100 protein-coding genes, 1 tRNA gene and 2 riboswitches (2 of these 103 running past the window's edge) are annotated in these 115343 nt (G+C 71.5%); of the genes, 34 read left to right on the top strand and 67 right to left on the bottom strand.

The window, feature by feature from the left end; all coding sequences use genetic code 11:
- The 12 genes from gcvP to FHR37_RS08180 all read right to left on the bottom strand — a co-directional run.
- Positions 1-2619, bottom strand: partial view of an aminomethyl-transferring glycine dehydrogenase gene (gcvP, locus tag FHR37_RS08235; protein WP_092884701.1) — the 5' portion only. Its footprint begins 354 nt before the window's first position; the window shows 2619 of its 2973 coding nt (coding positions 1-2619); it begins with the start codon at positions 2617-2619; its stop codon lies beyond the left edge, outside the window.
- A gap of 75 nt (positions 2620-2694) precedes the next feature.
- Positions 2695-2833: riboswitch (glycine riboswitch) on the bottom strand.
- A gap of 170 nt (positions 2834-3003) precedes the next feature.
- Complete coding sequence (locus FHR37_RS08230) at positions 3004-3639, bottom strand: MerR family transcriptional regulator (protein ID WP_092884703.1); 636 nt, start codon at positions 3637-3639, stop codon at positions 3004-3006.
- A 298-nt stretch (positions 3640-3937) separates the two neighbouring features.
- Positions 3938-4408: a bifunctional nuclease family protein gene (locus tag FHR37_RS08225; protein WP_092884705.1), complete on the bottom strand. Its 471-nt coding sequence runs from the start codon at positions 4406-4408 to the stop codon at positions 3938-3940.
- Positions 4409-4453: 45 nt separating this feature from the next.
- Positions 4454-5191, bottom strand: a complete 738-nt coding sequence (gene ftsR / locus FHR37_RS08220) for a transcriptional regulator FtsR (RefSeq protein ID WP_092884707.1) — start codon at positions 5189-5191, stop codon at positions 4454-4456.
- 49 nt (positions 5192-5240) lie between these two features.
- On the bottom strand, positions 5241-5807 hold the full coding sequence (locus FHR37_RS08215) for an FHA domain-containing protein (protein WP_092884709.1): 567 nt from the start codon (positions 5805-5807) through the stop codon (positions 5241-5243).
- A 185-nt stretch (positions 5808-5992) separates the two neighbouring features.
- Entirely contained in the window at positions 5993-6382 is a 390-nt protein-coding gene (gene gcvH, locus FHR37_RS08210; RefSeq protein ID WP_092884711.1) for a glycine cleavage system protein GcvH, read from the bottom strand.
- 45 nt (positions 6383-6427) lie between these two features.
- On the bottom strand, positions 6428-7531 hold the full coding sequence (locus tag FHR37_RS08205) for a DUF881 domain-containing protein (RefSeq protein ID WP_092884713.1): 1104 nt from the start codon (positions 7529-7531) through the stop codon (positions 6428-6430).
- 7 nt (positions 7532-7538) lie between these two features.
- Positions 7539-7871 (bottom strand): small basic family protein, encoded by a 333-nt coding sequence (locus FHR37_RS08200; protein ID WP_092884715.1) that lies wholly within the window; start codon positions 7869-7871, stop codon positions 7539-7541.
- On the bottom strand, positions 7868-8782 hold the full coding sequence (locus FHR37_RS08195; protein WP_175542602.1) for a DUF881 domain-containing protein: 915 nt from the start codon (positions 8780-8782) through the stop codon (positions 7868-7870). Before FHR37_RS08195 ends, FHR37_RS08200 begins: the two co-directional genes overlap by 4 nt.
- A 54-nt stretch (positions 8783-8836) precedes the next feature.
- Positions 8837-11338, bottom strand: a complete 2502-nt coding sequence (locus FHR37_RS08190; RefSeq protein ID WP_092884719.1) for a mannose-1-phosphate guanyltransferase — start codon at positions 11336-11338, stop codon at positions 8837-8839.
- A 39-nt stretch (positions 11339-11377) separates the two neighbouring features.
- Complete coding sequence (locus FHR37_RS08185; protein WP_092884721.1) at positions 11378-12001, bottom strand: CDP-alcohol phosphatidyltransferase family protein; 624 nt, start codon at positions 11999-12001, stop codon at positions 11378-11380.
- Between the two features lie 100 nt (positions 12002-12101).
- Complete coding sequence (locus tag FHR37_RS08180; RefSeq protein WP_237768890.1) at positions 12102-14333, bottom strand: HelD family protein; 2232 nt, start codon at positions 14331-14333, stop codon at positions 12102-12104.
- A gap of 286 nt (positions 14334-14619) precedes the next feature.
- Between FHR37_RS08180 and FHR37_RS08175 the strand changes: the two genes are divergently transcribed.
- Entirely contained in the window at positions 14620-15003 is a 384-nt protein-coding gene (locus tag FHR37_RS08175) for a phage holin family protein (RefSeq protein WP_202818177.1), read from the top strand.
- A gap of 22 nt (positions 15004-15025) precedes the next feature.
- Here FHR37_RS08175 and FHR37_RS08170 read toward each other — a convergent pair whose 3' ends face one another.
- Complete coding sequence (locus tag FHR37_RS08170; RefSeq protein WP_092884723.1) at positions 15026-15856, bottom strand: DUF1684 domain-containing protein; 831 nt, start codon at positions 15854-15856, stop codon at positions 15026-15028.
- A gap of 469 nt (positions 15857-16325) precedes the next feature.
- Between FHR37_RS08170 and FHR37_RS08165 the strand changes: the two genes are divergently transcribed.
- Positions 16326-16688: a hypothetical protein gene (locus FHR37_RS08165; protein WP_139239041.1), complete on the top strand. Its 363-nt coding sequence runs from the start codon at positions 16326-16328 to the stop codon at positions 16686-16688.
- A gap of 50 nt (positions 16689-16738) precedes the next feature.
- On the opposite strand, the gene FHR37_RS08160 is transcribed toward FHR37_RS08165, so the two are convergent.
- The 5 genes from FHR37_RS08160 to FHR37_RS08140 all read right to left on the bottom strand — a co-directional run bounded on the left by FHR37_RS08160 (position 16739) and on the right by FHR37_RS08140 (position 21977).
- Positions 16739-17524: an inositol monophosphatase family protein gene (locus tag FHR37_RS08160; protein WP_092884727.1), complete on the bottom strand. Its 786-nt coding sequence runs from the start codon at positions 17522-17524 to the stop codon at positions 16739-16741.
- Positions 17521-18300 carry a glycerophosphodiester phosphodiesterase gene (locus FHR37_RS08155; RefSeq protein WP_175542603.1) on the bottom strand — a complete coding sequence of 260 codons (780 nt, stop codon included), beginning with the start codon at positions 18298-18300 and terminating at the stop codon, positions 17521-17523. Before FHR37_RS08155 ends, FHR37_RS08160 begins: the two co-directional genes overlap by 4 nt.
- A 163-nt stretch (positions 18301-18463) precedes the next feature.
- The gene (gene uvrB, locus FHR37_RS08150; protein ID WP_092885041.1) at positions 18464-20572 is read right to left on the bottom strand and encodes an excinuclease ABC subunit UvrB; all 2109 of its coding nucleotides are present in this window, start codon (positions 20570-20572) and stop codon (positions 18464-18466) included.
- A 153-nt stretch (positions 20573-20725) separates the two neighbouring features.
- Positions 20726-21343: a dephospho-CoA kinase gene (gene coaE / locus FHR37_RS08145; protein WP_202884783.1), complete on the bottom strand. Its 618-nt coding sequence runs from the start codon at positions 21341-21343 to the stop codon at positions 20726-20728.
- 64 nt (positions 21344-21407) lie between these two features.
- Positions 21408-21977 (bottom strand): hypothetical protein, encoded by a 570-nt coding sequence (locus FHR37_RS08140; RefSeq protein ID WP_092884733.1) that lies wholly within the window; start codon positions 21975-21977, stop codon positions 21408-21410.
- Between the two features lie 347 nt (positions 21978-22324).
- Here FHR37_RS08140 and FHR37_RS08135 point away from each other — a divergent pair, with 347 nt between their 5' ends.
- Positions 22325-22675, top strand: coding sequence for a hypothetical protein (locus FHR37_RS08135; RefSeq protein ID WP_202818178.1), 351 nt, complete (start codon positions 22325-22327; stop codon positions 22673-22675).
- Positions 22676-22885: 210 nt separating this feature from the next.
- On the opposite strand, the gene rpsA is transcribed toward FHR37_RS08135, so the two are convergent.
- The 3 genes from rpsA to FHR37_RS08120 form a co-directional block, all read right to left on the bottom strand.
- On the bottom strand, positions 22886-24424 hold the full coding sequence (rpsA, locus tag FHR37_RS08130; RefSeq protein WP_092884737.1) for a 30S ribosomal protein S1: 1539 nt from the start codon (positions 24422-24424) through the stop codon (positions 22886-22888).
- A gap of 338 nt (positions 24425-24762) precedes the next feature.
- The gene (locus FHR37_RS08125; protein WP_092885043.1) at positions 24763-25773 is read right to left on the bottom strand and encodes a phosphotransferase family protein; all 1011 of its coding nucleotides are present in this window, start codon (positions 25771-25773) and stop codon (positions 24763-24765) included.
- A gap of 13 nt (positions 25774-25786) precedes the next feature.
- Complete coding sequence (locus tag FHR37_RS08120) at positions 25787-27115, bottom strand: M18 family aminopeptidase (protein WP_092884739.1); 1329 nt, start codon at positions 27113-27115, stop codon at positions 25787-25789.
- 89 nt (positions 27116-27204) lie between these two features.
- Between FHR37_RS08120 and FHR37_RS08115 the strand changes: the two genes are divergently transcribed.
- Positions 27205-28041, top strand: a complete 837-nt coding sequence (locus tag FHR37_RS08115) for a class I SAM-dependent methyltransferase (RefSeq protein ID WP_092884741.1) — start codon at positions 27205-27207, stop codon at positions 28039-28041.
- Between the two features lie 25 nt (positions 28042-28066).
- Here the strand turns inward: FHR37_RS08115 and polA are convergent, their stop codons facing one another.
- The gene (gene polA, locus FHR37_RS08110; protein WP_237768891.1) at positions 28067-30769 is read right to left on the bottom strand and encodes a DNA polymerase I; all 2703 of its coding nucleotides are present in this window, start codon (positions 30767-30769) and stop codon (positions 28067-28069) included.
- A gap of 64 nt (positions 30770-30833) precedes the next feature.
- Here polA and FHR37_RS08105 point away from each other — a divergent pair, with 64 nt between their 5' ends.
- On the top strand, positions 30834-31265 hold the full coding sequence (locus tag FHR37_RS08105) for a PaaI family thioesterase (protein ID WP_092885045.1): 432 nt from the start codon (positions 30834-30836) through the stop codon (positions 31263-31265).
- Between the two features lie 13 nt (positions 31266-31278).
- Here the strand turns inward: FHR37_RS08105 and ileS are convergent, their stop codons facing one another.
- Positions 31279-34410 (bottom strand): isoleucine--tRNA ligase, encoded by a 3132-nt coding sequence (ileS, locus tag FHR37_RS08100; RefSeq protein WP_092884745.1) that lies wholly within the window; start codon positions 34408-34410, stop codon positions 31279-31281.
- A 462-nt stretch (positions 34411-34872) separates the two neighbouring features.
- Between ileS and FHR37_RS08095 the strand changes: the two genes are divergently transcribed.
- Positions 34873-35640, top strand: coding sequence for a DUF554 domain-containing protein (locus FHR37_RS08095; RefSeq protein ID WP_237768892.1), 768 nt, complete (start codon positions 34873-34875; stop codon positions 35638-35640).
- On the opposite strand, the gene FHR37_RS08090 is transcribed toward FHR37_RS08095, so the two are convergent.
- The 7 genes from FHR37_RS08090 to FHR37_RS08060 all read right to left on the bottom strand — a co-directional run bounded on the left by FHR37_RS08090 (position 35612) and on the right by FHR37_RS08060 (position 43595).
- Positions 35612-37453 (bottom strand): GNAT family N-acetyltransferase, encoded by a 1842-nt coding sequence (locus FHR37_RS08090; RefSeq protein WP_092884747.1) that lies wholly within the window; start codon positions 37451-37453, stop codon positions 35612-35614. The two genes, FHR37_RS08095 and FHR37_RS08090, sit on opposite strands and share 29 nt — an antisense overlap.
- A gap of 114 nt (positions 37454-37567) precedes the next feature.
- A complete protein-coding gene (locus FHR37_RS08085) occupies positions 37568-38281 on the bottom strand; it encodes an ABC transporter ATP-binding protein (protein WP_092884749.1) in 714 nt (237 codons plus the stop codon).
- On the bottom strand, positions 38268-39224 hold the full coding sequence (locus FHR37_RS08080; RefSeq protein WP_092884751.1) for an ABC transporter ATP-binding protein: 957 nt from the start codon (positions 39222-39224) through the stop codon (positions 38268-38270). Before FHR37_RS08080 ends, FHR37_RS08085 begins: the two co-directional genes overlap by 14 nt.
- Positions 39221-40381, bottom strand: coding sequence for a branched-chain amino acid ABC transporter permease (locus tag FHR37_RS08075; RefSeq protein ID WP_092884753.1), 1161 nt, complete (start codon positions 40379-40381; stop codon positions 39221-39223). Before FHR37_RS08075 ends, FHR37_RS08080 begins: the two co-directional genes overlap by 4 nt.
- Positions 40378-41388 (bottom strand): branched-chain amino acid ABC transporter permease, encoded by a 1011-nt coding sequence (locus FHR37_RS08070; RefSeq protein ID WP_092884755.1) that lies wholly within the window; start codon positions 41386-41388, stop codon positions 40378-40380. Before FHR37_RS08070 ends, FHR37_RS08075 begins: the two co-directional genes overlap by 4 nt.
- 164 nt (positions 41389-41552) lie before the next feature.
- Positions 41553-42797 (bottom strand): branched-chain amino acid ABC transporter substrate-binding protein, encoded by a 1245-nt coding sequence (locus FHR37_RS08065; RefSeq protein WP_237768893.1) that lies wholly within the window; start codon positions 42795-42797, stop codon positions 41553-41555.
- 156 nt (positions 42798-42953) lie between these two features.
- Positions 42954-43595, bottom strand: a complete 642-nt coding sequence (locus FHR37_RS08060) for an ANTAR domain-containing response regulator (protein ID WP_237768894.1) — start codon at positions 43593-43595, stop codon at positions 42954-42956.
- 126 nt (positions 43596-43721) lie between these two features.
- On the opposite strand from FHR37_RS08060, the gene FHR37_RS08055 reads away from it, so the two are divergent.
- Positions 43722-43807 (top strand) — tRNA-Leu (locus tag FHR37_RS08055).
- A gap of 62 nt (positions 43808-43869) precedes the next feature.
- On the opposite strand, the gene pyk is transcribed toward FHR37_RS08055, so the two are convergent.
- From pyk to FHR37_RS08040, 3 genes are read right to left on the bottom strand one after another with little or no spacing between them, the layout of a single operon-like run.
- Positions 43870-45312, bottom strand: a complete 1443-nt coding sequence (gene pyk / locus FHR37_RS08050; RefSeq protein WP_092884761.1) for a pyruvate kinase — start codon at positions 45310-45312, stop codon at positions 43870-43872.
- 31 nt (positions 45313-45343) lie between these two features.
- Positions 45344-46084, bottom strand: coding sequence for a hypothetical protein (locus FHR37_RS08045; protein ID WP_092884763.1), 741 nt, complete (start codon positions 46082-46084; stop codon positions 45344-45346).
- Complete coding sequence (locus tag FHR37_RS08040) at positions 46081-46860, bottom strand: ABC transporter ATP-binding protein (RefSeq protein WP_092884765.1); 780 nt, start codon at positions 46858-46860, stop codon at positions 46081-46083. Before FHR37_RS08040 ends, FHR37_RS08045 begins: the two co-directional genes overlap by 4 nt.
- Positions 46861-46969: 109 nt before the next feature.
- On the opposite strand from FHR37_RS08040, the gene FHR37_RS08035 reads away from it, so the two are divergent.
- Both FHR37_RS08035 and FHR37_RS08030 read left to right on the top strand, forming a co-directional pair.
- Positions 46970-48349, top strand: a complete 1380-nt coding sequence (locus FHR37_RS08035; RefSeq protein WP_175542604.1) for a glutamine synthetase family protein — start codon at positions 46970-46972, stop codon at positions 48347-48349.
- Complete coding sequence (locus FHR37_RS08030; RefSeq protein ID WP_092885051.1) at positions 48349-49542, top strand: amidohydrolase family protein; 1194 nt, start codon at positions 48349-48351, stop codon at positions 49540-49542. Before FHR37_RS08035 ends, FHR37_RS08030 begins: the two co-directional genes overlap by 1 nt.
- 90 nt (positions 49543-49632) lie before the next feature.
- Here the strand turns inward: FHR37_RS08030 and FHR37_RS08025 are convergent, their stop codons facing one another.
- From FHR37_RS08025 to FHR37_RS32975, 10 genes are all read right to left on the bottom strand, one after another.
- The gene (locus tag FHR37_RS08025) at positions 49633-50175 is read right to left on the bottom strand and encodes a hypothetical protein (RefSeq protein ID WP_139239042.1); all 543 of its coding nucleotides are present in this window, start codon (positions 50173-50175) and stop codon (positions 49633-49635) included.
- Positions 50176-50507: 332 nt separating this feature from the next.
- Positions 50508-51113 (bottom strand): hypothetical protein, encoded by a 606-nt coding sequence (locus FHR37_RS08020; protein WP_092884769.1) that lies wholly within the window; start codon positions 51111-51113, stop codon positions 50508-50510.
- A gap of 225 nt (positions 51114-51338) precedes the next feature.
- On the bottom strand, positions 51339-52823 hold the full coding sequence (locus FHR37_RS08015; protein ID WP_092884771.1) for a glutamate synthase subunit beta: 1485 nt from the start codon (positions 52821-52823) through the stop codon (positions 51339-51341).
- Positions 52816-57369, bottom strand: coding sequence for a glutamate synthase large subunit (gene gltB / locus FHR37_RS08010; protein ID WP_092884773.1), 4554 nt, complete (start codon positions 57367-57369; stop codon positions 52816-52818). Before gltB ends, FHR37_RS08015 begins: the two co-directional genes overlap by 8 nt.
- A gap of 264 nt (positions 57370-57633) precedes the next feature.
- Positions 57634-59283 (bottom strand): prolipoprotein diacylglyceryl transferase, encoded by a 1650-nt coding sequence (gene lgt, locus FHR37_RS31375; RefSeq protein ID WP_237768895.1) that lies wholly within the window; start codon positions 59281-59283, stop codon positions 57634-57636.
- A gap of 60 nt (positions 59284-59343) precedes the next feature.
- On the bottom strand, positions 59344-60126 hold the full coding sequence (locus FHR37_RS08000) for a DsbA family protein (RefSeq protein WP_092884775.1): 783 nt from the start codon (positions 60124-60126) through the stop codon (positions 59344-59346).
- Between the two features lie 64 nt (positions 60127-60190).
- Positions 60191-61009: a tryptophan synthase subunit alpha gene (gene trpA / locus FHR37_RS07995; RefSeq protein ID WP_092884777.1), complete on the bottom strand. Its 819-nt coding sequence runs from the start codon at positions 61007-61009 to the stop codon at positions 60191-60193.
- Positions 61006-62292 (bottom strand): tryptophan synthase subunit beta, encoded by a 1287-nt coding sequence (gene trpB, locus FHR37_RS07990; protein ID WP_092884779.1) that lies wholly within the window; start codon positions 62290-62292, stop codon positions 61006-61008. Before trpB ends, trpA begins: the two co-directional genes overlap by 4 nt.
- Positions 62293-62330: 38 nt before the next feature.
- The gene (gene trpC, locus FHR37_RS07985) at positions 62331-63134 is read right to left on the bottom strand and encodes an indole-3-glycerol phosphate synthase TrpC (RefSeq protein WP_092884781.1); all 804 of its coding nucleotides are present in this window, start codon (positions 63132-63134) and stop codon (positions 62331-62333) included.
- 291 nt (positions 63135-63425) lie between these two features.
- Positions 63426-64148 (bottom strand): RDD family protein, encoded by a 723-nt coding sequence (locus FHR37_RS32975; protein ID WP_092884783.1) that lies wholly within the window; start codon positions 64146-64148, stop codon positions 63426-63428.
- A 116-nt stretch (positions 64149-64264) separates the two neighbouring features.
- Between FHR37_RS32975 and FHR37_RS32365 the strand changes: the two genes are divergently transcribed.
- Complete coding sequence (locus FHR37_RS32365) at positions 64265-64768, top strand: DUF2752 domain-containing protein (RefSeq protein ID WP_202818179.1); 504 nt, start codon at positions 64265-64267, stop codon at positions 64766-64768.
- Positions 64769-64778: 10 nt separating this feature from the next.
- On the opposite strand, the gene FHR37_RS07970 is transcribed toward FHR37_RS32365, so the two are convergent.
- From FHR37_RS07970 to FHR37_RS07955, 4 genes are all read right to left on the bottom strand, one after another.
- The gene (locus FHR37_RS07970; protein WP_237768896.1) at positions 64779-66902 is read right to left on the bottom strand and encodes a GxGYxYP domain-containing protein; all 2124 of its coding nucleotides are present in this window, start codon (positions 66900-66902) and stop codon (positions 64779-64781) included.
- 310 nt (positions 66903-67212) lie between these two features.
- Entirely contained in the window at positions 67213-68508 is a 1296-nt protein-coding gene (rocD, locus tag FHR37_RS07965) for an ornithine--oxo-acid transaminase (RefSeq protein WP_092884787.1), read from the bottom strand.
- Entirely contained in the window at positions 68498-69457 is a 960-nt protein-coding gene (gene ddaH / locus FHR37_RS07960; RefSeq protein ID WP_092884789.1) for a dimethylargininase, read from the bottom strand. The genes rocD and ddaH overlap by 11 nt, the downstream gene beginning before the upstream one ends.
- A gap of 238 nt (positions 69458-69695) precedes the next feature.
- Entirely contained in the window at positions 69696-70172 is a 477-nt protein-coding gene (locus FHR37_RS07955) for an Lrp/AsnC family transcriptional regulator (RefSeq protein WP_092884791.1), read from the bottom strand.
- A gap of 55 nt (positions 70173-70227) precedes the next feature.
- Here FHR37_RS07955 and FHR37_RS07950 point away from each other — a divergent pair, with 55 nt between their 5' ends.
- Both FHR37_RS07950 and FHR37_RS07945 read left to right on the top strand, forming a co-directional pair.
- The gene (locus tag FHR37_RS07950; RefSeq protein WP_202818180.1) at positions 70228-70869 is read left to right on the top strand and encodes an AAA family ATPase; all 642 of its coding nucleotides are present in this window, start codon (positions 70228-70230) and stop codon (positions 70867-70869) included.
- A gap of 91 nt (positions 70870-70960) precedes the next feature.
- Positions 70961-71608, top strand: a complete 648-nt coding sequence (locus FHR37_RS07945) for a hypothetical protein (protein WP_092884793.1) — start codon at positions 70961-70963, stop codon at positions 71606-71608.
- A gap of 33 nt (positions 71609-71641) precedes the next feature.
- Here FHR37_RS07945 and FHR37_RS07940 read toward each other — a convergent pair whose 3' ends face one another.
- From FHR37_RS07940 to hisI, 4 genes are all read right to left on the bottom strand, one after another.
- A complete protein-coding gene (locus tag FHR37_RS07940; RefSeq protein ID WP_092884795.1) occupies positions 71642-71953 on the bottom strand; it encodes an HGxxPAAW family protein in 312 nt (103 codons plus the stop codon).
- A gap of 90 nt (positions 71954-72043) precedes the next feature.
- A complete protein-coding gene (locus tag FHR37_RS07935; protein ID WP_092884797.1) occupies positions 72044-72721 on the bottom strand; it encodes a Trp biosynthesis-associated membrane protein in 678 nt (225 codons plus the stop codon).
- Positions 72718-74223, bottom strand: coding sequence for an anthranilate synthase component I (locus FHR37_RS07930; RefSeq protein WP_092884799.1), 1506 nt, complete (start codon positions 74221-74223; stop codon positions 72718-72720). Before FHR37_RS07930 ends, FHR37_RS07935 begins: the two co-directional genes overlap by 4 nt.
- Positions 74220-74663: a phosphoribosyl-AMP cyclohydrolase gene (gene hisI / locus FHR37_RS07925; RefSeq protein WP_092885057.1), complete on the bottom strand. Its 444-nt coding sequence runs from the start codon at positions 74661-74663 to the stop codon at positions 74220-74222. Before hisI ends, FHR37_RS07930 begins: the two co-directional genes overlap by 4 nt.
- Before the next feature lie 216 nt (positions 74664-74879).
- On the opposite strand from hisI, the gene FHR37_RS07920 reads away from it, so the two are divergent.
- The 7 genes from FHR37_RS07920 (at position 74880) to FHR37_RS07890 (ending at position 84701) form a co-directional block, all read left to right on the top strand.
- On the top strand, positions 74880-78263 hold the full coding sequence (locus tag FHR37_RS07920; RefSeq protein WP_237768897.1) for a GH92 family glycosyl hydrolase: 3384 nt from the start codon (positions 74880-74882) through the stop codon (positions 78261-78263).
- Positions 78260-78895 carry a TIGR03085 family metal-binding protein gene (locus FHR37_RS07915; protein WP_092884801.1) on the top strand — a complete coding sequence of 212 codons (636 nt, stop codon included), beginning with the start codon at positions 78260-78262 and terminating at the stop codon, positions 78893-78895. Before FHR37_RS07920 ends, FHR37_RS07915 begins: the two co-directional genes overlap by 4 nt.
- Positions 78896-79097: 202 nt before the next feature.
- Positions 79098-79217, top strand: a riboswitch (TPP riboswitch).
- A gap of 113 nt (positions 79218-79330) precedes the next feature.
- On the top strand, positions 79331-79951 hold the full coding sequence (locus FHR37_RS07910) for an ECF transporter S component (protein WP_092884803.1): 621 nt from the start codon (positions 79331-79333) through the stop codon (positions 79949-79951).
- Entirely contained in the window at positions 79948-81561 is a 1614-nt protein-coding gene (locus FHR37_RS32360) for an ABC transporter ATP-binding protein (protein ID WP_202818181.1), read from the top strand. The genes FHR37_RS07910 and FHR37_RS32360 overlap by 4 nt, the downstream gene beginning before the upstream one ends.
- On the top strand, positions 81558-82364 hold the full coding sequence (locus tag FHR37_RS07900; protein ID WP_092884805.1) for an energy-coupling factor transporter transmembrane component T family protein: 807 nt from the start codon (positions 81558-81560) through the stop codon (positions 82362-82364). Before FHR37_RS32360 ends, FHR37_RS07900 begins: the two co-directional genes overlap by 4 nt.
- A 121-nt stretch (positions 82365-82485) precedes the next feature.
- The gene (locus FHR37_RS32970; protein ID WP_237768899.1) at positions 82486-83019 is read left to right on the top strand and encodes a PH domain-containing protein; all 534 of its coding nucleotides are present in this window, start codon (positions 82486-82488) and stop codon (positions 83017-83019) included.
- A complete protein-coding gene (locus FHR37_RS07890; protein ID WP_237768900.1) occupies positions 83016-84701 on the top strand; it encodes a PH domain-containing protein in 1686 nt (561 codons plus the stop codon). Before FHR37_RS32970 ends, FHR37_RS07890 begins: the two co-directional genes overlap by 4 nt.
- On the opposite strand, the gene FHR37_RS07885 is transcribed toward FHR37_RS07890, so the two are convergent.
- Positions 84692-85633, bottom strand: a complete 942-nt coding sequence (locus FHR37_RS07885) for a helix-turn-helix transcriptional regulator (RefSeq protein WP_092884807.1) — start codon at positions 85631-85633, stop codon at positions 84692-84694. The two genes, FHR37_RS07890 and FHR37_RS07885, sit on opposite strands and share 10 nt — an antisense overlap.
- Before the next feature lie 97 nt (positions 85634-85730).
- Here FHR37_RS07885 and FHR37_RS07880 point away from each other — a divergent pair, with 97 nt between their 5' ends.
- Positions 85731-86375, top strand: a complete 645-nt coding sequence (locus FHR37_RS07880) for a YdeI/OmpD-associated family protein (protein ID WP_092884809.1) — start codon at positions 85731-85733, stop codon at positions 86373-86375.
- Here FHR37_RS07880 and FHR37_RS07875 read toward each other — a convergent pair.
- Positions 86341-87234, bottom strand: coding sequence for a helix-turn-helix domain-containing protein (locus tag FHR37_RS07875; RefSeq protein ID WP_092884811.1), 894 nt, complete (start codon positions 87232-87234; stop codon positions 86341-86343). The two genes, FHR37_RS07880 and FHR37_RS07875, sit on opposite strands and share 35 nt — an antisense overlap.
- 197 nt (positions 87235-87431) lie before the next feature.
- On the opposite strand from FHR37_RS07875, the gene FHR37_RS07870 reads away from it, so the two are divergent.
- The 5 genes from FHR37_RS07870 (at position 87432) to FHR37_RS07850 (ending at position 93355) form a co-directional block, all read left to right on the top strand.
- Entirely contained in the window at positions 87432-87905 is a 474-nt protein-coding gene (locus FHR37_RS07870; protein WP_092884813.1) for a hypothetical protein, read from the top strand.
- A complete protein-coding gene (locus FHR37_RS07865; protein WP_139239043.1) occupies positions 87905-88852 on the top strand; it encodes a hypothetical protein in 948 nt (315 codons plus the stop codon). Before FHR37_RS07870 ends, FHR37_RS07865 begins: the two co-directional genes overlap by 1 nt.
- Before the next feature lie 159 nt (positions 88853-89011).
- Positions 89012-90025, top strand: a complete 1014-nt coding sequence (locus FHR37_RS07860; protein ID WP_092884817.1) for a glycosyltransferase family 2 protein — start codon at positions 89012-89014, stop codon at positions 90023-90025.
- Between the two features lie 51 nt (positions 90026-90076).
- Positions 90077-91630: a glycosyltransferase family 39 protein gene (locus FHR37_RS07855; protein WP_175542605.1), complete on the top strand. Its 1554-nt coding sequence runs from the start codon at positions 90077-90079 to the stop codon at positions 91628-91630.
- Between the two features lie 18 nt (positions 91631-91648).
- A complete protein-coding gene (locus FHR37_RS07850; RefSeq protein WP_092884821.1) occupies positions 91649-93355 on the top strand; it encodes a hypothetical protein in 1707 nt (568 codons plus the stop codon).
- 51 nt (positions 93356-93406) lie between these two features.
- Here the strand turns inward: FHR37_RS07850 and FHR37_RS07845 are convergent, their stop codons facing one another.
- On the bottom strand, positions 93407-94750 hold the full coding sequence (locus FHR37_RS07845) for a hydroxyacid-oxoacid transhydrogenase (protein ID WP_092884823.1): 1344 nt from the start codon (positions 94748-94750) through the stop codon (positions 93407-93409).
- A gap of 113 nt (positions 94751-94863) precedes the next feature.
- Here FHR37_RS07845 and FHR37_RS07840 point away from each other — a divergent pair, with 113 nt between their 5' ends.
- The 8 genes from FHR37_RS07840 to FHR37_RS07805 all read left to right on the top strand — a co-directional run bounded on the left by FHR37_RS07840 (position 94864) and on the right by FHR37_RS07805 (position 102351).
- The gene (locus tag FHR37_RS07840; RefSeq protein ID WP_202818182.1) at positions 94864-95556 is read left to right on the top strand and encodes an HAD-IA family hydrolase; all 693 of its coding nucleotides are present in this window, start codon (positions 94864-94866) and stop codon (positions 95554-95556) included.
- Positions 95557-95615: 59 nt separating this feature from the next.
- On the top strand, positions 95616-97136 hold the full coding sequence (locus FHR37_RS07835; protein WP_092884825.1) for an ABC transporter substrate-binding protein: 1521 nt from the start codon (positions 95616-95618) through the stop codon (positions 97134-97136).
- 4 nt (positions 97137-97140) lie between these two features.
- A complete protein-coding gene (locus tag FHR37_RS07830; RefSeq protein ID WP_092884827.1) occupies positions 97141-98088 on the top strand; it encodes an ABC transporter permease in 948 nt (315 codons plus the stop codon).
- A complete protein-coding gene (locus FHR37_RS07825) occupies positions 98085-98990 on the top strand; it encodes an ABC transporter permease (protein WP_092884829.1) in 906 nt (301 codons plus the stop codon). Before FHR37_RS07830 ends, FHR37_RS07825 begins: the two co-directional genes overlap by 4 nt.
- Complete coding sequence (locus FHR37_RS07820; protein ID WP_092884831.1) at positions 98987-100696, top strand: dipeptide ABC transporter ATP-binding protein; 1710 nt, start codon at positions 98987-98989, stop codon at positions 100694-100696. The genes FHR37_RS07825 and FHR37_RS07820 overlap by 4 nt, the downstream gene beginning before the upstream one ends.
- 183 nt (positions 100697-100879) lie before the next feature.
- Entirely contained in the window at positions 100880-101221 is a 342-nt protein-coding gene (locus FHR37_RS07815) for an ArsR/SmtB family transcription factor (protein WP_092885069.1), read from the top strand.
- Between the two features lie 3 nt (positions 101222-101224).
- Positions 101225-101731, top strand: coding sequence for an SRPBCC family protein (locus tag FHR37_RS07810; protein WP_092884833.1), 507 nt, complete (start codon positions 101225-101227; stop codon positions 101729-101731).
- Positions 101731-102351: a dihydrofolate reductase family protein gene (locus tag FHR37_RS07805; RefSeq protein ID WP_092884835.1), complete on the top strand. Its 621-nt coding sequence runs from the start codon at positions 101731-101733 to the stop codon at positions 102349-102351. The genes FHR37_RS07810 and FHR37_RS07805 overlap by 1 nt, the downstream gene beginning before the upstream one ends.
- On the opposite strand, the gene FHR37_RS07800 is transcribed toward FHR37_RS07805, so the two are convergent.
- A complete protein-coding gene (locus FHR37_RS07800; protein ID WP_092884837.1) occupies positions 102330-103223 on the bottom strand; it encodes a phosphotransferase family protein in 894 nt (297 codons plus the stop codon). The two genes, FHR37_RS07805 and FHR37_RS07800, sit on opposite strands and share 22 nt — an antisense overlap.
- A gap of 87 nt (positions 103224-103310) precedes the next feature.
- Here FHR37_RS07800 and FHR37_RS07795 point away from each other — a divergent pair, with 87 nt between their 5' ends.
- A complete protein-coding gene (locus tag FHR37_RS07795) occupies positions 103311-104099 on the top strand; it encodes a DUF427 domain-containing protein (protein WP_092884839.1) in 789 nt (262 codons plus the stop codon).
- Between the two features lie 101 nt (positions 104100-104200).
- Here FHR37_RS07795 and hisF read toward each other — a convergent pair whose 3' ends face one another.
- From hisF to FHR37_RS07735, 12 genes are all read right to left on the bottom strand, one after another.
- Positions 104201-104971 (bottom strand): imidazole glycerol phosphate synthase subunit HisF, encoded by a 771-nt coding sequence (gene hisF / locus FHR37_RS07790; RefSeq protein ID WP_092884841.1) that lies wholly within the window; start codon positions 104969-104971, stop codon positions 104201-104203.
- Positions 104968-105501 (bottom strand): YbhB/YbcL family Raf kinase inhibitor-like protein, encoded by a 534-nt coding sequence (locus FHR37_RS07785; protein ID WP_092884843.1) that lies wholly within the window; start codon positions 105499-105501, stop codon positions 104968-104970. Before FHR37_RS07785 ends, hisF begins: the two co-directional genes overlap by 4 nt.
- A 79-nt stretch (positions 105502-105580) precedes the next feature.
- Complete coding sequence (locus tag FHR37_RS07780; protein WP_092884845.1) at positions 105581-106513, bottom strand: lysophospholipid acyltransferase family protein; 933 nt, start codon at positions 106511-106513, stop codon at positions 105581-105583.
- A gap of 7 nt (positions 106514-106520) precedes the next feature.
- The gene (locus FHR37_RS07775; RefSeq protein WP_092884847.1) at positions 106521-108101 is read right to left on the bottom strand and encodes a lactate racemase domain-containing protein; all 1581 of its coding nucleotides are present in this window, start codon (positions 108099-108101) and stop codon (positions 106521-106523) included.
- Positions 108098-109282 (bottom strand): zinc-dependent alcohol dehydrogenase, encoded by a 1185-nt coding sequence (locus tag FHR37_RS07770; RefSeq protein ID WP_092884849.1) that lies wholly within the window; start codon positions 109280-109282, stop codon positions 108098-108100. The genes FHR37_RS07775 and FHR37_RS07770 overlap by 4 nt, the downstream gene beginning before the upstream one ends.
- Positions 109279-111558, bottom strand: a complete 2280-nt coding sequence (locus tag FHR37_RS07765; protein ID WP_092884850.1) for an HAD-IB family hydrolase — start codon at positions 111556-111558, stop codon at positions 109279-109281. The genes FHR37_RS07770 and FHR37_RS07765 overlap by 4 nt, the downstream gene beginning before the upstream one ends.
- Positions 111559-111726: 168 nt before the next feature.
- The gene (gene priA, locus FHR37_RS07760) at positions 111727-112446 is read right to left on the bottom strand and encodes a bifunctional 1-(5-phosphoribosyl)-5-((5-phosphoribosylamino)methylideneamino)imidazole-4-carboxamide isomerase/phosphoribosylanthranilate isomerase PriA (protein ID WP_092884852.1); all 720 of its coding nucleotides are present in this window, start codon (positions 112444-112446) and stop codon (positions 111727-111729) included.
- 73 nt (positions 112447-112519) lie between these two features.
- Positions 112520-113164 carry an imidazole glycerol phosphate synthase subunit HisH gene (gene hisH / locus FHR37_RS07755; protein WP_092884854.1) on the bottom strand — a complete coding sequence of 215 codons (645 nt, stop codon included), beginning with the start codon at positions 113162-113164 and terminating at the stop codon, positions 112520-112522.
- A complete protein-coding gene (locus tag FHR37_RS07750) occupies positions 113161-113310 on the bottom strand; it encodes a hypothetical protein (protein ID WP_175542606.1) in 150 nt (49 codons plus the stop codon). Before FHR37_RS07750 ends, hisH begins: the two co-directional genes overlap by 4 nt.
- Positions 113310-113918: an imidazoleglycerol-phosphate dehydratase HisB gene (gene hisB, locus FHR37_RS07745; RefSeq protein ID WP_092884856.1), complete on the bottom strand. Its 609-nt coding sequence runs from the start codon at positions 113916-113918 to the stop codon at positions 113310-113312. Before hisB ends, FHR37_RS07750 begins: the two co-directional genes overlap by 1 nt.
- Positions 113915-114994 carry a histidinol-phosphate transaminase gene (locus tag FHR37_RS07740; protein WP_092884858.1) on the bottom strand — a complete coding sequence of 360 codons (1080 nt, stop codon included), beginning with the start codon at positions 114992-114994 and terminating at the stop codon, positions 113915-113917. Before FHR37_RS07740 ends, hisB begins: the two co-directional genes overlap by 4 nt.
- Positions 114995-115343: the 3' end of an inositol monophosphatase family protein gene (locus tag FHR37_RS07735; protein WP_175542607.1), read on the bottom strand. Its footprint extends 464 nt past the window's final position; the window shows 349 of its 813 coding nt (coding positions 465-813); its start codon lies beyond the right edge, outside the window; it ends in the stop codon at positions 114995-114997.

The following is a 115343-nucleotide window of genomic DNA, read 5'->3' as shown; positions in this document are numbered from 1 at the left end:
GTGGAAGCCGTAGTCGATCAGCCGCTTGGCCACGTCGTCGACGCTGACCCCGGCCTCCTTCGCCAGCGGCCGCAGGTCGATCACGCACTCGTGCGCGACGAGGTTGTGCCGGCCGGTGTAGAGGACGTTGTAGTGCGGAGCCAGCCGGGTGGCGACGTAGTTGGCGGCGAGTACGGCCGACTCGGTGGCCAGGCGCAGCCCCGGCTCACCCATCATCGCGACGTACGCCCAGGAGATCGGCAGGATCCCGGCCGAGCCGAACGGCGCCGCCGACACCGGGCCCACTCCGGTCGCCGGACCGGCCTCGGGCCGCAGCGGGTGGTTGGGGAGGTAGGGCGCGAGGTGCTCGCGGACCGCGACCGGTCCCACTCCCGGGCCACCGCCGCCGTGCGGGATGCAGAACGTCTTGTGCAGGTTGAGGTGGGACACGTCGCCGCCGAACTCGCCCAGCCTGGCCAGGCCGAGCAGGGCGTTCAGGTTGGCGCCGTCGACGTAGACCTGCCCGCCCGCGTCGTGCACGAGGTCGGCCAGCTCGGTGATGTCCTCCTCGTACACGCCGTGCGTGGACGGGTAGGTGACCATGATCGCGGCCACCCGGTCGTGGTGGGTGCCGAGCTTGGAGCGCAGGTCGGCCAGGTCGACGGTGCCGTCCTCGGTCGCCGCGACGACCACGACCCGCATGCCGGCCAGGACGGCCGACGCGGCGTTGGTGCCGTGCGCCGACGACGGAATGAGGCACACGTCGCGCTCACCCTCACCGCGCGAACGGTGGTAGGCGCGGATCGCCAGCAGTCCGGCCAGCTCCCCCTGGGAGCCGGCGTTGGGCTGCAGCGAGACCGCGAAGTATCCGGTGGCCCGCGCCAGCCAGTCCTCCAGCTGCCGGATCAGGGTGAGGTATCCCTGCGCGTCCTCGATCGGCGCGAACGGATGGATGCCGGCGAACTCCGGCCAGCTGATCGGCTCCATCGCCGCGGTCGGGTTGAGCTTCATGGTGCACGAGCCGAGCGGGATCATCCCCCGGTCGAGGGCGAAGTCGTCGTCGGCGAGCCCGCGCAGGTAGCGCAGCATGGACGTCTCCGAACGATGGCGCTCGAAGACCGGGTGGGTGCAGAACGCCGAGGTCCGCACCAGGTCGGCCGGCACCGCGTCGGAGGTGCGCGCGTCGAGGTCGGGGACGTCGCCGACGTCGTACGAACCGGCGCCGAACGCGGCCCACACCGCGGCGAGGTGGTCGGGCGTGGTCGCCTCGTCGCAGGCGATCCCCACGTGGTCGGCGTCGGCGAGCCGGAGGTTGACGCCCCGCTCGCGAGCGGCGGTCACCACCTCGGCGGCCCGGCCGGGCACCCGGGCCAGCACCGTGTCGAAGTACGCCTCGTGGACCACCTCGACGCCACCCGCGCGCAGGCCGGCGGCGAGAACGGCGGCGGACCGGTGGATGCGGGCGGCGATCTCGCGCAGGCCGTCGGCACCGTGGTAGACGGCGTACATCCCGGCGATCACCGCGAGCAGCACCTGCGCGGTGCAGATGTTGCTGGTCGCCTTCTCCCGCCGGATGTGCTGCTCGCGGGTCTGCAGCGCCAGCCGGTACGCCGGCCGGCCGGCCGCGTCGACGGACACCCCGACCAGGCGGCCGGGCAGGTTGCGCTCCAGGCCCTTACGGACCGCCATGTAGCCGGCGTGCGGACCGCCGTACATCATCGGCACCCCGAACCGCTGCGCGCTGCCGACCGCGACGTCGGCGCCGATCTCACCCGGCGGGCGGACCACCGCACAGGCCAGCAGGTCGGCGGCCACCGCCACCTGCGCGCCGCGTTCGTGCGCGTCCTCGATCAGGCCGCGATGGTCGCGCAGCGCACCGCTGACACCGGGGTACTGCACCAGGACGCCGAAGAACTCCCCGTCCGGAAGCCCGGTGGACAGGTCGGCGACGTCGACGGTGATGCCGAGCGCCTCCGCGCGGGTGGTGACCACCGCGACCGTCTGCGGCAGGCAGTCCACGTCGACGACGAACCGCGCGCTCGTGGACTTGCGGTTGGAACGCCGGAGCAGGGTCATCGCCTCCGCGGCGGCGGTCGCCTCGTCCAGCAGGGACGCGCCGGCGACCGGCAGGCCGGTCAGGTCGCCCACCATGGTCTGGAAGTTGACCAGCGCCTCCAGCCGGCCCTGGCTGATCTCCGGCTGGTACGGCGTGTACGCGGTGTACCAGGCGGGGTTCTCCAGGACGTTGCGGCGGATCACCGGCGGGGTCACGGTGTCGGCGTACCCCATCCCGATCATCGACACCATCAGCCGGTTGCGGCCGGCGAGCTCACGCAGCTCGGCCAGCGCCTGGCCCTCGGTCACCGCGGGACGCAGGTCGAGCGGGGAGTCGGCACGGATGCCGCCCGGGACCGCGGCGGCGACGAGTTCCTCCAGCGACCCGAACCCGCAGGCCGCCAGCATCTTGGCCCGCTCCTCCGCGTCCGGGCCGATGTGCCGCTCGGCGAACACGTCCGCGGAGATGGGCTCGCCCAGCTGGGCGTGTGCGCGCAGGCCGTCGGAGCCGGGTGCGGTCGTCCGGGGGGGCCGCCCGGATCCGGGCGTGGATCCGGGCACGGATCCGGAGGTGGGGACAGTCATGTGGGGGCTCCCAAGTCGAGGCTGCTCGCCTGGCGGTCCCCCTCTGTCACGTCACCACCGACGCTTCAGAGTCGCCTCGCCCGCGCGGTCCGTTGGCCTGAGAGGTTCCGGGGAGGGTTGCCCCTTCGGCGCCTGCCACCCCCGTCGGCCGGTCGCCGATGGCGCGGCGACTCGTCAGGCGGTGGAGCTGGCAGGACTCTCCCACGCGGGGTAGTCAGCGCCCCCCACGCTACCAGCGCCGGCCACGGGACCAGCTCCTGCCAGTGTGGTGGTTGGGGACGACTCACCCGAACCGCCCGCCGCGCGGAAGGCGCAGCGGGCGGAGTGGCCGGAAGCGGGAGGTGACCGGAAGTGGGAGGAGATCGGAGGAGATGGGCGGGATCGTCAGACGATCAGCCGGGCCTGCCGCCGGGCCGAGAGCTCGTCGTCGGGGTGGTCACCGGCGCCGGCACCGTCGAGGCGCTCACCGGGCAACTGGGCGAGGGATCCCTCGACCTCGCGGGAGACCCGGCCGAGCGCGATCCCGAAGACGCCCTGCCCACCCTGGAGCAGGTCGATGACCTCGTCCGGCGAGGTGCACTCGTAGACGCTGGCACCGTCGCTCATCAGCGTGATCTCGGTGAGATCGCCGGCGCCCCGCTCGCGCAGGTGGGTGACGGCGGTGCGGATCTGCTGGAGGGAGACGCCCGCGTCGAGCAGCCGCTTGATGACCTTGAGGAGCAGGATGTCGCGGAAGGAGTACAGCCGCTGGGTGCCCGAGCCGGACGCGGGACGAATCGTCGGCTCCACCAGCGAGGTGCGGGCCCAGTAGTCGAGCTGGCGGTAGGTGATGCCCGCAGCCGCGCACGCGGTCGTCCCGCGGTAGCCCAGGTCGTCACCGGGTGGCTCCGGCACGCCGTCCACCGGTCCGAACAGCAGGCCCTGCTCACCGGCCGAACGCCGTGCCTCCGCGCGTTCGGGGCCTTCACTCGGAGCGGCGCCGGTCGCGCTGCCCCCCGATTGGTCACCCGTGCTCGTCACCGCACGCCTCCACGTCTAACGGCGTCGCCTGGACGACGCCATCCTGACCCCGCCCATTCCCTGCATGGCCGACGTCTATGGCCACACGACCGGAGTCGCGTGCTTTGCGAACCCGTGGATTTCGAGTTACATCAACGAGGTTTGTTCGTCACGGTAGGCCGGGGCCGGGAGGGGGTCAACGCGACGGGCCGTGTGTCGCACCGAAACCTCAACCTGAGGTCGAGAGCTCGCCCAGCGTGGCGGCGGACGCGGTAGGTCGGTGAGCTGGGCAGTGGCGAGGGGGTAGGCGGTCGGCCGGTCAGCCGGGAGTGTCGAAATCTTCGGGTGTGACCTGGTCCAGGAACTCCCGGAACTTCTGGACCTCGGCCTCCTGTTCGTCCGGGATCGCGATGCCCGCCTCGTCCAGCACCTCGTCGGAGCAGACGATGCGGACGCCGAGGCGCAGTGCCAGCGCGATCGAGTCCGACGGCCGGGCACTCACCTCCACGCCACTGGCGAACGCCAGGATGCCGTAGAACACCCCGTCGCGCAGATCGGTGATCCTGACCTCGCTCAACTCCTGCCCGATCGCCACGAGGACGTCACGGAACAGGTCATGAGTGAGGGGCCGGGCAGGAACGATGCCCTGCTGGGCGTGGGCGATCGCACTCGCCTCGGCGGGCCCCACCCAGATGGGCAGGAAGCGTTCGCCCTCCACCTCCCGGAGCAGGACTATCGGCTGGTTGGAAGGCATCTCTACCCGGACACCAACGACGTCGAGCTCGCGCACTCGTCCACAGTACCGCGCTCGGCACCCAGAAGGTCAGGTGACGCCCTATCCGTGCAGTCCGGCCTTCACCAGCAGGGCGTGCAGGTGCACGGACAGGGCGGCGAGTTCGCGGGTGCGTTCCTCCGCCCGTGCCCGCGAGTCGGCGGCACGGTGGCGGACCAGCGGTGCGGTCACCTGCTCGATCAGGCCGACCTGCCGATCTGCTGCCGTACGGAAGGCACGCAGGTGGCGCGGCTCCAACCCGAAGCCGGCCAGCTCACCCGCGACCTTGGCGATGGCAAGCGCGTCCTCGTCGAACTGGTCGCGGCCGTGCCGTGCGGTGACCAGGCCGTACGACTCGAGTTGCTCGAACAGCTCGGGCTCGATGCCGGCCAGCTCGATGACTTCTCGTCGGTTCCACCGCACGTCCGAGCGACTCGGCCGGAACGCCGACGGGCGTACGGTGCCCTCGTCGTCGACGATCCGCGGTGCGGGCTGGACACGTCCGTCACCGGCAGGGAGGTTGGGCGGCGGCAGACCGGCGTCCAACGCGGCGAGGTGTTCCTTGATGACCCGCAGCGGGAGGTAGTGGTCGCGCTGCGCGGTCAGCACGAACCGCAGCCGCTCGATGTCCTCGTGGCCGAACTTGCGGTAGCCCGAAGGCGCGCGCTCGGGCTCGATGAGCCCCTCGGCCTCGAGAAAGCGAATCTTGGAGATGGTGACGTCCTGGAACTCAGGGCGCAGCCTGGCCAGCACTTCACCGATGGAGAAACTGCCGGATCGCGCCGACGCCGCCCCGCTCACCGCAGGTGCCTCCGCCGTCCGCGGCGACCGCGGTGGCGAACACCGGGGTTCACCCTGTCTCCTCCTCGGACCCTCCGTCCACACCCGCCGCGCTGCGCTCACCGGGCGCACCACGGCCGAACCCACGCTGGCTGGCGAAGTAGACGAGGCGGAACTTCCCGATCTGCACTTCGTCACCGCCGACGAGCATCACCTCGTCGATGCGGTCGCGGTTGACGTAGGTGCCGTTCAGGCTCCCCACGTCGCGCACCGCGAAACCCTGGGGCTGGCGGTGGAACTCCGCGTGCCGACGGGACACGGTCACGTCGTCGAGGAAGATGTCACTGTCGGGATGGCGCCCGACGGTCACCACGTCGGAGTCGAGCAGGAACCTGCTGCCCGCACTCGGACCACGCTGCACGATGAGCAGCGCGCTGTCGAACGGCAGGGCGTCCACCGCGGCCTGTTCGTGTGGACGAAGCTCCGCCTCGGCGCGTTCCTCGGCGGCCTCGCCGCCACCCAAGGAGATCGTGGCGGTCTGCTCGACCGGCCGCTCACCCACGAGGGCCTTACCGCACTGCGAACAGAACCTGCTGCCCTCGGCATTGTCATGCCCGCACTGGGTGCAGAACGGCATCGACGACCCTCCCGTGGCGGAAATCGGCGCGACTGTTGTTGGACACTTCCACCGCACACACCCTAACCCTTGATCCCGGCTGGAGGTGGGCAGGTCGGACGATACGCCGACCGGCCCGGTCCGGGTGTGTTCGCCGCCTCCTGCGCCGGGCGTCGCGAGGGGCCCGGCGGTCGGAGATCAGCAGGTCAGGACTGTTCCACCTGCGCCTGGTAGGCGTCGGCGTCGAGCAGGCCGTCGAGCTCGGTCCGGTCGGCTGGGCGGACCTCGATCATCCAGCCGTCGCCGTAGGGGTCGGAGTTGACCAGCTCGGGGCGTTCGTCCAGTGCGTCGTTGCGGGCCACCACCGTGCCCTTGATGGGCGAGAAGAGATCACTCACGCTCTTGGTGGACTCGAGCTCACCGCAGGCGGCGCCGGCCTCCACGTCGACGCCCACCTCCGGCAGGCTGACGTAGACGATGTCACCGAGCGCACCCTGTGCGTAGTCGGTGATGCCGATGCGGACCGTGCTGTCGGCACCGCCGGGATCGCGCACCCACTCGTGGTCGCTGGTGTAGCTGAGGTCGTCCGGGAACACGCGCGTCTCCTACTTCTTGCCTCGGTTGCTTCTGTGCTCGGTGGATCATCGCGAGGAGGACCCGGGCGATTTGTCCGGGGCCGGGCGAGCGTAGCGAGGGCTCACCACGCTGTGCAAGGAATTGACCTGGATGGTCTGCCGCTCCAGGACCGAGGCGAGCCCGCCCTTCTGGCTCACCTCGTCCACGACGCCGCCGGGGATGCGCATCGCCGTGGCGAGAGTACGCGCGTCGCCGATCGCATCGATGGTGTACGGCGCCGGCAGCAGCTTGCCGTCGACGATGATCCCGCCCTGGCCGTCCAGGACGTAGCTCGACGCGACCACCCGGACCCGGTCGTTGATCTCGATCGCCTCCGCACCCGCGTCGCGCAGCTCCTCGATCGTGTTGAGCACGAGGGACGCGTTGACCGCCGCCTGGTTGTCGGTGATCGTGAGCCGGATGCCCGGCCCGGTCGCCGGCAGCGTCCCGGCGAGGATGCCGAGCGTCTGGGCGCGGGTCTGCGCCTGCTCCAGGGCGGACCGGCGGCGGTCGGCACCGGAGACCAGGTCGGCCTTGGATCGCTGCAGGTCACCGATGTCGGTCTCCAGGCGGCGGGAGCGCTGCTGCAGACCGTCCATGATCTGGATGAGCTGGGTGCGGTCGGCGTTGGTGAACTCGTCGGTGTTGCGCAACGCCCGCACCTGGACCGTCGCCGCGAAGCCCAGCGCCGCCAGCAGCACGGCCGCGGCGACCTGCGCGCGGGAGGTGTGCGGACGGAACGCTCCGGCCAGCCGGCGCCAGGCGGTGTTGCGCGGCTTGGCGGGAGTCGGTCTGGTCGCGGCGATGCCGGCCGGAGCGGCGTCGCCGGTCACGGGCTGCTGCTCGGCCGCGGACTGGTCGGCCCCAGGCTGCTCGGCCCCGGGCTGCTCGGCGGCGGTCGCCCCTTCCCCGGGCTGCTCGGCCGCAGTCGGCACGGCGGCCGCCGACTCTCCCCCGGGCTGCGCGGCCGCAGTCGGCACGGCGGCCGTCGACTCTCCCCCGGGCTGCGCGGCCGCAGTCGGCTCGGCGGCGGCCGGCTCCTCCCCGGACTGTTCGGCCGCAGACCGGTCGGCCGTGGCCGGCTCTTCCCCGGAGCTCGGGGTACGGGGAGTTTCGCTCTCGTCTGCCATCGTCGTCTCAGGCCTTGAAGAGCCGCCGCCGGATGGCCGCCATGTTGGAGAAGATCCGGATGCCGAGGACGACGACCACACCGGTCGACAGCTGCGCGCCGACTCCCAGCTGGTCGCCGAGGTAGACCATGACGGCGGCGACCAGGACGTTGCCGATGAACGACACCACGAACACGCGGTCGTCGAAGATGCCGTCGATCAGCGCGCGCAGGCCACCGAAGACCGCGTCCAGGGCGGCCACCACCGCGATCGGGAGATACGGCTGCAGCGGGAGCGGCACCGACGGCTGGAGAACGAGCCCGGCGACGATACCGATGACGAGTCCGATCGTCGCGATCACTGGGCGCCTTCCGTCCGCGCGTACCTGAGCGTGGTGCCCGAGTCGGCCGGCAAGCTCAGCTCGTCGACCGTCTTGGTGTCCAGGCGTATATGTTGCACTGCCTTGAGATTGAGCAGCCACTCGCCACCCGGGCTTTCGGTGAACCTCGCCTCCAGGGCGTTCGGGTCACCGATCGCCTCCACCACGTAGGGGCGGGCCAGCGGGCGGTAGTCGACGGTGATCGACTTGTCGGCGCCGCGGATCGCGGTCATCGCGGTGAGGCGTTCGCCGTTCACCGAGACCGCCTCCGCGCCCGCCGCCCACAGGCCGTTGACCGTCTGCTGCAGGTCGATGTCGAGGATCCGTCCCTCGGCGCCGTCGGAGCCGGACACCTGGTCGTCGGGCGCGTCGTCGATCGTCAGCCGGAGTCCGGGACCCCGCACCCTGCCGGTGCCGGCGATCACGTCGAGGGCGTCCAGCCGGGCGCTGAGGTCCTGGCCGGTGGTGGTGCTGGCGAGGATGTCGCTCTGCAGGCCGGACACCTCCTCCTGCAGCGCGTTGGCCCGCGCGCGCAGCCGGTCGTTGCGGGCCGCCTCGGCGCGGATGCGGACGATCAGGTCGGCCTTCTCCTTCTCGACCTCGGGGGCGAAGTGCCGGGTCTGGACGGCCGCGACGGCCAGCATCAGCCCGAACACGACCAGCACCACCACGGTCGCGCCCATGCCGCGCCGGGGCCGGGACCGGTTGGGCCCGCGCCGTGCCGCCGCGGCGGCGTACCCGTCGTCGAGCGCGTGGGTCACCAGCTCGCGCATCAGTGACATGGAGTCGTTGCGCCGGAACTCCGGGTAGGAGTCGGTCCACGCTCCGGTCCGGCCGTTGGCGGAACGGTCGCTGCCGGCGGGGAACTTCTTCCCGTCAGCGGTGCTGGTCACCGACTCCCCTCGAGCCATGCCGGCCATGGTGTCACGGCGCGCCCCCGGCGGCCCTCACCGCCCGGCACGGGTGACCAGGTCGGCCCAGCGGTGCGCGAGCGTGGTCGCCTGCTCGGTGCTGGTGCTCTCCGCCCAGACCCGGGTGACCGCCTCGGTCGGATCCGGGAGCACCAGGCCCCAGGACCCGTCCGGCTCCACCACCCGGACGCCGTCGGTGGTGTCCAACTCCCGGCCGTCGGCCGCCTCCACGGCCGCCCGCATCACCGCACCCTTGCTCGCCCAGGGGGTGGGCACGGCCAGCTGGACGACGTGCGCCCGCGGTATCCGGGCGTTGATCTCCGACATCCGCAGGCCGGTCCGGGCGATCACCCCGACGAGGCGGACGAACGCCGCGAACCCGTCCACCGCGTTGGAGAACTCCGGCACGATGAAGCCGCCGCGGCCGTCGCCGGCGAGCAGCAGCCCCTGCGTCGCCGAGGCGGTGGCGAGCGCGTCCGGTGAGGTGGTGGTCCAGCGGATCTGGACGCCGTGGAACGCCGCCACCTGCTCCGCGACCCGGGTCGTGGTCACCGGCAGCGCGACGTTGCGCCCACGGCCGGACTCGGCGGCCACCAGGTCGACGAAGACCAGCAGGGCGCGCTCGTCGGAGATCACGGCGCCGGTCTCGTCCACCAGCGAGATGCGTTCACCGAGCGGATCGAAGCGGACACCGAACGCCGCCCGGGACGAGGACACGAGCTCGGCGAGGTTGGCGACCGCGGCCGTCCGCTGCTCGGCGGTCTCGGTGGGGCTGCGGTCGTCCAGCCCTGCGTTGACCAGGAACGCCTCGATGTCCAGCCGGCCGAGGAGGTTCGGGAGCAGCTGGCTCGCGGTGCCCCGCCCGGCGTCCACCACCACCTTCAGCCGCGCCTCGGCGACGTGCGAGGTGTCCACGCTGCGGAGCAGGTCGCGGACGTAGCTCTCGGCGATCCGGGACGGGAAGGTCAGGTCGCCGATCTCCCCGGGGAACGCGCGGCGGAACTCCTGCCGGCCGAGCACCCGCTCCACCTTCCGCTGGGCCATCGGGGACAGGTCGGCGCCGCGTTCGTCGAGGAAGATCAGGTCGACCGAGTCCGGGCGGTTGGGGGTCGTACGGATCAGCAGGCCGCCGCCCACGTTGCTGCGGGCGGTCTCCAGCCGGGCCACGGGGTTGGGCGCCACCTCCAGGTCGCAGACGTTCAGGGCGCTGGAGGTGAACGCCGCGATCGCGGCCCGCTTGAGTGCCCGGGCCGACCGCGAGGTGTCCCGGGCGGTGAGCACCGTCGAACCCTTGCGGAGCGTGGTGGCGTACGCGCTGGCGAGGCGTACGACGAGCTCGGGGGTGATCTCGACGTTCACGATCCCGCTCAGCCCGCGGGCGCCGAACAGCGCCTGGCGGCCCTGCGACTCCCAGATCACACTCTGGTGGACGACGGCGCCGGCCTCGATGGTCTTGCTCGGATAGACCTTGATCTCGGGATGGAGGACGGCCTCCTCCTCGATCACACAGTCGTCTCCGACCACGGCGCCGTCCTCGATCCGGGCACCGCGCATCACGTCGGTGTTCTTGCCGACCACGCAGCCACGCAGGTTGGTGTGCCCGCCGACGTAGGCGTTGTCGTGCACCACCGCGCGGTGCAGGAACGCGCCGCTGCGCACCACCACGTTGTCGCCCACCACGGTGTGGTCGCGGATCTCCGCGCCACCCTCGATCTTGGCGTACGCGCCGACGAACGCCGGGCCCTTCAGCGTCGCCTCCGGGTCGAGGTCGGCGCCCTCCCCCACCCAGACGCCGGCGGACACCTCGAACCCGTCGATGTCGATGTCGAGCTGGCCGTCGAGCGCGTCGTAGTTGGCCTTGAGGTAGCTGCGGTGGGTGCCGACGTCCTCCCAGTAGCCGTCGGCGACGTAGCCGTACAACGGCGCGCCCTTGGCCAGCAGACGGGGGAAGACGTCGCTGGACCAGTCGACGTTCTCCGCCTCCCCCACGCTGTCGAGGATCTCCGGCTCCATGACGTAGATGCCGGTGTTGACCGTGTCGGAGAACACCTGGCCCCAGGTGGGCTTCTCCAGGAAACGCTCGACCCGGCCGTCCTCGCGCAGGATCGTGATCCCGAACTCCAGCGGGTCGGGCACCCTCGTCAGGCAGACGGTGGCCAGCGCGCCGGTACGCCGGTGGTGCTCGACGAGCGAGGTCAGGTCGATGTCGGTGAGGGCGTCGCCGGAGATGACGACGAACGTGTCGTCGGACAGCGCGGCGGCGGCGTTCTTGACGCTGCCCGCCGTGCCGAGGGGCTTCTCCTCGGTGGCGTAGGTGAGGTCCATGTCGAGGTCCTCGCCGTCACCGAAGTAGGCGCGCACCATCGAGCCGAGGAAGTGGACGGTGACGACGGTCTCGGTGAGTTCGTGCCGGCGCAGGAGCCGCAGCACGTGCTCCATGATCGGGCGGTTGACCACGGGAAGGAGCGGCTTGGGCATGCTCGTGGTCATCGGGCGCAGGCGGGTGCCCTCGCCACCGGCCATGACGACGGCTCTCACGTGGCTCCTCTCCGCCGGCCCGCACCGCGAGGGGTCACCTCAGGTGTGCAGCCGACCTTCTTCTCGTGCGGGTGTCGCGGGCGCCGCGCTCCGGAGAAGCTGGTAGGCCTGGTAGGCGTAGAGAACACCGGCCCACCAGTACAGGCCGGTACCCCACACCACGAAGGCCCACCCCACGATCTCGGCCAGGGACGCGAACGTGCTGCTGCCCTCGCCGAGAAACAGCAACGGGAAGGCGTACAGCAGGCAGAACGTCGCCGCCTTTCCCAGGAAGTGCACCGGCAGCGGGCCGAAGCCACGTAGCCGAAGGTAGCCGAGCAGGCCGACGAGCAGGACGTCCCGCAACGGAAGCGCGACCGCGAGCCAGACCGGAATCACCTCGCGCACAGCGAGGCCCAGCAGCACCGCCAGGATGTAGAGGCGGTCCGCGAACGGGTCGAGCAACTTGCCCAGCGTGCTGGTCTGGTGCAGCCGGCGCGCCAGCTGACCGTCGAGCCAGTCGGTGAAGCCGGAGACCGCGAGCACGATGATCGCCCAGCCGTCGGCGCGTGGGCCGAGGACCAGCCACAGGAACAACGGCACACCCGCGAGCCGGGCGAAGCTCAGCAAGTTGGGCAGGGTCAGCACCCCCGCGTCCTTACGCGCGTCGACCGGCTCCGCCACCAACGAATCCCCCTCCGGGGCCACAACAGGTCCTGCCCAGTCCTGCCTGGTCCTGCCTGGTCCTGCTGAACGTCCTGCTGAATGTCCTGGTGAAACAGTATTACCCCCGCGGACGAGCAGGATCCGCGCCGCGCCAGCCGCCGTCGGCACCCACCGTGACCAGCCGCTGGGTCGCCCGGGTGAGGACGACGTACAGCGTGCGGACACCCACGGGGCTCTCCGCGGCGATCTCGGCCGGCTCGACCACGACCACTCCGTCGTACTCAAGGCCCTTGCTCGCCAACCCCGTGGTGACAACGACCCGTGCGGCGGCATCGTCCCCGAGTTCGGCCAGCCATCGCGCCGCCTCGTCCGACCGATGCCCGGCGACCACCACGCCGATGTTCCCGGCCACCGCGTCGAGGAGTTCACCGACGGCGGCCCGTACGGCCTCGGGACGGCCGTCGGGGCCGGTCGTCAGGTGCGTCGGCGGGTGGCCGGTCTCGCGCACCGCCCGCGGCAGCCGCACGCCGGGCAGCGCGGTGGCGATCACCTCCGCGGCCAGGTCGAAGATCTCCGCCGAGTTGCGGTAGTTGGTGTCCAGATGGAACGTACGCCGGGTCCGGGCGCCCAGCGCCGCGTCGCGGGCGGCCTCGGCCTCCGCGACATCCGGCCAGGAGCTCTGCGCCGGGTCGCCGACGATCGTCCAGCTCGCGTGCCGGCCACGGCGGCCGAGCATCCGCCACTGCATCGGCGACAGGTCCTGCGCCTCGTCCACCAGCACGTGGGCGTAGCCGTCGTACTGCTGCGGCTGCTCGCCGCGGGACCGGGTGGGCTCGCGGTCGTACGACGTGACCACCTCCTGCACGGCGCCGTCCTCGTCGAACGGGTCGCGGGGCGGCACCGGCCGCACCGCCTCACCCAGGAGGGCGTCCAGCTCGTCCAGCAACGGCACGTCCTCGACGGAGTAGCCGGTCCTGCCCCGCCCGACGGACCCGGAGCCGGCGGTCCCGGCCGGGCCGGACCACGAGGCGGCGAGCAGGTCGACCTCCTCGGGACGGAGCACGCCACGGGCGACCCGAGCGAGCCGGTCCCGGTCGGCCAGCCAGCCGAGCACCTCCGCCGGTGTGACGTTGGGCCACCAGGCGTCCAGGAACTCGGTGAACGCCGGTCGCTCGCGTACGTCCTGGTCGAACTCTCCCCGCGACATCGGCCGGCCGCCGGCACCGCCGCCGTCGGACCCGGCCGCGCCGCCGGCCTGCTTCCACAGTGCGCCGAGCAGCGCCCGCACCGCCTCCGCCCGCGCCCGGTTGCGGCGCGCTCCCCGGCGGAGCACGTCGGTGCGGATCGCGGTCAGCTCCCGGACGCCGAGCGCGAGCCGGCGGCCCGCGGCGTACAGGCGAAGCTCCTCGGGAGCACCGGGCACGCCGGCACGCGCCGCCCGGGACAGCACCTGCCGCATCCGGTCCGAACCCTTGACCACCGCGCAGGGGAAGGGATCGGACCGCTCGGCCACCACGCCGTCGACGACCTCGCCGACCGAACGCAGCGTCGCCTCGTGCTCGCCGAGTGAGGGCAGGACCCGCTCGATGTAGCTCATGAAGACCGCCGACGGCCCGACGACGAGCACGCCGCCGCCCTGGATCCGCCGGCGCTCGGTGTAGAGCAGGTAGGCGGCGCGGTGCAGGGCCACCACGGTCTTGCCGGTCCCCGGGCCACCGCTGATCAGGGTGACGCCGGGCGCGGGGGCGCGGATCACCTGGTCCTGTTCGCGCTGGATGGTGGCCACGATGTCGCGCATCCGGCCGCTGCGGGCCGAGGTCAGCGCGGCCATCAGCGCGCCGTCACCGACCACGTGCATGTCGGCCGGCGCGTTCTCGGCGTCCAGCAGGTCGTCCTCGACACCGACCACCCGCTGGCCCTGCGACCGCAGCACCCGCCGGCGCACCACGCCCTGCGGATCGACCGCGGTCGCCTGGTAGAACACCGCCGCGGCCGGCGCCCGCCAGTCGAGCACCAGCGGCTCGTGCTCGGCGTCCCGGACGCCGATCCGGCCGACGTAGCGCACCTCGCCGCCCACGTGGTCCAGGCGGCCGAAGACCAGGCCCTCGCGCTGCGCGTCGAGCACGGCGAGCCGGCGGACCGCGTGGTCGACCAGCACGTCGCGTTCGAAGAGGCTGCGGTAGTCCTCCTCCTTGATCTGGCCGGTGTAGTCGAGCAGGCCGCGCTCGCGGCCCTCCCGGCGGACCGCGGAGGCGCTCTCGACCATCGCGGCCAGTCGGGTGTACACGCGGTCGACGTACTGCTGTTCGCGGCTGATCTCGGTCTGCTCGGCCGAGGTGGAAGGCTGCACCGTGCGCGTTCTCCCTGCCCTGCGGTGCACCCCGGCACCGCCCCTGACGATTACCTGACGATTACCTGACGACGTTTACGACGACGTACCTGACCGAGTCGGCTGACGGAGTAGCCGAACCAGCCGGCTCGGGCGAGTTCGTGACGCTGCCCCCAAGTGGGCAACCGCACAAGTCTAGGACGTCTTCCGTACGCCCCGCAGGACACGCCCCTTGGCTCCCCGCCGGGCCGGCGCCGCCCCTGCTGCGGTGCTGTCACCGACCGGCCGGGCATGGGATGATCGCGCCGTGATCCCCATCGTCGTACGCGTCGCCATCAACGCCGTCGCCCTGTGGGCCGCCACCTGGGTGTCCGGGGTCGAACTCGGCGGCAGTTCCACATCCGCCAAGGTCGGAACGCTGATCGCGGTCGCGCTGATCTTCGGCCTGGTCAACGCCGTACTCAAGCCGATCATCAAGGTGGTCGGCTGCGGCTTCTACGTCCTGACGCTCGGCCTGATCTCGTTCGTGGTCAACGCGCTGCTCTTCCTGCTCGTGGGCTGGCTGGCCGGGCAGCTGCATCTGGCGTTCACCGTGAGCGGGTTCTGGGCCGGCTTCTGGGGCGCGATCATCATGACGGTGGTCAGCTTCGCGTTGAGCCTGGTCATTCCCGACAAGTACGACGAGCGCTGACTCCTCGCCGCTCGAGATCGGGTCAGTCCCGCCGGCGAACCGCCCGCTCACCCGCGGTCACCGCGAACGGCAGCGTGTTGCCCTCCGGTGGGGACGGGCACAGATAGTGGTCGGCGAACGCGCACGGTGGCAGGTGGGCGCGGTTGAAGTCGAGCAGGGTGTGCCCCTCCTCGTCCGGCGCCGGCAGGTGGACGAAGCGGAAGTCGTGACCGTCCCGGCCGCTGGTCCGGTCGGCGAACACTGCCTCCAGCCCGCCTCCCCTGCGGTTGCCCACCCGCAGGGTGTGCGTCCGGCCCGCGTGGTCGAACCTCACCTCACCGGCCAGCGCCAGCCCGCGGTCGCGGCCGTCGGCGTTGGCCACGCGTTCCACCCGGGCGGCTGAGTCCCCGGAGTAGGCCACGAACGTCGCGGGCAGTGCCCATGCCTCGTCGGGGGCGTACGCCTCGATGCCGTCGAACGACGTACGGGTGCGGGCGTGCGGGTCGTAGACCCGGACGGCGAACTGGCCCTCGCGCTCGATCAGGGCGAGCTTCCAGTCACCGTGGGAGATCGTCGACGGGTCGGGGTCGCGGTCGGATCGAGGCCGGGCCACACCGTCGACGATCACTCCGTCCACGACCAGGCCCGCGGCGGACTCGCTGCGCACGGTCACCACTCCGGACTCGACGCTCCACACGCCGGGAACCTCGGGGACGCTGGTCGCGCCGTCCACCCAGTGGGTGCCGACGAGGGCGAGCATGGCGTACGGGCCGCTGACGCCGGCCTGGCGCTGCTGGTGCCACTTCGCCCAGTCGTCCGCGAACGTGGTCTCGGTCGTCTCGATCTCGGTCCCGGACTGCGCCGCGATTCCCATTTCCGAGCTGGCTCCTCACATCGTCGATGTCGTCGACACCTGGCGTCCTCCCGTACACGGCCTGGCGTTTCTCCCTCGGCCGGAGACGTTCCGCCTGCCCACGAACGAGCCGCGGGCGGGACGGAGCCGATCTCTCGACGCCGAGATAGTAGTGGCCGAAATGTCTGGAAGCGACCCGTCGTCTGCCGGGCGGCCCTCGAGCCGACCCGCGTGAGCGGGGGTTTCGACCCTACGTGAGAAATGGATCACGGCAATGGCAGCGGCCGGATCGGCCCGGTCCGGGGCCCTGGTCCGGCCCTGGTTCGGGCTCGGAGGGTCTCTGCCCGGCGGCCCGGTTCCGGTCAGCCCGGGCGTCCCGATCCGGTCGCCACGATCGCTCGGGGTTCGGCTTGCGAGCACCCGGCGATGAACTATTCTTCGAACATGAGTTCGATCCCCTGCCCAAGGTGACCGGACGGAAGGACCCCGAATGACCGACCGCTTTGCCGTGCGAAAAACCTCCCAGGGGCATGGCGTGTGGGATGCGGCCGTCAATGGCTGGCACAGCAGGCAGGATCTCGAAGAGGCCGCGGCCACGGAGTTGGCGAACACGATGAACGCCGGCCACGTGGCCAGGGAGGCCCGGCCCGACACCGGTTCCCGCCGGGTGGTGCCGGCCAAGCCGGTGCTGGTGCTCGTGGACGGGCGCTGGTGGCCCGGGCATCTCGACTGGTGGGTGCACGAGAACGACGGGTGGTACGGCCGGGCCACTCTGGACGCCAGCGGCGCGGCGAGCTGGTATCCCGCGGCGTCCCTGCGCCCGGCGCCGGCCTCGGCGGCGAGGAGCGCGTGAGACTTCGGCCGGCCGCGGGGCGCGCGGACTCCGCGGCCGGCCACGCCCGGTCAGCCGGCGGTGACGCCTGTCCAGGACTGCCACACCTGGTCGGCGACCCCGGGAGCGGCCACCATGATCCCGCCCGACTCCGGGAACAGCGTCCGCTTCCCGTCCTCGCCGCGGACGTCGGCACCGGCCTGGCCGGCGACGAACACCGCGGCCAGCAGGTCGATCGGGTTGAACGCACCGATCACACCCGCGGCCGCCCGGCCCGCGGCGACACTGACCAGGGAGAGTGCGGAGGACCCCATGATCCGGGTGGTGCACAGCTGCCCGGCGAGCCGGTCGAGCATGTCGGTCATTCCGGGCCAGGGCCGGTAGGCCGCCCACTCGGTGACCACCACCTCACCGGCCAGCCCGGTGGCGTCGGCGCACCGGATCGGGTCGCCGTTGCACAGCGCGGAGCCACCTCGAACGGCGCTGAACACCTCACCGCGGAACGGATCGGCGACCACACCGAGCGCGGGCCCGTCGGCGTCGGCCAGGGCGAGGCTGAACGAACACCAGGGCAGTCCGCTGGCGTAGTTGGTGGTGCCGTCCACCGGATCGAGATACCAGGTGGGAGCGCCGTCGTCGGCCGGACGGCCGCCGTACTCCTCACCCACCAGCGCGTACGAGGGGAAGCGTTCGGCCACGACCGAGCGCACCCGGCGTTCGATCTCCCGGTCGGTCTCGGTCACCAGGTCGGCGGCGTTCGCCTTCGTGGTCACCGACGTGGGCCGGGCCCGGATCCGGCCGGCGGCCCAGTCGGCGAGTTCGAGGGCGGTGGACAACTCGTCCGCGTACGTCGTCATCGGGCCTCCGTCCGCCGGTCCACGGGCTGACCGGCCAAGGGCCGGCCGGCGCTCGTGCCCCGGTCGCTGGTGAGCTGGTCGCTCGTGGGCCCGCGCACCACGTCGACCAGGGTGGCGATCCGGTTGCTGATGATCGCGTCCACCCCGAGGCCGGCCAGCCGGGCCATCTGCTCGGGGTCGTCGACCGTCCAGGTCGACACCAGCCGGCCGGCGGCGTGGTTGGCGTCGACCGCCGGCTCGTCCAGATGAATCCACTCCGGGTTGAAGTATTGCGGTCGCACCCGCTCCCACACCTCCTCACCCGGCGGCGTCGGATGCCCCCAGGACAACGCGATCGCGGCATCTGGCTGCCGCTCGCGGATCTGGGCCAGCGCCTCGGTGTCCCCGGCGTAGAGGACGTGGGCGTCCAGCCCGCGCTCGCGCACCAGTGCCTGGGTGGCCAGGCCGATCGCGGCGGAGGTGACGTCCAGCATCACCTGGGTGCCGAGGTGGGCGACGAGGTCGAGCGCCTCCTCGGCGGTGGGCAGCGACCACGCGCCGCCGGGTGCACGGTGGGCGGCCGCGAGGTCGGCGAACGACACCGACGACACCGGCCGTGGGTCGTCCCACAGTCGTTCCAGGGTGGGGTCGTGGAGTACGACCAGGCGGTCGTCCGCGGTCAGCCGCAGGTCGATCTCCACCATGTCGGCACCCGCGGCGACGGCCGCCTCGATGGCCGGCAGGGTGTTCTCCCGGTTGCCGCGTGGCTCGCCGCGATGAGCGATGGCCGTGGTCACGTCAGGTCCTCCCGCTGACAGGCACTGGGTCCCGACGATCCTGGCACCCCACCGCGAACACCGGCGAGCGGGGCGAGCCAACCGGCTACTTCACCCCGGCCAATTCACTCCGGCCATTCGTCCCGGGCCACCTCACCCTCGGCCGCCCGGTCCCCCGCTCCGGTTACTTCACCCCGGCCTCGTGCATGCCGCGCAGCTCCCGCTTCAGCTCGTGGATCTCGTCGCGCAGCCTCGCGGCCAGCTCGAACTGGAGTTGTTCGGCCGCGGTGTTCATCTGCTGATTGAGCTCCTGGATCAGGTCGGCGAGGTCGGAGGCCGGCAGGGCAGCGAGGTCCTTGGCGTGCCGGCCGGCCTCACCGAGGCTGGACAGCTCCGGCACCGGCGCCTTCCCACGGCTCTGCTGACGCCCAGCGCCGCCCAGCAGCTTCTGGGTGTCGGCGTCCTCGCGGGCGAGCATGTCGGTGATGTCGGCGATCCGCTTGCGCAGCGGAGTGGGGTCGATCCCCTTCTCCTTGTTGTAGGCGACCTGCTTCTCCCGCCGCCGGTTGGTCTCCTCGATCGCCATCTGCATGGACGGCGTGATCGAGTCGGCGTACATGATCACCTGGCCGGAGACGTTGCGGGCGGCCCGGCCGATGGTCTGGATCAGGCTGGTGCCCGAACGCAGGAAGCCCTCCTTGTCGGCGTCCAGGATGGCCACCAGCGACACCTCGGGTAGGTCGAGCCCCTCCCGGAGGAGGTTGATGCCCACCAGCACGTCGTACTCGCCCATTCGCAGCTCGCGCAGTAGCTCCACCCGGCGCAACGTGTCGACCTCGCTGTGGAGGTAACGCACCCGGATGCCCTGCTCGAGGAGGTAGTCGGTGAGGTCCTCGGACATCTTCTTGGTCAGCGTGGTGACCAGGACCCGCTCCTGCTTGACCTCCCGCAGCCGGATCTCGTGGATGAGGTCGTCGATCTGGCCCTTGGTGTTCTTCACCACCACCTCGGGGTCGACCAGGCCGGTGGGCCGGATGATCTGCTCGACCGTGCCGTCGGCCTTGCTCAGCTCGTAGTTGCCCGGCGTGGCGGAGAGGTAGACCGTCTGCCCGATGCGCTCCAGGAACTCCTCCCAGCGCAGCGGCCGGTTGTCCATCGCCGACGGCAGCCTGAAGCCGTGCTCGACCAGCGTCCGCTTGCGGGACATGTCGCCCTCGTACATCCCGCCGATCTGCGGCACCGCCACGTGGGACTCGTCGATGACCAGCAGGAAGTCCTCGGGGAAGTAGTCGAGCAGGCAGTGCGGCGGCGAGCCGGGCGCACGTCCGTCGATGTGGCGGGAGTAGTTCTCGATGCCCGAGCAGGTGCCGATCTGCCGCATCATCTCGATGTCGTACGTCGTGCGCATGCGCAGCCGCTGCTCCTCCAGCAGCTTGCCCTGGCGCGACAGCTCGGGCAGCCGCTCGGCCAGCTCCGCCTCGATGTCGGTGATCGCCCGTTCCATCCGCTGCGCACCGGCGACGTAGTGGGACGCCGGGAAGATGTAGAGCTCCTGGTCCTCGGTGACGATCTCCCCGGTCACCGGGTGCAGGGTGGACAGCCGCTCGATCTCGTCGCCGAAGAACTCGATCCGGACGGCCAGCTCCTCGTAGACGGGGAAGACTTCGAGGGTGTCGCCTCGGACCCGGAAGGTGCCGCGGGTGCCGGCGGCGTCGTTGCGGGCGTACTGCATCTCGACCAGCCGGCGGAGCACCTGGTCACGCTCGATCTCCTCGCCGACCCGCATCCGGACCATCCGGTCGACGTACTCCTGCGGGGTGCCCAGGCCGTAGATGCTGGACACCGTGGCGACCACGATCGTGTCGCGCCGGGTCAGCAGCGAGTTGGTGGCGGAGTGCCGCAGCCGCTCGACCTCCTCGTTGATCGAGGAGTCCTTCTCGATGTAGGTGTCGGACTGCGGGACGTAGGCCTCGGGCTGGTAGTAGTCGTAGTAGGAAACGAAGTATTCGACCGCGTTGTCGGGGAAGAAGTGCCGCAGCTCGTTGGCGAACTGCGCCGCGAGGGTCTTGTTGGGCTCGATCACCAGGGTGGGCCGCTGCAGCTTCTCCACCGCCCAGGCGATGGTCGCGGTCTTTCCGGTGCCGGTGGCACCCAGCAGAACCACGTCGCGTTCGCCCGCCTCGATTCGGCGGGTGATGTCGTCGATGGCCTCCGGCTGGTCGCCGGAGGGGGCGAAGTCCGAGACCACCTTGAACGGCGCGACCTTGCGGACAATGTCAGTAACCGGACGCATGAGGCCCACCGTACGCCCGACCACCGACAGGCCCTTCCGCGCCGACCGTGAACCGGGCACACCGGGCCGGATCGGCCCGGATCAGACCGGATCGGGGCCGGCCCGGCGCGCCGGGTCAGGCCCGTGGACGGACCCTGCCCCGTCACCACCGGGTCACCCGTCCTCGCCGCCCGACGCGGCCGACCTCAGCCGCCGCCACAGCTCCTCCACCCGGGCGTCGAGGTCGGCCAGCGACCCGGAGTTGTCCACGACCACCGTGGCCGCGGCCCGCCGTTCGTCCCGGGAAGCCTGCGCGGCGGCCCGCGCCCGCGCGTCGTCCACGCTGATCCCCCGCACGCTGGTGAGCCGGTCGATCTGCACCTCTTCGGGTACGTCGACCACGATCACCTCGTCGAAACCACCCTGCTGGCCGGTCTCGACCAGCAGCGGGATGTCGTGGACGACCACCGCGTCCGGGTTCGCGGCGACGGCGGCCCGCTCGAGCTCGGCGGCCCGGGCGCGTACCCGCGGGTGGATGATCCCCTCCAGTCGCCGGCGGACCCCGGCGTCGGCGAAGACCCGGCGCCCCAGCGCCGGGCGGTCGAGCGCCCCGTCGGAGCCGAGCACCGCCTCACCGAACGCCTCGACCACCGCGGCCAGCCCGTCGGTGCCGGGCGCCACCACCTCCCGCGCCAGCCGGTCGGCGTCGATCACGACCGCTCCGTGGGCGGCGAGCCGCCGCGCGACCTCGCTCTTGCCGGAGCCGATTCCACCCGTCAGTCCCACCCGCAGCACAGTCGGAGACGATAGCCCAGACGACAGCTCGGCCGTGGCTCAGTCTTGGCTCAGACGCGGCTCAGCCGTGCGCGACGACCTGCGACATCGCGCGACGGGCCCGCTCCAGGCTGGTGGCCAGCGGCTCGTCGAACCGGTGGGGGTTGAACGGCGCCCGGGTGGAGGCGTACAGCCCGCCGTTCACCTCCTCGACGTGGGCGCCGTGGTACGCCTGGGCGATGCCGGCGTGCAGCCGGGTCAGGTCGAACCACGCGTCCAGGAACAGATCCGGCTCCGGGGTGACCAGGAGGTCCTTCGGTGACAGAAAGGGCGCCTCCAGCACCACCGACGCGTACAACGGCCGGAGAGTCACCGCCAGCGCGACCAGCAGCTCCCGGAGCCGGTCGCCCAGCGCGAACGCCGCCTTCTCGTCGGTGTAGGGGCGTTCCAGGGCCGAACCGTCCACCACGACCTCGATCGGGTCGGCGTCGAGCAGCGCCAGGGAGGTCATCGGCGAGCAGCGCCGAACGACCGGATCGCGCAGCCCGTCCAGCCGCGTCACGACCTGGCGTACCTCGGTCACGAGCGCGTCGTCCCGCCGTCCAGGGACGAACAGGCCCACGCCCGCCGGTTGCCATCCGAGCTCGTGCACCCCTCCAGTGTTGCCGACGGAAGGAGATCGGGACAGTGCACGACCAAACCCCGGCCGGGAGGTGGCGCGGACATCCACGCGGGGACTCAGGCGGGGACCCGGGTGCGATCGGCGGCCGGGATTTTCGCATCACCGCCGCCCGTCATGTCCGTCCCGTCCGGCTCGTCCGGTGGTCACGAACGTCCGGGTCGTACGACTCTCGTGGTGGTCTGCTCCACACTCGCGGTTCGCCGGCAGTCGGCATGGTTCGCCGGCCGCCGGCGTCGGGTGGCCCGGGGCGTCGCTCCTGGTCAGCTGCTCCGAGTTTTCCATCGCTTCGCCGGGCACCGATGCCGTATAACGGGGACATGCCCGAACCGCGCGTTCCTCGTGACGAGGCCGAGGCCGCTCTGCACGCCCGCAACGAGCTCGGTGCCGACTTCGAGCCGGCCGTCGTCGACTCCTTCGTCGAACGCATCGACGCCGCCATCGAGGCGCGGGTGGCCCAGGAGGTCAAGCGGGCAAGGACTTCCGCGCCCGCGGCGCGCAGGGACGACGGCCACGCGCTGGCTTTGGCGATCGTCTCGCTCGGAGTGGCGATCCCGCTGTCTGCCATCGCCGCCAACTTCGCGGGGCGGGACGGCCTGCTTCTGGCGTGGATCGGGATCATCGTGGTCAACCTCGCCTTCGCGCTCGGCCAGCTGCGCCGCGGCGGGTAGACACGAGTCAACCTCGCCTTCGCGCTCGGCCGGCCGCGCCGCGGTGAGTAGGCCCCGAGGCTCTCCGCCTCCCGCCCACCACCCCTGTCGAAGCACCCACTGCGGTCGAGACGCCATCCCGGTCGGCACACGCACGCAGAAACGGCAACGGCCCCGCCGGGTGGCGGGGCCGTTGCCGTTGTCGCTTGTCGCGTCGGTACGCGGCGGGACTCAGCCGTTGCCGGTGAGCTTCTCCCGCAGCGCCGCGAGCGCCTCGTCCGAAGCCAGCGTGCCCTCGGCCTCGCGGGACGGCTCGGCCGAAGCGTAGGAGGACTGACCGGAAGAAGACGACGACGAGGACGAGGACGACGAGGACGTTGCCGCCGCTGCCGGGGCCTCGGCCTCCTCGATCTCGGCCTGCTGCGCAGCCTCGATCTGCTTCTTGTGCGCCTCCCAGCGGCTGTGCGCCTCGGCGTACTCGCGCTCCCACTGGTCGCGCTGCTTGTCGAAGCCCTCGAGCCACTCACCCGTCTCCGGGTCGAACCCCTCGGGGTACTTGTAGTTGCCCTGGTCGTCGTACTCGGCGGCCATGCCGTAGAGCGTCGGGTCGAACTGGTCCCCGATCGCCTCGGCGCCCTCGTTGGCCTGCTTGAGCGACAGCGAGATCCGACGGCGTTCGAGGTCGATGTCGATGATCTTGACCATGACGTCGTTTCCGACCTGGACGACCTGCTCGGGCACCTCGACGTGGCGCTCGGCCAGCTCGGAGATGTGCACCAGGCCCTCGATGCCGTCGTCGACCCGGACGAACGCACCGAACGGCACCAGCTTGGTGACCTTGCCCGGCACGATCTGGCCGATCTGGTGGATCCGGGCGAACTGCTGCCACGGGTCCTCCTGCGTCGACTTCAGCGACAGCGAGACACGCTCGCGGTCGAGGTCGACGTCGAGCACCTCGACGGTGACCTCCTGGCCCACCTCGACGACCTCGCTCGGGTGGTCGATGTGCTTCCAGGACAGCTCCGAGACGTGCACCAGACCGTCGACGCCACCGAGGTCCACGAACGCACCGAAGTTGACGATGCTGGAGACGACGCCCTTGCGGATCTGGCCCTTCTGCAGCTGGTGCAGGAAGTTCTGCCGGACCTCGGACTGGGTCTGCTCCAGCCAGGCGCGCCGGGACAGAACCACGTTGTTGCGGTTCTTGTCCAGCTCGATGATCTTGGCCTCGAGCTCGCGGCTGACGTAGGGCTGCAGGTCGCGGACCCGTCGCATCTCCACCAGGGAGGCAGGCAGGAAGCCGCGCAGACCGATGTCGAGGATGAGACCGCCCTTGACGACCTCGATGACGGTGCCGGTGACGACGCCGTCCTCCTCCTTGATCTGCTCGATCGTGCCCCAGGCGCGCTCGTACTGAGCACGCTTCTTGGACAGGATCAGGCGGCCTTCCTTGTCTTCCTTCTGGAGGACAAGCGCCTCGACGTGGTCGCCGACCTTCACCACTTCGCCCGGATCGACGTCGTGCTTGATCGACAGCTCCCGAGCGGGGATCACGCCTTCGGTCTTGTAGCCGATGTCGAGCAGGACCTCGTCCCGGTCGACTTTCACGACGGTGCCCTCGACGATGTCACCGTCGTTGAAGTACTTGATTGTCTCGTCGATCGCGGCGAGGAAAGCCTCTTCCGAACCCACGTCGTTCACCGCGACCTGCGGCGTCTTCTGCTGGGCCGGTGCTGAATCAGTCAGCGGGGCCTCGATGCTGCTCGTCATCTGGTTGATGGCTCCGATATGGCGTTGGTCGTCGTCACGTGCGCGCGTGGACCCTTTGATCGCACTGCCGATAAGTCGCGGCCATTCTTCCTGGGCCGGAACCAGGTGATTTCGACAAGAACGAGCGCGAGCCTGCTCCGTCCGAGGTCGCACAGGCCCACAACGCTCATGTCAGGATACGGGTGCCCCGCGACAAGGGTCAACGCAACCCCGCAGACAGCGGCCAACCCAAACGCGAGAACCCGGCGGAGCGTTCCCACTGTGCGGTACATCGGGAGCCGAAGCGGTGATTTGTCCACTTATCGGCTGACTTGCCGCTCACTATGCGTGCAGGCCCGTCAGCCGGGGCGCCCGCCGGACAGATCCCGGGCCCGTGCGCAGCGCAGCAACAGGTCGGTGGCGGCGCGGGTGATCTCGTGGTGTTCCGCCCTGCCGGCCAGGTCGACCAGGGCGAACAGGTCGACCGCCCGTGCGACCTGCCGGAAGGCCGGATCCAGCGGCGGCCCGTAGGTGCGCAACGCGTCGACGACGGCGGTGGCGAACACCTCGTCGGTCTCGAACCGCAGCAGGTTGCCGAGGTCGGCGTAGGGGTTGCCGGCGTGGGCGTACTCCCAGTCGACCAGGCCGGTCACCTCGCCGGTGCCGGGGTCGACGAGGAGGTTCTTGGGGTTGAAGTCGGAGTGGCACAGGCAGCTACGGCGTACGCCGTCGAGCAGGTCCTGGCCCTGCCGGGCCACCTCCCGCAGACCGGCGACGTCGGCGAAACTCCAGGCGGCGAGGGCGCCGGACTCCCGGTGGGCGTCCACCCACTCCTCCAGTCCGCCGGCGGCTCCGGCCCAGGGCCGGACTCGCAGGTCGGCGTCGGCGAACTCGCCTGCCGTCGGGAACGGCATGCCCGACAGCCGCGCCAGCACCCTGCCGACGCCGGCACCCGCCGCCTTCCTCAGCTGCGGAGACGCGTCCGGCAGCCAGCGGTCCAGCGGCTCCCCGGGCAACCGCTCCATGAGGAGGTAGGCGGGCTGCTCCGGGGTCGCCCGGGTGCGCAGGTCGAGGACTCGGGGCACCGGCACCAGGTCGCGGACCAGGGCGAACAGCGCGGCGTCGATCCCGGCCCGGCCGGGGTCGCGGAGGTAGAGCCGGAGTACGGCCTCCTCCCCGGGGGCGCCGACGAGGAACGTCTCGCCGCTGTACCCGCCCGACAACGGCCGCGCGTCGGCGCCGAGAAGATGCCAGGCGGCCGTGGTCACCGGATGTGCCACCGCTCCGCGGCCGGACTCCCGCTCGGGTTCTCGCCCGAGCTCGCCGCCTTGGTCGCCGTCGCCGGGAAGAGCGCCTGGTGTGGGTGGCATCGGCACCGCGCTCTCAGCCCGCCGGCGCGAGGAACGCCGCCAGCGCGCCGACGTACATCCCGGGGTCGGCGGCTCCGCACAGCTCCCGCGCGGAGTGCATCGCGAGCTGCGGCGCACCCACGTCGACGGTGGTGAGACCGACACCGGCGGCCGTGATCGGCCCGACCGTGGACCCGCACGGCATGTCGGCGCGGCTGACGAACCGCTGCAGCGGGACGCCGGCCTGCTCGCAGGCCGACACGAACGAACCCGTGCCGCGGGCGTCGGTGGCGTAGCGGAGGTTGACGTTGACCTTGAGCACCGGGCCGCCGTTGACCGCGATCTGGTGGTGGGGCTCGTGGCGCTCGGGATAGTTGGGGTGCGTCGCGTGGGCCATGTCACCGGACGCGCAGATCGACCCGGCGAGGGCCCGCAGGAGGTCCTCCCGGTCGCCGCCGCCGGCGAGCACGATCCGCTCGAGGACCGCGGGCAGCAGCGTGGACGCCGCGCCTCGCTCGGAGACGCTGCCCACCTCCTCGTGGTCGAACAACGCCAGCACCGGCACCAGCGGGAACGCTCCGGGGGATTCCACCGCATTCAGCAGCGCCCGCACGCCGGCGTAGGTGGTGCCGAGGTTGTCCAGCCGCGGCGCGCTCAGCAGGTCGCCGTCCCGGCCGATCCGGGTGCTCGGCGCGAGGTCGTGCGTCATCAGCTCCCAGGCGAGGACGTCGCCCGGCTCGACCTTCAGCTCCTCGGCGACGAACGCGGTGAAGTCGCCGGGTGAGGACCCGACTCCCCAGACCGGGAACACGTGCTGCTGGGGGTTGAGCTTCACGCCGGTCTCGCGGATCTCCCGGTCGAGGTGGATCGCCAGCTGCGGCACCCGCAGGATCGGGCGGTCCACCAGGAGCAGGCGTTCGTCGGTGCCGTCCGGGGTGCGGACAGCAACCCGGCCGGACAGGCCGAGGTCGCGGTCGAGCCAGGAGTTGAGCAGCGGGCCGCCGTAGGGCTCGGCGGCGAGGGCCTGCCAGCCCGCCCGGGTGGTGTCGGGGTGCGGCTTGATCCGGAGGTTGGGGCTGTCGGTGTGCGCGCCGACGACCCGGAACGGCGTGTGCGCCTCGGCCGCCTGCTCGGTGCTCCACGCGACCAGCGAGCCGCCGCGCACGGTGTAGTAGCGGCCGGGCTCGCGCGGCCAGCGGGCAGCCTCGTCCACCGCGGTGAACCCGGCCGCCTCCAGCCGGGCGGCCGCCTCGGCGCAGGCGTGGAACGGCGACGGCGCGGCGTCGATGAACTCACACAGGCCGGCGGCTTCGGCGAAGCGCTCGGGCACGGACAGGGTGTCGGTCGAGGGCTCAGTGGACATGCGGAGGATCCTAGTGCGCTGCTCCGACAGGCCGGCTCGTGGAAGAAGGGGCGCCCGGCGGAGAGGCCGGCTCATGGAAGAAGGGGCTCATGGAAGAAGGGAAGGTGCACGGCGTGGGCGGGAGTCCTGACACGAGTGGACCGTCCGGTCCCGAGGCGGGCCCGAGGGTGCCCGGCGCGGCCAACCGGCGGTGGTGGGACGAGAACGCCGACGACTACCAGTTCGAACACGGGGCGTTCCTGCGCGACGCGGGCTTCGTGTGGGGTCCGGAGGGGCTGGACGAGGCGGACGCGGGACTGCTCGGCGACGTGGCCGGACTGCGGGTCCTCGAGGTGGGGTGCGGGGCCGCCCAGTGTGCCCGCCGGCTGCGCGCCGCGGGCGCCCGCCCGGTCGGGGTCGACGTGTCGTTCCGGCAGGCGCAGCACGCCCGGCGGCTGGACGAACAGACCGGCGTGGCGGTGCCCGTGGTCACCGCGGACGCCGGGGCGCTGCCGTTCGCCGACGGGGCGTTCGACGCGGCGTGTTCGGCGTACGGCGCACTGCCGTTCGTCGCCGATCTCGACGGGGTGCTGCGGGAGGTGGCCAGGGTGCTGCGGGAGCGGGGTCGCTGGGTGTTCAGCGTCAGCCACCCGGTGCGGTGGGCGTTCCCGGACGACCCGGGGCCCGCGGGGCTGGTGGCCGACCGGTCCTACTTCGATCGGACGCCGTACGTCGAGACCGACCAGGCCGGGCGATGGGCGTACGCGGAGTACCACCACACGATCGGCGACTGGGTGCGCGCGCTGACCGCGACGGGATTCGTGGTCAGGGACCTGGTGGAGCCCGAGTGGCCCGCGGGCAACACCAACGTCTGGGGCGGCTGGAGTCCACTTCGCGGCCGGCTGCTGCCCGGGACGGCGATCTTCGTCTGCGAGCGCACGGCGTAAGAAACCAGCGGACGGGCGGGGTCGCTCAGTGGCCGGCCTCGTGCCAGGTGCGCCCCTCCCCGAGGGAAACGTCGAGGGGGACGGTCAGGTCGGCGGCGCCACCCATCTGCGCGCGGAGCAGTTCCTCCACCTGGCCCTGCTCCCCCGGCGCGACCTCCAGCACGAGCTCGTCGTGCACCTGCAGCAGGACGCGGGACGTGAGCCCGGCGGTGCGCAGCGCCTCGTCGACGCCGAGCATCGCGACCTTGATCAGGTCGGCGGCAGAGCCCTGGATCGGTGCGTTCAGCGCCATGCGTTCGGCCATCTCCCGGCGCTGGCGGTTGTCGCTGGTGAGGTCGGGAAGGTAACGGCGGCGGCCGAGGATCGTCTCGGTGTAGCCGGTCTTGCGGGCAGCGTCGACCACGCCGCGCAGGTAGTCGCGCACGCCACCGAAGCGTTCGAAGTATTCGTCCATCAGTCCGCGCGCCTCGGCGGTGTCGATGCGCAACTGCTGGGACAGGCCGTACGCCGACAGGCCGTAGGCGAGGCCGTAGTTCATCGCCTTGATCTTGGCCCGCATCTCGTGGGTGACCTCGGCCGGCGGAACGGAGAAGACCCGCGAGGCGGTGGCCGCGTGGAAGTCCTCACCGGAGTTGAACGCGTCGATCAGGCCCGCGTCGGCGGACAGGTGGGCCATGATCCGCATCTCGATCTGGCTGTAGTCGGCGGTCACCAGCCGCTCGAACCCGGGCCCGACGACGAAGGCCTCCCGGATGCGGCGGCCCTCCTCGGTGCGGATGGGGATGTTCTGCAGGTTGGGGTCGGTGGACGACAGCCGGCCGGTCGCGGCGATGGTCTGGTTGAACGTGGTGTGGATGCGGCCGTCGTGGGCGATCGTCTTGAGCAGCCCCTCGACCGTGGACCGCAGCCGGGACGCGTCGCGGTGGGCCAGCAGGTGGGCGAGGAACGGGTGCTCGGTCTGCACGAACAGCTGCTGCAGCGCCTCGGCGTCGGTGGTGTAGCCGGTCTTGGTGCGCTTGGTCTTCGGCATGCCGAGCTTGTCGAAGAGGACGACCTGGAGCTGCTTGGGCGAGCCGAGGTTGATCTCCTCGTCGATCACGCGGTAGGCGTCGTCGGCGGCCTGCTTGACCTGGCCGGCGAAGTGGGCCTCCAGCTCCGACAGCCGGTCCGCGTCGACGCAGATGCCGACCTGCTCCATCCGGGCGAGCACGCTCACCAGGGGCAGCTCGACCTCGCCGAGCAGCCGGGCGCCGCCTCGCTGGGACAGCTCCTCGTCGAGCTTGGCGGCGAGGTCGATGACCGCCCGCGCGGCCACCATGGCCGTCTCGGCGATGCCACCGGAGTCGTCCACGCCGTCCAGGCTGAGCTGGCCGTCGTCGGCGGTCTCGGTGCGCAGCTCCCGGCGGAGGTAGCGCAGGGTGAGGTCGGACAGGTCGTAGGACCGCTGGTCGGGACGGACGAGGTAGGCGGCCAGTGCGGTGTCGCTGGTGAGGCCGCGCAGCGTCCAGCCCCGGGCCGCGAGCGCGAGGATCGGGCCCTTCGCGTCGTGCAGTGCCTTCTCGTGCGCGGGGTCGGCGAGCCAGTCGGCGAGCACCTGCTCGTCCTCGGGGGTCATCAGGGTCGGGTCGAGCCAGACGGCGGTGCCGTCGGAGGAGGCCAGCGCGACACCGGCGACGTCCCCGGATCCTCTGCCCCAGCTGCCCTGGACGTGCAGCCCGGTGCGCACCGTGCCCGGCGCCCCCTTGGCGTGTGTGTCCAGCCAGCCCGCGAGCTGGCCCGGCTCCAGGGCGGCGCCGGTGACCTCGAAACCCTCCTCCGCCTCCGGCTCGGCCGTCTGCAGGGTCGCGAACAGCCGCTCGCGCAGCACCCGGAACTCCAGCGCGTCGAACACCGAGTGCACGGCGTCGCGGTCCCACGGCCGCAGGGCGAGGTCGCCGGGCTGCACCGGGAGGGACACGTCGCGGACGAGCTCGTTGAGCTGGCGGTTCTGCAGCACCTGCCCGAGGTGCGCCCTCAGCGACTCACCGGCCTTGCCCTTCACCTCGTCGACGTGGGCGACCAGATCGTCGAGCGAGCCGTACTGGTTGAGCCACTTGGCCGCGGTCTTCGGCCCCACCCCGGGAACACCGGGGAGGTTGTCGCTCGTCTCGCCGACCAGCGCGGCGAGGTCGCTGTAACGCTCGGGCGGGATGGCGTAGCGCCGCTCCACCTCCGCCGGGGTGATCCGGGCCACCTCCGACACCCCGCGCGTCGGGTAGATCACCGTCAGGTCGTCGCTGACGAGGGAGAACGCGTCGCGGTCGCCGGACACGACGAGGACCTCGTGGCCCTGCGCGGTCGCCGCCGTGGCGAGCGTCGCGATCACGTCGTCGGCCTCGTAACCCTCCGCCTCGGCGAACGGGATGTTGAGCGCGCCGAGCACTTCCTTGATCAGCGGCAGCTGGCTGCGGAACTCGTCCGGCGTCTTCGCCCGGCCGGCTTTGTATTCCGCGTAGGCCTCGCTGCGGAAGGTCTGCCGCCCGACGTCGAACGCCACCGCGATGTGGGTGGGCTGCTCGTCGCGCAGCATGTTGATCAGCATCGAGGTGAAGCCGTAGACCGCGTTGGTGGTCTGGCCGGTCGCGGTGGAGAAGTTTTCCGCCGGCAGGGCGAACCACGCCCGGTAGGCCAGCGAGTGGCCGTCGAGGAGCAGGAGCCGGGGTCGGTCGGTGCGGGGTGCGTCTGCCACGCAGGCGACTCTAGTGGGCCCCACCGACAGCCCGGGCCAACCGGTCGTCTGGTCAACTGGTCGTATGTCGCAGCTGCCGGACGCACCCATTCACGACCGCCTCGGGATCACGATCACCGAGGCCGGCCCGGACCGGTGCGTGGGGACGATGCCGGTGGAGGGCAACACCCAGCCGTTCGGGCTGTTGCACGGCGGCGCGTCGTGCGTTCTCGCGGAGAGCCTGGGCTCGGTCGCCGCGATGCTGGGCGCCGGACCGGGCCGGATCGCGGTCGGCGTCGACCTGAACGCCACCCACCACCGGGCCGTACGCGGCGGCTCGGTCACCGGGGTGGCCACCCCGCTGCACCGCGGCCGGACCACCGCGACGTACGAGGTGGTGATCAGCGACGAGGACGGGCGGCGCGTGTGCACCGCCCGCCTCACCTGTCACCTCCGCGACGCCGGGCCGTCGGCCGAGGCGTCAGCCGGAACCCCGGCCGGGCCCGCCGCAGGCTGAACTACCGGGCGGGTCAGGCCTCCCGGCGTACGGACACCTGGACGGTCCAGCCCTCGCCGACCTCGACCGCCGGTCCCGCACCGTCGGCCGTGGCGCCGACCGAGAGTTCGCGGGCGAGCGTCTCCCCCGCCACCAGTTCGCGGTGGGTGTCGACCGCCTTGCGAACCTCCTCGTCAGGGGACGCGACCGTCAGCGCGATCCGGTCGGAGACGTCCAGGCCGGCGTCGCGCCGGGCCTGCTGCACCGCCCGGATCACGTCCCGAGCGACGCCCTCCGCGGTCAGCTCCGGCGTCACCTCGGTGTCGAGTTCGACCACGCCGACGTCGCCGGGCAGCGCGGCCGTGGACTCCGGCCGGGCGGGGACGAGCCGCAGCTCGTACTCCCCCTCGGCCAGAGTCACCCCGCCGGCCACCACGCCGTCGTCGGCGACCGACCAGTCGCCGCCCTTGACCGCGCGGATGACCCGCTGCACGTCCTTGCCGAGCCGCGGGCCCAGCGCCCGCGGCACGACCGACAGCACGCGCTCACAGTGCGCGGCGACGTCACCGTCGAGGCGGACCTCCTTGACGTTGACCTCGTCCCGGATCAGGTCCACGAACGGGCGCAGCCGCTCGGCGTCCGGAGCGGCCACGGTCAGGCCGGCCAGCGGCAGCCGGACCCGCAGGCCCTTCGCCTTGCGCAGCGCGAGCGCCGCCGAGCAGACCGCGCGTACGCCGTCCATCGAGGCCACCAGGTCGTCGTCGGCCGGCAGGTCGGCGGCGTCCGGCCAGTCGGCCAGGTGCACCGAACGCTCGCCGGTGAGCCCGCGCCACACCTCCTCGGTCACCAGCGGGAGCAGCGGCGCCGCCACCCGGCACAGCACCTCCAGCACGGTGTACAACGTGTCGAACGCGTCCTGGTCACCGGACCAGAAACGGTCCCGCGAGCGCCGGACGTACCAGTTGGTCAGCACGTCGAGGAACGACCGCACCGCCGCGCACGCCCCGGAGATGTCGTACGAATCCAGCTCCGCGGTCGTCTCCACCACCGTGTCGTGCAGCTTCGCGAGCACGTAGCGGTCGAGCACGTGGGTGGAGTCGGTACGCCGGCGGGCCTGGGCGTTCTCGGCGTTGGCGTACAGCGTGAAGAAGTAGTACGCGTTCCACAGCGGGTTGATCGACTGCCGGACCGCCTCCCGGAACGCCGTGTCGGCCACGATCGCGTCCCCGCCCCGCAGCACCGGCGACGACATCAGCGCCCACCGCATCGCGTCCGCGCCGTAGGAGTCGAGCACGGCACGCACGTCGGGGTAGTTGCGCAGGCTCTTGGACAGCTTGCGTCCGTCGTCGCCCTGCAGGATGCCGTGTGCCACGGCGGACCGGAACGCGGGCCGGTCGAAGAGAGCCGTCGCCAGGACGTGCAGGGTGTAGAACCAGCCGCGGGTCTGCGGGAGGTACTCCACGATGAAGTCGCCCGGGTAGTGGTTCTCGAACCACTCGGTGTTCTCGAACGGATAGTGCACCTGGGCGAACGGCATCGCCCCCGACTCGAACCAGCAGTCCAGCACCTCCGGCACCCGGCGCATGGTCGAGCAGCCGGTCGGGTCGTCGGGGTTGGGCCGGGTCAACTGGTCGATGCCGGGGCGGTGCAGGTCGTTCGGGCGTACGCCGAAGTCGCGCTCCAGCTCGTCCAGCGACCCGTAGACGTCGGTCCGCGGGTAGGCGGGGTCGTCGGACTTCCACACCGGGATCGGCGAACCCCAGAAGCGGTTCCGGCTGATCGACCAGTCGCGGGCGTTGGCCAGCCACTTGCCGAACGACCCGTCGCGCACGTGCGCCGGCGTCCAGTCGATCTGCTGGTTGAGCTCGACCATCCGGTCCTTGACCCGGGTGACCTCCACGAACCAGCTGTCCACCGCCTTGTAGACCAGCGGCGTGTCACAGCGCCAGCAGTGCGGGTAGGGGTGGGTGTAGCTGTCCTGGCGGACCAGGACGCCCCGCTCCCGTAGCTCGCGCAGCAGCGGCCGGTTGGCCTCGAAGACCTGCAGCCCCTCGAACCTCGGCGCGACGGACGTGAACCGGGTGTGGTCGTCGACGGTGACGATCACCGGGATGCCGGCGGCCGTACAGACGTTGAAGTCGTCCTCGCCGTGGGACGGCGCGACCTGGACGACACCGGTGCCGTCCTCGGTGGAGACGAAGTCCCCGGCCAGCACCGTGAACGCCGCGGGCACCTCCGCCATCGCCTCGGTCAGGAACTCGAACAGCGGGGTGTACTTGCGGCCGACGAGCTCGCTGCCCTTCAGCGTGCCCACCCGGGTCGCGCCCTCGAACTCCGCGGCGTAGGCGTCCAGCCGGGCCTCGGCGAGGATCCAGCGGTGCCCCTCGTGCTCGAGGACGGCGTAGTCGATGTCCGGCCCGACGACCAGGGCGACGTTGGGCACCAGCGTCCACGGCATCGTCGTCCAGGCGAGGATCCGCTCACCGGTCTCCAGCTCGAACCACACCGTGCTCGCCGGGTCGGTCCGGTCGCGGTAGACGTCGTCCATCCGGGTCTCGGTGTTGGACAGCGGGGTCTCGCACCGCCAGCAGTACGCCAGCACGCGGAAGCCCTGGTAGACGAGTCCCTTGTCGTACAGCGACCTGAACGCCCACATGACGCTTTCCATGTAGGAGATGTCGAGCGTCTTGTAGTCGTTGCCGAAGTCGACCCACCGGGCCTGGCGGTTGACGTAGCTCTCCCACTCGGAGGTGTAGCGCAGCACCGACGTGCGGCAGACCTCGTTGAACCGCTCGACACCGAGCTCGACGATCTCCCGCTTGGTGGAGATGCCCAGCTCGCGCTCGGCCTCGACCTCGGCCGGCAGACCGTGGCAGTCCCAGCCGAACCTGCGCTCGACCCGGCGGCCGCGCATGGTCTGGTAGCGGGGAACGACGTCCTTGACGAAGCCGGTCAGCAGGTGGCCGTAGTGGGGCAGGCCGTTGGCGAACGGCGGGCCGTCGTAGAAGACGAACTCGTTGTCGCCACGCTCACCCGCCGGGCGCTGGTCGACGCTGGCCTGGAAGGTCTTGTCGGCCTCCCAGTGGTCGAGCACCTCGCGTTCGAGATCGGGGAACGACGGGGAGGCGGGCACCTTCGCGTCGTCGCGGTGTCGGGGGTAGCTCATCTCGCAGGCGTCCTCGGGTCGCGGCTCGAGCTGGGGTGCTCGCGCCGTGCGGGTCGTGCGAGGACGAACCCGCGCCACCGGTCGGCGCGTGCCCGCGGTACCACCTCGCTTGGCCCGGTCGCGACGGGTGAGTCGCGGTCGAGCCCGCTCGTTGGCCGGCTGTCACGGGCCGGACCCGTCCGGGTCTAGTAGGAGCCCCGAGGGGCGCCGTTCTTCCGGAGGCTCGCCGGTGATGGCCGGGTCGACGCCTGTACGCCAAGAGTACCGACGCGCGCCAGCGTCTTTCCCGTATCCCTCGGATCGGCGCTGATCGGCGCTGATCGGCTCGGATCGGCTCGGATCGACGCTGATCGGCCCGGACCGGAGCCCACCGGCACGGATCGTACGGATCACGCGGGCCGGGCGGATCGGGCAGGCGGACGGGAACCCGGGGCCAGAGGCGTGATCGGCGCGGCCGGAGGCGTGATCGGTAGTGTCCGGGTGGTGTTCCGCGGCTTCGGCACCCTGCTCAACGTCATCACGATCCTGGTCGGCACCGGCCTGGGCGTCCTGCTCGGCCACCGCCTCCCCTCCCGCACCCGGGACGTGGTGACCGACGCGATCGGGCTGGTCACCCTGCTGATCGCCGCGTTCGCCGCCTACGCCGTCCGCGACCCGGCACTGGTCGGCCTGGTCGGGCCGAACGCACCGATGCTGATCGTCCTCGCCTCGCTCGTCGTCGGCGGGGTGATCGGGTCGCTGCTGCGGCTCGAACTCCGCCTGGAGGGGCTGGGGCACCGGCTGCAGGCCCGGCTGGCCGGCCGGGCGGCCTCGCCGGAGCGCCGCCTGTTCGTGGAGGGGTTCGTGGCCGCGTCGCTGCTGTTCTGCGTGGGCCCGCTCACCGTCCTGGGCTCGATCTCCGACGGTCTGGGCCGCGGCTCGGAGCAGCTGGCGCTGAAGGCGACGCTGGACGGGATCACCTCGGTGGCGTTCGCGGCGTCCTTCGGCTGGGGAGTCGCCGCGGCCGCCCTCACCGTCCTCGTGGTCCAGGGCGGACTCACGGTCGTCGGCGCGCTGGTGGGGACATTCCTGTCCACCGGTCAGGTCTCGGCGCTGACCGCCACCGGCGGGCTGTTGCTGGTCGGGGTCGCGCTGCGGCTGCTGCGAGTCAGGCAGCTGCCGGTGGGTGACCTGCTGCCCGCCCTGGCCCTGGCGCCGTTGTTCACGGCCCTGGTGTCATCGTGGGGATGACGTCCACCGGTTCGCGTTCGCGTCCGCCGGTGGAGCTGACGACGGTGCTCGACAGCGGCAGCGGCTCGGCTCCCACGGGCAGGCGTACCAGCCGGCCGGAGTGCCCTTCGACCGGGAGCACCAGTCGCCGGCGGGCGTCTAGCAGGTCCACCTGAGTGGCGCCCGGTCCGGCCACCGCCGCCAGCACGAGCAGACCTGCCCGCGGGTTGACGCACCCCAGGGCGACCGCCCGCCGCCGCTGCAGCCGCGGCACGTCCATGGCGGCCACGCACTCCAGCCGGCGGCCCCGCCAGGCGACGACCGCGATCTTGTGGCCCTGCCGGCCGCGCAGCTCGAGCACCACCATCCGGCCGGTCCGGTCACGCGCCTCGGCCAGCAGCGAGATGTCCAGGCCCCTGGCCACCGTCATCGCCGCCGACTCGGCCAGGACCGCGCGCCCGTCGTCGAAGGCCGCGAGGTCGAGTTTCCGGGCGGGGCCCCACGTCGGTTCCTCCAACTGCACCGGCGGCTGCCCGACGACGAGGTGGGTGGGCGAGGCGGCCACCGTGTCCAGCCGGCCGGCACCCTCGGTCCGCGGACGGGAGAACACCACGATGCTGCCGTACGGCGAACGCCTGTCGTCGTGCAGCCAGGAGACACTCAGCCCGTCCCGGTCGGGGCGGAGCTTCGACCACTCCGAGTCCCGGCCCAGCGGCCTGTCTCCCAGCCGGCGCCACATCTGCAGACGGGAGTTCGACACGGTTCCGGTGGCTCCGGCGGCCTCGGCTCCGGCGGTCCCGGCCTCTTCGCCCGGCGCACCCGAGGTGAAGTCGGTGGGCGCCAGGACCAGTCGCAGCACCGCCGCGTCGCTGCCGGCGCCGGAGAGGTCGCCGGAATAGTTGATCACCAGCGCCTTCGGTGGCGGCCTGCCCAGCTTCTCCTGACGATCGAGGCGCAGCACCGGCGGCCGGCCGCGGTCGGAGACCTGGGCGACGTACGCGTGACCGTCCTTGCCGACTCCCTGCAGCAGCGCCACCCGGCCCGCGCCGATCCGGCCGGCCCACACCGCGTACACCTTGCTCAGGGCGCCCGGCATCGTCTGCCCCGTCGACTCCCGCCACACCCGGGTGGCCTGGGCGATGAATTCCCGGTCGCCGGAGAGGTCTCCGCGTGGTACCCACCGCACCAGCCGGGCGTCGGTGGGCGGCTCCGGCGGGTTGAGGGCGCGCAGCACGGGGTCCGCTCCGAGCGGGAAGCCGACGAGGGCGAGCAGCGCGATGGCGACCGCCAGGCCGAGCCGGCGCCGCCCGGGCCGTCGCCAGGTGTCGCGTTCGGCGACGTAGCGGACGCTGTGACCCAGGCTCGGGTCGGCCGACAGCGCCGGGCCGGCGAACTTCATCCCCGCCTTCTCCATCACCCGCGCCGAGGCGCCGTTGGCGGTGTAGCACTGGGCGGACATGCTGCGTACGCCCAACTTGGCGAAGCCGTAGGAGAGCACGGCGACGAGGGCCTCGGTCATGTAGTCGTGGCCCCACGCCGACTTGTCCAGCGCGTACCCGACGGTCAGCTCACCGGCGCTCGGGTCGAAGGACCGGGCGATGCCGATCCAGCCGATCACCACACCTGTCGACCGCAGCACGATCGCCGCGTCGTGGGACGTGCGCGGCACCTGCGCGTTGTACCGCAGCACCGCGTCGAACCACGCGTCCGGACTCGTGCCGGCCTGCTTGTCGAGATACCGCGTGACGTCGGCGTCCTCGCGCCACAGCCGGACAGCACCCCGGTCGGCCTCGACGAAGTCCCGGATGAGCAGCCGCCTGCTCCGACACTCCATGGCCACCAGTGTTCCGGTTCGGGGGAACGCGCATGCACCGATTGCGAAGTGCGCGCCGCGTCTTTCGGACCGGTTCGTGACCCCTGCGACCGATCCGTCCGCCGGGACACGTCCTCAGGCGATGCCGAGGTAGGCCTCCTTCACCGCCGGGTCCGCGAGCAGTTCGTTCGCGGCGCTGGAACGGGTGACCGAACCGGTCTCGAGTACGTAGCCCCGGTGTGCCCGGCTCAACGCCTGCTGGGCGTTCTGTTCGACGAGGAGCACCGTGGTGCCCTGCTGGTTGATCTCGGTGATGATGGCGAAGATCTGCTGGATGAACTGCGGCGCCAGCCCCATCGAGGGCTCGTCCAGCAGCAGCAGTCGCGGCCGCGCCATCAGCGCCCGGCCGATCGCCACCATCTGCTGTTCACCACCGGACAGCGTGCCGCCCTGCTGGGAGATGCGCTCCTTCAGCCGCGGGAACAACTCGAACACGCGCTCGAAGTCGGCGTCGATCCCCTTGCGGTCCTTGCGGGCGTAGCACCCCATGTCGAGGTTCTCCCGCACCGTCATGCCGGGGAACACTCCTCGGCCCTCCGGCGACTGGCAGATCCCGCGCCGTACCCGCAGGTCGGCCCGCAGCCGGGTGATGTCCTCGCCGTTGAAGCTGATGCTGCCCCTGGACAGCGGGATCAGCCCGGACACCGCGCGCATCGTGGTCGTCTTGCCGGCGCCGTTGGCACCGATCAGGGTGACGATCTCGCCTTCCTCCACGGTGAGGGAGACGTCGCGCAGCGCCTCGATCCGGCCGTAGTGGACGGACATGCCGGCGATCTCAAGCAGCGCCATCGTCGGGGACCCCCAGGTAGGCGGCCACCACGGCCGGGTTGTCGCGGACCTCGGCCGGTGTGCCGTCCGCGATCTTCTTGCCGAACTCGAGTACGACGATCCGGTCGGTCACCCCCATCACCACGCGCATGTCGTGCTCGATGAGCAGGACGGTGTAGCCGTCGTCGCGGATCCGGCGGATCAACGACATCAGGTCGTCCTTCTCGGCGGGGTTGAAGCCGGCGGCGGGCTCGTCCAGGCAGAGGATCTTCGGCTCGGTCGCGAGCGCGCGGGCGATCTCCAGCCGGCGCTGGTAGCCGTACGGGAGGTTCTTGGCCCGGTCGGCCGCACGGTCGGCGATGCCGACGAACTCCAGCAGCGCCATCGCGCGTTCGACGCCCTCGCGTTCCTCCCGCCAGTGCCGCGGCAGCCGGCACAGCGCGCCGACCACGCTGGTGCGGTGCCGGGCGTCGGCGCCGACCACGACGTTCTCCAGCGCCGTCATCTCGTCGAACAACCGGATGTTCTGGAACGTACGGGCGATGCCGTAGCGCGTGATCCGGTGCCGCTTGAGCCGGCCCAGCGGCCGGTCCTCCAGCCGGACCTGGCCGGAGGTCGGGCGGTAGACGCCGGTCATGACGTTGAAGCAGGTCGTCTTGCCGGCGCCGTTCGGGCCGATCAGGCCGAGGATCTCCCCACGCCGCAACTCGAACGACACGGAGTCCAGCGCGGTGAGGCCACCGAACCGCAGGGTGACGTCGCGGAGTTCGAGCAGGGTCTCGCCGACCCCGACCGCGATCTCCCGGTCGGGTGCGACCGCCTCCGCCACGTCGGCGAAGTGGGCGGCGCGTTCCTCCTCGCTCATCTGCAGGACTTCGGCGGACAGTCCTTCCGCGGGTGGTGCCGCCGGGTCGGGCGGGACGGCCGGTGTGTCCACCTCGGGTTCGGGCCGGGTGTCGCTCATCGGTCGCCTCCCTTGCCCTGTTCGGTGAGGGCACTGTCGGCCGACACCGGCTCCGGAGCACCCACCAGCCGCTTGTAGGCGTCCCGCCCGCGCGCAAGGAGCCGTTGACGGGCGCCAAGGAGGCCTTGCGGGCGGAAGATCATCAACACGATCAGCGCCAGACCGAACGCCAGGAAGCGGTACTGCGGCGCGAGTTGGAACCGGTCGGGCAGGTAGGAGATCACCAGCGCACCCAGGAGTACGCCCACCTTGTTGCCGGAACCGCCGAGCACCACCGCGGCCACGAACAGGATGGAGGTCACCACGTCGAAGCGCTGGTTGTTGACGAAGCCGACCTGGCCCGCGTACAGCACGCCGGACAGCCCACCGATCGCGGCGCCCATCACGAACGCCCAGATCTTGAAGCGGAACGTCGGGATGCCCATCAGCTCCGCGACGTCCTCGTCCTCCCGGATCGCCACCCAGGCGCGGCCCACCCGGCTGCGTTCGAGGTTTCCGATCAGCAACAGGATCACGATGATGAACGTGACGGTGAGCCAGTACCACGGTTTGCCGTCGGTCTGGGTGAACAACGGCGACCCGTCGGCATGCGTGCCGGGCGGGCGGCCGACGTCCTGGAAGCCGCGGTTGCCCCGCAGCGGGTCGAGGTTGTCCGCGAGCAGCCGGACCATCTCACCGAACCCGAGCGTGACGATCGCGAGATAGTCCCCGCGTAACCGCAGCGTCGGCGTACCGATCAGCACACCCGAGATCATCGTGACCGCCATCGCCACCGGGACGACCACCAGCCACGAGTAGTGCGGGTTGTGCAGGAAGGAGTCCCGGCTGGTCATGATCGCCGCGACGTACGCACCGATGGCGAAGAAGCCGACGTAGCCGAGGTCGAGCAGCCCCGCCTGGCCCAGTACGACGTTGAGGCCGAGGGCGATCAGGCCGAGCCGGGCGGCGTTGAACAGCGCGAGCTCGTAGTCGGTCCACGGCTCGGTGCTCAGCGGGAAGACGTTCAGCATCGGGAGGAGATAGACCAGCACCACCACCGGGATGGTGATCATCCACTGCTCTGCCCGGCTGCGGGAGTTCCACCAGTCGCGCACCCGCTGCCCGAACGGCTGCCGTGCGGTGCCCGGATCCCGTTGTGTACCGACGCCGGCGCTCATACGCGGGCCTTCCCGAGGGACTCACCGAGAATTCCGGTGGGCCGCACCATCAGGATGACGATGAGGAGTACGAACGCGACGACGTCGCGCCACTCCCCGCCGAACAGCGACTGGCCGTAGTTTTCCACCACGCCGAGCAGCAGCCCTCCGAGCAGCGCGCCGCGCAGGTTGCCGATGCCGCCGAGCACCGCCGCGGTGAACGCCTTGATGCCGAGCAGGAAGCCGCCGTTGTACAGCACGCCCTGCGGGATCTGCATGACGTAGAACAACGCCGCCGCGCCGGCCAGGGCGCCGCCGAGCACGAACGTCAACATGATGACGCGTTCCTTGTTGACGCCCATCAGCGCCGCGGTGTCGGGGTCCTGGGCGACGGCACGGATGCCGCGGCCGAGCCGGGTACGCCCGACGAAGGCGTCCGCCACCACCAGGAGCAGCAGCGAGGCGACGAAGACGATGATCTGGATGTTGGTGATCCGGGTGGTGCCGAACTCGAACACCGCCTGCGGGCGGAGCAGCCGGATCGCGGGCTCGGGGTTGCCGCCCCGCCAGATCAGCAGCGCCTGCTGGATGGCGAACGACGCACCGATCGCGGTGATCAGGAAGACCAGCCGCGGCGCGTTGCGTTTACGAAGCGGGCGGTAGGCGACGCGTTCCAGAATCAGGGCGATGACACCCGAGGCGACCATCGCCACGATCCCTGCCAACAGCAGGTTGACAATGAGCGGGACGATCCCGGAATCGCTGGTGGGGCCGGGCTGGTAGCCGAGCCCGACGAAGGTGAAGTAGGCGCCGAACGCGCCCACCACGAACACTTCGGAGTGCGCGAAGTTGATCAGGCGGAGTACGCCGTAGACGAGGGTGTAGCCGATCGCCACCAGCGCGTAGATGCTGCCGTACGCCAGGCCGTCGATGGTGTTGGACCAGAACTCGTCCCGGAGGAGCCCGACGTTGAAGTCGATCCAGTGGCTCTCGGTCTGGGCGAGGGTGAGCGCGAGGTGATACGTCAAAAGGGGCGACCTGTCTTCCTTGGGCGCGTCCGGCGGAGGCGCGTTCCCTGGTGACGTAGAGCGGGGCCGTTCCCGCGAATGCTCCGGGCACGTCGCCGTGCTTGCCCCCGGAAGGAGGCGACGTACCCGGAGCCCGCCTGCGTCAGACGATCAGGGCCGAACGATCAGGAGGTGGCCTTGCTCATGTCCTTCAGCTGAACGATCTTTCCGTCCTTGACCTCGTACATCCAGACCGGGGTCTGGGTGAGCTCACCGTCGGCGTTCCACTTGAACTGCTTGGTGAGGCCCTGGCCCTGGTAGTTCTTGACGTAGTTGAGCATCGCCGGCCGGGTCTTCAGCCCCTTGTCCAGTCCCTTGAGCAGGATGGTGGTGGCGTCGTAGCCCTCCGGGGAGTACGTCGACGGCTCGCGGTTGGCGAGCGCCTTGTAGTCCTTGGTGAACTTCGTGAAACCGGCCGACGGCAGGCACGGGCAGCTGAGGTAGACGCCCTCCGCCGAACCACCGGCGTTCTTCACGAACTCGTCGTCGCGCACACCGTCGGGAGCGACGATCGAGCCCTCGAAGCCGTCGTCGCGCAGCTGCTGCACGAGCGGAGCGGCCTCGGGGTAGTAGCCGGAGTAGAACACCGCGTCCGGCTTCTGGGAGGAGATCGCGCCGACCACGGCGGAGAACTCCTTCTGGCCGGTCTTGACCTTCTGCTGGCAGGAGGCCTTGGAGCCCAGCGACTGGGTCACCAGGTCGGCCAGGCCGATGCCGTACTCGGAGTCGTCGCGGACGACGCAGACCTTCTTGGCCTTGAGCTGGTCGCCGATGAACGCGGCCACCGCCGGCGCCTGCACGGCGTCGTTGCCCAGACCGCGGAAGAAGGTCTTCCAGCCGTTCTTGGCGAGGTTGGGGTTGGTCGCCGACGGCGTGACGGTCACCAGACCGGCGTCGTTGAACGCCTTGCCGACCGCCTTGGACTCACCGGAGAACGCCAGGCCGACGACGCCGAGGATCGACTTGTCGTTGATCGCCTGCGTCACCACGCCCGGAGCCTTGTCGGGGCTGCCCTCGGAGTCGAACTGCTTCAGGGTCACCTGGCAGCCGGGGTTGGCGGCGTTGTGCTCCTTCACCGCGAGCTTCACGCCGTTGAGGATGTTCAGGCCGAGCGCGGCGCTGGCACCGGCGATGGTGCCGATGTAGGCGATGGACACCTTGCCGCACTTGCCCTTACCGTCGCCGGCCGGCAGGGCGGCGTCGGTGGGCAGCGGCGGTGCCGGGTCGGCCTTGATCGCCGGTGCGTTGGCCTGGCCGCCCCCACTCTGTTTGTTCTCACCGGTCTTGTCGGTGTTCTGCGCGCATCCGGCGACCCCGAGCGACAGGGCCGCCGTCAACGCCAGCACACGAACGAGTCGTGTTCTGTACACGAAATCCTCCATTGCCAAGCAACGTCAGGTGATGCTTGCGGCAGGCCAGGCCTGGCCCGCGGTGGAGAGAGACTAGCCGGTCGGGCACTGCGGGTGAACGAACCTCGCGAGCCTCTTACCGCTTCGTAACCCAACAGGTGAGCGAAATGGACGAAATCACTGGTCCGAAGGGTCCGAAGGCCCGGTTTCGGCACTTTCCGTTGTTGTTCCGTCACCTTCGTCGACGACGAGCTGGGCGACCCGGCGCATCGCGACCCGCTTGTCCATGGCGGTCTTCTGGATCCAGCGGAACGCGTCCGGCTCGGACAGCCCGAACTTCTGCTGCAGGATCGACTTCGCCCGCTCGACGAGCTTGCGGGTCTCCAGGCGATCGGTGAGGCCGGACACCTCGCTCTCGAGCTGCGCCCGCTCGGTGAACCGCGACACCGCGATCTCGATCGCCGGCACCAGATCCGCCTTGGTGAAGGGCTTCACGAGGTACGCCATGGCGCCGGCCTCGCTGGCCCGGGTGACCAGTTCGCGTTGACTGAACGCGGTGAGGATGATGACCGGGCAGATGCTCTCGTTGCCGATCGCCTCGGCGACGCTGATGCCGTCCAGCCGGGGCATCTTCACGTCCAGGATCACGAGGTCGGGGCGAAGCTCCCGCACGAGGTTGAGCGCGTGCTCGCCGTCGGCGGCCTGCCCCACGACGTCGTAGCCCTCCTCGCCCAGCATCTCGGCGAGGTCGAGCCGGATGAGTGCCTCGTCCTCGGCCACGACGACCCGGCGCGGTGCACGCTCGGTGGGGTTGCTCACGGCGCGGTCCTCCTGCGGACGAATGACTTACAGGGTGGTGTGGGGGGCCTTACAGCGCCGACAGCGTACCCCCGGCGGCTGCCGCCGATCGCCGGACGGGACCGGGTAAGATTCAACCCGCGACCTGCCGGGTTGATGGAATGGTAGACATGATGGCCTCAAAAGCCATTGTCCGAAAGGGCGTGTGGGTTCGAATCCCACACCCGGCACCAGCGGTCCTTCCGCCAGTTCGAACTCTTCGGACTGCTCGGATTCCTCAGCCCTGTCAGGCTCCTCAGACCCGGTAGGCAGGTGCCGCCTGGGCAACCGCGTCACCGATGCGGTGCACACGCAGCGCGTTGGTCGAGCCGGGGAGTCCGGGCGGGCTGCCCGCCACGATCACCACGCTGTCGCCGCGCCGGCAACGTCCCACCGCCAGCAGTGCCCGGTCGACCTGCTTCACCATCTCGTCGGTGTGCGAGACGGTGGGTACGAGGAACGTCTCCACGCCCCAGGTGAGGGCCAGCTGCTGCCGGACGATCTCCTCCGGGGTGAACGCCAGCAGCGGCACCCGGGAGCGGTAACGAGCCAGCCGGCGCGCGGTGTCGCCGGACTGGGTGAACGCGACCAGGAACTTCGCGCCGAGCCGCTCGGCCACCTCGGCGGCCGCCTTGGCGATCACGCCGCCCTTGGTGCGAGGCTCCCAGTCGATGCCGGCCATCCGGTCCAGGCCGTGTTCCTCGGTGGTCTCCACGATCCGGGCCATCGTGCGTACGGCCTCGATCGGATAGATGCCGACGCTGGTCTCCCCCGACAGCATCACCGCGTCGGTACCGTCCAGGACGGCGTTGGCGACGTCGGAGGCCTCCGCGCGGGTCGGCCTGGCGGCGTTGACCATCGACTCGAGCATCTGGGTCGCCACGATCACCGGCTTGGCGTTGGTGCGGGCGAGTTCGACGATGCGCTTCTGGACCAGCGGGACGTCCTCCAGCGGCATCTCCACGCCGAGGTCGCCGCGGGCCACCATGAAGGCGTCGAACGCGTCGATGATCTCCTCGAGGTTCTGCACCGCCTGCGGCTTCTCGATCTTGGCGATGACCGGGAGCCGTACGCCTTCCTCGGTCATCACCCGGCGGACGTCCTCGACGTCGCGGGCGGAGCGTACGAACGACAACGCGATCATGTCGGCGCGCAGGCGCAGCGCCCACCGCAGGTCCTCGTGGTCCTTCTCCGACATGGCCGGGACGGACAGGCCCACGCCGGGCAGGTTGAGTCCCTTGTGGTCGGAGACCTTGCCGCCGATCAGCACCCTGGTCACCACGTCGGTGTCGGTGACCTCCTCGGCCTCCAGCATGAGCCGGCCGTCGTCGACCAGGATCCGGTCGCCGACGCCGACGTCACCGGGCAGGCCCTCGTAGGTCGTGGACGCCCGGGACGCGTCACCGGGACACTCCTCGGTGGTGATCGTGAACCGATCGCCGTAGACGAGGTTGGCCGAGCCCTCGGCGAACTTCCCGAGGCGGATCTTGGGCCCCTGGAGGTCGACCAGGACCCCGACTCCACGACCGGACTCCTCCGCCGCCTCGCGGATCATGCGATAGATCCGCTCGTGCTCGGCGTAGGTGCCGTGGCTCAGGTTGAGCCGGGCGACGTCGAGGCCGGCGTCGACCAGCTCACGAATCCGCTCCGGCGTGGAGGTAGCAGGACCAAAGGTGCAAACAATCTTTGCGCGACGCACGGACCCGAGCCTATGCCCGCTTCGTCCGGCGTCACCATCGGGTGCGGCGCAGAGCTCCGTAGACGGCCAGCAGGACCGCCGCCCAGACGGTCGCGTGCAGCGTCGCGGTGAGGAGTCCGCCCAGGTCAGCGGCGGATTCCAGGCGTGCCGCGGAGATCAGCGGGGGCACCAGCACCCGGGCGGCGGGGGCGTCGCGAGAGCCCAGCACGAGCACCGCGACCGGTGCGCCGACCAGGATCAGCGCCGACCAGCCGGCCCGCGCGACCACCACCCGGCTGGCCAGTGCGCCCACCCCGATCCCGGCCAGTACGGCGAGCAGGTGGATCCACGCCCCGAACCCCAGCCAGGGCAGTGCCGGGCCGCGGATCTTCAGCGCGCCGACGGCGTACGGGACGACGACCGCGACGACCACGACCGGCACCGCCGCGGCCAGCGCCGCCAGCAGCCCCGCGACGACCTCGCGGGCGCCGGAGCCGACGGCTGCGCGGGACAGCAGCCGCTGCCCGTCGGGTTCGGTGTCGAGCACCGTCTTGGCCTGCCACCCGAACACCGCGAAGAGCAGTGCGGCGGAGAAGGCGTACGCCTGGTTGGGGGCGGACCTGCCGCCGGCGTGCGCGGCGAGGACGAGCGCCAGGCCGGCCACCCACGGGGGCCAGGCCCGCTGACTGGCGACGTAGGACACCAGCCGCATCCGGGTCAGCGCGAGGGTGCGGCGGAAACCGCCCGCAGCGTCGGTACGTGGTGTGCGTCGGGCGCCGTGCTGGCCGGTCATGCCTCGCCCCGTACCCGGCGGATGTCGTAGCCGGCGGCGCGCAGCCGGGCCACCTCGGCGGCCGGGTCGTGCGCCCGGACGACCACCTCGATCACGTGCCACGGTTCCGGGTCGCCCTCGCCAGGGTCCGACAGGTCGTCCAGGCCCGGCGACTGCTCGGCGAGCGGCCGCTCCTCGACCCGGCCGTCGCGTACCGTCCACCGCCGGGTGGAGCCGAGGTCCGCCGACCGGCCGCGGTGGTCGGTGACCACGCAGATTCCGCCGGCCTCGGCCACCTCGCCGACGAGCGCGGGCAGCTCCGCCTGGCTCGGCGCGTCCAGGCCCTCCCACGGCTCGTCCAGGATCAGCAGTCCGGGCCGGATCAGCAGCGCCTGGACGAGGGCGACCTTGCGGCCGGTGCCCTGGGAGAGTTCGGCGAGCGGGACCGGCAGGTAGTCCGTCAGCTGCAGGCGTTCGGCCAGCCGGGCGACCACGACGTCGGCGTCGGCGCGGGCCAGTCCGCGTACCTGCCCCATCGCGCGCAGGTAACCGGCCGCGCTGAACCGCTGGTCCGTGGGGAACTTGTCGGGCAACCAGCCCACCACGGCAGGCCGGTCGAGGACCCGGCCGCGACCGATCGGAGTCAGGCCGGCGAGCGCGCGCAGCAGGGTCGACTTGCCGGCGCCGTTGCGGCCGGTCACCACGATCGTGTCGCCGGGCCGCAGCTCCGCCTCTACGCCACGCAGCACCCAGTCGTCCCCCGCCGGGTATCGGGCGTGCACGTCCAGCAGTCGCACATCGGGTTTCTACCAGAACGCGCTGTGAAGGCACCACGTTGGACCGGCGGCGGCGCGCGGCGCGCGGGCCGGGAAGACGGCGCGAGGCCGTACGGGGTATAGATCGGTCATGGAATCCGTGGCAGACCCGGACCAGCGAACCCGTCGGATCGCGTACGCGAAGGAACTCACCGCCCGGCTCACCGAGGACAACGTGCGCGTCGTGGCACTGACCTGGATCGACAACGCCGGGGTCACGCGGGTGAAGACCGTTCCCGTCGACCGGCTGCCCGACGCCGCCGGCTGGGGTGTCGGGATGTCCCCGGTGTTCGACGTTTTCCTGGTGGACGACTCGATCACCGCCGGCCGGCACGCCGGTGGCCCGGTCGGCGACCTTCGCCTGTACCCGGATCTGCAGCGGGTGGGTTCGTTGTCGGCTCAGCCGGGGTGGGCGTGGGCGCCGGTCGACCGGCTGACCCAGGAGGGCGAGCCGTACCCGATGTGCCAGCGGTCCTTCGCCCAGCGGATGGCGGCGATCGCCGCCGAGCGCGAGGTGGGTTTCCGGTGCGCGTTCGAGATCGAGTGGTACGTCGGTGTGCTGGGGTCGGAGAACGACATGGAGCCGGGCGCGCCGGGTCCGGCGTACGGCATGTCGCGGCTCACCGACCTGGCGGACTACGTGCCCGCACTGCTGTCGGCGCTGGATGCGCAGGGGGTGCCGGTCGAGCAGTTCCATCCGGAGTACGCGCCCGGTCAGCTGGAGCTCTCCGTCGCCCCGACCGATCCCGTCGGCGCCGCCGACCGTTACGTGCTGGTCCGGGAGACGATCCGCGCGGTGTCGCGGGCGCACGGGCTGCGCGCGTCGTTCGCTCCCGTGGTCGAGGCCGGGGCGGTCGGCAACGGCGCGCACCTGCACTTCTCGGCGTGGGCGCAGGGGAAGAACCTGTTCGTCGGAGGGTACGGACCGCACGGGCTCACCGACCGGGGCGAGTCGATCCTCGCCGAACTCGTCGCCCGGATGCCCGCGCTGTGCGCTCTGACCGCACCCAGCGTGGCGAGTTATCTGCGACTGGTCCCGCAGCAGTGGGCCGCGCCCTACCAGTGCTGGGGACGGGAGAACCGCGAGGCCGCGCTGAGGTTGGTCACCGGCACCCGCGGCAGTGAGCCCCGGGCCGCCAACGCCGAGCTCAAGTGCGTCGACGGGAGCGCCAATCCGTACCTCGTCGTCGGTGCCGTACTCGCCGTCGCCCTGGCCGGTGTCGACGCCGGCCGGCCGCTGCCGCCCGAGGTGACCGTCGACCCGGCGACCCTCCCGGAGGAACGCCGGCCTCCTCGGCTGCCGCAGTCGGTGCTCGCCGCGGTGGACCTGCTGGAGGAGGACGAGGTGCTGGGTGAGGCGCTGGGCGCGCCGCTGCTCGACACGTTCGCCACCGTTCGCCGGGCCGAGGCCGACCTGTTCGCCGGGGCGGACGAGGAGGAGGTCGTCGCCGCCACCCGGTGGAGGTACTGATGGCCGATCTCCCGCTGGCGGACCTCCCGCTCGTGGACGCCCACTGTCACCCGGTGTTCGTCGGATCGGCCGGAGTTTCTGGGCAGGAGCGGGCCGAGTTCGAACGCATGCTGGGCGAGGCCGACCGGCCCGCGCCGGTCGGTGTGTCGTACGCCGACAGCCTGCTCGGAGCCGCGGTCCGGCGCTGGTGCACTCCCCCGCTCGGGCTGCCGGCCGGCGCTCCCCTGGACACCTTCCTGGACCGGCGGGCCGAGCTCGGGCCGGTGGAGGTGGCTCGGCGACTGCTCGGCGCCGCCGGGTTGTCGTACCTGCTGGTCGACACCGGGATCGGCGGGACCGACGGAGCCGGCTCGGACTGGTGGTCGGTGCGGGGGCTCGCGTCGGCGGCCGGTGCTGTGGGCCGGGAAGTGGTCCGGCTGGAGTCGGTTGTGGAGGGCCTGGCGGAATCCGGGGTCGCCGCCACCGACTTCGCCGATGCGTACGTCGACGCGCTCGCCACGGCCACCAGGAACGCGGTCGCGGTGAAGTCGATCCTCGGATACCGGCACGGCTTCGACGTCGACCCTCGGCGACCGTCACGCGCGGAGGTCACTGCCGCCGCGCGGGACTGGTTGCTGAGCCGCCGGGACCTCGGCATTCCTCAGAGCGGGACCGAGAGTCGACCGGCCGCGGCTCGGCTGCGTCACGAGGTGCTGTTGCGGTTCGTGCTGTGGTGCGGTGTCGATCGTGGCCTTCCGGTGCAGCTGCACACCGGATTCGGTGATCGCGACCTGCGCCTGCCGTCTGTCAACCCCGCGTTGCTACAACCGCTCATCGAGGCCGTGGAGCCGGTGGGTACGCCGCTCGTGCTGTTGCACTGCTATCCGTACCAGCGTGAGGCCGGCTGGCTGGCCGCCGTCTATCCGCACGTCTACGTGGACGTCGGGCTCACGGTCGGCCAGGTCGGGGCTCGGGCAGGTGCCGTCCTGGCGGAGTTCTGCGAACTCGCGCCGTTCGGCAAGCTGATGTTCTCCACCGACGCCTATCGACTGCCCGAGCGCTATCTGGTCGGAGCGGCACAGTTCCGGCACTCGTTCGGCCGGCTTCTCCGCGACTGGTGGCGAGATGGCGACCTCACCGCACGCGATACAGAACGTGTGGCGGCGATGGTCGGAGCCGACAACGCCCGCCGCCTCTACGCCATTGACGGCTGAACGATTCCACGCCATTGGTGGCGTGCCCAGGAATCCTTCAGCCGTCGGCGATCACTGACTCTTGAAGTTCGCCCCCTCGGATTTTCCGGCTCAGCGGCCGAGGACCGGTCCGGATTCGACGACCTCGAGGTCGATCTGGCCAGGCCCCTGTACAGCAGGCTGTGCGATGTCGTACGGACCATATGTTCCGACGCTGAACCGGCCGTGCCAACTGGTGTTCAACTGCACCGACCGAGACCCCGCCTTGTCGTAGGTGTAGCTCACCTTCGGGTCGGAGTCGTCGTAACTGCTGCCGGGGGTGTCGAACGTCTTCGTGACACCGGGATCGAACGTCCACTTCCACTCGCCTTCAGCCGTCACCGTGACGTCGAAGTTGAACACGTGCACGGTCTTCGCCGGCATCTGCTGCGGCTGACCGGACTGGAAGTACGTCGGCAGATTTACCAATGTTCGCGCGTTAGCAGGCTGAACCGAAAGCTGCTGCGGAGGCACCCACACTTCCCAGTTCTTACGAACCTCCGCTCCCACGTCCGCCGTAGTCACCACATCGGATGGATCACCCAAACAAACAGTGTCGCGTAACTGCCACGATTTTCCGGTTCTCAGTAGATAAATGTCGTAGAAGTACTTCACTGTGCCGTCTGGGTTTACTCCACACTGCAAGATTCGACGGCAGACGGTCCGGCCGCCCATCTCGCACGACTTCCGCAAGTTCCAAATGCAATCTGAACATGACGAACCCGCACCTGAGTCAACCACTGCTCCGTCTTTGGTCAGCAGAGCTGCCTGCCCCGTGAACCTACCGTCGCCACCATCTGGAGGGCCAGGCACCGGACCTGGCGGTGGGGGTGGTTTCGTCGGACACTTGAATCCCCTACATTTCGACAGGCTCTCACTGGCGTCCGAGGATGAAGCGTTGATCAGTAATAGTGCTGAGGTCACGGCGATGGACAGCGCTACGACCATTACCCATCGAGGAAGTCTTGTCCAACGACAAGCCATTTGTTTCCTCTCTTCGAAAAGACAATCCAAGCCCTGGAGGGCGGGGTCTGCGGGATTTTCATCACTACCTTGTTCGCAGTATTTCGCACCTGCCCCGGACCGTGATCGAGATCGAATTCGACGCGTGTAGACTCCTTCGACGAAGTGCTTTTAACCTCGAAATTGCTAATCTTGTAGCCGCCCTCAAATGTAAAATGCTGGTTCTTCTTTTTTACATCGTGAATAAAGTCCGTGTAGCCACTTGCTGCATTGGAGCCTGGCAGCAGCACCTCATCAACTGGCCTTGTATCGAGGGTCTTGTAAGCCTCGTTGAGGACCGCGTAGAAGTTGACGGTGGCGGCGTGGAGTTGCTCCTCGACGGAGCCGGTGGGAGCCGTCGGCGTGGGAGCCGGCGTTCGCGTAGGGGTTGGTGTCGGGGTGGGGGTGGCTGACTTGGACGCCGTGGGGGTCGGCGTCTTGCCGGCCTCGGGTTCGATGTTCTTGCTGCACCCGGACACGCCCAAGCCGACGGCAACCGCGCCGGCGAGCGCGCCGCGAACCAGCGCTGATTTGCCGTACAGAATCTTCATAGTTCGCATACCGTAGCGAACCCGTCGCAAACCGGGTGATCTCTGTCCACAGGCCGGTCCGACCACTGACCGTGACCCGGGCCGCGAAGCGAGCGCAGAACCAGACAGGACGGCGCGCGGACGCAGAAGACCCCTGCCGCGGCTCACAACACCGCGATAGGGGTCCCCTGCGCCTCACTCAGTCGCGGGCGGTCGTCCGCCGGAGCGGAAGGACTCGCCCGCCTGTCAGACCACCAGTGAACGATCCGTCGGCTTGATCGGCGCCGGCAGGGCCGTGTGCCCGTCCCGCAGCCACGCGTCGACTCCGGCCGCACACGCGCGGCCCTCGGCGATCGCCCAGACGATCAGCGACTGGCCGCGCCCGGCGTCTCCGGCCACGAACACACCCTCGACGTTCGTCGCGTACGACGCGTCCCGCTTGATGTTGCCCCGCTCGTCCAGCTCCACCTCGAGCTGCTCGAGCAGGCCGCCACGGTCGGGACCGACGAACCCCATCGCCAGCAGCACCAGCTCGGCGGGGATCTCCACCTCGGTGTTCGGGACGGGTTCGAAGCGGCCGTTCTCGAACTTCACCTCGACCAGGTTGAGCGCACGCACGTTGCCGTTGTCGTCGCCGAGGAACTCCGTCGTCGACACCGCGTACCGACGGTCGCCGCCCTCCTCGTGCGCGCTGGAGACGCGGAACAGCATCGGGTACGTCGGCCACGGCTGATGCATCGGACGCATCTCCGTCGGCTGCGGCATGATCTCCAGCTGTACGACGTTCGCCGCGCCCTGCCGGTGTGCCGTACCCAGGCAGTCGGCACCGGTGTCGCCACCGCCGATGATGACGACGTTCTTGCCGTGCGCGGTGATCTGGCCGGGCACCTCCTCGCCGTGGGCGGCGCGGTTGGCCTGCGGGAGGAACTCCATCGCCTGGTGGATGCCGCCGAGCTCGCGGCCCGGCATCGGCAGGTCGCGCGGGATCGTCGACCCCATCGCCAGCACCACCGCGTCGTAACGGGCGCGGAGATCCTGGCCGGTCACGTCCACGCCGACGTTGACGCCGGAGCGGAAGATCGTGCCCTCGCGCGACATCTGGTCCAGCCGCCGGTCGACGATCCGCTTCTCCATCTTGAACTCGGGGATGCCGTACCGCATCAGCCCGCCCACCTTGTCGGCCCGCTCGTACACAGCGACGGTGTGCCCGGACCGGGTGAGCTGCTGCGCCGCAGCCAGCCCCGCCGGTCCCGAACCCACCACGGCCACGCGCCGGCCGGTCAGCCACTCCGGCGGCTGCGGAGTCACCCAGCCCTGCGCCCAGGCGCGGTCGATGATCGAGACCTCGACGTTCTTGATGGTCACCGGACCACCGGAGATGGTCTCGTCGATCGCCAGCACGCAGGCCGTCTCGCACGGCGCGGGACACAACCGGCCGGTGAACTCGGGGAAGTTGTTCGTCGCGTGCAGGCGTTCGATGGCGGCGCGCCAGTCGTCGCGCCAGACCAGGTCGTTCCACTCCGGGATGAGGTTGCCGAGTGGGCAGCCCTGGTGGCAGAACGGGATACCGCAGTCCATGCAGCGCCCGGCCTGCTTGCTGATGATCGGCAACAGCGCGGCGCCGATCCCCTCGCCCGGGTAGACCTCGTTCCAGTCGCGAAGCCGTTCTTCGACCGGCCTTCGGTGCGCTCCCTCGCGGGGGGTGGTGAGGAAGCCCTTCGGGTCAGCCATGTGCGGCCTCCATGATCGCTTGGTCGACGTCGCGTCCCTCGGCGAAGGCACGGGCCCGCGCCTGCAGAACGCGCTTGTAGTCCTTCGGCATCACCTTCACGAACCGGTCCAGCGTGCCCGCCCAGTCGGCGAGCAACGCCTCGGCCACGGGTGAGCCGGTCTCCTCCTGGTGCGCACTCACCAGCGAGTGCACCAGGTCGCGGTCCTCCTCGGTCAGCGGCTCGAGTTCGACCATGTCGGGGTTGACCCGCCGCTGGTCGAGGTCGAGCACGAAGGCGACACCGCCCGACATGCCCGCCGCGAAGTTGCGTCCGGTCGCGCCGAGTACGACGACGACACCACCGGTCATGTACTCGCAGCCGTGGTCGCCGACACCCTCGACGACCGCGGTGGCGCCGGAGTTGCGAACGCAGAACCGCTCGCCCACCTTGCCGCGCAGGAACACCTGGCCGGCGGTCGCGCCGTAGGCGATGACGTTGCCGGCGATGATGTTGTCCTCGGCCACCAGGGTGGCGTTGCGGTCGGGCCGGACGATGATCCGCCCGCCCGACAGCCCCTTCGCGAGGTAGTCGTTGGCGTCTCCCTCCAGCCGGAGGGTGATGCCCGGGGGCAGGAACGCACCCAGCGACTGGCCGGCCGAACCCACCAGGGTCAGGTCGATCGTGTCGTGGGGCAGGCCGTCCCCGCCGTACTTCTTGGTGAGCTCGTGTCCGAGCATCGTTCCCACGGTGCGGTTGACGTTGCGGATCGGCAACTGCGCACGCACCGGCTCGCCCCGGTCCAGGGCGTCGCGGGAGATCTCGATCAGGTGGTTGTCGAGCGCCTTCTCCAGGCCGTGGTCCTGGTTGGTGACGCATCGCCGCGGCGTGCCGTCCGGCAGCTCGGGCACGGTGAGGATCGGCCGCAGGTCCAGCCCGGCGACCTTCCAGTGCTCCACCGCCTGTGCGACGTCCAGCAGCTCGGCGTGCCCGACGGCCTCGTCGATGCTGGCGAATCCCAGCTCGGCGAGGTACTCCCGCACCTCCTGCGCGATGTACTCGAAGAACGTGACCACGAACTCCGGCTTGCCGTTGAACCGCTTGCGCAGCTCGGGGTTCTGCGTGGCCACACCCACCGGGCAGGTGTCCAGGTGGCACACCCGCATCATCACGCAGCCGGACACCACCAGCGGCGCGGTCGCGAAGCCGAACTCCTCCGCACCGAGCAGCGCGGCGATCACGACGTCCCGGCCGGTCTTGAGCTGGCCGTCGGTCTGGACGACGATCCGGTCGCGCAGGCCGTTCAGCAGCAACGTCTGCTGGGTCTCGGCGAGCCCGAGCTCCCACGGCGCTCCCGCGTGCTTGAGCGAGGTGAGCGGCGCGGCGCCGGTGCCGCCGTCGTGCCCGGAGATGAGCACCACGTCGGCGTGCGCCTTCGACACCCCGGCCGCGACCGTGCCGACCCCGACCTCCGCGACCAGCTTCACGTGCACACGTGAAGCCGGGTTGGAGTTCTTCAGGTCGTGGATCAGCTGGGCGAGATCCTCGATCGAGTAGATGTCGTGGTGCGGCGGCGGGGAGATCAGGCCCACGCCCGGCGTGGAGTGCCGGGTGCGCGCGATCCACGGGTACACCTTGTTACCCGGAAGCTGGCCGCCCTCCCCCGGCTTGGCACCCTGCGCCATCTTGATCTGCAGGTCGGTGGAGTTGGTGAGGTACTCCGACGTCACCCCGAACCGCCCGCTGGCCACCTGCTTGATGGCGCTGCGCCGCTCCGGGTCGTTCAGCCGGTCGGTGTCCTCGCCGCCCTCGCCGGTGTTGGACCGGGCGCCGAGACGGTTCATCGCGATGGCGAGCGTCTCGTGCGCCTCCGCCGAGATCGAGCCGTACGACATGGCGCCGGTGGAGAACCGCCTGACGATGCTCTCCACCGACTCGACGTCCTCGACCGGGATCGGGGTCCGCTCGCCGTACTTCAGCGAGAACAGTCCCCGCAGCGTCATCAGCCGCTGCGACTGCTGGTCGACCCGCGCGGTGTACATCTTGAAGATGTCGTACCGCTGGCTGCGGGTGGAGTGCTGCAGCCGGAACACCGTCTCCGGGTCGAAGAGGTGCGGCTCGCCCTCGCGCCGCCATTGGTACTCCCCGCCGATCGGCAGCCGGCGGTGAGCCGGTGCGATGCCGTCGCGCGGGTAGGCGGTCTCGTGCCGGCGGCGCACCTCGTCGGCGATGTGGTCGAGGTCGACGCCGCCGAGCCGGGACGTGGTGCCGGTGAAGTACCGGTCCACGACCTGCTGGCCGAGCCCGACCGCCTCGAAGATCTGCGCGCCGGTGTAGGAGGCGACGGTGGACACGCCCATCTTGCTCATGACCTTGAGCACGCCCTTGCCCAGCGCCTTCACCAACTGCTGGACGGCCTTCTCCGGAGCGATTCCCTCCAGGAAGATGCCTTCGCGTACGAGGTCCTCCACGCTTTCCATCGCGAGGTAGGGGTTGACCGCGGCCGCGCCGTACCCGATCAGCAGGGCGACGTGGTGCACCTCGCGGACGTCGCCGGCCTCCACGACCAGGCCGACCTGGGACCGGGTCTTCTCCCGGATCAGGTGGTGGTGCACCGCGCCGGTGAGCAGCAGCGACGGGATCGGCGCCAGTTCGGCGTTGGAGTGCCGGTCGGACAGCACCAGCACGCGGGCGCCGGCCTCGATCGCCTCCGACACCTCCGCGCAGATCTCCTCCAGCCGGCCGGCGAGCTCCTCGCCGCCACCGTCGACGCGGTAGAGCCCCTGCACCGTGTGCGAGGCGTAGCCGGGGAAGTCCCCGTCGCGGTTGACGTGGATGATCTTCGCCAGCTGGTCGTTGTCGAGTACGGGGAACGGCAGCACGATCTGCCGGCACGAGGCAGGCCCCGGCGTGAGCAGGTTGCCCTCCGGGCCGATCTTCCCCGCCAGTGAGGTGACCAGCTCCTCCCGGATCGCGTCCAGCGGCGGGTTGGTGACCTGCGCGAACAGCTGGGTGAAGTAGTCGAACAGCAGCCGCGACCGGTCCGACAGCGCGGCCACCGGAGTGTCGCTGCCCATCGACCCGATCGGCTCGGCGCCGCTGCGCGCCATCGGCGCGAGGATGACCCGCAGCTCCTCCTCGGTGTAGCCGAAGGTCTGCTGCCGGCGGGTCACCGACTTGTGCGTGTGCACGATGTGCTCGCGCGGCGGGAGGTTCTCCAGCCGGATCAGCCCGGCGTGCAGCCACTCGTCGTACGGCTTCTCCTTGGCGAGCTGCCCCTTGATCTCCTCGTCCTCGATGATCCGGTGCTCGGAGGTGTCCACGAGGAACATCCGGCCCGGCTCCAGCCGGCCCTTGCGGACCACGGACTTCGGGTCGATGTCGAGGACGCCGACCTCCGAGGCCAGCACCACCAGGCCGTCGTCGGTCACCCAGTACCGGCTCGGGCGCAGGCCGTTGCGGTCGAGGACCGCGCCGACCTGGGTGCCGTCGGTGAACGCGACACAGGCAGGACCGTCCCACGGCTCCATCACGGTGGAGTGGAACTCGTAGAACGCGCGCCGGGAGGCGTCCATCTCGGCGTGGTTCTCCCACGCCTCCGGAATCATCATCAGCACCGCGTGCGGCAGCGACCGGCCGCCCATCTGCAACAGCTCGAGCACCTCGTCGAACCGCGCCGAGTCACTCGCACCCGGTGTGCAGATCGGGTAGAGCCGGTCCATCCCCCGGCCGGCGTCCGCGCCGGCTGGCTGCGCCAGCAGGTCGCTTTCCAGCAGCGCCTCGCGCGCCCGCATCCAGTTCTCGTTGCCCATGACGGTGTTGATCTCACCGTTGTGAGCGACGTAGCGGTACGGGTGGGCCAGCGGCCACGACGGGAACGTGTTGGTGGAGAACCGCGAGTGGACCAGCGCGATGGCGCTCTCCATGCGGCGGTCGGACAGGTCGGGGAAGAACGGCTCGAGCTGCTCGGTGGTGAGCATGCCCTTGTAGACGATCGTCCGCGACGACAGCGACGGGAAGTAGGCGCCGGTCTCGTGCTCGACCCGCTTGCGGAGGGCGAACGCGCGCCGGTCCAGGGCCACCCCGCTCAGCGCGGCGCCGTCGGACCCCTGCGCAGCCACGAACAGCTGGCGGAACCGCGGCATCACCGCGCGGGAGGTGCGCCCGAGCAACTCGGGCACCACCGGGACGTCGCGCCAGCCGAGGATCTCCAGGCCCTCCTCGGCGGCGATCTCGGTGATCCGGGCGACGGTGGCGGCGTCGGCCGCGTCGTCGTCGGGGAGGAACGCCGTACCCACGGCGTACTCGCCGGGAGCCGGCAGGGCCAAGTCGGTGACCGCACGCAGGAAACTGTCGGGGACCTGGAGCAGCAGGCCGGCGCCGTCACCGGAGTCCGGCTCGCTGCCGGACGCGCCGCGGTGATCGAGATTGCGCAGTGCCGTGAGCGCGTGCTGAACGATCTGGTGGCTGGGCTCGCCGCTCAGGGTGGCCACGAACGCCACGCCGCACGCGTCGTGCTCGAACCGAGGGTCGTACAGGCCGTGCGGCGGCGGGGGCGTTCCGAGCATGTGAATACTCCCGTCGTCAACTCGCGTTGGGACACGCTCAAGGGACGACGTTGGCCCCGGCGGTTGCATGCAGGGTAGCGGACACCTGACGGTGACCCCCAGGGACGATGGTCCCGGGCACACCACCTCGTCGTGGCGTCCGCTCTGAGCGAACTTCGGCGGTAGCCGGCAACGCCACAGGTCGCGACAGCATAGGCCGCGGAGCCGTGGCGGGTCACGGCGGTGTGACGTACTAGCCGAGACGCGCGTTCGATCGTACTTCGGTCATTGTGACCCCTCCGGGGGGTTTTCTGCCGAACGTGTTCGCTCCTCGGACACCTGCCGCCGCCCGGTCCCGCCCCGGCGGGAGTCCTGGTCGGGCTCGGTGGCGCTGTTGCGCTGGTCGGCGAGGTACTTCTCCTCCGGGGTGTACCGGTCGTCGCCCGGATAGCGCTCGTCGGCGAACACGCCGGGGTCCTCTGCGGGAGGGGGCTCCCCGGCGTCCGCCGGGTGGCTCGGCCGGCGAGACGTCCCCTGCGGTGCCTCCTGGCGACCTGTCCGGCCCGGCTGCCCCGGCTGGCCCGGCTGCCCCGGCTGGTCCGGCTGTCCGGTCTGGCGGGGATCCGTCTCGTTGCCGCGCCGCCCGGGCTGTTCCGGGCGGGCCGCCTCCTCGATCTGGGTCTTCTGCTCCGCCAGCCGGCCGCGGTCGACCACGAGGTGCTGCTCGGCCGCCGAGGCCGGATCCTCGTCCGCATCGTCCGGATCGCCAAGACCGGCCGGATCGGCCGGATCGTCCGGATCGGAGTCGTCGGGATCACCGGAGTGGCCGGAGTCGCCGGGCTGGTCGGGCTCGTCCGGTTCGCCGAAGCCGCGCGGGTGGGCGGGGTCCCGGCCGGGATCGCTCGTGGCACCGCCACGATCGCCGGTCCCCCTGCCGGTTCCCTGATCGGCGGTGGGCCGGTCGTCCTCGGCCGCCGCCAGGCGATCGGCGGACGACCGGGAGGCGGCGTCGGAGGCTGCGCCGGCCGTGCCCGTCACGGAGGTCGCGGAGGCGGTGCCGCCCAGGGTGTCGGCGGTGGCGCTCGTCTCGTCGCCGGGCGAGGAGGGTGCCGCCGGCTCGACGACGCGTTCCCGGCCCGGGCGCAGAGTGGCCGAGAGGATGAAGTAGAGCATCGCCAGCAGGAACACCAGGACCGAGGTCCAGACGTTCAGCCGCAGGCCGAGGATGTGGTTGACCGGATCGACTCGGAGGTACTCGATCCAGCCCCGGCCCAGCGTGTAGCACATGACGTACAACGCGAACGCGCGTCCGTGGCCGAGCCGGAACCGCCGGTCGGCCCAGATCACCGCCAGCGCGGTGCCGACGTCCCAGATGCTCTCGAACAGGAAGGTCGGCTGGAACGTGGCGTACTGCTCGTATCCGATCGGACGGTGCGCCGGGTCGATCCGCAGGCCCCACCACGCGGTGGTCGGCGCGCCGAACAGCTCCTGGTTGAACCAGTTGCCCCATCGGCCGATCGCCTGGGCGAGCACGATCCCCGGCGCCAGCGCGTCGGCCATCGCCGGCAGCGGGATGCCGCGGCGGTGGCAGGCGATCCAGGCGCCGAGCGCGCCGAACGCCACACCACCCCAGATGCCGAGGCCGCCCTCCCAGACCGCGAACGCCCGCAGCGGCTCCCGGCCCGGACCGAAGTAGAGCTGGTAGTCGGTGATCACGTGGTAGAGCCGGGCACCCACCAGGCCGAACGGGACCGCCCAGACGGCGATGTCGGCGACGGTGCCCGCCCGGCCGCCGCGTTCGATCCAGCGGCGGTTACCCAGCCAGACCGCCGCGACGACTCCGAGGATGATGCATATCGCATACGCCCTGAGTGGGAGCGGCCCGAGATGCCACACCCCCTGGGAGGGGCTGGGAATGGACGCGAGGATCTGCATGGCGTGGGGCACTCCTGCGGGTGATGGCTGTCGGTCGGACCTTACCCGCTCACTACCCGCTCACTGCTTGCCGGACTTGGCTGCCGCGGAGTCGATCGCGAGCTTGAGTCCGGTCCCGCTGGTGTCGCCGGGGTCGAGCTGCTTGCCGTTGACGAAGACCGTGGGGGTTCCCTGGACGCCGCGCTTGGTACCGGTCTCGTCGACCGCCTTGACCCAGTTGGCGAAGTTGTCGCCGTTGACGCAGGAGCGGAACGATCCGGAGGTGAGGCCGATCCCCTTGCCGAGCTCGACCAGCTGGGCGTTGGTCCAGCTCTGGCTGTAGTTGGCGTACAGCGCGTCGTGCATCTCGCGGGCCTTGCCGGCGTTGACCGCGCACCCGAAGGCGTTGGCGGCGAGCTCGGTCGGCCGGCCGAAGCCGGGCAGCGTGAGGGGGTAGTAGATCACCCGCGCCTTGCCGGCCTCGACCTGTTGGTTCAGGGTCTTCTCGGCGTCGGACTCGAAGTCCCGACAGTGCGGGCAGGCGAAGTCCTCGAACATCTCCACCACGACGGGGGCACCGGACTTGCCGAAGCCGACGCCGTCGCCCTGGCCGCCCGCCTTGCCGGCAACCGGGGTGGGGTCGCTCTTGGAGGTCGGCTTGTACGGCGCGACCACGCCCTCGGGGAAGGCCGCGGTGGTGTCGACCTTGGAGCGCTGCCACTGGACAACGACCGCAATGGCGACGATCACCACCGCCACGACCACGGCCACGCCGATGCGCATCAGGTTCTCGCGTCGCTTGGCCTGCGCGGCCTGCCGGGCACGCTCTGCGCGCAACTGGTCCCGGGCCGACTTCTTGCTCATGCCGCTCTCCGCCTCATCTGTCCACCGGCGCCGCCACGTCGCGACGCCGGATGCTGGTGGGGCCTCACTGCGCTCGCCGGCGGACGCCGTCGGCGAGGTCGCGGGCGAGTTCGCCCACCCGCTCGGCGCCGGTGCGCTCGTCGGGCGCGTCCAGCAACCGGCGTACGAACGCCGAGCCGACGATCACCGCGTCCGCACTCGCCGCCACCTCGGCGGCCTGGTCGCCGTTGGACACGCCGAGCCCGACACCGACGGGCAGGTCGGTGACCTCCCGCAGCCTGGCGACCAGCCCCGGAGCACCGACGCTGGTCTGCTCACGGGCGCCGGTCACACCCATCACCGACGCGGCGTAGACGAAACCCCGGGAGGCCCGCGCGGTCAGCGCCAGCCGCTCCGTCGACGACGACAGCGCGACCAGGAAAACCCGGTCCAGGCCGGTCGCGTCGCTGGCGGCGATCCACTCCTCGGCCTCCTCCGGGATCAGGTCGGGCGTGATCAGCCCCGCCCCGCCGGCCGAGGAGAGGTCTCGTGCGAAGCGTTCAACGCCGTACCGCTCGATCGGGTTCCAGTACGTCATCACCAGGGTCGGGATGCCGAAGCCGGAAACCGCCTCGACCGTACGGAGAACGTCCTTGGTGCGGGTGCCCCCGCGCAGCGCCTGGTCGGCGGCGGCCTGGATGGTCGGGCCGTCCATCGTCGGGTCGGAGTAGGGCAGGCCGACCTCGAAGACGTCGACACCTCCCTCGGCCATCGCCTCGAACGCCGCGATCGCGCCGTCGTGGCTCGGGAACCCCGCCGGCAGATAGCCGACCAGCACCCCGCGGCCCTCCTCCTTCGCCCGCGCGAAGGCCGGGCCCACCGCGGCGGACGTCGAGGTGCTCACGCCTGCTCCTCCGTGCTCTGCTTCTCGCGCTCGGTGCCGGCCGTCTCCACGCCGGGCTTGTCGTCCAGCAGGCCGAACCACGTGGCGGCGGTGTCGACATCCTTGTCGCCGCGGCCGGACAGGCAGATCAGCACGGTCGCGTCCGGGTCGAGGTCCTTGGCGATCCGCATGGCACCGGCCACCGCGTGCGCGGACTCGATCGCGGGGATGATCCCCTCGGTCCGGGTCAGCAGTCGGAGCGCGTCCATCGCCTCGGCGTCGGTCACCGGGAGGTAGGTCGCGCGCCCGGTGTCGTGCAGCCAGGCGTGCTCGGGGCCCACCCCCGGGTAGTCCAGGCCCGCGGAGATCGAGTGGCTCTCGATGGTCTGGCCGTCCTCGTCCTGGAGGAGGTAGGACCGGGTGCCGTGCAGAACCCCGACCTGACCGGAGGTGATCGTCGCGGCGTGCCGGCCGGTCTCCACGCCGTCGCCGCCGGCCTCGAAGCCGTACAGCCGGACGGACTCGTCGGGGACGAACGCGCTGAACGTACCGATCGCGTTGGAGCCACCGCCCACGCACGCGCACACCGCGGTGGGCAGGGAACCGGTCAGCTCGATCGTCTGGGCCCGGGCCTCGTCGCCGATGCCGCGGCAGAAGTCGCGGACGATCACCGGGAACGGGTGCGGTCCGGCAGCGGTGCCCAGGAGGTAGTGGGTGTCGTCGACGGTGGCCACCCAGTCACGCAGCGCCTCGTTGATGGCGTCCTTCAGCGTCCGGCTCCCGGCGGTCACCGGGATGACCTCGGCGCCGAGCAACTCCATCCGGGCGACGTTGAGCGCCTGCCGGCGGGTGTCCTCCTCGCCCATGTAGACCACGCACTCCAGGCCGAGGTAGGCGCAGGCGGTGGCGGTGGCCACGCCGTGCTGCCCGGCCCCGGTCTCGGCGATGATCCGGGTCTTGCCCATCCGGACCGCCAGCAGCGCCTGGCCGAGGACGTTGCGGATCTTGTGCGCGCCGGTGTGGTTGAGGTCCTCCCGCTTGAGCAGGATCCGGACGCCGGCCACCTCGGAGAGCCGGGTCGCGTCGTAGAGCGGGCTCGGAAGGTTGGCGTACTCCCGGAACATCCGGTCCAGCTCGGCGGTGAACGCCGGGTCGGACTGCGCGGAGCGGTGCGCCTGCTCGAGCTCGTCCAGCGCGCCGATCAGGGCCTCGGGGGTGAACCGGCCGCCGAAGCGACCGAAATGTCCGTCGAGTCCCTGACCGAGCACGCCCCGGTCGGTGTTGGCAGCGGCCACGTCAGTCATCGACTCACTTCGGTTCGGGGTCGGGTCGGTCTCTCGGCTCAGTCATGGTGCAGCGCCGGATGGGCGCCGGCGGCAACGAGGTCGGCCACCGCGGACCGGGGGTTCTTCCCGGTGACCAGGCTCTCGCCGACCAGGACGGCGTGGGCACCGGCGCGGGCGTACTCGATCACGTCGTGCGGACCGCGTACGCCGGACTCCGCCACCTTGACGATACCGTCCGGGATCCGCGGCGAGATCCGGCCGAACGCCGCCCGGTCGACCTCGAGAGTGCGCAGGTCACGGGCATTGACGCCGATCAGCTTGGCGCCCGCGTCGACGGCCCGCTCGGCCTCCTCCTCGGTGTGCACCTCCACCAGGGGGGTGAGGCCGATCGACACCGCGCGTTCGATCAGCGAGACCAGGGCGTTCTGCTTCAGCGCGGCCACGATGAGCAGCACCAGGTCGGCGCCGTAGGCGCGCGCCTCCCACAGCTGGTAGCTGGTGATCACGAAGTCCTTGCGGAGGATCGGAACGTCCACCGAGGAACGCACCGCCCGGAGGTCGTCGATCGAGCCGCCGAACCTACGGCGCTCGGTGAGGACGCTGATCACGGCGGCCCCGCCGGCCTGGTAGTCGGCGGCGAGCGCGGCCGGATCGGCGATCGCGGCGAGGGCGCCCTTGCTCGGACTCGACCGTTTGACCTCCGCGATGACGGCGACGCCGTCGCCCCGCAGAACCGGGACGGGATCGATGGCGTACGGAAGAAGGGCGACCCGCTTCTTCAGATCGTCGATCGAGACTCTCGCCTGCCGCTCCTCAAGGTCGGCGCGGACCCCGTCGAGGATCTCGTCGAGAACACTCACGCAGTCAGTCCTTCCTGAGCGACCTAAGCGCAGGCGCGGGTCTTCGGTGAAACGAACCCGCTCTCGCTTCCAGAGACCTGCTCAGAGTAACGACGACCTCCCCCAACCCCGACACCGGCTGGCTGTCGGGGGCCCTCCCGTGCACGGTCGCCCGCACGGCGGAGGGGTGTGGGTCAAGCCCGGCCCAGGACTGGAACCAGGCTGGAATCAGTGCGAAAACCCGTGCGGGCGACGGCGCGGACCCCGGGCGGTCGCCCGCCGGGACCTGTCCGTCCGCCGCCCGCACGACCTCTACAGCTTGATGACCAGGCTGTGCATCAGCTTGTCGGCGAACGTCTGGCGCTTGCTGTCCCACAGGGGCCAGAGGAACCCGACGTAGCAGGGCAGTGCGTCCAGGATGTGCGCGAGCGACCGGACGAACGTCGTGCCCGGACCCAGCGGCTGCCCGTCGGACTCACGCACCAGCTTGATGTTGAGCACCTGCTTGCCGATGCTCTGGCCGGTGGTGCCCTGCCGGAAGACGATGTTCCAGATGCTGATGCCGAGACTCACGAGGTACAGGACCGAGCCGATCGCCGTGGCCGCCCCGGACGGCTGGCCACCGGACTGCATGCCGGCCATCAGCGCCGAGCCGATGGCACCGGGAATCCAGACCACCACCCCGTCGATGAGGTAGGCGCCGAGGCGAAGGACCCACGGGGCGAGCAGGTTCCGGTCGATCTCGGGCGTGCCGCCGTTCTGGCCGTACTGACCGTACTGACCCTGGTCGTACTGACCTTGCTGGCCGTACTGACCCTGCTGGCCCTGGTCGTACTGCTGCTGGTGCTGGCCGTAACTCTGACCGTATCCCGGCTGCTGGCCGTGACTCTGTTGTTGTTGCTGGCCGTAGCCCTGCTGGCCGCCGTGACCCTGGGCCTGCCGGCCGTAGGGATCCTGAGGCTGCGGAGCACCGTGCCGTCCCGAGGACGAGTCCTCGTCGCGTGCGTCGGGACCCGGCGGGGTCGGTGTACTCACAACCGTCTCCGTTCTGGGATTCACAAGTGAGGTTGGCACTGAATTCGAGCAGAGTAGCGGTCACCACCTGCCCCTGGAACCAACTTATGATCACGGGTTGGGGTTACGGTGAATCCGTGCCCGATCCGACCCTGCGACGACCGAGCGGACCGCCCACCGGCACCGCGGCGCGCCCCGCCGAGCACGTCGTTGCGCACCCCGCCGGCCTGCCCTCGGACAGCACGCTGGCCGGCATCGCCGTCCTGGGCGCCGCCGGCCTGGGACTGGCGGCGGCGAACAGCATCTCCGGCGGCCGGTTCGGCGTTCCGTGCCTGCTGCACACCGTCACCGGTCTGGACTGTCCGCTGTGCGGTACGACCCGGATGGCCGCCGCCGTACTCCACGGCGACCTGGCCGGCGCGCTCGGCTTCAACGCGCCGGCCCTTCTCGCGATCCTGGTCGTGGCCTACCTGTGGCTGAGCTGGGTGCTCGAACGCCTGGATGCCCGCGTACGCCTCCCCCGCCCAGCGCTGGGTCCGCGAGCACGGTCGGCGCTGCTCCCGGCGGTGGTGGCGGCGGCCGTGGTCTTCATGGTGCTGCGCAACCTGCCCTGGCCGCCGTTCACCGCCCTGCACGTCTGACCGCGCGGAGCTACCCGAGCGCCTTCCGGGCCAGGTCGAAGTACTGGTCGCCGCGCACCACGCGGTAGTCGGCACCGAGCGAGGCGGTCACCTCGGCCAGGTCCTGCGGCGTCGTCGACCAGGCGTTCACGCCGATCGAGACGAACCGCGGCGACGTCCCGTCCCACCCGGCGGCCGACCGGGCGATCGCGTCCTTGGTCTCCTGCACGCCGCCGACGCCGAGGATGGTGGCCAGTGGCGTACCGCCCTCGACGAGCCGGGTGGTGGTCGTGCCGGACCAGTTCAGGAAAATTCCCTGCGGCTGGACGTCGGAGACGTACGCCCGGGTCTTGTCCGCCGACAGGTCGACGTCGTGACCGTCGACCCGGTTGAGGACGTACACGATCCCCATCCCGGTCGCGCGCATGTACTTCCCGGTCTGTTCGGTGAACGTCGTGAAGGTGGCGTCCGGCCACGGGGTCGGGTAGATGTAGCCCGCGCCGGAGGGGCCGGCCACCAGCAGGTCGTTGTCGGTCGCGGTGCGCTGGAAGTGGCTGAGGAAGTTCGGCGCGGCGTCGGCCAGCAGCGGGTTGGTGGTCCAGTTGACCGGCACGCTGCCCCTGCCGGGGTTGTCCCACAGAACCCGCAGCCGGTGTTCGTTGTACTGCAGGTTGTCGCCCTCGGACATGGTGAAGGTGACGTAGACCTTGTTCTCCAGCGCCAGTGTGGGTGCGGGCTTCTGCTGGTCGGAGATCGGCGCCCGGGAGCCCGAGTGCACGGAGAGGTTCTCGAACCAGTCCGCGGCGAGCACGTAGACGCCGTGCTTCGAGCACAGTTCTGTGCCGCCGAACTCGCCGGCGATGTCCTGGGCGAACCACCCGAGATACGGCGTGTACGGCTCGACGTCGGACATGATCCGCTCGAACAGTTCGCGTTCGGCGTCGACGTTCGGGTCCAGCCAGAACGTCATCGCCTGGTTGGCCACGGCGTAGTCGCGCAGATATGCGTACGCCACCTTGGTCGGCCGGGCCGGCTCGACCTTGCTCACCGACACGGCGAACTCGTTCCACATCTCCACCGAGAGCGTCAGCTTCGACGTGCCTGCAGGCGGGGCGAACCCGTACACGAAGTAGTGACTGCCGTCGGCGAACCGGTGCAGCGGCGGCCCCAGGCTGGTCTGGGAGTTGCTGTCGTCGAAGAGGTACGGATCCTCCGCGTCGGTGCCCGGCACGAAGTCGGCGACCACTGTGTCGTCCGCGCGCAGCGTCACCTGGTGCACCGCGGGACCCCAGCCGTCGTTGGTGAACGCGTCGTCGAAGCGCACCCACACGCCGTCGCCGCCGAGTTGGGCGGTGAGGTCGAAGTCGTACACCTTGCGGTTGGAGGCGTCGTGCAGGTGGCCGTCCACCTTGGCGATGGTGGTGTAGTACGCCGGAAGGCCCGGCGGCAGGCTGACGTCCTTCAACGGCGGCAGGCCGATCAGCATCCGGTGGGTCGTCTGCGGCCACAGGTGTTCGTACTGCCACTGGTAGGCGTCGATCCGGCTGGTGAACCGCCCGCGCAGGTCCTCGACCACCTTCACGCCGTACTTCTTCGCCAGCGTCCCCGCCAGGTCCGGGCCGACGGCGACCAGGCCGCGCAGGCCGGCGAGGGTGGTGGCGACGTTGAGCGAGTCGGGTACGCCGGGGTCGTAGACGACACTGCCCCGGATCGCGCCGCGGTACTTCCCCACCAGCTCCCAGAAGTCCTTGTGCACGGTGTAGGACACGTCCAGGTCGCGCAGCCAGGTCAGCCGGCCCTCGCCGCTGGTGGCGTCGTCGCCGATCAGGTAGATCTGCGGGCGCACCCGGTTGACCAGCCCCTGCAGCGTTCCCAGCATCAGCTTCTCGTCACCGGACAGGCCGGTGATGTCGACGACGTCGAGAGTGCGTACGGGCGCGAAGTGCGGGAGCGCCTGCCCCTCCGGCCAGGTGATGCCCGATCGCGTCTGGGTGGCCGTCGCGGTGAGGCCGGCGGTCCTGGCGCCGGCCGCGGCGCCGCCCGTCGCCGCCTGCGCGGCCCCGGGCGCGAGCACGTTCGGCAACGTCGCCGCGCCGAGTCCGGCCACGACCATCCGGCCGAAGGTTCGCCGTGAGTACTTGTTGTTCCATGTCATGGGTCGTCGCACCGCCTGGTGGGTAAGCGCTGTCCGCGTGCTGGGAAAAGGGATCCGGGCACACGTGCGGAGGAATCGAACGCTCGGGGCGGACCGACGTGCGAGAGGTGCGGAACCACGAGAAGCCTGACGTGCTGGGAAACGACGAGCAGGTGCCCGCCCCCGGGCGTTGACGATTGTGCTGTGCTCGGGCAGGTGCGGACAAGATCACTGGCCAGAGCAGGCCGCGTCGGTGCGGGCTGCTCCGGCCAGTGAGGTGGGCGGCTCGGGTGGTCCCTCGGTGGTGCCGAGGTGGTGCCGAGGTGGCTGCCTAGCGGGTACGCAACACCTCGGCCAGCTGGTCCACCGCCCATTCCAGGTCCGGCTGCTCGATCACCAGCGGCGGCGCCAGCCGGATCGTCGAGCCGTGGGTGTCCTTGGCCAGCACGCCCCGCTCGGCCAGGGCGGCGCAGATGTCACGGCCGGTGCCGAGCGCGGGATCGACGTCGACGCCGGCCCACAGACCGGCGGTGCGTACGCCCACCAGTCCCTTGCCCAGCAGGCTGTTCAGGCGTTCGGTGAGAACGGCGCCCATGTCCGCCGCCCGCCGCTGGTAGCTGCCGTCGGCGAGCAGGCCCACCACGGCCCGGCCGACCGCACACGCCAGCGGGTTGCCCCCGAACGTGCTGCCGTGCTGGCCCGGGCGGACCACGCCCAGCACGTCCGGCGAGCCGGCCACCGCGGAGACCGGCACGACCCCGCCGCCGAGCGCCTTGCCCAGGATGTACAGATCGGGGACGACGCCTTCGCGGTCGCACGCGAACGTCGTGCCCGTCCGCCCGAGCCCCGCCTGGATCTCGTCGGCGAGCAGGAGCACGCCCCGCTCGGTGCACGTACGGCGGACGTCGCGCAGGTAGCCCTCCGGAGGAACGATCACCCCGGCCTCGCCCTGGACGGGCTCGATCAGCACCGCGACCGTGGTGTCGTCGATCGCGTCGGCGATCGCACCCGCGTCGCCGTAGGGCACGGTCACGAAGCCCGGCGTGTAGGGGCCGTAGTGGTCGCGGGCGTCGGGGTCGTCGGAGAAGCTGACGATCGTGATCGTACGGCCGTGGAAGTTGCCGGCGGCGACCACGATGGTGGCCTGCCCGTCGGGCACGCCCTTGCGCTCGTAGCCCCACTTGCGGGCCACCTTCAGCGCGGTCTCCACCGCCTCCGCGCCGGTGTTCATCGGCAGCACCATGACGTCCGGGGACGCGCCGGAACCGGTGCCATCGTTGCCGGCGTTCGGGTTCGACGCCGCGACCAGGCCGGCGAGCTCGGCGCAGAAGGCCCCGAACTGGTCGTGGTGGAACGCCCGGCTGATCAACGTCAGCCGGTCCAGCTGTTCCCGCGCCGCCGCGAGGATGGCCGGGTGGCGGTGCCCGAAGTTGAGCGCGGAGTACCCCGCCAGGCAGTCGAGGTAGCGCCGCCCGTCCACACCCGTCACCCAGGCGCCCTCGGCCTCGGCGGCGACGACCGGCAGCGGGTGGTAGTTGTGCGCGGCGTACCGCTCGGCCAGCGTGATCTGCTCCGCGGTCCGGTCCACGGTCTGGTCCACGGTCCGCGTCGTCAGGTCATCGAGCATCCGAGGCCTCCTCCCCCGTCGCGCCCGCGCCCGCCGGCGCCATGCCGCTCTCGGCCGCGCCCGGCCGGATCTCCAGCGTGCAGCACTTCGGCCCACCACCGGACTTGCGCAGCTCGGACAGGTCCACCGGCACCGGCTCGTACCCGCGTTCGGCGAGCCGGCCCGCCAGCCCCGTCGCCTGCACGGGCAGCACCACGTTGCGGCCGTCGGACACGGCGTTCAGGCCCAGCACCACCGCGTCCGCCTCGTCGGCGAGCACCGCGTCGGGGTACAGCCGCTCCAGCACCTGGCGGCTCTCCGGCGCGAACGCCTGCGGGAAGTACGCGACGTTGTGCTCGTCCAGCACCGACAGAGCCGTGTCCAGGTGGTAGAAGCGCGGGTCGACCAGGTGCAAGGTGACGACCGGCCGGTCGACGTACTCCGCCAGTTCGCGGTGGGCCGCCGGGTCGGTACGGAAACCGGTGCCGGCGAGGATGTGGTCCGGCGTGGTGAGCAGGTCGCCCTCCCCCTCGGCCACGGACAGCGGAAGGTACGCGTCGCGAACGCCGTGCTCGACACCGTGGGTCTTGAACCACTCGAGGTAGCGGGTGGCCTCGGGCATCCGCTCCAGGTGCCGGAAGCGTGAGCCGAACGCCAGCCCGTCCACCACCACGGCACCGTTCGCGGCGAACACCATGTCCGGCAGGCCCGGCGAGGGGTCGATCAGGCTGACCTCGTGACCGAGGTCGAGGTAGGTCTGGCGCAGGCGCTCCCACTGGGCGATCGCGAGATCGGTGTCGACCGCGTTCTCCGGGTGCATCCACGGGTTGATCGCGTACGCGACGGTGAAGTACGTCGGCCGGCACATGAGGTAGTGCCGGCGGGTGGCGGTCCGGGCGCCGGCCGGCGAGGTGCGGCTGTCGCCGTCGCCGGGGTTGCCGGGGTTGCCGGAACTGGTGGTCGTGGGCATCGAGAAACCTCCGCAGAACTACGAACGGGGGCGCGAGCGGCCGCCGCGACCTTCCCTGTGCCGAGCCTAGGTAGCCACCTACCCGCGACCCAATGCGTCCGGACTGCGCTTGGCCGGTGGTTCGTTGCGTGCTCGGCGCTGATCGCGGCGGATCGTTGCGTGGCCCGCTTGGCGCGCCTGACGGGCGCATTTGTGCCCGCCAGATCCCGCCGGGGGCCGGCCCTCGGCGGGCCGGGCCCTAGCCCGACGTCTGGCCCGGTGTCTCCTGGCCGGTCAGCCCGGGCCGCTCCAGCAGCCGGGACAGCACCAGTGAGCTTCTGGTCCGGGCGACGTACGGCTCGGCGTTGATGCGTTCGAGCACCCGCTCGAAGTGCCCGATGTCGGCGGCGAGGATGTGCACGAGAGCGTCCGCCTCACCGGTCAGCGTGCAGGCCGCCACCACCTCGGGGAAACGTGCCACCCCGGCCCGGATGGTCGCCGGCGAGGTCTTGCCCTGGCAGAACAACTCGACGTACGCCTCGGTGGTCCAGCCGAGCGCGCGCGGGTCGACCTTCGCGGTGAACCCGGTGACCGCGCCCGCCTGCCGGAGCCGGTCCACCCGGCGCTTCACCGCCGGCGCAGACAGCCCGACCTGTCCCCCGATCTCGGCGAAGCTCGCCCGGCCGTCCTCGAGCAGCAGGGCGACGATGCGTTCGTCCACGGGGTCCAGCCGCACGCTCGCTCCTCCTCCTCCGCCGCCGGTACGTCCGGCCGCCCTAAACTGTGCACCCGTGACCGGCTCCCGCGCACCCGATCCCACCGGCGAGGCCACCGCGACCGCCGATCCGGGGGCGCCGGGGCCGGCAGCTCCCGCTCCGGTCGCCTGCCGGGCCGCGATCCTCGTCAACGGTCTGCCCGCCTCCGGCAAGTCGACACTCGCCCCGCGGCTGGCCCGGGCACTCGGCCTTCCGCTGTTCGCCAAGGACGTCATCAAGGAGACGCACGCGGACGTCCTCGGTGTGCACCCGCCCGACGACCGGCCGCAGCGGGCCTGGAACGCCACCCTCGGACGGGCCGCCAGCGAGACGATGTGGGCGCTGCTCGCCGACGCGCCACTCGGAGCGGTGCTGGAGAGTTCGTGGCGAGCCGACGTACGCCCGCTCGTCCAGGCCGGGCTGGCGCGGGCGAGGGTGACGCGGGCGATCGAGATCTGGTGCGACGTACCCGCCGGCGTCTCCTACGACCGCGACCGGGCCCGGTGGGCGGACCGGCACCGGATCCACGGCGCCCGGATCTCCGAGCCGGAGTGGGCGGCGATGGTCGCCGACGGCCGGCCGCTGGCGATCGGACCGGTGCTGCGGGTGGACACCACCGGGCCGGTCGACGTCGGCGCGCTGGCGGCATGGTGTCGTACGGAACTGGGCCGGGCGTAGCCGACCGCCTTCCGTACGCCCAATCAACCATCCCGGGCGGGACAAGAACAAGACTGCAGTTTTTCCTTCCAGGACAGCAGAATCTCTGCCCATGACCTGGGATCCGTTCGGGACGATCGCCAACACGCTGTGGATCGGCGGCGGGCAGTGGGCCGGCAAGTCGACGGCGGCCCGCGTCCTCGCCCACCGCTGCGGGATCACGGCGTACCACTACGACTACCACGACGCCCGCGGCCACGATGCCCGTCGCGTCGCCGAGCGGGCCGCGCGGGGCGAGCCGCTGACCGGGCGGGACCCGGACGAGCTGTGGGTCCGGCGTACGCCCGCCGAGATGGCCGAGGACGCGCTGGCGGAGTTCGGCCGGAGGTTCGAGTGGACGCTGGACGACCTGCGGGGGCTGGTGTCCGGGCGGCCGATCCTCGCCGAGGGGTGGGGGCTGCGTCCCGAACTCGTCACGCCGCTGCTGGAGTCGCCGGGCCGGATGCTGGTGATGGTGCCGACCGAGGAGTTCCGGCGGCACCAGTTGCGGGAACTCCCCCGTGCCCGGGAGTTCGGGCTACGCGTCAGCGATCCCGAACGTGCCCAGGCCAACCGGGTGGACCGGGACCGGCTGCTCGCGGAGTCGGCCGCCCAGGCGGCACGCGAACACGGCGTACGGGTGATGTGGGTGGACGGAACCAGGGACGCCGAGCAGGTGGCCTCCGAGGTCGCCGACCACTTCGCGCCCTACTTGGGCTGAGCGTGGCCTATCTGAGCTGAGCGAGGACGGGTCTCAGGAGACCTGGCTGCTCTCAGCGGAGTCCTCCGCGATCTGCCGCACCTCGGCCGGGCTGTGCCGGGGCACGCGCGGGCCGCCGTGGCCCATGACGTGCAGGACCTTGCCGGCGAGCAGGGAGATCAGCGTTCCACCGATCGCGCTGACGAAGAACAGCCACCAGTTGCCGATCACGACCGCCAGGCCGGCGACCACCGAGGTGGCCAGCAGAAGCCCCACGGTCGTCCAGGCCGCCGGGGTGTTGCCGTGGTGGGCCTGGGTGGTGTTCTCGTGCCGGTGTTCGTCGTTCGTGGCGCTCAACTCGCTCATGGCCGACCCTCTCTGTTCCGTACCGTGTCTCATTGTGTCGCGGGCCCCGATCACCGGCGAGCCGGGGTCGTCCGGCCGCGGGGCTGCCGATCAGTCACGCTGGGTGGGGTTGGTGGGACTCGGGGGGTCCGCGGGATCCGTGGGGTCCTCGCCGCGGTCCAGCGCGGCCCACGGGTCGTCGTTGGTACGCCGGGCCGCCGGTGCGTCGTACCTGCTGCCCATCGCCGGCCACGTCCGACCACGCGCGATCGCCAGCACACCTCCGGCCACGACGAGCAGGCCGCCGGCCACCGCGAGCCAGGGCCAGGCCTGGACCGTCGCCGTGGTCGCTCCGTCGCTGCCCCCGCCGCCGGTTCCCGCGCCCCCGGCGATCGCCCGGCGCACCGCCGCCTCCGCGACGGCGCCGGCGCGGGTCCAGAAGGTCACGGCCGAGGCGACCGCGGCGACCCCGGCCAGCGCGACCAGCCCGCCGGCGACCTGGCGGCCGCGGCCCCGGGTGGCCAGCACCGCGAGGACTCCGGCGAGCCCGAGGAAGCCGGCCGAGCGAGCCAGCGGGGCGGCCTGCGCTCCGGTGACCGAGGTGTGCACCGCGGGGTAGTTCGGAATCGCCCACCGGGCGGCGAGCCAGGTGCGGCCCGCGGCCCACAGCACGAGCGCCGCGCCGCCGAGGACCAGTGCGAGGGCGACGAAGAACTGCCGCCGGGCGGCCTGCTTCGGGGACGCGGAGGGCGCGGGAGTCGTGGGGTTCACGGGAGTCTCGGAGGTCACGGCGTCCGGAACGTCTCCGCCACCGCCACCGCGCGCAGCGCCGCGGCCGCCTTGTTGCGGGTCTCGGCGTCCTCGGCCGCCGGGTCGGAGTCGGCCACGATGCCCCCGCCGGCCTGGACGTACGCCACACCGTCGCGTAGCAAGGCGGTGCGGATCGCGATCGCGGCGTCCAGGTCACCGGCGAAGTCGAGGTAGCCGACCACCCCGCCGTACAGCCCGCGCCTGGTGGGTTCGAGCTTCTCGATGATCTCCATCGCGCGCGGCTTCGGCGCACCGGAGAGCGTGCCGGCCGGGAAGCAGGCACACAGGGCGTCGAAGGCGGTCCGGCCCGGTGCCAGCCGGCCGACCACCGTGGACTCCAGGTGCATGACGTGGCTGTATCTGCGTACGGTCATGAAGTCGACCACCTCGACGCTGCCCGGCGCGCAGACCCGGCCGAGGTCGTTGCGACCCAGGTCGACCAGCATCAGGTGCTCGGCGCGTTCCTTCTCGTCGGCGAGCAGCTCCTGCTCCAGCGCGTGGTCCTCCTCCGGCGTGCCGCCACGCGGCCGGGTGCCCGCGATCGGGTGCGTCAGCGCCCGCTCGCCGGTCACCGTCACCAGCGCCTCCGGGCTGGAACCCACGATGTCGAAGTCGCCGAAGCGCAGGAGATACATGTACGGCGAGGGGTTGGAGAAGCGCAGCACACGGTAGATGTCGAACGCCCGGGCCGTCGTCGCCCGCTCGAACCGCTGCGACACGACCACCTGGAACGCCTCGCCGGCGTGGATCTCCTCCTTGGCCTGCTCGACCGCCGCCATGTGCTCCTCGGCGGAACGCCGGCGCTCGTAGGCGGGCGGGGCCTGCAGATCGGCGGCCGCCACGAACGACGGCGTGGGCTGGGCGAGCGCCTTCGTCATCGCGTCCAGCCGCTGGACCGCGTCGGACCAGGCCTGGTCGACGCGCTCGCCGGTGTCGTCCCAGTTGACCGCGTTGGCGATCAGCAGCACCGTGCCGTCCACGTGGTCCAGCACCGCGAGGTCGGTGGCCAGCATCAGCGCCAGCTCCGGCAGCCCCAGGTCGTCGGTGGTGAGGTCGGGCAGCCGCTCGAGCCGGCGTACCGCGTCGTAGCCGATGTAGCCGACGAGCCCGCCGGTCAGCGGCGGCAAGCCGGGCAGGTGTGGCGTGTGCAGCCGGGCCACCGTCTCCTGCACGGCGGCCAGTGGGTCGCCACCCTCGGGCAGCCCCACCGGCGGATTGCCCAGCCAGTGCGCCTGGCCGTCGCGTTCGGTGAGGACCGCCGCGGAACGTACGCCGACGAAGGAGTACCTCCCCCACACCCCGCCGTGCTCGGCCGACTCGAACAGGAACGTGCCCGGCTCGTCCCGGGCCAGCTTGGCGTAGACGCCGAGGGGGGTCTCGGCGTCGGCGAGCAGCTTGCGGGTCACCGGGATCACCCGGCGCCCGGGCGCGAGGTCGCGGAAGCCGGCGAGGTCGGGGGTGGCGGCACCGAGGGACGTCACGGCCGGGCCTCCCCGCCCGTGGCAGCCGGTGTGCCCACCTTCGCGGTGAGCAGGCCGTCGTCGAAACAGGTGCGGGTGCCGGTGTGGCAGGCCGGTCCCTCCTGGTCCACCCGGACGAGGAGAGTGTCGCCGTCGCAGTCCAGCCGGACCTCCTTCACCCACTGCCGGTGACCCGAGGTCTCGCCCTTCACCCAGTACTCCTTGCGGCTGCGGCTCCAGAAGGTCGACCGGCCCGAGGTGAGCGTGCGGTGCAGCGCCTCGTCGTCCATCCAGCCGACCATCAGCACCTCGCCGGTGTCGTGCTGCTGGACCACCGCGACCACCAGGCCGTGGTCGTCGCGTTTGAGCCGTTCTGCGACCTCGGGGGCGAGTGCGGTGCCGGCCCTGGGGGTGGCGCTGGGGTTGGCCCTGGGGGCTGCACTGGGATCGGCGCTGGGCATGCCGGCCATTGTTCCCGGTGCCACCGACAGCGGGCGCGACGGGTCGTGACCACGCGGGTGCGGAGCCGGGCATAGCGGTACGAACGCCGATTCGCCGTCGCCCCCGTCTCGCCCCTGTGCTGCCCGCCCACGGATCCGCCCCGGTTGCGCCATGCCGCGGCGCCCGTGGCGGAGCCGATGATCGGCCTGTCGGTGGGCCGTGGCAGTCTGCCCGCCATGGCGAATTCGGTGGTGCACTTCCGCTCCTCGTTCGAACCCGGCGACCCTTGTCCCGACGTGGCGGGCGGCGACGGCCACGCCGCCGACGGGTTCACCGTCGAGGTCGCGGGCGGGCCTGCCCACGCTCCGGCCGCCAAGCCGGGCGTCGGCTTCACCGGCCGGCACGCGCTCCGCTACGCCGCCGAGCGGGCGAGCTCCGACCCGCGCACCGTGAGACTGTTCGCGGTGGACGTCGAGGTCGGGCCGGACACCGAGCTGTCCTACGTCCTCTTCCCGGAGTTCACCGCCGGCGACCTGACCTACGCCGCGACCTACGCCGCGGTCGACCTCGAGTTCGCCGACGGCACCCGGCTCAGCGAGCTCGGCGCCCGCGACCAGCACGACCAGCCGGCGGACGCGGCCGGCCAGGGTGCCGCCCGGATGCTCTACGCCGACCAGTGGAACTCCCGGCGGATCGCGGTCGGTGCCGTGGCCGCCGGTCGCCGGGTCACCTCCGTGCTGCTCACCCACCACCAGCCCGACGCCGCCGACGCCGCCGATACCGCCGACACCACCGTGCCCTTCGGTGGCTGGGTGGACGACATCGTTCTCGCCGAGCGTGCAAGCCCCGCCGGGGAGCCGCGCCGGTTGTCCGACCACGTGCTCACCACCCGCGGCACGCACTCCAGCGGGGCGTTCTCCCGGGGCAACAACCTCCCGGCCACGGCGGTGCCGCTGGGCTTCAACTTCTGGACGCCGGTCACCGACGCGGGCACGCTGCGCTGGGAGTACGAATACCACCGCGGCAACGACGACGAAAACCGGCCGCGCCTGCAGGCGCTGGGGCTGAGCCACCAGCCCAGCCCGTGGATGGGCGACCGGCAGACGTTCCAGGTGATGCCGTCCAGCGCCGCGGGCGCCCCCGACGCCGACCGCGCCACGCGGGCGCTGGCGTTCGGCCACGACAACGAGATCGCCCGCCCGCACTGGTACTCCGTCACCTTCGACAACGGCCTGGTCGCCGAGATCGCCCCGGCCGACCACGCGGCGATGTTCCGGTTCACGTTCACCGGGCCGACCTCCACGCTGTTCTTCGACAACGTCGACGCCGACGCCGGGGTGAGCGTCGATCCGGAGACCGGCGTGCTGACCGGCTACACCGACACCGGCAGCCGGCGGTCCAACGGCGCGAGCCGGATGTTCGTGTACGCGGAGTTCGACCGGCCCGTGGTCGAGTCCGGCCGGCCCGACGGCGTGGGCGAGCGGGCGCAGGCGGCGGCGTACGCGAGGTTCGACCCCACCGGTGACCGTACGGTCACCATGCGGATCGCCACCTCGCTGATCAGCCTGGACCAGGCACGCCACAACCTGGCGCTGGAGATCGCGGCCGGCGACTCCTTCGAGGACGTCCGCGAACGCGCCCAGCGGCAGTGGGACGACACCCTCGGCGTGATCGAGGTGGAAGGGGCGAGCGAGGACCAGCTCACCACGCTGTACTCCAACCTCTACCGCCTCTACCTCTATCCCAACTCCGCCCACGAGAACACCGGCACCGCGCAGGCGCCCATCTACGCGCACGCCGTGCAGTCGGCGACATCCTCACCGCTGAGCGGTCCCACCAGGACAGGTGCCGACGTCGTTCCCGGCAAGGCGTATGTCAACAACGGCTTCTGGGACACCTACCGCACCACTTGGCCGGCCTACGCGCTGTTCACCCCCACGCTGGCCGGTGAGCTGGTGGAGGGGTTCCTTCAGCAGTACCGCGACGGTGGCTGGGTGGCCCGCTGGTCCTCCCCCGGCTACGCCGACTGCATGGTCGGCACCAGTTCCGACGTGGCCTTCGGCGACGCCTACTGCAAGGGCGTCGAGGGCTTCGACGCCTGGGCGGCCTACGAGTCGGCGGTGAAGAACGCCACCGTCCGCCCGCCCAACCCCTTCGTCGGGCGCAAGGGGATGGAGCGCTCGCCGTTCCTCGGCTACACCCCGGTGGAGGCGACCGAGGAGGCGATGTCGTGGTCGATGGACGGCTACATCAACGACTTCGGCATCGCCATGATGGCCGGGCAGCTGGCGCGGGACGTAGGACCCGACGACTCCCGCCACGCCAGGTTGTGCGAGGAGGAGGAGTACTTCCGCCGCCGCGCGCTCGGCTACGTCCACCTGTTCGACCCGGCGGTCGGCTTCTTCCAGGGCCGGCACGGCGACGGTTCGCGGCGGTTGTCCCCGCAGGAGTTCGACCCACGGATGTGGGGGTTCGACTACACCGAGACCAACGCCTGGAACATGGCGTTCCACGTTCCGCACGACGGCGCCGGGCTGGCCTGGCTCCACGGCGGGCGGGAGGCGCTCGCGCGCAGGCTGGACGAGTTCTTCGCCACTCCCGAGACCGGTGAGGAACGCTTCAAGGGCTCCTACGGCACCGTGATCCACGAGATGACCGAAGCCCGTGACGTACGCATGGGGATGTACGGCCACAGCAACCAGCCGGCCCACCACATCGCCTACATGTACACCTACGCCGGACAGCCGGCGCGCACCCAGGAGAAGGTGCGCGAGGTGCTCACCCGGCTCTACCTCGGCAGCGAGCTCGGCCAGGGCTACTGCGGTGACGAGGACAACGGCGAGATGTCGGCGTGGCAGGTGTTCAGCGCGCTCGGGTTCTACCCGCTGCAGATGGGCAGCCCCCGCTACGCGATCGGCTCGCCGTTGTTCACCAGGGCGACGGTGCACCTGGAGTCGGGCGCCGACCTGGTGATCGACGCACCGGACAACAGCGCCGGCAACGTCTACGTGCAGGGCCTCTCCGTGGACGGCGTGCCCTACGACCGGGCCTGGCTGCCGCACGACCTGCTGGCCAAGGGCGGCGTGCTGGAGTTCGCCATGGGGCCCGAGCCGTCGGACTGGGCGAGCGCACCGGACGCCGCGCCGCCGTCGATCACCGAGCCCGGCGAGGCGCCCGCACCTCTCGTCGACGTCACCCGGCCCGGTGCCGGCACCGCCCGGGCGAGTGAGGGCGTGGACGCGGCGCACCTGTTCGACGACAGCTCGGCCGGCTCGGTGACGTTCGACGGGACCCGGCGGTGGGTCTCCTACGAGCTGGCGGCGCCGGCCCGGATCGACTTCTACACGCTCACCTCTCCCGTGGACAACGCCGGTGCGGCCCCGACGGCATGGGTGCTCGCCGGCTCCCGCGACGGGACCGGCTGGGAGGTTCTGGACACCAGGAGCGGGGAGGAGTTCGGATGGCCGCTGCACACCCGGCCGTTCCTGGTCGCCGCGCCGGGTGACTACACCCACTACCGGCTCGATCTCGCGCCGGGGCCCGACGACACCCCGGGCGGCGCGCCGGTCGCCCTCGCCCAGGTGGAGCTGCTGGCCCAGCACCCTACGATCGGGTCATGACTGATCACGCCCGCGCCGAACGCCGAGCGCTCGCCGACCTGCTGGACGCGCTGGGTCCGGACGCGCCCACGCTGTGCGCCGACTGGACGACGTCCGACCTCGCCGCCCACCTGGTGATCCGGGAAGGTGACCCGCTGGGCGCCGCGGGCATCCTGCTGCCACCGCTTGCCGGCAGGACGAAGGAACGCATGACCGGGCTGGTCGGGCGGCTCGGCTACGCAGAGCTGGTCGACCGGTTCCGTCAGGGCCCGCCCTCGTGGTCGCCGGCCAGGCTGGGGGCGGTGGACCGCGCGGCCAACACGGTGGAATTCTTCGTCCACCACGAGGACGTGCGGCGCGCCCAGCCGGACTGGACCGCCCGCGACCTGCCGGACGACTTCGAGGACCTCCTGTGGCGGCGGGTCACCAGCGCCGGCCGGATGCTGTTCCGCCGGTCCGCGGCCGGGGTACTGGTGGCCCGCCCCGACGGCGCCACCGCGCGGGTTCGCAAGGGTGAGCCGACGGCCGTGCTGTCCGGGCTTCCGAGCGAGATCACGTTGTACATGTTCGGGCGCAGGGGTGTGTCCCGGGCCGAGGTCGTCGGGCCACCGGCGGCGGTCCAGGCGCTGGCCCACGCCCCGCTCGGAGTCTGACGGCTCGCCGGCGGCGGCCCAGGCGCCACACGCCGCTCGGAGTCTGAGGGCCCGCCGGTCCGACCTCCGGTCGAGCCGGCGGTGGGCCTCGGTCGGCCGCGACGCCGGCACCCGCCCGGGGCCACCGCGAGTCTCGGCGGCCCGGTGTAGCCTTCGGGCGGCACCACACGAGGACAGCAGCACAGCAGTAGCAACAGACAACAGCAGACGACAGGGGAGCGCGGAAGCGCTGAGAGTGCGGGACCGCCGGCGACGGCGGGGCCCGCAGACCCTCGAACCTGATCTGGGTAATGCCAGCGCAGGAAGTCGGTCTGTCCGTTCGTCACCGGGCCCGCGCCCGGCCGATCGACCGATCGGGCGGTGCGGAGCTCCCGGCGGCGAATCGGACCCAGTGGCACTCGGCCGCGTCTCCTCCCCGGTTCAGGGAGGACACTCATGACCCAGGATGTGACCTCGACCGCGACCCGCGGTCAGCGGCCCGTCAACCGGCGGTGGCGCACCGTCGACATCATCGTCGCCGCCGTGGTCGCGGTGGCGTTCGGCGTGGTGTTCTTCGCCTGGGGCGTGCTGTACAACGCGCTCACCCCAGTCTTCGTGGGCTTCAAACCGGCCCAGGCGGTGATCTACGGCATGTGGCTGCTGCCCGGTGTCCTTGGTGGCCTGCTCATCCGCAAGCCGGGCGCCGCGGTGTTTACCGAGCTCGTCGCCGCCGTCGTCTCGGTTCTACTCGGCGTGGAGAGTCCCCTGGCGATCATCCTCTACGGCCTGGTCCAGGGCCTGGCCGCGGAACTGGTCTTCGCGGCGTTCCGCTACCGCCGCTGGCGGCTGCCGGTGGCGCTGCTCGCCGGTGCGGTCGCCGGGGTGGTCCCGGCCGTCATGGACAACGTGCTCTACAACTTCGCATGGGCACCCACCTGGCAGCTCGTGTACGGCGTGCTCGTGGTGGTGAGCTCGCTCGTCATCGCCGGGGCCGGGTCCTTCGCGCTCGTCCGGGCGCTCGCCGCCACCGGCGTACTGGCGCCGTTCGCGTCCGGCCGGGAGCAGACGACCCGGTGAGCGCGTCGGCGAGGGCCCGCCCGCCCGCCGCGTCCGGGCCCGGCGCCGCGCTGTCGATCCGGGCACGCAGCTGGTCGTTCCGGTACGCCGGCCGGCACACGTGGGCGGTCCGGGACCTCGACCTCGCCGTCGAGCCGGGCGAGCGGGTCCTGCTCGCCGGGCCGTCCGGCGGCGGCAAGAGCACCCTGCTCACCGGCCTCGCCGGACTGCTCGACGCCGAGCAGGCCGCCGACGTCGAGGGCACCCTGCTGGTCGGCGGATCACCTCCGCAGCAGGTACGCGACCGGATCGGCCTGGCGTTCCAGGACCCGGAGACGCAGCTGGTGATGGCCCGGGCCGGCGACGACGTGGCGTTCGGCCTGGAGAACCGCGCCGTGCCCACCGAGCGCATCTGGCCGCGGGTCGACGAGGCGCTCGCGCTGACCGGTTTCCCGTACGGCCGGGACCATCCCACCGGGCGGCTGTCCGGCGGGGAGAAGCAGCGGCTCGTCCTGGCCGGCGTGGTGGCGCTGCGCCCGGACCTGATCCTGCTGGACGAGCCGACCGCCAACCTCGATCCCGACGGAGCGGCGCTGGTACGCCAGGCCGTCGACCAGGTGGTCGCGGCCACCGGAGCGACGCTGGTCGTGGTCGACCACCGGGTCGGCGACTGGCTGCCGCTGGTGGACCGGGTGGTGGTGCTCCGGTCCGGCGGCGGCGTGCTCGCCGACGGCAGCCCGGACAAGGTCTTCGTTGCCGACCACGGTCCGCTGGCCGCCGCCGGAGTGTGGATCCCGGGCGAGGTGCCCTCACCCCGGCGGTCCACATCCGCCCCGGTCGTGTCAGCGCCGGGCGCCTCGGCCGCGTCGACCGGAGCGGCAGCCCCGACCTCCACCCCGGCGCCGGCCACTTCGACCGGCCTGCTCATCGCCACCTCGCTCGGCTACACCTACCCGGCCGCGGACCGGCCCGCGCTCGCCGGCGCCGGCCTGCGGCTGTCGGCCGGCGAGGTGGTCGCGGTCTCCGGCGCGAACGGCTCTGGGAAGTCGACCCTGGCCATGCTGCTCGCCGGTCTGCTCACCCCGTCGGCGGGTGAGGTGACCGTCTCCCCCGAGCTGTCCGGGCTTTCGTCGGGACCGTCCGGCCGGTCCCGCAAGCCGGCCGCCCGCAGCCGGCCGCTGCATCGCTGGCGGGCCCCACAACTGGTACGGGCGGTGGGCACGGTGTTCCAGGACCCCGAGCACCAGTTCCTCACCGCGAGCGTGCGGGCCGAGCTCGCCCTCGGGCCACGGCTGGCCGGCCTGACTCCCGAGGCCGCCGGCCGCCGGGTGGACGAACTGCTGCACCGGCTCGCCCTGGACCACCTCGCCGACGCGAACCCGTTCACCCTGTCCGGCGGGGAGAAGCGGCGGCTGTCGGTGGGCACCGCGCTGGCGACCGGGCCGCGGGTCCTCGTACTGGACGAGCCGACGTTCGGGCAGGACCGGCGTACCTGGGGTGAGCTGGTCGACCTGCTCGCCGAGCTGCGCGACGACGGCCACGCGATCTGCTGCGTGAGCCACGACCGCGACCTGATCGCCGCGCTCGCCGACCGGGAGGTCCGCGTGCGGTCCGGGCAGGTGATCGGGTGAGCGTCCTCGCCGAGCCGATCGTCACCGACCCGGACGCACCGGTCACCCGGCTGAACCCCGTCACCAAGATCGTCGCCGCGTTCGTGATCCTGGCCGGACTGCTGCTCACCGCCGACGCCGTGACGCCCGCTCTTGTGCTCGGCGCCGAACTGCTCGCCCTCGCGGCGGCCGGCCTGCGGTGGCGGACCCTCCTGCGCCGGCTGGTGCTGCTGTTCGTCACCGTCGCGGGGCTGGCGGTGTCCACCCTGCTGTTCACCGACCAGACCGGCGGGACGGTGTGGCTGTCCGCCGGGCCGCTGCACCTGTCCAGCCAGAGCCTGCTGGCCGCCGTCTCGGTGGTGACCCGGGTGCTCGCCATCGCACTGCCGGGCGTGGTGGCGTTCGCCTCCACCGACCCGACCGAGTTCGCCGACGCTTTGGTGCAGCACTTCCGTACGCCACCTCGGTTCACCTTCGGCGCGCTCGCGGCGTTCCGGCTGCTGCCGGTGCTGGGTGACGAGTGGCGGACGCTGCTGCTCGCGCGCCGCGCGCGGGGGCTGGACGCCGGGCGGTCGCCGGTACGCCGGGCGCGGTTGTTCGCCTCCGGTGTTTTCGCCCTGCTGGTGGTGGCGATCCGGCGCGGGGTCCGGCTGGCGACCGCGATGGAGTCGCGCGGCTTCACCGACCGGCCGGACCGCTCGCTCGCCCGGCCCCGGCCGCTGCGCCGCGCGGACTGGGTGTTCGTCGCCGCGACGATCGCGGTCGTGGCCGGCGCCACCGCGGTCAGCGTCGCCCTGGGCAGCTGGCGGTTCCTGTTCTGGTAGCGGACGCGGCACCGGGACGTCGCTCTCGACCCGCGAGGTGCCAGAACCCCTGACATCTGTCACGGGTGCGGCCCGCCGACCCACACGGGACCGGCCGTCACACCTTCGCCACACTGAGCAGGTGACCATCGGCGAGAACTCCGGCCCGCCCGCCCCGAGCGGTCCACCCGAACTCGAGCTCCGTCCACCGCGGCACCGCGTCGCCCCTGGCGCCAGGCTGTACTGGGCTGCCCGCGCGGGTGCCGGTTGGCTGTTGCTGCTCGCCGTACAGATCGGGTGGTGGATCCTCGCCGGCGGTGTCACCGGCTGGCGGGTGGCCGGTGTGGTGGCGACCGTCGTCCTCGGTGCCGCCCACGTGACGGTGATGCCCCGGTGGCGCTACCACGTACACCGATGGGAGGCCACCGGTGAGGCCGTCTACACCCAGTCCGGATGGTTCGACCAGGAACGCAGGATCGCCCCGGTGTCCCGGATCCAGACCGTGGACAGCGAACGCGGCCCGCTGGAACAGCTCTTCGGGCTGTCGAACGTCACCGTCACCACCGCCTCGGCCGCCGGCCCGCTGAAGATCCACGGCCTGGACCGCGACACCGTCGAGCGGCTGGTCGACGAGCTCACCCGCACCACCCAGGCCAACCAGGGGGACGCGACGTGACGGAGCTCGGCACCCCGCCCACGGGGGCGGCGGACGCAACCGAGGCGACCGAGGCGACCGGCACAGCGGACTGGCGACGGCTCAGCCCGCGGATGCTCGCGGTGCACCCGGTGCAGGAACTCGTCCGGTCCTTCCCCGCCCTCATCGGTGCTCTGGTCGCGGGAACCACCAGCGGACACGGCCCCCTGTGGGGCCTGGCCGCCCTGGTCCTCGTGATCGCCCTCGGAACGCTGCGGTGGTTCACCACGACCTACCGCATCTCCCCCCAGCACGTGCAGGTCCGCCGTGGCCTGCTGCGCCGCCGGGTGCTCACCGTCCCCCGCGACCGCGTGCGCACCGTCGACGTCACCGCGAACGCGATGCACCGGATCGTGGGGCTGGCCCGGGTCGAGATCGGCACCGGCCGTTCGGACCGCAAGGGCGAGAACGGGCTGAAGCTGGACGCTCTCGCCGCCCCGGCCGCCCGCCAGCTGCGCGAGGAACTCCTCCACAGGCAGCCGCGGTCGGCCGCTGCCGAGTCCGGAGCGGCACCCGAGCCCGGCACGGCGACCGCGACCGAAGCCGCGACCACAACCGAAACCGCCCCGGCAACGGCGTACGCAAACACATCGGCGACGGGCCCGCGACCTGCCCGGGCGCCTTCGAGCACACCGGAGCAGGAGACCAGGCTGGCCACCCTCGACCCGCGATGGGTGAGGTACGGACCGTTCACGCTGTCCGGGCTGCTGACCGTGGGTGTGGTGGCCGGCTTCGGATCCCGCGCGGTGTCGGAGGCGAAGATCGACCTCGGCAAGGTCGGCCCGGTGCACCAGCTGCTGGACCAGGTGCGCGGCGCGGGCTGGCTGGTGGGAGCGGTGGAGGTGGTCGTCGCGCTGCTGGTCGTCTGCGTCGTCGCGTCCACCCTGGCCTACGTCCTGGCGTTCTGGAACTACCGGCTCAGCCGGCATCCCGGCGGAACCCTGCACGTCAACCGCGGCCTGATCACCACCCGCGCCACCAGCATCGAGGAACGCCGGCTGCGTGGCGTCGAGCTCAGCGAGCCGCTGTCCCTGCGACTGGTCGGCGGGGCCCGGTGCATCGCGATCGCCACCGGGCTGCGGGTCGGCCGGGGCGCCGAACGCGGCGGCTCGCTGCTGCTTCCCCCGGCGCCGCGCAAGGTCGCGCTGCGGGTGGCCGGTGACGTGTTCGGCGGGCCAGAGCCGTACACCACGCCGCTCGTCCCGCACGGGCCGAGGGCGGTGCGCCGCAGGTTCACCCGCGCGCTCGGGCTGACCGCGCTCCTGGTCGGCGTCCTGGCCGTTCTGCACCAGGTCGCCGGGCTTCCGTCGTGGGTGTGGCAGGCCTCGCTGGTGCTGCTCCCCTGCGCCGCGCTGGTCGCCGCGGACCGGGCCCGCAGCCTCGGCCACGCGCTGCGGGACGGCGTGCTGGTCTGCCGGTTCGGTTCGCTCGTACGCCGGCGCAACGTGCTGACCTGCGACGGCGTACTGGGCTGGAATCTCCGGCAGTCGTTCTTCCAGCGCAGGATCGGGTTGACGACGCTGGTGGCGACGACCGCGGCCGGACGGCAGCAGTACGAGATCCCGGACGTCGACACGGCCGAGGCGGTCCGGGTGGCCGACGCGGCGGTGCCCGGCCTGCTCACTCCGTTCCTGGTCCGCCCGGCCGGGAACCCTCAGGAATAACGGGCCGCGAGTTCGGTGCCGATCCGGGCCAGCTCCGCCCGCACCGACGGCGGCTGGACGACCTCGACCGCCGCACCCCAGCCGGCGAGGTTGCGGGCTACGTCCAGCGGCGTAGGCGCGGCGACGTCGACCTGGACCCGTCCGTCGTCGAGTTCGCCGGTGGCGTGGCAGTGCCGGCCGAAGTGGTCGCGCAGGATCGGCACGAACCTCGACTCGATGAGGACGGTCGCCCAGGTGCGTGAACGTCGCTGCTCCACCTCGCCGACGACCTCCTGCCAGGCGGCGTCGAGGGCGAAGCCGTCCGGGCGTTCGGCGGTCTCGTCGGTGGCGACGGCCTCGACGATCCGGTCGACCCGGAAGGTCCGCCGACCCCGTTCGGTCCCGGCGAGCAGGTACCACACGTCGTCCTTGTCGACCAGGCCCCACGGGTCGACCAACCGCTCGGTCCGCTCACGGGCGCGATTGGTGTAGGTCAGCCGGACCCGGCGCCGGGCGACCACGGAGGTCTGGAGCCGGTCGACCAGCGCGGGCCGGTGGCGGCCGCCTTCGCCCCAGCGCGTCGCGTCGATCACGGTGGCACCGGCGGCCGCTTCGGCGTCCGCCCGGAAGCTCTGCGGAAGGGCGCGAACGAGTTTGCGCAGTGCCGCCCTGGCCTCGCCCGAGACGGCCGCGGCCGGGCCGACGAGCAGGAACAACGCCTGTGCCTCCGGACCGGACAGGCCGCTGAGGTCGGTGCGAGCGCCGCCGACCAGTGACCAGCCGCCGCCACGGCCCGGCTGGGGGTAGACGGGAATTCCGGCGGCTGACAGCGCCTCCAGGTCGCGGCGCGCGGTGGCCACCGACACCTCCAGCTCGGTGGCGAGCTCGGCCGCGGTCACCCGGCCGCGGGCCTGCATGAGCAGCAGGGCGGCGACGAGCCGGTCCGCACGCATCCAGGAAGTCTGCCACGAAAGTGCTCAGTAGGTGCTCACTTTGGGCGCGACGATGAGGGCGAATCCGAAAGACCACCGAAGGGCGGAGGCGCACCCCATGGAACAGGACCTCAGTGTCGTCGTCGATGCCGTCGATGCCGTCGTCGCGCGTACGGCATCCGAATGGCGCGCCTGGCTGACGCGGCACTCCCGTACGGAGAAGGAGACGTGGCTGGTCATCCAGCACAAGGACAGCGGCACACCCAGCGTCCGGTACGCCGAGGCGATCGAGCAGGCGCTGTGCTTCGGGTGGATCGACGGACTCCACCGCCGGAACGACGTGAGCAGCTCCCGGCTGCGGTTCTCCCCTCGCACGCCGCGCAGCACCTGGAGCCCGCTGAACCGCCGGCGAGCCGAGCGGATGATCGAACTCGGCCGGATGACCGAGCAGGGTCGTGCCGTGGTCGACCTGGCCAGGGCCAACGGCACCTGGCAGGTCCTGCCCGACGGGGACGGCTCGGACCTACCCGAGGACCTGCGGGTGGCGCTGGCGGAGAACCCGTCCGCCCGTGCGAACTTCCAGGCCTTCGCACCCTCGTCGAGACGGTTGATCCTGGGGTGGATCGCGACCGCGAAGCGGCCGGACACCCGGCGGCGCCGGATCACCCGGACGGTCGACCTCGCGGCCGTCGGGCTCCGCGCCCAGCACGCCGGCGACCGGGTCCCGGTCAGTCCTGGGCGTCGTCGGTCGTGGCCTCGCTGAGCACCCGCTCGGCCGCCCGTACGAAGTAGGAGACCGAGTCCGCCGGGCTGAGCGCCATCGCCCTCAGATGGTCGAACGCCAGGCTGTGGCGGTAGACCTCGGCGTGGCTCTCGACGTAGCGGTTGGCGGTCATCGTCTCGACGTACACCGCCTCCGGCTCGTGCGGGTTGGGGAACTCGAGGATGTCGAACGAGCCGGCGCTGGACGGGTGCGCACCGGCCGAGGCCGGCAGCACCTGCACCGTCACCGTGCCGCGTTCGGCGTACTCGCGCAGTCGGTCGTACTGCTCGGCCATCACCTTGGCCGACCCGACCATCCAGCTCAGCGCGGGCTCGGCGACGACCAGCCAGAACCGCAGCGGGTCCGCCTCGCGGGCCAGCAGCCGCTGCCGGGTCATCCGGGCCTCCACCCGGCGGTCGATCTCCGACGGCGAGGACAGGCCCATCGTGGCGCCGCGGATGATCTCGCGGGCGTATCCCTCGGTCTGCATCAGCCCGTGGATCACGTGCGCGCTGTAGGAGCGCATGCCGGCGAGCTGTGCCTCGAGTTCGATGTAGTCGACGTAGTCGCTGGGCAGGAACTCCGCGTAGGCGTCCCACCAGCCCTTGGTCCGCGCCGTCCGGGTCTTGCTGAGGATGGCCGTGCGGCGACTCTCCTCGACCTTGTACAGGTCGAGGAGGAGGTGGAGGTCCTTCAGGCTGACCCCGACGATCGCGGTCTCGATCCGGCTGATCTTGGCGACCGACCAGCCCGTTCTCGCGGCGACCTCCTCCAATGTCACCTGGGCGCGTTCGCGGAACATCCGTAACTCCGCGGCGAGCCGGCGGCGCTGGATCGTGGGCGGTTTCGTACTCGGCATGCTCTTCCCCGTTTGCAGGTGTTTGGTCGTTCGATATTGCGGGAAATAGTCCGTCTTCGCACCAGGTTCAGCCGAACCCGTACCGCACGACACAAGTGCAAATTTACGCATTGGTGTTGTAGGTGGCGTTGCTCGGGATTACGGTCGACTCAGGATCGTGCACCCAGAGCTATCACTCCACGGGGGAGGCTCGTGCGATGGCAGCGACACCCGAGCGTCTGGGGCAATCGGGTTGGTTACCGGCTTCGTACCCCGATGTCGGTCACCTCCTACCCCAGCATGACCGGCCCCCGCGGCCGGACACCGAGATCGACACCGACGACACCGGGATCGACACCCACGACACCTGGACCGACACCGGGATCGACAGAGCGGCCATCGCCGACGTCGACCCGGAGGCCCTCACCGAGGCACTGACCGAGGCACTGACCGAGGCACTGACCGAACTGGATCACCGCGCGAGGGATCTCGCGTCGATCCACCGACCGGACCGGGACCCGATCCGCTGGCACCGCCGCTGGGGTTCGCTCCCCTGGCTCGGGCACGACCATCCGCCGCTGTGCGTCTTCTGCCGCCGGCCGTGGCTGTGTCCGCCCGCCGCCTGGGCGCACACCCAGCTGTCCACCCCGAGGTGCTCCGCCCCCGAGCACCCCCGCCAGGAGGCCCCCTGATGTCCACCCCTCCACCCGGACCCGCACCGAGCACCGTCGTGTCGCGCCCTGTCATGACCGGCGACGACGTGACGGACGGCACCGCGTCCCGTACACCCACCGAGGAGGAACGCCCCATCGCCACCGCCACCGCCACCGGTCCGCGCGCCAGAACCGCCACCGGTTCGCCCTCGGCCTCGCGTCCGGGTTCGCAGCACGAAGGTTCCGCGCATCGTGCGCCGCGCACCCTGCGGATCGACCCGGGCCGGCCCCTCGCCGAGGACGCCGCCCCCGCGTCCTACGACAGCGTGGTGGCGGTCGAGCCCGTCCCGAAGGTGCCGTACGCCTGGGTCCAGCTCGTCCGCCCGGGTGGCCGGCTGGTCGTGTCGTGGCGCAACCCGTTCGCCGGCTCGGTCGAGGCGCACCTCACCGTCACCGAGGACGGCCGGGCGGCGGGGCACTTCGTCGGCTGGAGCGGCGCGCCCGACCCGAGCGCGCCGGCGTCGGTGGTGACCGAGGCCGAGGGTGCGGTGCCGTGGTACCACACCACGACCACCCTCGACCCGGAGGCGATCTGGGCGGACCCGGCCGCGTTGTTCGGACTGGGGATCCGGCTGCCGCACCTGCGCTGGGCGCGCACCGGCCCGGGCCGAGACCTCGGAGGCGTCGCGACCGGATCAGCAACCGCAGCCACGACCGCGGCCGGGGCAGCCCTGCCGGGCACCGCCCCGACCCGGTACTGGGTGTACGACGCCACCTCCTGCGCGTCCGCCCTGCGGCTGCCCTCCGGTGAGGTCCGGGTCGACCAGCACGGCCCGCACCTGCTGTGGCGGGAGGTCGAGTCGGCGTACCGATGGTGGGAGGAGCAGGACCGGCCGACGTTCGAGCGGTTCGGGCTGAGCGTGACGTCGTTCGGCCAGTTCGCCTGGCTGGGTCACCGCTGCTCCGGCCGGATCTGGCGCCTGTGACCCCCTCGCGGCGGGGCGCCGGCCGACGGCGCCCCGCCGCGCGCAGGTTCCCGGCCCGTGCCGGTTTGCCGGACTGCCGGGGCGGACACAATTCGTGGCAGACCGCACACTCTGTGCGATGTCCTGTGCCTGCCACTCCTGCCGGGGGAACGACGAACCATGGATCCCTCCGTCCGGCACAGCCGGACCGCCACCCGTTCACTTCCACGTTCGGGTAGCCGCCTCCACCGCCGGCGCGCCTCACGGCCCGACGCCAGAGCCCACCCTGCCGACCAGGACGAACCCGACGAGCCCGTCGACGTCAGCGTGGTCCTGCCCTGCTTCAACGAGGAGCAGCACGTCCTCGCCGAGATCGAGCGCACCGTGGCCACGATGGAGACCAGCGGCTACAGCTACGAGATCCTGGCGATCGACGACGCCTCCACCGACGACACCCTGAAGGTCCTGCGGTCCGCGGAGGACCGGTTCCCGCGGCTGCGGGTGATCGCCTTCGCCACCAACGGCGGCACCGGCACGGCTCGCCGGATCGGCACCCAGCAGGCCCGCGGCGACATCGTGGTGTGGACCGACGCCGACATGTCGTACCCCAATGAAAGAATCCCCGAACTCGTCAGCATCCTCGAACAGGACGAGACCGTCGACCAGGTGGTGGGCGCACGCACCAGCGAGCAGGGCTCGCACAGGTTGCTGCGGGTGCCGGCGAAGTGGCTGATCCGCAAGATCGCCGAACGGCTGACCAACACCCGGATCCCCGACCTCAACTCCGGGCTCCGGGCGTTCCGCCGCGAGGTCTCGCTGCCCTACCTCCGGCTGCTGCCGGCCGGATTCTCCTGTGTCACCACGATCACGATGGCGTTCCTGCACAACCAGCACGTCATCAGGTACGTCCCGATCCCGTACGCCAAACGGTCGGGCAGGTCGAAGTTCCACTTCGTGAAGGACGCCTACCGCTACATCCTCCAGGTGCTGCGGATGGTGATGTACTTCAACCCGTTGAAGGTGCTGATGCCACCGTCCCTGGCGCTGCTGACGCTGGGCAGCGGGAAGGCGGTGTACGACGTGGTGGCCAACCCCGTCCGGCTGGCCAGCAACACCCTGCTGATCCTGCTGACCGGGCTGATCATCGCCTCGCTGGCACTGCTCGCCGACCTGATCGTGCGCTCCCGGTCCTGACCGATGGTCGGATCCCGTCCGAACGCCGCCCGCGAGATCCCCGGTTGCCGCGTGAGCGTGGTCACCGACTGCCTGCTCGGTACGGCGGTCGTCGTGATGGCGGTGCTCTACCGACTGCCGCCGATTCCGTCCGACCCGATCAACTACGTCGTCGCCGCGCGCAACTTCCCGCACCATCCGGATGCGGTGATCGAGCACCAGTACCTCCGCATCGGGCTGGTCCTCCCCCTCCGGCTCGCCTTCGACGTGTTCGGCTATTCCCAGGTGACGTACCTCGTCGTCCCGATCCTCGCGACACTCCTGCTCGTGATGAGCGTGCACGCGCTCGGCACGATGCTCTTCCACCGCTACGTCGGCGTGGCCGCCGCGCTGCTGACCCTGACCAACTCGGTGGTCTTTCCCGACCTGACCCAGCCGCGGCCCGACCTGCCGGCAGCCGCCCTCCTCTGCGCCGCGCTCGCGCTCGCCCTCGCCCTCCGGCAGCGCCGGACCTGGGCCTGTGCGACCCGGCGGCGGGAGGTCGGCGTTCTGCTCGCCATCGGTGCGCTGCTCGGCTGGAGCTATCTCTGCCGCGAGTACATCGTCTTCTGCTGGCCGGTGGTTCTGCTGCTCCTTCACCGGCTTCCGTGGCGGCGGCTGCTGTGGATCGCCGTCCCGCTGGTGGTCGTCGCGGTCGGTGAGGCGGTGCTGGGGTGGCTGACGTTCCACGACCCGCTGGCCCGTCTGCACTCCTCGGCCGGGCACGGCTCGGGACCGCCGATAGCGACCGACTACCTCGACCAGAACCGCCTCTGGTACCTCGCCCGGTTTCCGGACATCCTGCGTGCGTCACCGGAGGGATGGTGGCTGCAGGTGACGGTGGTCGCCGCTGCGGCGGGCGCGGCGGTCTCGCGGCGGCTCCGACTTCTGCTCGTCTGGGCCGGGTTGTTCTTCGTGCCCGTGGTGGTCCTGGGCGGCTGGGCGGATCCGCACGCTCCGATGCTGCGGCTCTACCTGCCGAGGTACTGGGTCCCGATCATCCCCGCGCTCGCCCTGGCCTGCACGGGCGTGGTGTACCTCGGGGTGAGGTACGTCCTGATGCTGTACCTCCGGGACGTCCCGGCGCGGCACGCGGCCGCGACGATGCCACTTCTGCGGGCCCGCCCCGCACTCGTCGCCGGGATCCTCACCCTCCTGGTCACGGCCGTCCCGCTCGGCGTGTCCCAGCAGGCGCGGGCCACCGACATGTCCGTTCCGCTCAACCGGGCGTACGCGGCCAACGGCGGCACGCAGTTCGAGCAGTTCCGTACCTGGCTGACCCTCCACGGCGGCGAGGTGCACACGATGTGGGGTGAGCCCCGCACCCTGCGGATCGTGGGGTTCTTCGTCAACTCCCCGGCCGGGACGCCGCTGTGGACGGGGCTGCTCCGCCCGTGGTCGGTGCTCAGCAAGAAACCGGCGAGGGGCGACCACGTGCTCTTCTACAGCGCCTACTCCGACACCTGCCGGCCCTGCCGGACCAACGTCGAGGACACCCTCGGCGTCCACCCGGCACGGCCACCGAGCAGCTGGCACCTCGTCTTCACCACCAGGGACCGGGTGCTCCAGCTGTATCGGGTCGGCTGAACCGATCAGGAGACGATCATGAACCCCGTGACACCGGACGACGACCGGACGATCTTCCCCGACGGCGGCAGTGCCGACGGCAGCAGCGCGGTCGCCACCGCCACCGCCACCGGCACCGCGCCGGAAACGGACTCGCCGCCGCAGGCGCCACCACGCACCCGCGCGCGGCTGCTCACCCCCCGGCTGGTGGCCACCCTGCTGGTCGACGGTGCCCTGGCCGCGGTGGTGGCGGTGGTCTGCGTGCTCTACCGCGTGCCGCCCTACCCCTCCGACCAGCTCAACTACTTCGACGCGGCCACGACCTTTCCGAGCGATCCGACCTACGCCGCGGTGCACCAGTTCCTGCGGATCGGGCTGATCATCCCGCTGCGGCTGGCGCAGGAGGCGTTCGGCTACTCCCAGACGGCGTACCTCATCGTGCCCATGCTCGCCGCCCTGCTGCTGGTGATGAGCGTGCACGCGCTCGGCACCCTGCTGTTCAACCGGTTCGTCGGCGTGGCCGCGGCAGTGCTGACGTTGTTCAACTCGCTGGTCTTCCCCGACCTCACCCAGCCGCTTCCCGACCTGATGGCCACCGCCCTGCTGTCGGCGTCGCTGGTGCTGGCCGTGGCGCTGCGGCAGAACCGCCCGTGGGCCGCCGCGACCCGCCGCCGCCGGGTCGGCACCCTGCTCGCCATCGGTGTGCTGCTCGGTTGGAGCTACCTCACCCGCGAGTACATCGTCTTCTGCTGGCCGCTGGTTCCCCTGCTGCTCGCTCGCAGGATCCCACTGCGTCAGCAGGCCTGGATGCTGGTCCCGCTGGCCGTCGTCGCGGTCGGGGAGACCGCCCTCAACGCGGTGGTCTTCCACGACCCGCTGGCCCGGTTGCGGTCGGCGGCCGAGCACGGCGCGGTGGGCACGGCGACGACGCACGACTACATCGGGCAGAGCCCGGGGTGGTACCTCACCCGGCTGCCCACGATCCTGTCCACCACGCCGGAGGGGCTGTTCCTCAAGGCCGCGGTGGCCGGCATCGTGGTCGGCGCGCTCTTCTCCCGGCGGATCTTCTTCCTGCTGGTGTGGGCGCTGCTGTTCTACGTCCCGCTGGTGACGCTGGGCGGGCTGATCGACCCGGAGGCGCCGAAGCTGCGGATCCTCAAGGAGCGGTACTGGCTGCCGCTCGTCCCCGCGCTCCTGCTCGCGGCCGCCGCCGGGCTGTGGCTGCTGTGCGTCAACCGCGCCCGGGTGGCGCCGTTCCTGCGGACCCGTGCCCGGCTGGCCGCCGGGGTGGCCGGTGTCGTGACCCTCCTCGTCGCCGCCGTACCGGCCGGGCTGGCCCAGCACGCCCGGGTCAGCGAGCTGTCCGGCCCGCCCGGGCAGATGAACCTGACCTACGCCGCCAACGGCGGAACGCAGTGGGAGCTGTTCCGGTCGTGGCTGGCCGCGCACGAGGGCGACGTCCACACGATCTGGGCGGACAGGCGCAGCATCCGGACGCTCGGCATCTTCGTCCACCCACCGATCGGCGGGCCGCTGTGGCACGGTCGGCTGCGGGTGCTGTCGGCCAGGGCCAAACCCGCCGCGGGCGATCACGTCGTCCTCTACAGCGCGTACTCCGACGTCTGCTGGTACTGCCGGCGCGACCAGGAACGCCTCCTCGGGGGCCGGCCACTTCGGCCGCCGGCGAACTGGCACCGCGTCTTCGGCAGCAACGAGAGGATGGTCGAGGTCTACCAGGTCCGCTGAACGCCGGGAGGTTCGCCGGTTCGCCGGTTGGCCGGCCCGCCGGTTCGCCGGTCACCACAGGGTGAGCGAGTCCTTCAGGACGTCGGTGAGTACGTCGTCCCCGACGTCGACCGGGGCGATGGACAGCAGCCGGTGCTGACGGCTCGCCCCGTCCACGAGGTCGGCGACGTCGGTCTCGGCGTACCCCACCTCGGACAGGCCGTTCGGCATGCCGGTGTCCCGCATCAGCCGGATGATCGCCGTGGGCAGCCGCTCGCCCGGGTCGGCCACCTGGTCGGTTTCGGGGTCGAGGACGTGTGCCGCCCACAGGTGCCGTTCGGGGTTCGCCTCGTACGTACGCCGGAAGGCCGCCGGCGCGGTCAGCACCACCGACATGCCGTGCGGGACCATCGGCTCCGCGTCGGGATAGCCGTCCGGGTGGAAGTCGCGGACCCGGCCGGCGATCGGGTAGGCGCAGGCGTGCGGGATGTGCACCCCGGCGTTCCCGAACCCCAGCCCGGCGAACAGCGCGGCCTGCAGCATGTCGGTGCGGGCGGCGAGGTCGTCGCCGGACCGGTGGGCCGTACGGAAGGACCGGGCGAGCAGCGGCAGGGTCTGCCGGATCCACACGTCGGAGACCGGGTTCGCGCCGCAGTAGGCGACACGGTCCTCCGGGCGGCGCCTCGGGTAGGCGTCGTACGGCCGGGCGGTGAAGGACTCCAGCGCGTGGCAGAGGATGTCGAACCCGCTGGCCGCGGTGACTCCCGGCGGCAGGGTGAGCGTCACCTCCGGGTCGACGACCGCGAGCGCAGGCCGAAGCCGCGGATGGCTGATGCCGGTCTTCACCCGCAGATCGAGGACGTCCAGGACGCAGACGGCCGTGCTCTCCGCGCCGGTGCCGGCGGTGGTGGGCACGGCCACCAGCGGTGCCAGCGGGCCGGCCGGCGCGAGCCCCCTGCCGATCGGCGCGTTCAGGTAGTCGTTCAGGTCGGCCGGGTGGGACGTCATCAGGTCGACCGCCTTGGCGGTGTCGATCGCCGAGCCGCCGCCGACGCCGACGAAGCCGTCCCAGCCGCCGTCGCGGGCGAAGTCGACCGCGGCCGCGATCGACGTGTCGGTGGGTTCGACGTGGACTCCGGTGAAGAGCTCCGCGGCGAGGCCGGCCGCGCGCAGGGAGTCGACCACCCGGTCGGGTACGCCGGTGGCGGCCACGCCGGGGTCGGTGAGCACCAGCACGCGGGACGCGCCGAGCTGGGCGACGTCGTACCCGATCTCGGCCACCGCGCCCGCTCCGAACTTCAGCGCGGGCCCGCCCCAGGTGAAGACCGTCTCGTTGCCGGCCGGCGTGCCTGCCTCTGCCTCGGTGTCTGTCTCGGTGGTGCCTGTCTCGCTGGTGCCTGCCTCGCTGTCCCGCATCGTGGCCGCTCCCTCGCTCGCCGCGCATCCCGTTCCGGTGACAGTGGCGCACCCGGCAGGTGACTCGCAACCGGGGAACGCCTCCTCGCGCGGGCGAGGTACGGTCGGTCGACGTGACCCAACCCCGCACCGACCGCACACCCGCGAGCGCCCCGATCCTGCGCGCCGAGGCCGTTCTGCTCGACCTGGACGGCACGCTGATCGACTCCACCGAGGCCCTTCGCCGTTCGTGGACGACCTGGGCGATCGAGCAGGAGCTGACCCAGCAGGACTTCGCCCGGGTCCTCGGCCACGGCCTCACCTCGTCCGCGATCGTCGCCGCGCTGGTGCCGCCGGAGCGGATCGCGGTCGCGCAGGCCCGTATCGACGCGCTCGAGGTCGAGGACGTGACCGGGATCGTGGCGCTTCCGGGCGCACAGGCGTTCGTCTCCTCCCTGCCGGACGGGCGGTGGACCATCGTCACCTCCGGTAACCGTGCCGTGGCCGGTGCCCGGCTGCAGGTCGCCGGGCTGCCGGTCCCGCGGACCCTGGTCAGCGCCGACGACGTACGCAACGGCAAGCCCGACCCGGAGCCGTACCTGCTCGGCGCCAAGCGCCTCGGCATCGACCCCGAACGCTGCGTGGTCGTGGAGGACGCACCCGCGGGCCTGGCCGCCGCGCGGGCCGCCGGGATGGCGACGATCGCGGTGACCACCCACTACGAGCGGGCCGAGCTGGACGCCGACCTGGTTGTCGAGGACCTACAGAAGGTCCGGGTCGAGGTTGACGGCCATGCCCTCACCATCTCCGTGGCCGGCGGGGCATGATCTGGGTGACCGCCCGCGTGACCCCACGGCATGCAGGGCACACCCACAGGAGGTAGGCGATGGGGAGGATCCCCCGGCGCTCGGCGATCATCGGCGCCCTCGTCGCGTTGACGCTCACGGCGGCATGCTCGGCCGGCAGCCGCACGACCGGCGAAACCGACCGCAAGAACCGCAGCGACTCGCTCTCAGTCGGCTTCATCGCCGAGCCGGTGAGCCTGGACTTCACCCGCAACGACGGCGCGGCGATCCCGCAGGCACTGCTGGTCAACGTCTACGAGGGCCTGGTCAAGCTCGACGCCCACGGAAAGATCGTTCCCCTGCTGGCCAGTGGCTGGAAGGTGAGCCCGGACCGGCGCACCTACACGTTCGCCCTGCGCAAGGGTGCGACCTTCGGCGACGGCAGGCCGTTCACCGCGCAGGACGCGGCGTTCAGCATCAACCGTGTCAAGACCGGCTGGACGACCTCGCTCAAGGCCGGCATGGACGTCGTCCAGGACGCGCGGGCCGCCTCCCCCACCTCACTGGTGGTGACGCTGAAGCGGCCGAGCAACCAGTGGTTGTTCGCGATGACCACCCGGATCGGCGCGATGTTCTCGCGGACGGGCGTGTCGAAGCTCGCCACCACCCCGGTGGGCACCGGGCCGTACGTGCTGGACCACTGGGACCGCGGCGACGCGATGGTGCTCGAGGCCCGCAAGGACTACTGGGGCACGAAGCCCGCCGTGCGCAAGGTGACGCTGAAGTACTTCAAGGACCCCACCGCGATGAACAACGCGATGCGCACCGGCGGCATCGACGTGGTGAGCACCGTGCAGGCGCCGGAAAGCCTTGCGGAGTTCAAGGATCGCTCGAAGTACCACGTCGTCGAGGGCACCAGCAACGCCGAGGTGGTGCTGTCGTACAACAACGCCAGGCCGCCGTTGACAGACCGCCGGGTCCGGCAGGCGCTGTCGTACGCGATCGACCGTAAAGCCGTCCTTGACACCGCCTGGGCCGGGCACGGCACGCTGATCGGGTCGATGGTGCCGCCCACCGACCCGTGGTACGAAAACCTGTCCGGCAGGTATCCGTACGACCCGGCGAAGGCGCGCCGGCTGCTCGCCGAGGCCGGGCATCCGAAGCTCACCCTGCGGCTGCGGATCCCCAACCTGCCGTACGCCGTCGCCAGCGCACAGGTGGTGAAGAGCCAGCTCGCCGACGTCGGGGTGACCGCGCGGATCGACGTCCTGGAGTTCCCGGCCCGCTGGCTGGACGTGGTGTTCACCAAGGCCGACTACGACCTGTCGATCATCGCCCACGTCGAGCCGCGCGACATCACCTCCTGGGGCAACCCGGACTACTACTGGCGCTACGACAACCCGCGCGTGCGCGAGCTGCTCGACCAGGCCGACGCCGGCACCCCCGCCGTCCAGGTCGCGAAGATGAAGCAGGTCGCCCGCACCATCACCGACGACGCGGCCGCGGACTGGCTGTTCCTGCTGCCCAACCTGATGATCGCCGACCCCGCCGTGCGCGGGCTGCCGACCAACGTCGTGTCGGAGGCGTTCGACCTCACCACCGTGACCTGGGCGCGGTCCTGACGTCGTGCTGTTCCGCCTCCTGACCCGGACCGGCGTGTTCGCCGGCAGCGTCGCGGCCGCCAGCGTGGTGGTGTTCGCGTTCATGGCGGTGCTGCCCGGCGACCCCGCGCGGGTCGCGCTCGGCGTCAACGCCACCCCGAGGGCGGTCGCCGCGTTGCGACGGGACTTCGGCACCGACCGGCCGCTCGCCGTGCAGTACGCCGACTGGGCGCGCGGGTTGTTCACCGGCGACTTCGGCGTCTCCTACGTCACCCGGACGCCGATCGGCCCGCAGGTGCTGGACCGGCTGCTGGTGACCCTGTGGCTGGTCGGCGCCGCCATGGTGGTCGCCGTGCTGGTCGCCGTCCCGGTCGGGACGGTGATGGCCGTGCACCACCGGCGGCTGCGGGGGCTCGCGCTGTCCGCGCTGAGCCAGCTCGGCATCGCGGTGCCGGCGTTCCTCACCGGGGTGCTGGCCGTCGCGATCTTCTCCGTACGCCTGGGCTGGCTGCCGGCCGGCGGCTGGACTCCGCCGGCGGAGGACCCGGGGCTGTTCCTTCGGCAGCTCGTGCTGCCGGCCGGGGCGCTCGGCCTGGCGCAGGCGGCGATCCTCGCCCGCTACGTTCGCACGGCCGTGCTCGACGTGCTGCGCGAAGACTACCTGCGCACGGCCCGCGCGAAGGGGCTCACCCTGGGCCGGGCGCTGGTGCGGCACGGCCTGCGCAACGCGGCCATCCCGGTGAGCACCGTCCTCGGCCTGCAGCTCGCCACCCTGCTGGTCGGCGCGATCGTGGTGGAACGCGTGTTCGTCATCCCGGGCCTGGGCAGCCTGCTGCTGGACGGCGTGGCCAACCGCGACCTGCTGCTGGTCCAGGGAGTGGTGATGGTGCTGGTGGTCGCGGTGCTGGTGGTCAACTACGTCGTCGACGTGCTGTACGCCGTGCTCGACCCGCGGCTGCGGAGGGCGGGATGACCGGGGCACCGGAGGCGACCGGGACCTCCGCCGCCGACCGCCACGACGGCGCTGTCGACCCGCGCGGACGCGGTGTCAACCGGCGCGGACGCGGTGTCAACCCGTCCTTGCTCGCGGGCGGCATCCTGGTCGCGCTGGTCGTCGCGCTGGCCCTGCTCTCCTTCCTGTGGACCCCGCACGACCCGGGCCGGGTGGACGCCGCGCACCGGCTGCTCGGACCGGACGGCACGTACTGGCTGGGAACCGACAAGTTCGGCCGGGACATCGCCAGCCGGCTGATGGTGGGTGCGCGGACCACGTTGTTCGTCGGCGTGGTCGCGGTCGGGGTGGCCGCCCTGCTGGGCACACCGCTCGGCATCTGGGCCGGGATGTCCCGCGGCCTGGCCGGCGGACTGCTCGCCCGGGTCACCGACCTGGCGATGGCGTTTCCCGCACTGCTGCTGGCGATCATGTTCGGTGCGGTGTTCGGTGCGAGCACCCTGACCGCGATGGTGGCGATCGGGCTGGCGACCGTACCCGCGTACATCCGGATCGTGCGGGCCGGCACGCTGTCGGTGCTGGCGCGGGAGTACGTCCTCGCGGCCCGCGCCGCCGGCCGGCGCGGGCCGGGGATCGCGGTGCGGCACGTGCTGCCGAACGTCGCCGGCCTGGTCATCGTGCAGGGCTCGGTGTCGTTCGCGATCGCCGTGCTCGCCGAGGCCGGGCTGTCGTTCCTCGGCTTCGGCACCGCGCCGCCCACCCCGTCGTGGGGACGGATGCTGCAGGAGTCGCAGGAACTGCTGTTCGTGCATCCCTTGCTGGCGTTGTGGCCCGGCCTCGCCATCCTGCTCGCCGTGCTCGGCTTCAACCTCGCCGGCGACGGACTCCGCGACCGCCACGACCCGGGGTCGGCCGACCGATGACGACTGACAAGGCCGCATTGACAGTGGCCGGCCTGCGGATCGGGACCGCCGACCGCTCTCTCGTTCGCGACGTGAACTTCACCATCGCACCGGGCGAACGCGTCGGCCTGGTGGGCGAGTCCGGCTCGGGGAAGTCGCTGACCACCCTGGCCGTCATGGGCCTGCTGCCCGAAGGTCTCACCGCGCACGGCGAGGTCGCGCTCGCCGGAACGCCCGGAAACCTGCTGGCCCGCGACGACCGCGCGATGTCACGGCTGCGTGGACAGGCGATGGGCATGGTGTTCCAGGAACCCATGTCGGCGCTCAACCCGGTGCGGCGCGTCGGCGACCAGGTGGCCGAGGTGCTCCGCATCCACCGGCCCGAGCTCGGCCGGTCGGGGGCGGCGGCCCGGGCGGTCGAGCTTCTTTCCGCCGTACGCCTGCCCGATCCCGGCGAGGCTGCCCGGGCGTACCCACACCAGCTGTCCGGCGGTCAGCGCCAGCGGGTGGTGCTGGCGATCGCGCTCGCCAACGACCCGGCCGTGCTGTTGTGCGACGAACCCACCAGTGCCCTGGACGTCACCGTGCAGGCGCAGGTGCTCGACCTGATCGTGGCCGGGACGAAGACCCGCGGCACCGGGCTGCTGTTCGTCACCCACGACCTGGCGGTGGTGGCAACCGTGTGCAGCCGGGTGCTGGTCATGCAGGACGGCGAACTCGTGGAGTCCGGCCCGGTCGCGGAGGTGTTCGGCCGGCCGCGCCACCCGTACACCCGCGCCCTGCTGGACGCCGCCGACCTCACCGGATCCGCGCCGCCGCCACGTCCGGAGTCCACTGACCGGCCCACCGACCAGTCCACCGGAGAACCCGAGGCGCGTCCCATGGTGTCGGTGGCCGGCCTGTCCCGTACCTACCGCCGGGCTCGTACGTCCCTGCGTACGCCACCGTCGGTGCCCGCGCTGCGGGACGTGAGCTTCGACATCGCCGCCGGGCAGCGGTTCGGCGTCGTCGGGGAGTCCGGCTCGGGCAAGTCGACGCTCGTACGCCTGCTGGCCGGGCTGGACCAGCCCAGCGCGGGCACGGTCCGGTTCGCCGGTCAGCGGGTGGACGGCGTACCCGAACGCCGGCTGCGGTTCCTGCGCGAGAACCTGCAGCTCGTCTTCCAGGACCCGACGGGGTCGCTGGACCCCCGGATGCGGGTCGGGGAGATCGTCGCGGAGCCGCTGGTCGCGCTGCGCGGCCGGGCCTGGCGTACCCACCTGGCCCGCGTCCGCGATCTGCTCGCCGCCGTCGGTCTGCCCGCCGACGCCGCGGACCGCTACCCGCACCAGTTCTCCGGCGGGCAGCGGCAGCGGATCTCCCTCGCCCGCGCGCTCGCGCCCGCGCCGAAGGTGCTGGTGGCCGACGAGCCGGTCAGCGCCCTGGACGCCTCGGTCCGGGGTCAGGTGCTGGACCTGCTCGCGTCGCTGGCGGACACGTTCGGGCTGACGCTGGTGTTCGTGTCGCACGACCTGTCGGTGGTACGCCGGATCTGCGACACCGTGGCCGTCCTGCACGCGGGTGAGCTGGTCGAGCTGGGCCCGGCCGAGCAGGTCCTCACCAGGCCCGAACACCCTTACACGCAACGGTTGCTGGCCGCGGTGCCCAGCATGTCGCGGGCCCTGGCCGGCGCCACGGCGGGCGAGCTCGCCGGCGAGCGGCAGGAGCGAGCCGAACCGCCGGCCTGAGTCAGGACGGCGGATTCTTCCGCGGAAGAATCCGCGGGTTCGTCCCGCTGGCGTTCGCCCTCCGCCCGATGACTCACGCCACCCGATGACAAGGGACACGATCATCAGCTGACGTCAGCTGACAGGGACCCGCCCGGCTCATCGCGGCTTGACGCATGCCCATATAGACATATGATGGCGGCCATGGCACGAGCGGCGACGACGTCGGACGTCTTCAATGCGATCGCCGAGCCGCAGCGCCGGGAGATCCTGGTGCTGCTGCGGGCGGGTGAGCGACCGGTGACCGAGTTGGCCCGCGAGCTGGGGATGACCCAGCCCGGGGCGTCCAAACACCTGCGGGTGCTCCGGGAGGTCGGGCTGGTGCGGGACCGCAAGGCAGGCAAGCAGCGCCTGTACGGCCTGGACGCCGGCGGGCTGCGGCCGGTCCACGAGTGGACCGGCGGGTTCGAACGGTTCTGGAACGAGAGCTTCGACCGGCTGGACGCCTACGTGCAGGACCTGAAGCAGACACGGCAGGAGGAATGACCGATGGCAGCGGAAAGGCGAGAAGCAGGGACGGAGGCGGCGACGGCCGACCGGGAGATCGTGGTCTCCCGGGTCGTCGACGCGCCACGAGAGTTGGTGTTCGAGGCGTTCACCGAGGTCCGGCACCTGTCCCGGTGGTGGGGACCGGACGGGTTCACCACGACCACGCGGTCGTTCGAGTTCCGCGTCGGCGGGGTGTGGGACTTCGTGATGCACGGACCGGACGGGACGGACTACGCCGAATGGATCTCCTGGACCGAGATCGCCCCTCCCGAGCGGATCACGCTGGTCCACGGCGAGTCCCGCGATGACCCGAACGCCTTCGAGTCGGTCCTGACGTTCGAGCCCGACGGCGCGGCGACCCGGGTCGAGTTGCGCACGGTGTTCCCCACGAAGGAACTGCGCGCCGAGGCGGTCGAGAAGTACCACGCGGTCGAGGGCGGCCGGCAGACCCTGAACAACCTGGCTGCATACGTCACCGAGATCCTCGACAAGGGAGCGGAGGGCTGATGGCCGGCAAGGTGTTCTTCAGCGTGTCGATGTCGCTGGACGGGTTCATCGCGCCCGAGACCTCCGAGGAGTTGATGGGGCGGCAGTGGATGGAACTGCAGCGGTGGGTCTTCCCGCTGCGGTTCTTCCGGGAGAACCTCAAGCTCGGCAAGGGCGGCGAGGTGGGGCGGGACAACGACATCGCGCGGGAGACGTTCGAACGCACGGGCGCGAGCGTCATGGGCAAGCGGATGTTCGACGCCGGCGAGCGGATGTGGCCGGAGGAAGCGCCCTTCCACACGCCGGTCTTCGTCGTGACACACGAGAAGCGTGACCCGTGGGAGCGGCCCGGTGGCACGATCTTCCACTTCGTCGACGACGGCATCGAGGCCGCGCTCGACCGGGCCCGCGAGGCCGCCGGTGACCGCGACGTCCGCATCGCGGGCGGCGGCGCGACGATCCTGGAGTACGTCAACGCCGGCCTGGTCGAGGAGTTCTCGATCGCGCTGTCACCGGTGCTGTTCGGCGCCGGAGTCCGGCTGTTCGAGGGCGTGGACTCGGGCCGGGTGGCACTGGAACAGGTCCGCGCGGAGCCGTCCCCGAGGGTGACGCACCTGACCTACGCCGTTCGGGAGCGGTAGGCGGCCTTGTCGGCCCACCGGCTGGTCCAGCGGCGCAACGGCACGAGCGCGTCCAAGTCGCCGGCGTACCTGCGGGCCAGGTCGGCCAGCATCATCTGCCCGGCCCAGCGCAGGCAGTCGGCCGGGATCGACGCGGCTTCCGGACCGTAGCCCGCGGCCCATCCCCGCGCCACCTCGCCCAGCAGGTCCCGCTCTGCCGGCGACAACGCGTCCAGGGCCGGGTCGACGGTGAACAACGCGTACGTGCGGGCGACGTCCAGCAACGGGTGGCCCCGACGGGCGTTGACCCAGTCCACGATGCCGCTCACCTCGTCCCCGTCGACCAGGACGTTCAGCGGATGCCAGTCCAGATGGAGCAGCGCGCCGCTTCGTCCCGCGCCGCTCTGTCCCGCGGCGTCCAGGCCCGCCGGCGCCGCGGCCCGGTCGTCGACCGCGTCCGCCACCTCCGCGGGTGCGGGTACGCGGTGCAACGCACGCTGCGCCGCGCCCATCAGCTCACCCATCCGGTACGCCGACCCGTGCCCGGACCGCAGCGCGTCTGCGACGGTCCGCCCCGGAAGCCAGCCCAGCAGGACGACCTCCACCCTGGCCGTGCGCGCGTACCGCACCTCCTCCGGTACGGGCAGGCCGGCCGCACCCGCCGCCCGCATGGCCGCGAGCTGGCCGGCGAACCGGTCCGAAACGCCGGGCCTGGACAGGACGCAGCGCAGCGCGTACGGCGTACCGTCGTGCCACACCTTCCACGTCTCACCGGTGGCGCCGCCGGCCGGCTCGATTCGTGCCTCGGCGGGCAGATCGAGGGCGGCCAGCACCTCGGCCACCATGGACTTCGTGGGCTCCGTGGGCTCCGTGGGCTCCGTGGACTGGGGCATGGCGGGAGGTTACCGCCGCGCCGGCCGTGGCGGATCCCCTGAGCCACGCCGGGTTTGCACCGGGACCGTCCGAGCAAGGGAGCTGCCATGAGCACCGAGAACCGTGACACCCAGGTCCGTGACACCCATGACCGCGCCGCCTCGATCCGGGTGGAGACCAGCCCCAAGCGGGTGCGGGTGATGTTCGGCGGCCACACCGTCGCCGACAGCGAGCACGCCCTGCTGGTCTGGGAGAAGCCGTACTACCCGACGTACTTCCTGCCCGCCCGCGACGTACGCACCGACGCGTTCCGCCCGACCGGTGGACGCGAGCACGCTCCCGGCCTGGGCGAGGCCGAGATCCACACGGTCGTCGTGGGCGAGCGCGAGGCGACGGGCGCTGCCCTGTGGTACCGCGACTCCCCCGTCGCCGAGGTCCAGGACACGATCCGCCTGGACTGGAACGCGATGGACGCGTGGTTCGAGGAGGACGAGGAGGTGTACGTCCACCCGCGCGACCCGTACAAGCGCGTGGATGTGCTGGCGAGCTCCCGGCACGTACGGGTGGAGGTCGGCGGAGTGACCGTCGCCGAGACCACCCGGGCACGGATCCTGTTCGAGACCGGCCTGCCGCCCCGCTACTACCTCCCCAAGACCGACGTGAGGCTCGACCTGCTGGAGCCGACCGCCCTTCAGACGCAGTGCCCCTACAAGGGAACCGCGAGCTACTACACGGTCGTGGCCGACGGCGGCCGGCACGAGAACCTCGCCTGGTGGTACCAGCACCCGACGTTGGAGAGCGTCAAGATCGCGGGCCTGATCGCGTTCTACAACGAGAAGATCGACCTGTACGTCGACGGGCGGCACCTCCCGCGGCCCACGACGCCCTTCAGCTGACGCCGGAAAATGTCGAAGCTGGGATGACTTACGGGGCCTCTGACACCCACAAGTCTTCCCAGCTCGGCCGAATCATTCTTCCGTGGAAGAATCCGGAGAGCTCAGCGGACGACGTGGCCGGCGGCGCGCAAGGTCTCCTTGACATCGCCGATCCGCAGGTCGCCGAAGTGGAAGACGCTCGCCGCCAGCACCGCGTCGGCGCCGGCGTCGATCGCCGGCGGGAAGTCCGCGAGCTTGCCCGCGCCGCCGCTGGCGATCAGCGGGATGTCGACCACCTTGCGTACGGCGGCGATCATCTCCACGTCGTAGCCCGCTTTCGTACCGTCGGCGTCCATGGAGTTGAGCAGGATCTCCCCCGCCCCCAGCTCGGCTCCGCGCCGCGCCCACTCCACCGCGTCCAGGTCGGCGCCCCGGCGCCCGCCGTGGGTGGTCACCTCGAACCCGGACGGCATCCCCTCGGCCCGGCGCGCGTCCACCGACAGCACCAGCACCTGTGAGCCGAACCGGTGGGCGATCTCCGCGACCAGGTCCGGCCGGGCGATCGCGGCGGTGTTGACCCCGACCTTGTCCGCGCCGGCCCGCAGCAGCCGGTCGACGTCCTCCACCGACCGCACACCCCCGCCGACAGTCAGCGGGATGAACACCTGCTCGGCGGTACGGCGTACGACGTCCTGGGTGGTCTCCCGGCCCTGCGCGGACGCGGAGACGTCGAGGAAGGTGAGCTCGTCCGCGCCCTCGGCGTCGTAGACCTTCGCCATCTCCACCGGGTCGCCGGCGTCGCGGAGGTCGGCGAAGTTGACGCCCTTGACCACGCGGCCGGCGTCGACGTCGAGGCACGGGATGACCCGGACCGCGAGGCTGCTGCCGCTCATGCCTCGAAGGTCGGCACGAGCATCGCCCGGCCGACCGTGTGCCCGAACAGGTTGAAGCCGAGCAGCGCCGGGCTCGCCCCCTCGGGCAGGTCGAGGCTGTCCACGTCGAGGGCGTGCACCACGAAGTAGTACCGGTGCGGACCGTGCCCGGGCGGCGGCGCGGCCCCGAGGTACTGGCGTACGCCGCCGTCGTTGATGAGGGTGACCGCGCCGTCGGGCAGCTTGGCGCCGGCGGCGTCACCGGCGCCGGTGGGCAGCTCGGTCGTGGTCACCGGGAGGTTGTAGACCGCCCAGTGCCAGAAGCCGCTCGCGGTCGGCGCGTCCGGGTCGTAGACGGTGACGGCGAAGCTACGGGTCTCCTCGGGGAAGCCGGACCAGGCCAGGTGTGGGGAGGTGTCGGACCCGCCCGCACCGAAGATCCCGGACAGATGCGGCGTCGCCAGGGTGCGACCGTCGGCGATGTCGTCGCTGGTCAAGGTGAACGAAGCCACCTTCGGCAGCGCGTCGTAGGGGTTCGGTGCCGAGCTCATGGATCCTCCTCAGCCGGTGGTTCCTCGGTCCGCAGCACAGAGGCTAGCGCCACGCACCCCCTGGGGCGTGCTGCGAACCCTAACGCCACGCACCGCGCTTGCGGCCCTCGGCGGGCGGTGCGGTCTGTGCCCAGATCCGGCGCCACGAGGCGACCTGCGGCCCGGCCGGGTCGGGGGTCTCGCCCCGTGCGGCCCGCCGGGTGGCATCCCACCAGCTGGTCGCGTCCTCGTCGAGCAGCCGCGACACGGCCTGCTGGATGCGGGGCGCGAACGTGCGCGGCGCCTCGCCCTCGGCCGGCCACACCGGCGCACCGAACCGGATCCGCACCGGCAGCCTGCCCGGACGGGGCCAGCCACGCCCGCGCGGCATCGCGGCGTAGGAGCCGCGGATCCCGATCGGGACGACGGGTACGCCGTGCTCGACGGCCAGCCAGGCCGCGCCCAGCCGGAACCGGGTGGCCCAGCCGTCCACCGAGCGCGTTCCCTCGGGGAACACCACGACGTTCCAGCCCTGATCGAGCACGTCGCCCGGGGTGGTCGACAGGGTGCCGCCGCGGCGTTCGATCGGGAAGGTGTTGAACACCATCGCCGAACCGCTCGCCCGCCACCAGGTGTCGAAGAAGTAGTCGGCCGCGGCCGCCACCGCGGTGCGGCGGCGCCACTCGTCCGGCAGCGAACACAGGATCAGCGGGGTGTCCAGGTGCGAGGTGTGGTTGGCCACGAACAGCACCGGCGGCTTCAGCGTGGTCAGGACGTCCAGCCCGGCCGAATGCGGGGTGATGGTGGAGCTCAGCAACGGGTGCAGCCCGAAGCGCTGCACCACGTCGCGCACGGCGTTGGCGGTGGGGGTGCGGGCCCAGGCCGTCGGGAACACCGAGGGCTGCTTCGGCGGCTGGAACGGCTGGGCCGACAACGGCACCAGCGGCCGCCGTCCCCAGCGCCAGCCGCGCGCCACCGTCCGTACGTCCTGCGCGGTCTCCCGGACGAAGCGCACGGGATTCTTGCTGCTCATGCCAGGCTCACCGCACATCCGAGATCAGGTGCGGCGGGTTGTGCGTGTAGGTGATCGACGGCGAACGCCCGACCGTGCCGCTCACCATCTCCAGCGCGTCGGCGAGGGTGGAGGCGGACCGGAAGCCCATCCGCTCCACCGCGCGGCGGTCCGCACCGACCCACACGACGTCGCCCACGTGGTCCATCGCGTGCGCCGCCCAGTACCACATGTAGAACGGGTGCACGCCGTGGTAGGCGTACGACGTGCGGTAGAGGTGGATGTACCACGGGTCGGTGGCGTACTGCTTCTCGAAGCGCTGCTCGATCGTCGCCGGGTCGGTCGACTCCGCCAGCACCTCCTCGAAGAAGTCGACGTAGCTCGGGTGGTGCAGCTGGCTGAACTCGTACGGCACCGGGTGGTAGAGGATCACCGCGCCGCCGGGCCGGACCACCGGCTTGTTGCGGTAGGAGTTGAAGAAGTACCCCAGGCCCATGCAGGTGGCGAGGATGGGGTTCATCACCGCGTCGACGTTGTACGGGCAGAGGTAGGGCACGCCCATGATGAGGACGTCGGACTGGCCCTGCACCTCGACCGCCTGCTGGCTGTAGACCTTGGCCAGCGTCTTCTCGTGCACGGCCTCGGTCTCACCGGCATGCACCCCGGTGATGCCGTAGGGCGCCTGGATCCCCTGGAAGATCTTGCGCCGGAGCTTCGACGGGGCCACCGCCAACCCGCGCTTGGCGGCCAGCATGGTGGCCTGGTCGCGGACGTTCCACTCCCACTCGCGCTTGTTGAGGAAGTCGTACGGCGCGGGGAAGACGTCGTTGTTGAGCGTGGTCTCGATCGTGAAGATCTTCAGGTGGTCCTTCAACAGCCGGCCCATCCGCCAGGCGGAGTGGTGCATGGCCGACTTCTTGTGGTCCATGAAGGACCGCGAGTGGACCATGGTCTTGCTGTTGTGGTGGTGGCGCAGCGAGCGGTAGGACGCCAGGCCGATCGGCACCGACTTGTGCCCGCCGTCCATCGGCACGATGTTGATGTTGACGTACACCAGCAGGTCGGACTGCGCCGCCCGCTTGTTGATCTCGACCTCTTCGCCCTGGTCGGTGGTGCCGATGAACTCGAGGTTGTCGGGGTCCTCGGCGTCGTGGTTGTAGAGCAGTCCGTCCGGGGCGAACGAGCGGTAGACGCGTTCGCCGAGCGCGTGCTGGAGCTCGCTCGGCTTCATCCGCCGGTGCAGGGCCAGCGCCGCGATGATCTCCACGTCGTCCACGCCGGCCTCGGCGGCCATCGTGAGCACCTGCTCGACGACCCGCTGCCGGATGTCCGGCCGCTTCATCGGAGGCAGCGGCAGCGACACGTCGTCGAAGGCGATGGTGAGCCTCATGCCCGGCCGCAGCAGCGCCCGCAGCGGCTCGGAGTTCTCCGGCTGCTCCAGCGCGTGCCTGATCGCGGCGTCCACGTCGCGAAGCCCCGGCTGCGACTCCGGGGAGTAGACCACCCGGGTGCCGAGCGGGAACTTCTCCAGCCGGAAGCCCTCGCCGTCGTGCACGACGAGGGGTGGCGTCCGGTCGTCGACCTCGAGTACGAATCCTGGTCGGCTCACCTGCTGCTCCTTAGGTCGAACGCCACCTTGACGGTCCCCAGCCGCCCGGCCGAGTGGGCGTGGTCGAGCGCCTCCCGCCAACGGTAGAGGGGGTAACGGCCGCCGACCACGCCGTCCAGCGGCGCGCTCGCGGCCAGGTCGAGGGCCCGGGCGAAGGCTTCGCGGCCCTGGGTGGCGTACGCGCCCACGACCTCCAGCTCCCGGAACCACACCGGCGACAGGTCCGCTCCGGCCGCGGGCATGCCCGACAGCACCACCCGGCCGCCGGCGCGGGTGACTCGAAGCGTCGTACCGAGGGAGTCCTTGCTGCCCACGGCGTCGATCCCGACGTCCACACCGCCGAGCAGGAACTCACCGCTGCGCTCGGGGGTCAGCCGGAACGCCTGGGTCGCCCGGCGCACGCGCGCCGGCACCTCGTCGGGAGCGAGGACGTCGGTCGCACCGAACGCCCTGGCCAGCTCGCGCTGGCGGGGGTGCTTGGCGACCACGCTGATCCGGCCCGCCGGGGTCAGCTCGCGCAGCGCCAGCGTCGCGAACAGCCCGACCGCGCCGGCACCGGACACCAGCACCGATCCGCCGTCGGGCACCTGGGCCCGCATCGCGGTGTGCACCGCGCAGGCCAGCGGCTCTACGAGGACGGCGCGCTCGTCGGACAGCCCGTCGGGCACGGCATGCAGCTGGCTGCGGTGTGCCATCAACTGGCCGCCCCAGCCGCCGCCGGTGTCGGCGCAGTAGCCGGTCTGCAGGCCGGGCGAGACGTGCCCGACCGTGATCCGGTCGCAGCGGTTGGTCTGCCCGCTCGCACAGGACTGGCAGCGCTCGACCCCGCGGGCCGCGCAGGACAGCACCGGGTCGAGCACGACCCGCGTGCCGGCCGGAAGGTCCTCGCAGTCGTCCACCAGCTCGCCGACCACCTCGTGGCCGGGAACGAACGGCATCGACACCAGGGCGGAGAAGTACATGCTGGTCTGCCCGAACAGCGCGCCGAGGTCGGAGCCACAGATGCCGGACAGGATCGGCTTGACCCGCGCCCAGCCGGGGGCCGAGGTGCGCGGCTCCGCCCGGTTGACCAGCCGCACGGGTGCGGCCGGACCGGTGAGGATGCCCGGAACCCGGCCGCCCACCGCCCGGGCGGCGATGTAGCGGGGCAGCGAGCGGTACATCTCCAACGCCAGCATCATGAGCTGCTCCCGGAGTGAGCGCCGGGCAGGGCCAGTCGGGACACCGAGCTCGAGGTCTTCCACTCCTCCACCGGCCAGCGGCCCTTGCGGGCCTCCCGCCACAGGTGGACGTCGGGGCTGACCGCGACCGGGCGGCCGACCACCCGCAGCATCGGCAGGTCGGAGTGGCTGTCGGCGTAGGCGTACGACTTGGTCAGGTCGAGGTCACGCTGGGCGGCGTACCGCGTCAGCCAGGCCGCCCGGGCCTCGCCCACCAGCGGCGGGCCGGACAGGAACCCGGTGCACCGTCCGCGGTCGTCGACGGCCAGGTCGGCCGCCACGATCTCGTCGAACAACGGCTCCAGCGGACGGGTCAGCGGACGGATCGCACCGGTGATGAGCACGGTGCGGTGCCCGGCCGCCTGGTGGGCGCGCACCCGGCGCAGGGCCGCGGCGGACACGCGTTCGAGCACGTGCTGGGACAGCGTCTCGTCGACGATGTGCTCCAGTTCGGCGAGGTCGGCGCCGGCGTAGCGGCGGTAGACCGAGCGCAGGAACCGGCCGCGGTCCTTGCGTTCGGCGTTCAGGAACCCGGGCAGCCGCCGGACCAGCGCGCCGAGCTCGCGGGCCCTGCCCTGCTGGTCCAGCTCCGGCATCCGCAGCCAGAGGTAGGTCTCCACGACGTTGGACGACAACAGCGTTCCGTCCATGTCGAACGCCGCCACGATGTTGTTCCCCGCGGGCAGCTGCGACGCCACCGCCGGGGTGGAGCGGCCGCGCCGGCGGCGGATCACGTCGTACTTGCGCATCGCCTCGGTCACGGCCGGGCAGTGCACCTCGACGAAGTAGTGGTGCCAGTCGAAGCAGGTGATGTCGAAGGAGAACTCCTGCTGGTCCTCCAGGTCGAGACCGTTGTAGAGCGCGACGGTGTGGTCGTCGGTGAAGACCAGCTCGGTCTCGAGGTAGGGGCGGTACAGGTCGTGGTAGCGGCGCAGGAAGTCCAGCCGGCGCCGCTGCTGGTCGAGGTCGCGGGCGATCTTCCGGACGCGTTCGCCGCGCGGCGCGTGGGAGACGAGGTAGTCGGCCGCCTTGTGCGCGCGTTCGCCGAGAGCGAGGGTGCGCTCGACCTGCTCGCCGCCCGGGAACCGCCACGTCGGCAGCCGCACCGCGCCGCGCTCGCTCATGTCGAACGGGTGCGCGTCGAAGTACTCGTGGACGAGCTCGAACACCATTGCGAACGTGAGCGGGTTGCGCAGCCCCGACGTCACCTGGAAGTACGCCGGACTGCCGGGCTCCGGGCGCTCCGCCGCGGCGGCCAGGGTGGCGTTGACCACGTGGTCGACCGGAACGATGTCGCACTGGGAGTCCGGGCTCGCGGGGAACTCCGGCAGCTCACCCCGGCCGTAGGCCAGGATCAGCGGCTCGGCCATCTTGAAGCCCTCGATCCAGCCCGGGTGGGGGGTCTCGAGTGCGCTCTCGATGATGCTCGGCCGCAGGATCGTGACCGGCAGCGGTGCGCCGATCTCCTCCACGACGCGTTCGCCGAGGGCCTTGGTGAACGTGTAGACGTCGGTCCAGCCGAGCGACCTCGCCCGCTCCCCGCCGGCCTCGACCAGCTTGGTGTCCACCCACTCCTTGCGGCGCCGCTCGGTGTCCTGGGCGGAGGTGATCGGCCCGGCCCGGCGGTGCTCCCGCTCGGCCTCCCGGCGCAGCTTGGAAAGGACGCCGGGCGCCCGCGAGGTCTCCTCGATCCGGTCCCGCATGGCCTGGCCCCAGCGGGCCTCGGTGCGCCAGTCGGCGGTGTGGTCGACCGGCCCCTCGGGAATCGCGCCGCGGCGGCGGCCGGAGACGTACGCCGTGGACACGTGCAGGTAGTGCGCCTGGCTGCCGCTCTCCAGGATGCGGCGCAGCAGCATCTCGGTGCCGAGCACGTTGGTCTGGAACGCCTGGTGGATCGGCGGGTCGAACGACACGTCGCCGGCGCAGTGGATCACCACGTCGAGATCGCCGGGCAACTCCGGAACGTCGGACAGGTCGCCTTCGATCACACTCACCCGGTCGTCGAGCAGGGCCGCGGTGTCACCGTCGTACCGGGACCGGGCCTGTTCGAAAATCGGCTTGTTGACCAGTTGCTCCATCCGCGCCCGGCCGGTCAGCGAACCCTTGGGCCGGACCAGCGCCACCACGTGCGTGCCCGGAAGGTCACGGAGGATGCGGTGCAGCAGTGCCTCGCCGACGAAGCCGGTGACGCCGGTGAGAAGCATCCGCTTCCCGTCGAGTCGCTCCCTGAGCCTCAACTCTTCCCCTCCGTCGACATGGTGATGACAGGTCCAGCGGGGTCACCCGGGCTGGTTTCGCAACACCCTATCCGCACCCCCGCGGGCACCGGGCCGGCCCGTCCGGAACTGCCAGGACCGGCCGGCCCGGCATGGACGCGACGGACCGGATCACTTACGCCGTACGGGTCAGCTGACGGCGGCGAGTGCCTCCTCCAGCGTGAACGCACCCGCGTACAACGCGGTGCCGACGATCGCGCCCTCCACCCCCAGCGGGGTGAGGGCCGCGATCGCGCGCAGGTCGTCCAGGCTGGACACTCCTCCGGAGGCGACCACCGGCCGGTCCGTCGCGGCGCACACGTCGCGCAGCAGGTCGACGTTCGGCCCCTGCAGCATGCCGTCCTTGTTGACGTCGGTGACGACATATCGCGCGCACCCCTCGGCATCAAGCCTGGCGAGGGTCTCGAACAGGTCACCGCCCTCCCTGGTCCAGCCGCGCGCGGCGAGCGTGCGGCCGCGTACGTCCAGCCCGACCGCCACCCGGTCGCCGTACTCCGCGATCGCGCGGGCACACCACTGCGGGTTCTCCAGCGCGGCGGTGCCGAGGTTGACCCGGGCACAGCCGGTGCCCATCGCCCAGGTGAGCGCGTCGTCGTCGCGCAGCCCGCCGGACAGCTCCACGCGTACGTCGAGGCGGCCGATGATGTCGGCGAGCACCGCCCGGTTGTCGCCGCGGCCGAACGCCGCGTCCAGGTCGACCAGGTGCACCCACTGCCCGCCGGCGTGCTGCCAGGCCATGGCCGCCTCCAGCGGGCTGCCGTACTGGCCGCCCGTACCGGCTCGGCCCTGCACCAGCTGGACGGCCTGGCCGTCGACGACATCGACCGCGGGAAGCAACGCGAGGCTCATGGTCGCCGAGGCTACCGGCGGGCCGGTGAGGTGCTTCGGGCGAGGTCAGCGCCCGAAAGCGCGGCGCCCGCACTCAGCGCAGGGTGCCGATCCAGTTGGCGAGCAGCGCGGCGCCGGCGTCACCGGACTTCTCCGGGTGGAACTGCGTCGCCGCGAGCGGGCCGTTCTCCACCGCGGACACGAACCTGTCGCCGTCGTACGGCGTCCACGTCACGGTCGGCTGCCGGAAGTTTCCGGTGGCGTGCAGCTCCCACTCGCGCACCGCGTAGGAGTGCACGAAGTAGAACCGCTCACCGGCGATCCCGGCGAACAGCACGGAGTCCTCCGGAGGCTCCACGACGTTCCAGCCCATGTGAGGCACGATCGGCGCCTTCAGGCGTTCGACGGTGCCCGGCCACTCGCCGCACCCCTCGGTCTGCACGCCGTGCTCGACGCCTCGCTCGAACAGGATCTGCATGCCGACGCAGATGCCGAGCACCGGGCGCCCGCCGGCCAGCCGGCGGCCGATCACCTGGTCGCCCCGCACGGCGCGCAGGCCCTTCATGCAGGCTTCGTACGCCCCCACGCCGGGGACCACCAGACCGTCCGCCTCGGCCGCGGCGGCGAAGTCGTCGGTCACCTCCACCGCCGCGCCGGCGCGGTCCAGTGCCCGCTGCGCGGAGCGCAGGTTGCCCGAGCCGTAGTCGAGCACCACGACCGAGGGCCTGGCAGCGCTCACGGTGTGGACTCCCGCAGCCCCGCCCACAGGAACACCCCGGCGAGCACGCCGAGGACCACCGTCAGCCAGATCTTCCGCTTCTGCTGCCGGCTCGCGATCATGCCGCCGACCAGCAGGCCGGCCAACGCGAAGTAGACGTACTGCACTACAGCGCGCCCTTCGTACTCGGCACGCCGGTCTCGCGTGGGTCCAGCGCCACCGCGTCACGCAGCGCCCGGGCCAGCGCCTTGAACTGCGCCTCGACGATGTGGTGCGGGTCGCGGCCGGCGAGCACCCGCACGTGCAGGCAGATCGCGGCGTGGAAGGCCAGCGTCTCCAGGACGTGCCGGGTCAGCGAGCCGGTGAAGTGGCCGCCGATCATGGCGTACGCCTGACCTTCCGGCTCACCGGTGTGCACGCAGTACGGCCGTCCGGCCACGTCGACCACGACGTGCACCAGCGACTCGTCCAGCGGCACCGTCGCGTCGGCGAACCTGCGGATGCCGCGCTTGTCGCCGAGCGCCTGCCGGAACGCCTGCCCCAGCACGATCGCGGTGTCCTCGACGGTGTGGTGCACGTCGATGTCAACGTCACCTTGCGCTCGTACGGTGAGGTCGAACAGGCCGTGCCGGCCGAGCTGGTCGAGCATGTGGTCGTAGAACGGCACCCCGGTCGACACGTCGACCCGGCCGCGTCCGTCGAGGTCGAGCTCGACGACGACCTTGCTCTCCTTGGTCTCGCGTTCGATCCGCGCGCTGCGCGCAGGTTCGGTCACGCCGTCACCTCCTGCAGGGCGGCCCGGAAGGCCGCCATCTCCGGCTCGGTCCCGATCGACACCCGCAGCCAGCCGTCCGGCCCGGTCTCCCGGATGAGTACGCCGCGGTCCAGCAGGCCCTGCCAGACCGCGTGCCGGTCCGCAAACGTGCCGAACAGCACGAAGTTGGCGTCGGAGTCGGCGACGCGGTATCCCTGCCCGCGCAGCCATTCGACGGTCTCGTCCCGCCGGGCCCGCAGCTCCTGCACGCGGGCGAGCAGCGAACCTGAGTGCCGCAGCGCTGCCCGCGCCACCGCCTGGGTCACCGCCGACAGGTGGTACGGCAGCCGCACGATCCGCAGCGCGTCCACGACCGCCGGGTCGGCGGCGAGGTAGCCGAGCCGGCCACCGGCGAACGCGAACGCCTTCGACATGGTGCGGGTCACGATCAGCCGCGGGTGCTTCGGCAGCAGGCTGAGCGCGCTCGGTGTGCCGTCCCGCCGGAACTCGCCGTACGCCTCGTCGACCACCACCATGCCCGGCGCGGCCGCGCAGATGAGCTCGACCAGGTCCAGGGGCAGCGCGGTGCCGGTCGGGTTGTTCGGCGAGGCAAGCAGGATCACCGCGGGCCGGTGCTGCTCGATCTGCGCGAGCGCGTGCTCGGGGTCGACGGTGAAGTCGTCGGCCCGGCGCCCGGTCACCCAGGTGGTGCAGGTGTCGCGGGCGTACTCGGGATACATGGAGTACGTCGGCGCGAACGACAGCGCCGTGCGGCCGGGCCCGCCGAAGGCCTGCAGGATCTGCAGCATCACCTCGTTGGAGCCGTTCGCCGCCCACACCTGCGCCGGCGTCAGGTCGTGCCCGAGGTAGGCCGCGAGGTCGGTGCGCAGACCCAGCGCCTCCCGGTCGGGGTAGCGGTTGAGAGTACGCGCGGCCGCCGCGACCGACGAGGCGATGTCGGCCACGACGTCCTCGTCCGGCGGGTAGGGGTTCTCGTTGACGTTGAGGATCACCGGCACGTCGAGCTGGGGGGCGCCGTAGGGCTCCTCCTCGCGCAGGTCGTCACGCAGCGGCAGGTCGGCGAGGGTCTGCCCCACTCAGATCACCTTCACCATGCCGACCAGGGTCTTGGTGACCTCCGGCGTGCCGGCGACCAGGACCTCCAGCCCGCTCGAGGTGGTGACGAACTCGCTGGATCCGCCCGCGGCGTCGACCAGCGCGATCCCGGCCGCGACGTCCCAGATGTTGACGCCGAAGCCGAGGTAGCCCTCCTGCGCTCCGAGCGCCACCGACAACAGCTCGCAGGCCGAGGAGCCGGTACGGCGGTAGTCGCGCGCCTGGTGCATCAGCTCGCCGAGGAACGTGTGCACCCGGGTGCGGTGGTCCAGCACCCCCGGCAGCCCGATCCCGACGATGGAGTCGGACAGGTCGACCGCCGAAGACACC

The organism is Actinopolymorpha cephalotaxi (assembly GCF_013408535.1).
In the GTDB taxonomy this organism is placed as follows: domain Bacteria; phylum Actinomycetota; class Actinomycetes; order Propionibacteriales; family Actinopolymorphaceae; genus Actinopolymorpha; species Actinopolymorpha cephalotaxi.
This window is presented reverse-complemented; position numbering and strand designations above follow the sequence as displayed.

Bases quoted from the DNA above. Each gene is read 5' to 3' on its own strand.
- FHR37_RS07800 (WP_092884837.1), bottom strand. From the start codon at position 103,223: ATGCCCCAGTCCACGGAGCCCACGGAGCCCACGGAGCCCACGAAGTCC.
- FHR37_RS07945 (WP_092884793.1), top strand. From the start codon at position 70,961: ATGACCTGGGATCCGTTCGGGACGATCGCCAACACGCTGTGGATCGGC.
- FHR37_RS07770 (WP_092884849.1), bottom strand. From the start codon at position 109,282: ATGATGCTGGCGTTGGAGATGTACCGCTCGCTGCCCCGCTACATCGCC.
- FHR37_RS07875 (WP_092884811.1), bottom strand. From the start codon at position 87,234: ATGCCGAGTACGAAACCGCCCACGATCCAGCGCCGCCGGCTCGCCGCG.
- FHR37_RS08020 (WP_092884769.1), bottom strand. From the start codon at position 51,113: ATGAAGATTCTGTACGGCAAATCAGCGCTGGTTCGCGGCGCGCTCGCC.
- ileS (WP_092884745.1), bottom strand. From the start codon at position 34,410: ATGAGCTACCCCCGACACCGCGACGACGCGAAGGTGCCCGCCTCCCCG.
- FHR37_RS08000 (WP_092884775.1), bottom strand. From the start codon at position 60,126: ATGAGCAAGAAGTCGGCCCGGGACCAGTTGCGCGCAGAGCGTGCCCGG.
- FHR37_RS07845 (WP_092884823.1), bottom strand. From the start codon at position 94,750: ATGCGGGACAGCGAGGCAGGCACCAGCGAGACAGGCACCACCGAGACA.
- rocD (WP_092884787.1), bottom strand. From the start codon at position 68,508: ATGCTCGATGACCTGACGACGCGGACCGTGGACCAGACCGTGGACCGG.
- FHR37_RS07885 (WP_092884807.1), bottom strand. From the start codon at position 85,633: ATGCGTGCGGACCGGCTCGTCGCCGCCCTGCTGCTCATGCAGGCCCGC.
- FHR37_RS07835 (WP_092884825.1), top strand. From the start codon at position 95,616: ATGGGGAGGATCCCCCGGCGCTCGGCGATCATCGGCGCCCTCGTCGCG.
- FHR37_RS07910 (WP_092884803.1), top strand. From the start codon at position 79,331: ATGACCCAGGATGTGACCTCGACCGCGACCCGCGGTCAGCGGCCCGTC.
- FHR37_RS07865 (WP_139239043.1), top strand. From the start codon at position 87,905: ATGTCCACCCCTCCACCCGGACCCGCACCGAGCACCGTCGTGTCGCGC.
- FHR37_RS07970 (WP_237768896.1), bottom strand. From the start codon at position 66,902: ATGACATGGAACAACAAGTACTCACGGCGAACCTTCGGCCGGATGGTC.
- FHR37_RS08090 (WP_092884747.1), bottom strand. From the start codon at position 37,453: ATGGAGTGTCGGAGCAGGCGGCTGCTCATCCGGGACTTCGTCGAGGCC.
- FHR37_RS08015 (WP_092884771.1), bottom strand. From the start codon at position 52,823: ATGGCTGACCCGAAGGGCTTCCTCACCACCCCCCGCGAGGGAGCGCAC.
- trpB (WP_092884779.1), bottom strand. From the start codon at position 62,292: ATGACTGACGTGGCCGCTGCCAACACCGACCGGGGCGTGCTCGGTCAG.
- FHR37_RS08120 (WP_092884739.1), bottom strand. From the start codon at position 27,115: ATGTCCACTGAGCCCTCGACCGACACCCTGTCCGTGCCCGAGCGCTTC.
- FHR37_RS07820 (WP_092884831.1), top strand. From the start codon at position 98,987: ATGACGACTGACAAGGCCGCATTGACAGTGGCCGGCCTGCGGATCGGG.
- FHR37_RS08075 (WP_092884753.1), bottom strand. From the start codon at position 40,381: ATGAGCGCCGGCGTCGGTACACAACGGGATCCGGGCACCGCACGGCAG.
- FHR37_RS07810 (WP_092884833.1), top strand. From the start codon at position 101,225: ATGGCAGCGGAAAGGCGAGAAGCAGGGACGGAGGCGGCGACGGCCGAC.
- FHR37_RS08105 (WP_092885045.1), top strand. From the start codon at position 30,834: ATGTCGCAGCTGCCGGACGCACCCATTCACGACCGCCTCGGGATCACG.
- hisF (WP_092884841.1), bottom strand. From the start codon at position 104,971: ATGAGCGGCAGCAGCCTCGCGGTCCGGGTCATCCCGTGCCTCGACGTC.
- FHR37_RS07870 (WP_092884813.1), top strand. From the start codon at position 87,432: ATGGCAGCGACACCCGAGCGTCTGGGGCAATCGGGTTGGTTACCGGCT.
- FHR37_RS07825 (WP_092884829.1), top strand. From the start codon at position 98,085: ATGACCGGGGCACCGGAGGCGACCGGGACCTCCGCCGCCGACCGCCAC.
- priA (WP_092884852.1), bottom strand. From the start codon at position 112,446: ATGAGCCTCGCGTTGCTTCCCGCGGTCGATGTCGTCGACGGCCAGGCC.
- FHR37_RS07795 (WP_092884839.1), top strand. From the start codon at position 103,311: ATGAGCACCGAGAACCGTGACACCCAGGTCCGTGACACCCATGACCGC.
- hisI (WP_092885057.1), bottom strand. From the start codon at position 74,663: ATGCCCAGCGCCGATCCCAGTGCAGCCCCCAGGGCCAACCCCAGCGCC.
- FHR37_RS07850 (WP_092884821.1), top strand. From the start codon at position 91,649: ATGAACCCCGTGACACCGGACGACGACCGGACGATCTTCCCCGACGGC.
- FHR37_RS07780 (WP_092884845.1), bottom strand. From the start codon at position 106,513: ATGAGCAGCAAGAATCCCGTGCGCTTCGTCCGGGAGACCGCGCAGGAC.
- FHR37_RS07920 (WP_237768897.1), top strand. From the start codon at position 74,880: ATGGCGAATTCGGTGGTGCACTTCCGCTCCTCGTTCGAACCCGGCGAC.
- lgt (WP_237768895.1), bottom strand. From the start codon at position 59,283: ATGCAGATCCTCGCGTCCATTCCCAGCCCCTCCCAGGGGGTGTGGCAT.
- FHR37_RS08080 (WP_092884751.1), bottom strand. From the start codon at position 39,224: ATGAGCGACACCCGGCCCGAACCCGAGGTGGACACACCGGCCGTCCCG.
- FHR37_RS07815 (WP_092885069.1), top strand. From the start codon at position 100,880: ATGGCACGAGCGGCGACGACGTCGGACGTCTTCAATGCGATCGCCGAG.
- FHR37_RS08160 (WP_092884727.1), bottom strand. From the start codon at position 17,524: ATGACGACGTACGCGGACGAGTTGTCCACCGCCCTCGAACTCGCCGAC.
- FHR37_RS07785 (WP_092884843.1), bottom strand. From the start codon at position 105,501: ATGAGCTCGGCACCGAACCCCTACGACGCGCTGCCGAAGGTGGCTTCG.
- FHR37_RS07860 (WP_092884817.1), top strand. From the start codon at position 89,012: ATGGATCCCTCCGTCCGGCACAGCCGGACCGCCACCCGTTCACTTCCA.
- FHR37_RS08030 (WP_092885051.1), top strand. From the start codon at position 48,349: ATGGCCGATCTCCCGCTGGCGGACCTCCCGCTCGTGGACGCCCACTGT.
- ddaH (WP_092884789.1), bottom strand. From the start codon at position 69,457: ATGCCCACGACCACCAGTTCCGGCAACCCCGGCAACCCCGGCGACGGC.
- FHR37_RS07915 (WP_092884801.1), top strand. From the start codon at position 78,260: ATGACTGATCACGCCCGCGCCGAACGCCGAGCGCTCGCCGACCTGCTG.
- FHR37_RS08170 (WP_092884723.1), bottom strand. From the start codon at position 15,856: ATGGGAATCGCGGCGCAGTCCGGGACCGAGATCGAGACGACCGAGACC.
- uvrB (WP_092885041.1), bottom strand. From the start codon at position 20,572: ATGCGTCCGGTTACTGACATTGTCCGCAAGGTCGCGCCGTTCAAGGTG.
- FHR37_RS08205 (WP_092884713.1), bottom strand. From the start codon at position 7,531: ATGGCAGACGAGAGCGAAACTCCCCGTACCCCGAGCTCCGGGGAAGAG.
- rpsA (WP_092884737.1), bottom strand. From the start codon at position 24,424: ATGACGAGCAGCATCGAGGCCCCGCTGACTGATTCAGCACCGGCCCAG.
- FHR37_RS08045 (WP_092884763.1), bottom strand. From the start codon at position 46,084: ATGACCGGCCAGCACGGCGCCCGACGCACACCACGTACCGACGCTGCG.
- FHR37_RS07940 (WP_092884795.1), bottom strand. From the start codon at position 71,953: ATGAGCGAGTTGAGCGCCACGAACGACGAACACCGGCACGAGAACACC.
- FHR37_RS08085 (WP_092884749.1), bottom strand. From the start codon at position 38,281: ATGGCGCTGCTTGAGATCGCCGGCATGTCCGTCCACTACGGCCGGATC.
- FHR37_RS07880 (WP_092884809.1), top strand. From the start codon at position 85,731: ATGGAACAGGACCTCAGTGTCGTCGTCGATGCCGTCGATGCCGTCGTC.
- FHR37_RS08115 (WP_092884741.1), top strand. From the start codon at position 27,205: ATGGAAGAAGGGAAGGTGCACGGCGTGGGCGGGAGTCCTGACACGAGT.
- gltB (WP_092884773.1), bottom strand. From the start codon at position 57,369: ATGCTCGGAACGCCCCCGCCGCCGCACGGCCTGTACGACCCTCGGTTC.
- FHR37_RS08135 (WP_202818178.1), top strand. From the start codon at position 22,325: ATGCCCGAACCGCGCGTTCCTCGTGACGAGGCCGAGGCCGCTCTGCAC.
- FHR37_RS07805 (WP_092884835.1), top strand. From the start codon at position 101,731: ATGGCCGGCAAGGTGTTCTTCAGCGTGTCGATGTCGCTGGACGGGTTC.
- FHR37_RS08035 (WP_175542604.1), top strand. From the start codon at position 46,970: ATGGAATCCGTGGCAGACCCGGACCAGCGAACCCGTCGGATCGCGTAC.
- FHR37_RS08165 (WP_139239041.1), top strand. From the start codon at position 16,326: ATGACCGACCGCTTTGCCGTGCGAAAAACCTCCCAGGGGCATGGCGTG.
- FHR37_RS08215 (WP_092884709.1), bottom strand. From the start codon at position 5,807: ATGCCGTTCTGCACCCAGTGCGGGCATGACAATGCCGAGGGCAGCAGG.
- FHR37_RS08125 (WP_092885043.1), bottom strand. From the start codon at position 25,773: ATGCCACCCACACCAGGCGCTCTTCCCGGCGACGGCGACCAAGGCGGC.